Origin of the sequence: Prevotella scopos JCM 17725, assembly GCF_018127785.1 — a bacterium.
GTDB lineage: Bacteria > Bacteroidota > Bacteroidia > Bacteroidales > Bacteroidaceae > Prevotella > Prevotella scopos.
Genome location: NZ_CP072390.1, coordinates 1,268,768 through 1,384,110, shown reverse-complemented (window position 1 = coordinate 1,384,110; position 115,343 = coordinate 1,268,768). Strand labels below are relative to the sequence as shown.

Sequence of the window (115,343 nt, the reverse complement as noted above, 5' to 3'; positions counted from 1 at the left end):
TCTTCTGCTTGAAATACTCCATAGAGATATACATCCAGAAGTCACGATCAAGGTCGATGATGATGGTGTTGATTCGACGGATAGCATCAAAAATACTACCTAAGTGGTCGTAGTTGCTAATCTGTGTTGTCCATTGCTCACGCTCTAATCCTAATTTCTCACTGACAAAGCGATTGCCAAAGGCACGCCAATCATGCTGTGGATAAGCTACGTGATGTGCATTGAAGTTGCCTGTCGCACCACCAAACTTTGCTGTCAACTTACAGTTACGCAAGGTAGCAAGCTGCTCACTGAGACGATAGACATAAACCTCAACCTCCTTGCCCAGTCGGGTAGGAGAGGCAGGCTGACCATGTGTCTTTGCCAGCATTGGAACATCATTCCACTTTTCTGCATACTCCTTCAGTTGAACTATCAGTTCTTCAACTTGTGGGTAGAATACCTCTTCGAGCGCTTCCTTTACGGACAATGGCACGCTTGTGTTGTTGATGTCTTGTGAAGTGAGTCCGAAGTGGATGAATTCCTTGTAATCATCGAGTCCGCCAATCTTGTCAAACTCTTCTTTGATGAAGTATTCAACAGCCTTAACGTCATGATTGGTAACGTTCTCAATCTCCTTTACACGTGCAGCTGAAGCTTCATCAAAATTACGATAAATGTCTCGCAACTGTTCGAAAAGAGCACTGTTAAAGCTTTTCAGTTGTGGTAAAGGTAACTCGCAAAGCGTGATGAAATACTCAATTTCTACACGAACACGATAACGGATAAGTGCATACTCTGAAAAATAGTCAGCTAGGCATTCCGTTTTACTTCTATATCGCCCGTCAATAGGTGATACGGCTGTTAATGCGTCAAGGGTCATAATGTTATTTATTAATATGGTGCAAATTTAAGAATAAAATCAGTAATAGCGCAAATAATAATAATAATAAAATCAAAAAAGGATGCAGATAAGACTCAATAAAACAAAAAAGACTTCACAACAATGTTGCAAAGTCATCATCTTTAAGTTTTAAAGGTGGGCGTTGACGGATTCGAACCGCCGACCCTCTGCTTGTAAGGCAGATGCTCTAAACCAGCTGAGCTAAACGCCCTTTAAAAATCCCCGCAATCCCGATGAGATTACAGGGATACACCCCTAGTGGGCGTTGACGGATTCGAACCGCCGACCCTCTGCTTGTAAGGCAGATGCTCTAAACCAGCTGAGCTAAACGCCCCTTACTCTTGTAAGGCGAGTGCAAAGGTAAGGAAAGTTTTTTATTCTCGCAAACAAATGGCAAATAATTTAGTTGAAAATCTCGTTTTAGCTTGCTGTTATGAGCCTTTCTTCTTCAGTTCACTTATCTCTTACGAATTATTTTGATGGAAATAGTTTGATGGTGATGGCTTGTTGTCTCGGTAATGTACCTTATAAATAGGTAGATTTTCTTATGAATGAGTAGGCTGTTTATCTCCTTTTTAACTTCTTCCATTAGATGTATAGATTGGAAATAGAATAAAGACTTATACACTTGTATGGTATTGCTATCGCAAAGTAGATGGGCTTTCAAAAGGAGCAAGCTACAAGATAAATGCTAATAGATATGATGTCTAACTGTTTTCTATAAACAACTTATTTCCATATTAATCTGATATTGTCAACTATTTTCGTGTGACTCAAAACCAAGACATGCTCTTTTGGCTTCTGAAAGACGCTTAATTGACTTGCAATAGGTGGTGCCCTTTTGAGGTCTCACTAACGCCCTTTTGAAGTCCAATTAGGCACCTTTTCTTACGTTACTCTATAACTAATTGATTTCCTGTTGGTTGCAGGCCTGTTCTTTGTACGTGTTTTTATCCTTATTTATAGATGTCTTGTTTGAAATTATGTAATAATTTTTCAAACTCTTGCCTATATAATTAATGTGTTAAAATAAAAGGATTTTCTATGTCAGAAGGTGATAATAAAATAGGTAGTTTGATAGCCTTAGCTATGATTTCTTTAAAGAGTAGTTCTGTTTTTTCTATTAAGGGAACTACAAAAAACATCCATACATTTAACGGAAGAATCAATTTCTACTTATAATATGATTGTTTGCTTTGTTAGTAGATGGAGTAGTTTGTTTTCGTAAAATAGTTTATTTTGTTTTGCATGAATTGTTTATTTTGATTATATTTGCATCGTTTTATATAATTAGGAACGATAAAGTAGAAGATTATGTCAGTAGAAATAAGATTGGAACAAAGCAAGTTTAAGGATAAAAAAGGGGCTGGTAAATGGTATGCTCGTACTGTTAGTACTGGAGTTGCAACAACCGATGACCTTGCAGATTCCATTCAGGAGAATACGTCGTTCTCACGTGGTGATGTGCGAGGACTTGTCATTGCTTTGATAGACGAAATCTCTTACCGGCTTCGTCAGGGCGAAACGGTAGCACTTGAGGGTTTAGGTCGATTCCATCTGACGGTAGAGAGTGAGCCAGTTGACAATCCTGATGACTTCGATATTAAGAAACATGTAAAGAATGTAAAGTGTCGTTTCGTTCCTACCAGTACACGAAATGCTCGTACAGGAAAGAAAAATCAGACCCTTGCTTATGGTGCACGTGTGGAGTGGGCAGAGCCTGAGTATGATGATGAAGACGAAGATTAATTCCCTTCCATAAAATGTGTTGGGGTTAACTTACATTTTATAATATTTCTCTTATCTAACCGTATAAAGTCAATCGTTTTTATTTTCTCGTGAAATAAAAGAATTAGTCATAATCTCGCAGTACTGTTTGATGGTGACCTTTCGTTTATATAGATAATAAGCAAACTGAAAGATGGTGATTATCATTTAGTCTTTAGAATATTTAATGACAGTTCTTTGTTGGTCTTATTTTCGTAAAATTTGTGCTAATTTCTTTGGTATTAAAAATATTTTATGTATATTTGCACTCAGTAATACAACGCATCCTCTATTCATACGGATTGAAATAGAACGTGTATGAGGTTAGGAATTGTTTATCGCAGATATAATAAGAAATTTAAAACTATTAGGGATAATACTCTAAAAATCCTTTTATATTAAGGACAGATTTTGGTTTTTCGTTATTCTTTAATCAAACATAATAAGCTGATAGGTTTTTATAACCATTCTTTTTGTAAGATGTTCTCAATCTAAATAAACTTATTTTTTAACATAACAATAATTAGAAATGAAAAAACTTTTACTTTTAGTATGTGCAGCAGTTATGAGTCTTTCTGCTTCAGCACAGGCAGGCGATAAGGCACTCGGTGCACAGCTCTTATTTGGTTCAAAGACAAACAACATCGGTCTTGGTGTTAAGGGTCAGTACTACTTCACAGATCAGATTAGAGGTGAGGCTTCTTTTGACTACTTCTTCAAGAATCAGGGTATCTCAATGTGGGATATCAATGCAAATGTTCACTATCTCTTCGACGTAGCAGACAAGTTTAAGGTATATCCAGTTGCTGGTCTTGGCTATACAAACTGGTCATACAAGTATGAAATTCCAAATGTTGCTGTAATTGAGGGTTCAGACGGTCGTCTTGCTATTAACCTCGGTGGTGGTGCAGAGTATGAACTTACTAAGGACTTGAGCGTAAACGCTGAGTTGAAGTATCAGATTATTAGCAACTACAACCAGTTGCTACTTGGTGTAGGTGTAGCTTACAAGTTCTAAATATATAAGGTAGGTCCTAAAAGTCTATGTCAGTCATCAGCTGTTTGGTTGAGTTTGATAGATAGTTTTAGGGACTTATCTGTATAAAATAAATCGGTTCGTTAGAAAAAGTTCTTGGTAATTTTCTAATGAACCGATTTTTGTTTATATCCATTCCTCCTCAATAGAATTAAGACTTATAAAAAGAAAGAGGGTGTGTCAAAATGTACACATCCTCTTTTTTATGCACAAAGCCCCGACTTTCTCAAGCCAGGGCTTTGCTATTTCCTAAAGTTTTTGTACCTTTAGGCATTAAAAAAATCTCATTATGACAAAGATACACTTTCGTTCTTACATACACAAGAAAATGATTCTTTTTCCTCAAAGAATCGATAAGGATATCGCAGAAGATGCCCCTGTTCGTCTTTTAGACGCCTTGGTGGATAATCTTATGTTGGATAATGTCTACAAACTTTATAAGCCCAGTGGTCGCAAGCCTTATCATCCACAAATGATGCTTAAGGTGATTCTTTACGCCTATATGAATAATATCTATTCCTGCCGTCGTATAGAGTCACTTCTCAAGCGTGACATTCATTTCATCTATCTGGCAGGATATGAGCAGCCTGATTTTATTACCATCAATCGTTTTCGTAATCGTGTGAAAAAGGAAATCAACAATATATTCACACAAGTCGTATTAGTACTTGCAGCCAAAGGTTTGATAAGTCTTGACGTTGAATATATTGACGGCACAAAAATAGAATCGAAAGCTAACAAGTATACCTTCGTTTGGAAGAGAACCGTGGAAAAGAACCGCACCAAGTTGCAGGAACAAATACGCACACTCTTGCTTCAGGTTGACGATGTCATTGCGCAGGATAATGCCGCTAAGAAAGAAGGTATTGAGTTCACTGCAGCTCTGCTTGATGAGATATCCGAGGAATTGAACAAGTCTTTGGAATCAATCCCTAAACCTAAGACAAAAGAAGAGAAGCAGGCTGTTAGAACCAAGAAAAAACAGCTTAAAGAACTTGAGAAGAAACGTAATAAACTCCAGGAGTATGACCAACACCTTGAGATTATGGGAGAGAGAAACTCCTACAGCAAGACCGACCCTGATGCCACGTTTATGCACATGAAGGAGGACGCTATGCGGAACGGACAGACTAAGCCTGGATATAATCTGCAGATAGCAACGGAGAACCAGTTTATCACCGACTTTGCACTCTATGCCAATCGTACCGATACACTCACACTACCTTCTTTCTTGGAGTCTTTCAAATCACGCTATCATCGTTATGCCAAGACAGTCGTAGCCGATTCAGGGTATGGCTCCGAGGAGAATTATCTGTTCATGGACGTACATAATATGGAAGCCTATGTGAAGTATAACTACTTCCATAAAGAGCAGCGTCCACGCTACACACCTAACCCATTCAGTCCCGCAAGCCTTTATTATAATAAGGAACAGGATTTCTACGTCTGCCCTATGGGACAGCACATGAGGCGTATAGGTATGAAGCGTTCCCTAACCTCTAATGGATTCGTTACTTACAGCGTACGTTATCAGGCAGAACACTGTGATGGTTGTCCGTTGAGAGGCTCATGTTTTAAGGCAAGAGGGAACAGAATTATAGAAGTAAACCACCAACTACAGCACTATAAACAAAAGGCACGGGAACTACTGACCTCGGAAGAAGGCATCAAGCATCGAGGACGAAGGTGCATAGAACCTGAAGCTGTTTTTGGACAAACAAAATATAATAAAGCCTACAAGAGGTTTAGGCATTTTGGGAAAGACAAGGTCAACATGGACTTTGCATTCTTTGCCATTGCCTTTAACATAGGAAAAATGTGCAGAAAAACTAATCTCAAGGAACTAAAAGCCATTATGGAGGTACTTTTAGTCACCTTCAGATGCTCTATACAAGTTTATATAGGCTATTTAAAGACCAATAAATCATTTTATATGAAATTAGCAGCATAGCTATAGTAAATAATGATTTATATGGTAGACAAGGTAAAGGGGGGGGGTAAAAAGAGGATGTGTCCATTTTGACACACCCTCTTGTTTTAGTGCGCCTAACAGGACTCGAACCTGCACAACGTAAGTTACTAGATCCTAAGTCTAGCGCGTCTACCAATTCCGCCACAGGCGCATAACGACTGCAAAGATACGCAATGTTTTGGACATAGCCAAATGTTTGGGGATTTCTTTTCTTTTATACACCTTTTCTGCCTATATGATTTTTGTTAGTAAATAATCTTATACTATTTGTTTATGAGTGAAATTAAATATATATCTTTGCGAAGAAGGTTTGGTTGCTAAATAAAATATCTCCTTGAGTTCTAATGTTATCACGATACCTTATGAGAATGAAAGGGCTGTTTTTACGAATAACCGACTATGATTTTAACAATATTATTTCTTTAACTAACTAACGATTGATAATGAAAAAGGCATTATTAACTGTTTTATGCCTGGGAGTTTTGTATGCGTCAGCTTCTGTGGTTTACAATGGTGCTGGTGAAACTGGCGTAATTATGAGGCAGAATACAGTCTCTGTTAAGGCTACTCCTACCAAGAATGCTTTGAGTAAAGATGAGCGTGCAGCTATCTCACTTATTACGTCTATGTATAACACAAAAGGCTTTGATAATACTGCATACCTGAAGAGGCACTGTACAAAGAAGTTACTGAAGGTGTTGAAGGCTGCGTATGATTATGAATATGATCCACTTCCAAATGCTTATGCAGGCTGGTTGTTCCGCTCTGGTGCCCAAGATGGACCGTCTAATGCACATAAGGTTCTGCGTGTTGTGAGCCTTGGTAACAACTGGTATCAGTATACTTTCTTGGATATGGGCATAAAATGTACCAATAAAGTAAAGGTTATCAAGGTTGGTAACAAACTGTTATTTGACGAGATTAAACAAGGTAAAATATAAAACTTAGAGTTTCTTCAGAACCTCCCAGTCCTTCCTTTTAGATGGATTGGGGCTTGGGAAAGGTCTTTATCATCTTCCTTGCAAACTCAATAATAGTATCTTTGCCTCGTGCGAAGTCGTCGGGAGTGAGGGAAACTTTATAGTCTGGGTCAATACCGAACTCCGTCATTTGTTTGTCACGGTCGTACATTGGGCAAGCAGAGAAGCGCACAGCCCATCCATTGGGTAGCTCGGAAGAGAAGGGCATACCAGCTCCACCACCTGTACGGTCGCCTACTACAATAACATTTGGGCAGCACTTCATATATTTAACAAACTCATTTGCTGCCGAGAAGACGCTGCGATTGGTCAGTACGATGACTGGCTTTTGCCAACGGATACCCTTTCCAGGCTTGAGATATTCTGGTTGTAACGCAGAGAAGTCGTTATGACCTTTTCCTGTTTTATGCTGTATGTAGCCAACGAGTAGTTCCTTGTTTGTGAAGCGTGCAGCAAATGCTTCGGCATTGGTGAGATTACCACCTCCATTGTTGCGCACGTCGATAATCAGTCCGTTACAAGGTTGAAGATGAAGGAATATATCGTCAAGATTGCCTGCTCCAATAGCATTCTGGAAGGTTTCACAGCGTACATAACCGATGTTATCATCAAGGACAGTATAGTCTAAGCCACTTGCAATGAGGTAATCAGTCTTAAGATAAAGACGTTGAAGCGTATCTGAGTAGTTCTGAGGATAGTTCTCATGCCATGACCAATAGCGTCCTACGTTGAAAGAGGTGTACAAATTGACGTGTCCATCCTTTAGTTCAGAGAGCATATTAGTCATTACTTCGAACTGTTGCTTGGCAGTCATAGAGTTGTCAAACTGTTTTGCATAGCGGTTATGTATCTCCTGCCAGTCAATTCCTTTCTGAGCGAAGAAGCAGTAATGCTCGTCTATAATCTTCCACAAAGCTTCAAAGTTGCCTTGAGGACTATCTGATTGCTGGTCGTTGGTGACACAGCTTGTTATAATACCGAGTAGGGTCAGTGCAGGAATCAGTAAGTATAGGACGGAATGATATAGCTTTCTCATGGGATGAACTTATTGATTGAGAATTTACGAACAATACCGAAAACAAAGAGATTACTCCACACATGCTGGCGCAGTTGGTTAATCTTTGCCTGCTGATAGTCGCCAAGGTAACCAATGCGGAATGTCGTATGACGAATCGTAAAATCGAAAGTAAGCAGCTGACGGAGCGATGGGGCAGATGTAGGAGTTGTGACAACAAGATTATGATCATAGTTGTCACGAGTAAATATCTCGTAATAACTCTGTCCGTAATTGGGAGAGAATGTTAGTCCGAGAATTGGTACTTGCACTTCATATCGCAGCAGGAAAGGAATCTTTCGTAGGTGGAAACGATAGGCTGCAATGGCATTCGGTGCAATATTCACTTGTGCGTAAGCCTGTGCAGGATTGTTTGAGTTGCGAGTGTTGTAAAGGAAACCAAGTCGAGTATCAAATCCTCCACCAGCTTTTAGGAGTAATTCTCCTTCACCAATATTCCATTTTTGAAGCGCATACTGCCAATTGTATTGGAAGTTATAGAATCCACCCAACTCATTGTTATTTTCTTTTCTATTATGTACTGACAGTAGCTGCGCTTGGTGTATGAGTTCTCTTGATAGTCTGCTGCCATTCTCACGTTCAGAATGAGAGATGTAACGAAGTTCTGTTCCCGTGTATTCCTCAGGTGAGAGGTAGGTATCAAGGATGTTTGCAGCACCAATACCAAGCATCTGTGTGTTCGTAATCACCTTACTACTGCGTAACGTATCTTGTGCAAAAGAAGGCGTTGACGTAGCGAAAAGTGTTATAGCTGAAAAGAAAATACAGCTAGATATGTATTTCTTTAGGTTCATAGGCTTGATTAAAATTGTTAGTAAAAAACGTAGGTCAAATAGATATCTGTGTAATCGTTTATTCGATATGTAGCTATGTTATTGATAAATAGTTGTTTGAATGTGGGAACGTATGCAGTGTACGTTCCCTTTTTCAATTTGTTATTTATTCTGTTGCTTATTCATTGTCAAAGAGGTTTAGCTGTCCGGTAATCTCATCGATGACCTGTTGTTGAGATTTCCCTGCATCTGGGTCGAGATTCTCTTCCTTTTCTGCAGCTGTAGAGCTCTCCTCCTGTGCGTCATCTTCATTGTTCTCGTCATCTGCTTTCTCCTCTTCAGGGAAGCGTGTTGGCTCCAGTTCTTCAATCTTGTCAACTGCCCAAGTTGTCAATCGTTTACCCTTTGCCTTGAATCCCTTCACGCCAACAAACTGTTCTGCATCAATTTCCTCAGTGCCACGTGCCGCATCAGCACCACCATAAGTAATCTGTATGCGAGGGAAGGCGACGTCGGTCAGCAGTACCATCTGCGAATCAGGATTATCTCCGATGAAGTTCTGATGACGCTTACTTGCTTCCATCTGGAATCGCTTCAAGTAAGGATAACCTTGATTGTCGGCATCGAAGATGATAGCTGTCCAAGGCTTATCAGCATCAAACTTCTCTATGCGGAGAATGTTATCTTCGTAATGGTTGGATGCGTCAAAGTTGGTAATATAGAACTCTCCGTTCTTAAGTATCACAAGGATGCTGTCTTGATCAGAGAACTCTCCAAGGTAACGACCATGGTCTTCGTAGTTGATACGGTTGACATCTGGGTCGAACCACACCTTACGTCCACCCAATGTAGAATGTCCGTGGCTCTTGAGAGAGATACGATGGATACTCTCTTTGGTCAGCAGATTACCCTTTGCAGCACGCCCCTTGATGAGGATGCTAGCAAAGTCACGCTCCATAAAGATATTTTGCTTCTTCTTGTCTGGGTTCGGGTCGAGAGTGATCTTTATCAACTCCGCCTCACCATTAGGGTTGGCTGTGAAGTAGTTAATCTTTGAACCAGGTGTACCGAGGGTTACGTCATATTCCTTATCACGTGTGATAGAAGTCACGTTGAAGCGTTTGATATAGTAAGGTCCCGTCTTCCCGTCACGATAAACTACGTTATAAATCGTGCGCTTGTCATTCTTCTTAAACACCTGTACGTGAAGAACTCCCTTACCCACAAACACCTTTTCGGCAATTCGGATGACCTTGTATTTTCCGTCACGATAGAAGATAATCACGTCATCAAGGTCGGAGCAGTTCTGCACGAACTCAGCCTTCTTAAGGCCTGTGCCAATGAAGCCTTCCTGACGATCAATATATAACTTCTCATTCGCATCAACGACCTTTGCAGCAACAATCGTGTCAAAGCTCTTAATCTCTGTACGACGTGGATGATCGCTTCCGTATTTTTCTTTCAAGTGTGTAAACCATTCAATAGTGACACGTACCATCTCACTGAGGTCCTTGTCAATCTCGGCAATCTCTGCCTTAATCTTCTGAATCAGTTCGTCAGCCTTATCCTTATTGAACTTCAAAATGCGCTGCATCTTGATTTCCAAAAGACGGATGATGTCGTCACGTGTTACCTCACGGATAAATGTCTTCTTGTAAGGCTCGAGCTTTGAATCGACGAAGGTGACTACTTCGTCAATGTCCTTAGCCGTCTCAAATTTACGCTCCTTATAAATGCGGTCCTCGATGAAGATACGTTCCAAAGAATTATAGAACAACTGTTCCTCTAATTCATGCTTACGGATCTCCAATTCTAACTTTAATAAAGCCTTCGTATGTTCGGCAGAATTGCGCAATACATCTGATATAGTCAAGAACTCTGGTTTGTTGTCTCGGATGACACAGCAGTTTGGCGAAATGTTTATCTCGCAATCAGTGAAAGCATAGAGGGCATCAATAGTCTTGTCGCTTGACGTACCTGGGGTAAGATGAAGTTGAATCTCCACCTCAGAAGCAGTCATGTCCTCTACTCTGCGAATCTTTAGTTTGCCTTTCTCAACAGCCTTAGTAATAGACTCTTGAAGTGTGTTAGCAGTCTTTGTAAAAGGAACCTCACGGATGACGAGAGTTTTATTATCGAGCTTCTCTACCTTTGCACGCACCTTCAGAACACCACCACGCTGACCATCATTATACTTTGATACATCAATGCTACCGCCTGTTGGGAAGTCTGGATAGAGGTTAAACTCCTCACCACGCAGATAGTTGATAGCTGCATCACAGATGTCGTTGAGGTTATGTGGAAGAATCTTGGATGACAAGCCAACCGCAATACCCTCAGCACCCTGTGCCAAAAGCAGCGGGAACTTTACCGGAAGCGTAATTGGCTCTTTGTTTCTGCCGTCGTAAGAAAGTTGCCATTCTGTTGTCTTCGGATTGAATACAGTCTCTAAGGCAAACTTAGACAGGCGCGCCTCAATGTATCGTGGCGCAGCAGCACGGTCACCAGTGAGAATGTTTCCCCAGTTACCCTGCATGTCGATGAGTAGGTCTTTCTGTCCTAACTGCACCAAAGCGTCACCAATAGAGGCATCACCATGTGGGTGGAATTGCATCGTATGACCTACGATGTTTGCCACCTTATTGTATCGTCCATCATCCATTCGTTTCATAGAGTGGAGAATACGGCGTTGTACAGGTTTCAAGCCGTCCTCGATATGAGGTACAGCGCGTTCTAAGATTACGTAGCTGGCGTAATCCAAGAACCAGTTTTTGTACATGCCAGAGAGATGGTGTACGGCAGAGGCGTCAAACCTATCGGCTGGTTTATAATCAGAATGGGAATCCTGTTCCTGAGTCTCTTCCTCAGGAGTCTGTCCATCCAAGTCTTTTATTTCGTCATCCATATAGTTCTTGTTTTATCACTTAAAGAAGCGAGCTTCATAAGACTGCAAATGTACGAAAAAAAATGCAAATAGGCAAATTCTACCTTTATTCAAGCTTAGGATATGGTTTCTATAGTTCAGACAGCTGTTGTTTCGTTTCTGCCATCGCATTATCTCTGTGTTTGTTGGTCGTTAGCATAAAGGCAGTATTTGGTTTCTTCTAATGCTCTTCGTCCTCTACACGTTTGGTGTTGAGCCTCCGCACAGTTGGTGTTTACGCCCAGCACTATCTGTGCGGGGCGTCCGCACAATAGCAGAAGGGGGATGAGAAGCTTCTTGTTGTTAACAAGCTTGTTACCTTCGTTTACGTGATAATAAGGCGTAGTAGGTAAAAAGAAGGAAATTAAGCACTATGGTTTATCGCTCTTTGTGCCATCGGTACCTCTATTATATAGCGTATAACTTCGTACCTCCCTTTCTCTGTGAGCAAAATAATATAGGGAGATTTACCTTAATCGCTTAAAATCTTGGTAGAAAAAGTCTATAACAATTAGCTATTTTCTTTTTACGAGACAACTCACAAACTTAATTTCCTGTCATTCCTGTCACTTGTGATAGGTGCTTAACTTATTATATCTCAGTAAGATGTATGGAATGTTAAAAGTGACAGCAACATAAAAATAAAACTATCCTTGTATTTTGTGCGCTAATATCTTTCTTATTAGGGGATACTTGTTATCCCAATGTTTGAAATTGCTTTTTTATCATTAACCCAAGTTTAACCCCCACTTTCGCCTATTCCTGGCAGTCATCGTACTTTCCTCGTTTTTCTTATGGGCTCTGTGTCCTACAAATTTTATTCTTTTTGTATGGTGAGTGTTTTAAGTTCAACTTATCGTATATCTGTTTTGCTTGCTTCGAAGGACTACTACATTGGCGCATCTCGATGTTCTCACCTAATGGATTCTTCCCTTTTGTTGTGACGAGCTTCTGGGTGCTCATACGTCGTACAATCTCGGTCCAGTAACAGGATTCTCCTTCTCGTTTTAATTGACAGCGGATGGTGTTTACCACCCAATAGGCTAATAAACCGAAGAAGAGGTGTGCGTCGCTTCGCTCATCTTTCTGATGATAGATAGGACGGAGGTTGAGGTCATTCTTTAGTTGCCTGTTTGTACATTCTATCTCACGAATGAGATTGTAGTATTCCCATGTCACACGCTCATCAAGTGTCCTGATATTGCTGCGGAGGAAGTAGACTCCGTGACCGGACTCCATTGCCGAGAGGTCTTTTATCTCCCAGTCTACGCGCAGCATCTGCTTGGGTTTCTTCTCATCTTTTATGTAGCTTATCTGATAGAACTTCGCTATAGATGGGTACTTCTGTATGGCACGTCCTGTACGTTCAACAACCTTTTCATAGGTTTTTGTTCCACCTTTCTTGGAGATTCCATCGTTTATTCTCTTCAGTTCCATCTCAAAACGCTCTCTCCAGACCCTGTTCATAGACGACTCTGTCATAGCTTTCGAAGGAGATGTTATTTCGAGATAATAATCCTTGTCATCTTCTGTCTTAACCTCTTTCAGCGTTATTTTCTGCCGACGGGCATCCATTACCGTAACACTCTTGTTATCATCACTGAGCGTATAGTCCTTCATCTTTGTACGGGATACGCAGAGATAATTGTAACCTTTTCTTTTGATCAGCTCCAAGTTCTCTTCCGTGGCAACACCTGCATCCATGACAACGAGCGTATCTTTTGTCCGTGATGGATTCCTCTTTGCTAACGTATCAATCATATTGGGCAGAGACTTAGGGTCTGCTGTATTACCCTCCAAGATAGAAGAATAACGTATAAAACCTTCTTTATTGATACATAGTGCAAGTACAAGTAGCTTACAGTCAGAGCGTTTTTCTTTTGATCGGCCGAACTTGGCCTTGTTGCTGTTACGCTTGCTGCCCTCGAAATAGAAGTTGGTTAAGTCGAAGAGCATCAACTTGTTGTCTATATTAAAGAGATCGTCAGTAACGTTGCACAGATGACGCTCTAACTGTTCCTTTAGTTCATATAATTTGTCAGTGACTTTATACAGAGAATTGATTCCTGGTGTCCAGCCAGGAACTCCACTATAAAGTTCACCAGCAGCCGAGTTATCACGCAAATAATAATAAGACGAACGTTCAGAAACAGCATATACTGTGCGAACAATCAATGCTGACAAAGCTGTGTGTATTGTATTCTCCGTCCAGCCGTTTTTGCGCAGGAAACCCTCTAATTGCAGTTTGTCTATCGTCTGCTTGCAGAGCCACTCAGCACCGACATTCCTTGCGTCAGTATATTTTGCCGTCTCAAGGTCAACGTAGTTCTCATATTTTCTCAGCGACTTCTGCTCTTCCTTGTTAAACCTATCAATTCCACCTTCGTTCTCCATACGGCTCCACCATTCATCAGCCTTTACCTGTTCAATAGGAGTAAGTCCGTCAAGATGTTCCTTGAAAAGCGAGGGTGTACTTCTGTTTTTGAAGCGTTCGGTAAGTGCGTATGCAATTTTTCGAACCTGTACGGCTGTAAGTGAAGGCTCGAACCCGATGTTCAACAGAATTAGCGAATGTACATGACCCTGCACGTCACGATATGACTCCTTAATGCGATAATAAGGAGCCATGTCGCCTGTTGCAGGGTTGAATCGTGTCTGTACATTTGCGTGCATGAGTGCAAAGTAACAAAATAATTTTGATATGACGGTGTCCTACAAATCAGATTTTACTCCTCGTTACAATACCCTATGCCTGATTATCAGTCTTTTATGAAATTAATACCACATAAAACATCCCGAAAATTTATGAAAAATATTTTACCGGTTAAACTTGGGTTAACCTTTTGTGTTCCTATTTCACGTCTTTTTCCGATTGAGCCAATTATAGGGTCTCAAACAACTCTTCAGTAAGGCTTGAGAAAAATCGATTTAGGCGAAAGTTTCGCAGTAAACCTGTTCTTATTCGGCTAAAAAAGCGTAACTTTGCGTCAAAAATTAAGGTATAATTAGATTATTATGGCACAAGAGGATGTTTTCAAGAAGATTGTTAGCCACTGTAAAGAGTATGGCTTTGTCTTCCCAAGTAGTGATATTTATGATGGTTTAGCAGCTGTTTATGATTATGGTCAGAATGGAGTTGAGTTGAAAAACAATATCAAGCAGTATTGGTGGCAGTCAATGGTATTGTTGCATAGTAATATTGTTGGTATTGACGCCTCTATTTTCATGCACCCAACAGTATGGAAGGCCAGTGGTCATGTTGATGCTTTTAACGACCCATTGATTGACAACCGCGATTCAAAGAAGCGTTATCGTGCTGATAACCTTATCGAGGATCAGATTGGTAAATACGAGGAGAAGATAGAGAAGGAAATAGCTAAGGCTGCTAAGAAGTTTGGAGATTCTTTCGACGAGGCTAAGTTCCGTGAGACAAACCCACGTGTTCTTGAAAATCAGAAGAAGCGTGACGATCTTCACGCACGCTATACTGAGGCTATGCAAGGACCAGACTTGGAGGCTTTGAAGCAGATTATTCTCGACGAGGGTATTGTAGATCCAATCAGTGGTACAACTAATTGGACAGATGTTCGTCAGTTTAATCTTATGTTCTCTACTGAGATGGGTGCATCTGCTGAAGCTACTAACAAGATTTATCTGCGTCCAGAGACAGCGCAGGGTATCTTCGTAAACTTCCTCAACGTACAGAAGACTGGTCGTATGAAGTTGCCTTTCGGTATCTGTCAGATTGGTAAGGCATTCCGTAACGAGATTGTTGCACGTCAGTTTGTCTTCCGTATGCGTGAGTTCGAACAGATGGAGATGCAGTTCTTCTGCCAGCCTGGAACTGAAATGAAGTGGTTTGAATATTGGAAGAAGCATCGTCTGGCATGGCACGAGGGCCTTGGTATGGGCGATGATAACTATCGCTTCCACGATCATGAGAAGTTGGCTCACTATGCGAATGCTGCAACTGATATCGAGTTCCATATGCCATTTGGCTTCAAGGAGGTTGAGGGTATTCACTCACGTACTAACTTTGACCTTTCTCAGCATGAGAAGTACTCTGGCCGTCAGATAAAGTACTTCGATCCAGAGCGCAATGAGAACTATACACCATACGTTGTAGAGACATCAATCGGTGTTGACCGTATGTTCCTTTCTGTTATGTGTCACAGCTATACAGAGGAGGCTTTGGAGAATGGTTCAAGTCGTGTTGTTCTGAAGTTGCCAGAGCCATTGGCACCTGTTAAGTGTGCCGTTCTGCCTTTGGTTAACAAGGATGGTCTGCCAGAGAAGGCACAGGAGATTGTGAATAGTCTGAAGTTCCATTTCAATACACATATGGAGGCTAAGGATTCTATCGGTAAACGTTACCGTCGTCAGGATGCTATAGGTACTCCTTTCTGTGTGACGGTTGATGGTGATACGCTGACCGACAACACTGTAACATTGCGTTATCGTGATTCAATGAAGCAGGAGCGTGTTCCAGTTGAGAAGCTGCGTGAGATTATTGAAGATCGCGTTTCTATCACTGCTCTGCTAAAGAAGATTGATATTGACTAATTGAAGGAAGGGTAGTAGAGTTGAGCTTTTTGACTTTATAGAAATTCAACATAGGGCGTAGCGGCTATGTGATAGAACTCTGCTATCCTTTTCTTATTAAATAAAAGACTATGACAAAGAATTTAAAGACGCTTATTCGTCGTGCAGCAGGTATCTTCTGCTTGGGTGGAATAATACTTTCAATGGGTTTCTTCACGTCATGTACTGAGAAAGATAATACTGTCGAGGAATTTGCTGATTGGCAGTCGAAGAATGACACCTACTGGAATAAGCTCTATACCACTACGCAACAGAAAATTAAGAGTGGAGATACTTCTTGGAAGATAATACTTAATTATACCTTCCAAAATCAAAAGCAAACTTCAGGCTCAGCATTGACTTATAGTCCGGAGAATTATATCATTGCACATGTTGAGCAGGCTGGAACAGGAACAACAAGCCCGTTGTACTCTGATTCTGTGTCTATGCATTATATGGGTAGATTGATTCCATCAACAACTTACACCTCAGGGCTTATCTTTGATAAGTCATGGTCAAGTGATACCTTTAATGCAACAACATCTCGTCCAAACCATAGTAGCATCGGTCTTAGCTATGATGCTCAAGGGAAGTCGGCGAGCCTTGTAGATGGTTTTACAACAGCTTTGATGTCCATGCATCGTGGTGACCATTGGACTGTTTATATTCCTTATCAGTTGGGTTATGGTGCGACCTCAGCAGGTTTAGTTCCAGCTTATTCAACATTGATATTCGACTTGCGACTGGTAGATTTCTCTCATCCAGATACGAAGTTGAAAGATTCATAAACAAGGAATAACGTCATAGTTCTTTCGAAAGGTTTGTGTAACCTTTGGTATTATGTGTAGGGACATAAGTTTCCGTCTGTTCGTTTTAGAAATAACAACGAACAAACGGAAGCGAGGTTCCTATTTTGCTTTGCAGCATACGAGGCTTTCTTCTGAGAAGTTTTATGTTAGCAGACTCGCTATAGCAGTCGCTGTATTATTTGGTTTCTATTATTCAGATATTATAATTTCCCTGTGCGTATATCCTTCAATAAATCCGTAACTGAAAGTCTTCTTGCTAAGATTCGTAGTGGTGAGGTAATGAGCAGGAATGAAAAGTTTAATCTCATTATCCAACTCAGTATTCCATCGATCTTGGCACAGGTGACAACGGTCTTGATGTTTTATATTGATGCGGGAATGGTGGGTTCATTGGGTGCAGAGCCATCAGCAGCGATTGGGCTAGTTGAACCAGCAACATGGTTGTTCTTCTCTTTGGTGGCTGCTGTGACAATGGGTTTCTCTGTGCAAGTTGCTCATTTTATTGGTGCGAACGACTTTGCCAAGGCACGTGCAGTCATGCGTCATGGCTATGTGTTTGGTCTTTGCTTTTCATTTCTCCTGTTGCTTATCACTTTTCTTATCGGTTTTCAGCTACCTGTGTGGTTAGGTGGTGGTGCTGATATCCAGCATGATGCAACTTGTTATTTTCTGATTTTTTCCCTAATAATTCCTTTCCACCTTATTGAATATATGTCGGCTGCCATGCTGAAGGTGTCAGGTGACATGCGACGTCCGAGCTTCATGTCTATATTGATGTGTGTGTTGGATGTTATTTTCAACTATTTCTTTATCTTCCCTACACGCACGATTTCAGTCTTAGGAATGGAAATGACAATGCCAGGTCTTGGTGCTGGAGTGACGGGTGCAGCCCTCGGGAGTCTTTTGTCTTTCATCTGTGTTGCATTGCCGTTAGCTTATTATGCCATCTTCCGTAGTCCAATTCTGGCGTGGAAGCTGGATGTTGAGCGTTTTGTTTGGCGTTGGCAATATGTTTGGAATGCAATGAAGATAGGAGCGCCGATGGCATTGCAATATCTTCTTATGAATGGGGCACAGCTTGTTTCGACAATGATAGTTGCCCCTTTAGGTAACATCTCAATCGCTTCTCATTCCTTTGCGATTACGGCCGAGAGTCTCTGCTATATGCCAGGATATGGTATTAGCGAAGCCGCTACGACGTTGGTGGGGCAGAGCGTGGGGGCTGATAGGCGAGATTTGTACCGTAGTTTTGCATGGATGACGATCTCACTCGGTATGGTCGTGATGGCATTCATGGGTGTTATTATGTATATATTTGCACCTGAGATGATTGGTTTGTTGTCTCCTGTTACTGATATTCAAATTTTAGGAACATCCGTACTTCGCATAGAAGCCTTTGCAGAACCTTTCTTTGCAGCAGCAATCGTTGCTTATAGCGTATGTGTTGGAGCGGGTGATACGCTGAAACCATCCTTGATAAACTTAGGTAGTATGTGGCTCATTCGTCTTACATTAGCCTATGCGCTTGCATCACAATATGGTCTTCGTGGTGTATGGTTTGCAATGGCTGTGGAGCTTTCTCTGCGTGGAATGATGTTTATTTTCTATCTTTTTAGGCGTTTAAAAAAGACCTAATACGTGTTGTTATATTATATAAATAAGGTGAAAAGCAAGATGTCTTAATGCAGTTTTATATAATATGAGGTGAGAAAATGTAGGTTTAATTATTTTTTATACCATTCTCTCAGAGACAAAAATAAAACCACAGAACAACTCTATTTAGCATATTTTATTGTCCAAAAGAGTGAAAAAGATGTTGAAAAAGCACTTTTTTGCTAAATAATTAGTTTTTTTTCTATGAAATAATGTAGTCTATTCAAAAAAAGTGCTATCTTTGCAAACCGAATTTAATTAAGTCGCTAAAATTAACAGAATTAATATTAAGCATTTATGAAAAAGTTTTTGATTGCACTTTCGATGCTCGCTATGGGTATCACAAGTACACAGGCTCAGGTAGCTTACGAGAAGGCTAAAGCATTTGACAACATTTACCTCGGCGTTGAGGGTGGTGTTATGGCTCCTCTTGATCTTAGTCGCGTAACTCCTCTTAACGCAGCAGCTGGTCTTAAGCTCGGTAAGCAGTTTAGCCCAGTTTATGGTGCAAACCTCGAGGGTCTTGCAGTCTTCGGTGATAACCGTTGGCAGACAGGTTCTTTAGGTTTCTCTCACAGTCACACAATTGTTCGCGCCATCAACCTCGGTTTGAACGGTACTATTAACTTCACAAACCTTTTCTGCGAGTACAACCCAGATCGTCGTTTCGAGGTAGGTGCTGAGGCAGGTATCGGCTACTGGATTACTTATGGTGACAAGCATATCATCCAGACTAATAACACTGGTGATGATACAGAGTTGACAGCTAAGACTGGTCTTACTTTCGCTTACAACCTCGGTGAGAAGAGAGCTTGGCAGCTTTATGTAGAGCCAGCTGTTCTCTGGAACCTTACACACGGTCCTGGCGATGCTATTCAGTTCGGTAAGCACGCAGCTCAGCTCGGTCTTTTCGTAGGTCTTAACTACAAGTTCAAGACTTCTAATGGTACACACAACTTCAAGGTTTGGAATGTTGGTGAGTTGAATGATGAGATTAACTCTCTCCGTGATCAGCTTAATGCTAAGCCAAAGGAGGTTGTTAAGGAGGTTGTTAAGGAAGTTGTTAAGGAGGTTCCTGTACAGACAGCTCAGACTCTCTGCATTGACAACTTGGTATTCGTAACATTCGCTCAGGGCAAGTACTTCCTCACAAACGAGGCTAAGAAGGCTCTTGATGATGTTAAGGAAGGTCGTCACGTACAGATTATCGGTACAGCTTCTCCAGAGGGTTCTAAGGCATTCAACGATCGCCTCTCTCAGAACCGTGCAGACGTTGTTGCTAAGTATCTCCAGAGCCGTGGTGTCATCGTTGATGAAGCTAAGGGTCAGGGTGTACAGGGCGTAACTTCTAACCGTTTGGCTGTTGTTTACGTTAAGTAATTAAGCTACCAATTAGCTAACCTTAATAAGGTTGGTTGACTGAAATAATAAACAGGGATGAATCTTTAAGGTTTGTCCCTGTTTTTTTATGTCTTATTTTATTCGTTTCTTACCTAATTATACTTTATTTATCTGTGTAAGAAAAAATATATCGAGCTGTGAAACAGAGTTTCATTTGTAAATTAGACCATAAATAATAGAATACCTCTCTGTTTTATTTTGCCCTTTAATCTATTTAGCGTACCTTTGCATTGATTTCATGTTATTTGATAATGTCAAAGGAAAATAGATTCGACCTTTTAAATAAAATACAATCGCCTGCAGACTTGCGCAAGTTGTCTTTGGATGAATTGCCAAAGTTATGCCAGCAGTTGCGGAAGGATATCATAGAAGAGGTTGCCGTTAATCCAGGTCATCTTGGCTCCAGCTTAGGTGCAACTGAAATAACGGTGGCGTGCCACTATGTTTTTAATACTCCAGAAGATCGTATCGTATGGGATGTCGGTCATCAAGCATACGGCCATAAGATTTTGACGGGTCGTCGTGAGAACTTCTGTAATAACCGTAAGTTAAATGGTTTGATGCCATTCCCTTCTCCTTTTGAGAGCGAGTATGATACCTTTACTTGTGGACATGCCTCTAACTCTATCTCGGCTGCCTTGGGCATGGCTGTTGCTTCTAACCTTACGAAGCAGCATCGTCATGTCGTTGCTATTATTGGCGATGGAGCCATGAGTGGTGGTTTGGCTTTCGAGGGTCTGAACAATGTTTCCAGCCAACCTAATGACTTACTTATCATTCTTAATGACAATGATATGTCTATTGATAGGGCAGTGGGTGGTATGGAACAGTACTTGTTGAAGCTTGACACCAACGAGACATACAATCGTTTACGCTTCAAGGCGTCACAATGGTTGCATGATAAAGGCTTATTGAATGATGAACGTCGAAAGGGTTTACTGCGTTTTAACAATGCTCTTAAGTCAGCCTTAGCACATCAGCAGAATATGTTCGAAGGTATGAATATTCGTTACTTCGGACGTTTTGATGGGAATAATGTTGAAGAGTTGGTTCGTATCCTTCGTCAGTTGAAGGATATGAAGGGACCAAAACTACTCCATTTACACACCAAGAAGGGTAAGGGATACGAACCAGCTGAGAAGAGTGCTACGGTATGGCATGCTCCTGGTAAGTTTGATCCAGAGACGGGTAAGCGTATAGTGCAAGATTGCAGCAATGAACCTCCAAAGTTTCAAGATGTATTTGGAAATACATTGTTAGAACTTGCAAAGAAGAATCCTCGTATTGTAGGTGTCACACCAGCTATGCCGACGGGTTGTTCTATGAATATAATGATGGATGCTATGCCTGACCGTACCTTCGATGTTGGTATTGCGGAGGCACATGCAGTCACCTTCTCAGCTGGTATGGCAAAGGATGGTTTGCAGCCTTTCTGTAATATTTATAGTGCCTTCTCACAGCGTGCATATGATAGTATTATTCACGATGCAGCTATACTCAACCTTCCAGTAGTTCTTTGTTTAGACCGTGCAGGCTTGGTGGGTGAAGACGGTGCGACACATCATGGTGCTTTCGATATGGCTTTCTTGCGCCCAATCCCTAATCTTACGATAGCTTCTCCGATGGATGAACGTGAACTTCGTAGATTGATGTACACGGCACAGTTGCCTGATAAGGGAACTTTTGTGATTCGTTATCCACGTGGGAATGGTGTTTTAACTGATTGGGAGTGTCCATTGAAAGAGGTAGAAGTGGGAACAGGACGTCGTCTTCATGATGGTTGGGATGTTGCTGTATTGAGTATCGGACCTATTGGTAATGATGTTGAGAAGGCTATTAAACTGATAGAGAGTGCTGAATCTCCAAAAACAGAAGGTCATTGTCCATCAATCGCACACTATGATATGCGTTTCTTGAAACCATTAGATGATAAACTTCTTGAAGAGGTTGCAAGTCGTTTCTCACGTATCATAACGATAGAGGATGGTGTACGTAATGGTGGATTAGGTTCTGCTGTAACAGAGTGGATGAGTGATCATGGTTATACACCACAGATTACTCGTATGGGTATGCCTGACCATTTTGTAGAGCAGGGAACGGTACAGCAGTTGCGTGAAATCTGTGGAATAGATATTGAGAGTATCAAGAAAGAGTTAACTAAGGCTAACTGATATATTATCACTTATCATCATTCAAACGAAAAAGAAAAAGAAATGAAAATTATCATAGCAGGAGCATACGCCATAGGAACCTATTTGGCAAAGCTACTTTCTCGTAATATGCAAGATATTGTACTCATGGATGAGGATCCAGAGAATCTGGAGAAAATCAGTAGTGAGTATGACTTGCTAACTATGGAATGTTCACCCACAAATATAAAGGGACTGAAAGAAGCTGGTGTGGAACATACCGACCTCTTTATTGCTGTTACTCCAAGTGAATCAGCTAATATCGCATCTTGTGTTATGGCACATCAGTTGGGTGCGAAGAAGACAGTTGCACGTGTGGACAATCCTGAGTATGTTGAAGAACATAATAAGGAATTGTTCCGTCAGATGGGTATTAGTGATATTATTTATCCAGAGATACTTGCTGCAAAAGATATCATCAATGGTTTGAAGATGTCATGGGTACGCCAACGTTGGGATGTGCATGATGGTGCATTGGTGATGTTGGGTATTAAACTGCGTGAGACTTGTGAGATTCTTGATCGTCCTCTGAAGGACATCAGTGGGCCGGATGATCCTTACCATGTCGTTGCTATCAAGCGTAATGATGAGACAATTATCCCTGGTGGTAATGATACCTTGCAGTTATATGACTTGGCTTATTTTATGACCACAAAGCAGTATATTCCGTATATTCGTAAGATTGTTGGTAAGGAACATTATGTCGATGTACAGAATGTAATCTTTATGGGTGGTGGTAAGACTGCAGCACGTGCTGTAAAGATGCTGCCAGAATATATGAATGCGAAGATTATTGAACAGAAGCCTACTCGTTGCGAGATTCTTAATGATATCTTCAGTGAAGACAGATTGGTTATCAATGGCGATGGTCGTGATATTGGATTGTTGCAAGAAGAAGGTATTCGTCATACACAAGCCTTTGTGGCTTTGACCTCTAATGCTGAAACAAATATTTTGGCTTGTCTGACTGCTAAGCGACTTGGTGTTCGCAAAACTGTTGCATCGGTAGAGAACTTTGATTACGTGAATACAGCTGATGGACTTGACATTGGTACGATTATCAATAAGAAGGCTCTTGCTGCCAGTCATATCTATCAGATGATGCTGGATGCAAATGTAGCAAATGTGAAGTTTCTTATGTCTATTAATTCTGATGTGGCAGAGTTTGTGCCAAGTCTTGATTCGAAGATTACGAGAAAGGTTGTAAGAGAACTAAACCTTCCGAAAGGAATGACTATTGGAGGACTTGTAAGGAATGGAGAAGGTATGCTCGTTTCTGGTAATACACTGATTGAAGCTGGCGACTCCGTTGTTGTCTTCTGTTATAATGTTGATATGAAAAAGGTGGAGAAATTGTTTATTTAACTATGCTCAATCTGAAACTCATTTCTAAGATTCTTGGTTCCTTGTTATGGATAGAAGGCGTACTGATGCTCAGTTGTCTGTTCGTGTCCTTGTTTTATAATGGCAGTGACGTTATACCATTCGTGTGGAGTATTCTCATAACAGTAGGTGCTGGTTTTATCTTCCGACTGTTAGGTCGTCATGCTGACAATCTTCTTGGACGTCGTGATGCTTATTTTGTTGTAACGATATCTTGGATTCTTTTTACGATATTCGGTACACTCCCCTTTATGATTAGTGGAGGTATTGGGAGTTTCACTGATGCTTTCTTTGAGGCTATGTCAGGCTTCACAACAACTGGTGCAACGATTATAGACTATCCTGAACATCTACCAAAAGGACTCCTTTTCTGGCGTTCATTGACACAATGGATTGGTGGATTGGGAATAGTATTCTTTACTATAGCCATTCTCCCTTCTATGGTGGGTGGTTCGGTAAAGGTCTTTGCGGCTGAAGCGACTGGTCCTATCAAGAGTAAGCTACACCCACGTCTAAGCACAAGTGCTAAGTGGATATGGGTAGTTTATTTGGTTCTGACTACTGCCTGCATTCTATCATATAAGGTATGTGGTATGGGATGGTTTGATGCTTTCAACTATTCAATGACCAGTACTGCGACGGGTGGATTCTCTCCGGAGAGCGGTTCTATCACAACCTTTCATTCTTCAGCAGAGGAGTATGTCTGTGCATTATTCTGTTTCCTATCTGGTGTCAACTTCACATTGCTATATGCCTCGGCAGCAGGATTAGATATTAAGAAGCTCATAAAGAATAGCGAGTTCCGTTTCTATACCACCATGGTACTCTCGTTTGCTATCTTTATTGCTTTTGAACTTGTTTATCGTAATCATTATGATATAGAGCATGCCTTCCGTAGTGCGCTCTTCCAAGTTGTTTCCTTTATAACAACGACAGGACTTTTCAGCGATGATGCTGCCAAGTGGCCTCATGTAACATGGGTTGTCTTAGCTGCATGTATGTTCTTTGGCGGCTGTTCTGGTTCTACCAGTGGTGGTATCAAGAGTATTCGTGGTGTGATGTTATTAAAGGTGGTGCGCAATGAGTTCCGTCAGATACTACACCCTAATGCTGTCTTACCAATGAAGGTTGATGGAGTGAATATACCACAGTCAAAGCGTGTAACACTTTTAGGTTTCATCGGACTTTATCTTATTCTGACGCTCTTCTGTGCTTTTACGATGATTGCCTTTGGTATTGATAATACAAATGCTATTACGATTACATTGAGTTGTTTGGGTAATGTCGGTCCGACTTTGGGTATGGAGATTGGTCCTACAATGTCATGGGCACAGTTGCCTGACTTTGCAAAGTGGATTTGTTCCTTCCTTATGCTCGTAGGTCGTTTGGAGTTGTTTACAGTCTTGGTACTCTTTTCGCCTGCTTTTTGGAAGGAGAACTAAGGTAGGTAAAAGCCTGAGTTTGGGTTATAGTTCTATCTATATTGATACCTTCTAAAGGCTTTTAGCATTCCTTTATTTCCAACGATGGTGAATTATTTTCATGAAAAGAAATATTTATTTTCACGAAAGAAAATATTTCTTTTCATGAAGAAAAATGTTTATTATCGTGAAAGTAAAGTGTTGATAGCTGAAAATGCTTTCAATCTCCCCTAACTTCTCTTTCATTTATATAGCGTATTATATGTTATCAAAAGCACTTTATTTTGTCTACAAATAGGGAGTAAATTCTTTAAAATAAATAACATAAACTATCATACAACTTTCTTATTACTCTTTTAACAGTAATTGTGTTGGAAATAAGTTGATAATGTGTAAATTTGTGACCAATAAACTTAAATATAATAACCAAAACGTACTATAAATGAAAAAGAACAAATTACTTATTCTGGTTGTTGCACTTATAGCAACAGTGTCATTTACGTCCTGCTTAAATGATGATTATGAGACAAGACGCAATCGTCCAACAGCAGCCGAACTAAAGGAAGCTACCAATACTATTCAAGGCCTTTATCAAGGTAAACTTTATAGACTTATTAACAACGAGCGAACAGGAAGGACAGAAAAGACAGATTCTGCAAATACCTCATGGGAATTCAAAGATGACTCGGTGCTTGTTATCAAAGACGTCCCAAGTAAATTGTTAGCTGCCAATGTGACTAATTCTGCTTTGAAGCAGGCTATTGAGGCTTTACCAAATCAGCAAGTTAAATGTAGTGTCAGCATCTTCTATGTGAAGCCTATCCAATATTTTATTATTCCATTTAGAGTGGATTTAGGTCAGTTGACGTATGATGGTAAAACTCATGATGTATCTATAAGTTTCTATTTCTCAGAATATTATTCTTATGGTAATTATGTTAGTGAGCGCAAGATCACAATATTACGCCTTATAGAAGCAGGTGTGGTTGTTGATGGCGTTCTTGATAAATCTTCCTATAAGGAACCAGATAGTTTCTATCTTATATCTGATCCAAGAGCGTAATCTCTAATAAAACAAAATAAATAGGAGTCCGGTTGTCTTTTTACAAAGATTACTGGACTTCTTATATGCATATACATTAATGAAGAGTGGCTATGGATAGCTCCTGAAAAGATTGATAACCAATGTATTCTTATCTTAGTAATCTAATTCTAAACATTAACCTACTGTTAAATTATTATAATAATAAGTGATTTTCTTTCGTTTCTTGATTAAATTTTATATATTTGAAACATAATTTCTGATTATTAACGAATAAACAATGTTTATATGAAAAAGACTCTATTTACCCTTATGTTCATGCTCTTAGGTATGACAACATCTTTTGCACAAAAAGTATCTGTTCCAGAACCAGAGTTTGCAGACCAAACTTTTTTGCTTACTTCTAACACAGAGTATGTGAAGTTGCCACGTGAATCTGGCGTTGTTAAGACCAAAGCGGGTGCTTCGTTGTATCTTGTTGGTATTGGAAAGGTGAAGACACGTATTACTTTGAGTGGTCCTACATCATCTGTAACAGTACCTGCTGGTAAGGATGTTCGCCTTATTATTAAGGCTGCGAATAATTCAACCGATCCAGAGTCTTTTATCAATATCTTCCCATTTGAGGTAAAGGGAAAGGAGCGTAGAGCGCAGTTGGCTGAAGCTGGTACGTTGTCTGCAACTAAAACAAACTCTCTTGGACAAATATCTTTTCAGGCCAAGAAGTATGGACAGAGTTCTTACTATATTGTTATTGAGAATCTAAAACCAGGTGAGTATGGTATCTCTTTGGGTGATCCTGACAAACGAAATGAAAAGAATGATATGAAAATAACAACCTTCAGTGTAAAATAAGGCTGTTGTTTTTGGATATAATGTGGCTGTGTCAACATTCTTATAATGAGTGTTGGCACAGCTTTTTTATTTCTTGATTAAGTAGGAATTTTCATCCTTAAAGGATATAATTATGCGGGAATAGTTCTATCTGTTGTTGTTGATTCTGCCATTCTGTCAGTCTTTCCCTGTTGGCACATCATTTGTCTAATAATTGGCGAATGACGCTGTCAGTAATAGTTACAGACGATATAAGTTTGATAATACTATGACGGGCAATTGTCAATAACTGAATACGAATAATAATAAAAAAAAGATATACAATTATGGGAAAGATTATTGGAATTGACTTAGGAACAACAAACTCTTGTGTTGCTGTATTTGAAGGTAATGAGCCAGTGGTAATCGCTAATAGCGAAGGTAAGCGTACAACACCTTCTGTTGTAGGTTTCGTTGAGGGTGGCGAACGTAAGGTAGGTGACCCTGCTAAGCGTCAGGCTATCACAAACCCAGAGAAGACGATTTACTCTATTAAGCGTTTCATGGGTGAGACTTACGAGCAGTGTCAGAAAGAGGCTGAGCGTGTTCCATTCAAGGTTGTTAATGAGGGTGGTTATCCACGTGTACAGATTGACGATCGTAAATATACTCCACAGGAGATTTCTGCAATGATTTTGCAGAAGATGAAAAAGACTGCTGAGGACTATCTCGGTCAAGAGGTAACAGATGCTGTTATCACCGTACCAGCATACTTCTCTGACTCACAGCGTCAGGCAACTAAGGAGGCTGGTCAGATAGCAGGTCTTAACGTACAGCGTATCGTGAATGAGCCTACTGCTGCAGCACTTGCTTATGGTGTTGACAAGGCTAATAAGGATATGAAGATTGCTGTGTTCGACCTTGGTGGTGGTACATTCGATATCTCTATCCTTGAGTTCGGTGGTGGTGTGTTCGAGGTACTTTCTACGAATGGTGATACTCACCTTGGTGGTGACGACTTCGATCAGGTAATCATCGACTGGCTCGCTGATGGTTTCAAGGCTGAGGAGGGTATCGACTTGAGAAAGGACCCAATGGCTATGCAGCGCTTAAAGGAGGCTGCTGAGAAGGCTAAGATTGAACTTTCAAGTTCTTCTTCTACAGAGATTAACTTGCCATACATCACAGCTGAGGGCGGTGTTCCAAAGCACTTGGTAAAGACCTTGACTCGTTCACAGTTTGAGCAGTTGGCACACAGCCTTATTCAGGCTTGTCTCGTTCCATGCCAGAATGCTATCCGCGACGCTAAGTTGCAGACATCAGATATCGATGAGGTTATCCTCGTAGGTGGTTCAAGCCGTATTCCTGCTGTGCAGACATTGGTTAAGAACTACTTTGGTAAGGAGCCTTCAAAGGGTGTTAACCCTGATGAGGTGGTTGCTGTTGGTGCAGCTATTCAGGGTGCTATCCTTAACAAGGAGAGCGGTGTAGGCGACATCGTATTGCTCGACGTAACTCCATTGACACTCGGTATTGAGACAATGGGTGGTGTGATGACAAAGCTCATCGATGCTAACTCTACTATCCCTTGCAAGAAGAGCGAGGTATTCTCTACCGCAGCTGACAACCAGACAGAGGTTACTATCCACGTTCTGCAGGGTGAGCGTCCAATGGCAGCACAGAACAAGTCTATCGGTCAGTTCAATTTGACAGGTATTGCTCCAGCTCGCCGTGGTGTGCCACAGATTGAGGTAACATTCGACATCGATGCTAATGGTATCCTCAACGTATCTGCTAAGGATAAGGCAACTGGTAAGGAGCAGAGCATCCGTATCGAGGCTTCAAGTGGCTTGAGCGAGGACGAAATCAACCGTATGAAGGCTGAGGCTGAGCAGAACGCTGCAGCCGATAAGGCAGAGCGTGAGAAGATTGACAAGCTGAACCAGGCTGACTCAATGATCTTCACCACCGAGAACTTCTTGAAGGACAATGGTGACAAGATTCCAGCCGACCAGAAGTCAGGTATCGAGTCTGCTCTCCAGCAGCTCCGTGATGCTCACAAGTCAGCTGACGTTGCAGCAATCGACACAGCTATCAACAACCTCAACACCGTTATGCAGGCTGCATCACAGCAGATGTACAGCCAAGCAGGTCCTCAGCCAGGCGCAGATGCTGGTCAGCAGGAGCAGCCAAAGCAGGATGACACCATCCAGGATGCAGACTTTGAGGAAGTGAAGTAAAATAACAACTAATATAATCGCAGTAATCCAGTAGTGGGTTACTGCGATTTTTAATTAGTGAAAAGCTATAAAAAGCACGATATGTTCTTTCTAATTTATTTTGCCAATCTTACATATTGAAGGTGTATAAATTATACTTTCAAATTATAGAAGATCTTAGAGTTATGGGGAAGATATACCACTACACAACAATCGAAACATTAGCTTTAATTTTGAAACACAAGACTATACGCTTTAACCGTTTGGACAAGGTTGATGATATGGAGGAGGCTATGTATGGATCAGGAAATCATAGAGTACTTTTGGGACAATATTGTTTTGTTTCATGTTGGACAAAAGATAATAAAGAAAATATCGCTCTTTGGAACATGTATACTAATAATCGGGGTATACGTATTGCCATGGACGAAGATATGTTTATAAAATATAAGCTTAGTGAAAAGTATTATAGCTACTTTAAGGATTACGAACATATTGAATGTGATTGCAACTTTATATTTCCTAACAATCAAGTTAAATTGCACAAGATAAAATATGTAGAAGATAATAAGAGTGAGATATCCAATTTAATAAACAGCAATGGGGAGTGGATTAACATAAATACTCAAGATCTGGGACTCATTAAGAATAAATTGTGGAGATTTCAAAATGAGTGCCGATTTAAGTTAATTGCACTACCACGAGACTCTAATTTAATAAAGAAGATTAAGAATCCCAACCCCGTGGAGATATCTTGTTCTCAAATACAGTCTATATTTCAAAATTATAAACCATGTTTAGAATATATTGATATTCCTATTAACGAAAATGCTCTTAATAGCATAGAGGTTATGTTAGGACCAGAGACAACTCTCGCTGATAAAATTATCGTAGAATCTCTTCTAAGGGAGTTTACAAACAGTAGTATAAGAAATAGTTATTTTATTGATAAAATGAGAAGAAAAAATAATATCTTATGACCCTTGAACAATACAACCAATTCACCTACGACTACGCACACTAGACTGGCACTCATTGTGAGAATAGCCAGCCTGTGCTTGCATCATACAACCTACACGATACTCGGAATAAGTACGAAAGAGCATTATATAGTTTAGAATCTGTGATGCATAGTTTCACTGTTCGTAATAGCTATTCCTGTAATGAAATGTTTTGGTGAAGAGTCTATTGTCTGTATCATATCTTTACTCAATATGGGACAATCTAAATCAAAAATATATCGGACATAGGGTACGTCATCTGAACTGTGTCATTGGCTTCATTTCTTTAGGAGCATGAGTAATGCTGATGGGCAAACCGGAGCAGTCTTTCTCTTGGTAAAATCAGGCTGGGCTCGATGCCCAGCCTGATTTTTAATTTGCTGGTGGTATAAACCATCGCATCTTCTCTTGGTGTTGCAAAGATACGACAGTATTTTTGAACTGCCTAATTTCCGGATGCCTAACTTCATGAACCTATAATAATTGGAAGCGGTCGCCAAACTTTATAGCGAACTGTTGGGCTGTCTGGCCCCAGTTTCGCAATGGCTGAGTCCATTTCTTTTTGATGTTACGATAGGCAAGATATACGAGTTTGAAGAGAGCTTCGTCAGTTGGGAAAACTCCCTTTGTCTTTGTTACCTTACGTATCTGACGATGATAACCTTCTACAATGTTGGTAGTATACATGATACGTCTGATAGGTTCCGTATAGTCAAAATAGTGTGAGAGGTTATCCCACTTGTCACGCCACGACTTGATGACGATAGGATATTGCTTACCCCACTTTTTCTCCAAATTATCGAGTTCTATCTCTGCTTTCTCCTTAGTTTGTGCAGCATAAACCATCTTCAAATCCTTTAGGAACTCCTTCTGATTCTTGCTGGCGACATACTTCACTGAGTTACGGATTTGATGTACAATACATAGCTGTACATCCGTCTTAGGAAATACGCTCTGGATGGCATCTGGGAAGCCCGTAAGGCCATCTACACAAGCTATAAGAATGTCTTTGACACCTCTGTTTTGAAGGTCTGTAAGTACGCTGAGCCAGAAGTTAGCGCCCTCGCTATGAGATACATACATACCCAGAAGATCTTTATGTCCTTCCTTGTCAACACCAATGACATTATATATTGCACGAGATGTTGTAGCACCCGTGTCGTCATGTGCCTTGTAATGGATAGCATCCATCCAAACTATCGGATAGACTTCTTCCAAAGAGCGTGTGCGCCAGGCTTTTATCTCAGGCCAGACCTTGTCCGTAATGTTACTTATTGTCTCTTTGGATATCTTGGTACCATAGTTCTCTTCAAGGAACTTACTTATGTCAGACATGCTCTGACCTGTAGCATAAAGACTGATAATCTTATCGGACAAACCTTCTGCTAATATCGTCTGTCGTTTTTTGATAATCTCAGGGGTAAAACTCCCTTCTCTGTCACGTGGAGTATCTATTTCTACAGGACCATACTCTGTCTGAACCTCCTTGGACATCTTGCCGTTACGGCGATTAATCTTTGTGGATGTCTTAGTGTTATAAAGGTGAGAGTCCATCTCACACTCGAGAGCTGAATTGAGGAAATCTTCCAATACACGATGGAATGCACCATCCTTACCAAACAAAGGAGTACCTTGTTTGAACTGTTCTTTTGCCTGAGACAACATCTCGGCGTACTCGTCTTGTGTCATTTGCTAAATCTAAGTATGCTGATATAACAGCGGTTATATGAGTTTATTGTGTTAGCCGTTGACACAGTTGATATGACATCGTCCAGACATAGAGTATTTTAAGTGTTTCATTTTGGCTCTTTGCGATGTAGGAAGTATATTTGTGACAATTTTGTAATATATTCGTTATTACTATTCATGCACATCTTGTTATTTACATAATCTGTGATTATTAATAGCATCAAAGTAATATGAAAGAAAACATTGTCATCAAGTATCGTCATACGATACTTTTCTATCTCTTGGCAACCCTTATTCCATGGATATTCTGGTTTGCTGCCAGTTATGTAAGTCATCATGTAGTTTATTCGGAAAATGTATGGACAGCCCCATTGTTGGGATTGGCTGGACTTTGCTTCCCAATGGTTCTAACCATTGTGTTAGTCTCTCGACATCAAGACCTTCGTAAGGATTTCCTTGGGCGATTCCTAAATCTGTCTTTCTGTAAGTGGCAATATTATCTCACAGCTTGCCTGCTGATGCCTGCAAGTATCTTGTGTGCCATGGCAATATCTCTGTTGTTCGGTTACAGCTCATCACAATTTATAATTACAGGTCATTACACTTTCACTTCGGGTGTTTTCCCTGTATGGTTCCTCCTTATCCTTGCCCCTACACTTGAGGAACTTGCGTGGCATGGTTATGGTACAGACTGCCTCCGTTCTCGAATGAGTCTCTTCAAAACATCTATGCTCTTTGCTGCTTACTGGGCTGTCTGGCATTTCCCTCTTGCGGGGTATCAAAGGTTATTACCATGCTAATGTAGTGCAGGAGGGATTGCTTTATAGTCTGAACTTCATCGTTAGCATCTTTCCCTTTGTTATCTTGATGAACTGGCTTTATTATAAAACCAACCGAAATATCCTCGTTGCTATTATCTTTCACATTACGGCAGGTTATTTCAATGAAATATTTGCAACTCACCCCGATAGCAAGTGTATTCAGACGGTGTTATTGCTCATCGTGTCTGTTATCATTGTGGTTAAAGAACGTCGACTGTTCTTTAGCCGAACGTTGGACTAGTTGGCACCCACCATTTAAATCTTAGTTCCAAGAAGAAATTATTTAGGTATTAATTGTACACTGGTTGGCACTCACAGAGAGTCAGCCAGTGTTCGTATTATACAGCCAATATAATGCTTGATGTGAACGTAAAATGTTATTTACTCTTTTCTGTAAATCTCTTATATACTACACTAAGTTTGAAAACTATTTGCTGTCATTTTTAACATTTGCGGTATATTGCTGATTTATAAAGCGTTATATGGTGTAAGTGGGTGACAGGAGTGACAGCAAAATAAAAATAATTCGTGAAAAACTTGACAAGGGGTACCTCTGTGTTGTATCTTTGCAGGCAGATATTAGGAAGAGCAACGGCACGCAAGGTGTGATTTTCTACAAACTAACGGCATCTTCCTTTTTGTTTTATTCTTAAATCATTCTATTTATGTTTACAGATTTTTCTGACATGCCCAAAGACTGGGCAGTGTGCTTTATGCACGATTGTATTCTCAAAGAACAATGCTTGCGCTATTATGCAGGTGAGACTGCCCCCCTCGATCAACATGCGGCTTTGGTAGTCCTTCCCTCTGCTCGCAATGGCAACAGCTGTAAGGAGTTTCACACAATGAAGACAGAACGGATGGCGTGGGGATTTTCGCATCTCTTTGATGATGTGAAGCATTGTGATTATCGTCCTCTACGCTCTACTCTGGAGAACTACTTCGGTAGTCGCTTCATCTATTATCGTTATCATCGAGGTACAAAGAAATTAGAAGAAGTAGAACAGCACTGGGTTGATGAACTTTTCCAACGTTATGGCTACACTACGCCACGTGTTTACGACCATTACCAGATGGTGTGGAAGTGTTAGTAGTCATGCCCTGCACATTATGTGTTGATGCTCCGCACAAGTCGTGCTTGCCCTCCGCACAGTTGGTGCTGGTCATAATGTACGCACTTGCAAAATGCAATCGCTATTAGCATTAACATCTTGGAAATATAATGCGCATCTATTTTACGCTTTTCCTTTTTCCTTTTAATTTTTACTCTTTTACCTTTAAAACTTGTTTTTATGCACAAAAATAATCTTAAGAAAATCAAAGTTGCTAATCAACGTAACCGCAAAGCGGCTAAACTTAAAAATGACATAACCCATCGGCTGCTCGACTATCTCGAGCGGAAGTATGAAATGCGGTATAACACAGCCTTGGGTTGTACGGAAATTCGAAAGGCTGGAAGTAACGAATCGTTTGTGCCAGCCGATGAACGCATACTCAACACTATCGCCATTAAAGCACGACTTGATGGTATTAATGCATGGGATAAGGATATCCGACGTTATACTAGCTCAGGTTTTGTCAAAGTTTTTAATCCTGTAGATGACTTCCTCAATAGCCTGCGTGGACGATGGGATGGAAAGGACCATATCAAGGCTTTGGCTGACTGTGTACCTAATGACAATGCACGGTGGGCAGACTGGTTCCATACATGGTTTCTTGCAATGGTGGCACAATGGATGGGCTTAGATACAGCACATGGAAACAGTGTTGCACCGCTACTCATCTCACGACAGGGCTATCGAAAATCTACCTTCTGTAAACGCTTGCTGCCTGAAGCGTTGCAGTGGGGCTATAATGACAACCTTGTTATCAGTGAGAAACAGAACACGCTGCGGGCAATGACACAGTCGCTGCTTATCAATATCGACGAGTTCAACACGCTATCTGCTAAGACGCAGGACGGATTTTTGAAGAACGTTATGCAACTTGCAAACGTAAAACTCCGTCAGCCTTACTGCCTACAGCAAGTCACGTTGCCACGTGTAGCCTCTTTCATTGCCACAGCAAATGTCTCGGACGTCTTTAGCGACCCCAGTGGCTGTCGCCGTTTCATAGCGGTTACGCTGACTGGTCCCATCCGTCTGCCCGACCGCATAGACTATGAGCAGCTTTATGCGCAGGCGGTTGCCGAACTTGAGGCTGGCCGGCGTTACTGGTTTGATGAGGCTGACACCCAAGAGATTATGGCAAACAACATGCAGTATCAGCAACGTACTCCTGCAGAGTCTCTCTTCTTCGAGTGTTTTTCCATCCCTAAGGACCTGACGAAGGGTGCCTATATGACAGCCGCCTCCATCTTTAGTCTTCTCCGTCAGCGATATGGCAGTCAACTACACCTGACAAGCCTTTCCCATTTCGGCCGTCTCCTTGCCAACATCCCGAACCTCCACAGTAAACATTCTTCGCACGGAACAGAGTATTTGGTGGCGATACGAAGCTGTATAGATCAGTCCGTCAACCCTAACTAAAGACGTTAGTTGCTATCTGAATATACTTTCAAAGTTGCTGTCACTGCTGTCACGTTTCAACGTGCTATAAGTGGTTTATAATCTGTTCGTTGCGTGAAATGTTAAAAGTGACAGCAACTTAAAACAAAACTATGTTTGCTTTATTGATATTCAGGTGTGAAATATATTCTTAATAAAAATGACCTTGTCTTTTTCTGCATATAGATTTTTTTGCTACCTTTGTAAGACACTATTTTGTAGGCATAGTGACTAAGAACCTGCTTATGGAAGAACATAAAGGGTACAGTAAGAAATCGATTCGATTTTAATTCATAAATAGTATGATAACCGACTTTGAAGAGTATATCCGACAGAGCGAACCGCATAAACGAGAGAAAGGTTATGCGTGGCAGACGGCTATTGGCTTGCAGGCTGTTGATGGCTTGAAGACTTCTGATTATTTGCGTGAAACTGCTCGCCAGCATATTGAGGGGGACATCACGATTGAGGAGGTGAAGCAGCTCGTCAATAGCTATTATGAGTCAAAGACTGCTCGTAAGGAGGTCGGGGATAGGACGGAAGAGGCAGATAAAGTTTCGGCGCGTATTACCGAATTACTATCTGAACAGAGCTTTACATTCTCGCCATTGGAATATATTTCAATTCATCGTCGTTTGTTTGAAGGCATCTATGAGCATGCAGGAAAGATAAGAGATTATAACATTACGAAAAAGGAATGGATGTTGAATGGAGAAACGGTACTATATGCTGGTGCTGATAGTATCCGTGAAACGCTGGATTACGACTTTGCCCGTGAAAAAGAATACGATTATAAGCATCATAATATAGCAGAAGCTGTGAGCCATATCTCACAATTTGTTTCTGACCTTTGGCAAATTCATCCGTTCGGGGAGGGCAATACCCGTACAACGGCAGTTTTTACTATTAAGTATCTGCGTATATTTGGTTTCGACATCAGCAACGAAACCTTTGCTAACTATTCGTGGTATTTTCGTAACGCACTGGTTCGAGCCAACTATAACAATATGCCTAAAGGCGTTTTTGCTACAATGCAATACCTTGAAGCTTTCTTTCGCAATTTGATATTAGGTGAGCAGAATGAATTGAAGAATAGATACCTGCACGTGTCGGCAGAAAGTCAAAGTGCAACAGGTAATGACCCAAAGTGCAATATTTGCACTTTGAATTGCACTTTAGAAGAATTAGCATTACTCAACTTTATTAAAGAGAAACCGAATGCAACGCAAAAAGAAATAGCTGTGCATATCGGAAAATCAGAACGAACGGTAAAGACGATGACCGTAAAATTATCTGTACAAGGCATTCTTGAACGCAAAAATGGTAAGCGCAATGGCTATTGGGAGATTAAAAATAATAAAACGAACAACTAAATTCCCATCTATGGAAGCGCATAAAGAACAACATAAAAAATCTATTCGTTTTTTCAACGACCGTGAAGTGAGGGCGGTATGGGACGAGGAACACAGTAAGTGGTGGTTCTCCGTGCTGGACATCATCGCTGCGATTAACGAGCAGGATGATTATCAAAAGACGAGAAACTATTGGAAGTATCTCAAAATCAAACTAAGAAAAGAAAATAGCCAGTTGGTTAGTGTTACTAACCAACTGAAACTAAAAGCCTCTGACGAGAAGTCTTATAAGACAGATACGTTTGATGCAGAGGGTGTAACCCTTTTGGCAAAGCATATTAACAATACCAAGGCAACAAACCACTCTCGAAGCTAAAAGCCTCTGACGGGGATCGTAGATATTTTGTGTGGATACACATATAATTTAGGGAATTTCAGTTAATTCACTCCTGAACCTGCCAAGAGCATTCAAAAACTGAATTCTTTTTCTTGGAAAAGTTCCTAGAAAAAGAATTTGCAGTGTTTTCTGCTCAAAAATCTCAAATGTCGATCCGTATGGGCACACCTGTCCCTTCCACACCTGCCTATGGATGGATATAAAATCACCTTATCTTTTTATCAAGCCACCTTCTTCATGTCCCTGGCCATCTGCCTTGCGGCAAGAATGGCGGCATTAGCCGTATGGATTCCAAAGAAGAGCAGTAATGTTTCGCTGAACATGTTACGTGCCTTGATTCGCCCAACGGCATAGTGCTGTTTCTGATTCCCGAAGCTGCCCTCCATTACCGTGGCCCTGAGGTTTCTGATAATCTTTCTTGCCGTTCTGAGACATTCAGATTGTTCTTTGTGTTTGGAGCCTTTTCTGACGAAACAGGTGGTTATGCCTTTTTCCGTACACATTGTCCGGTTGGCATTGTTGGCGTATATGGAATGGGCGCCGATGCGCTTGACTTTGACTCCCGTCAGAGATTCCTGATACTCAACACATTGCTTAAGACGGACACCCTCGTTGAAAGCCTCAAAGCTGTGGTGCTCTATGAATGATATGCCGTCAATCTGTATGTTGTTGACCTTTGCCCCGCTTGCTCTTATGGCTATGACTCGTACATGCTGCTGCCAACTCCTTAAGTGGGAGCTGGGAATGGATACGTTCAAGTTCGCTTTTTGCAAAGCTGTCACGATAGATCTGTAAAAAATCAAACTCTGTAAAGGGCAAAGTTGGTGTTATATCAGATTTTTTTGTATCTTCATGATGTTTTTTAAGAAGTTTTCCCCCGATTCTGCCCGTGAAGGGTCGTTTGGGGGATTTTATGTAAAGGTACAAATGATATATTACACTGACAAACAGTTAGTTAGAAAAATTCTGAATATCCCTAATCTAATGATGTATGTAAGTATCAATTGCTACAATATATCTTTTAAAATCGTATCTGTAAACGTACGCCAGATTTCGAGTTTCACTTTCTTGTAGTTATTGAATAACTGACCGACACGCTCAATTTCAAAAACCAGTCTGAGGTCGTTCTTATCTTCATTCTCCTGACCTTCCTTGCGGTAACCAAGTCTAGCAATCTTTATATAGTAGAGATCTCGGATGCCTTTTCCTGAGAGGTACGGCATGAAATAGTAGAGCTCATTGAGCGCAATAGTAGATGGGAACTTCTTGCCTGTATAGTAAATCTTCGCCGAACTATCGAGATACTTCTCCCAATTGTCCTTCTTAACGTTGCAGATGAGGAGGTTCTTTGTTATGTCGATAAGTAAATTACGATGAATGTGCTTTGTATTATATTCGACCTCAATGTCCTCGCGAACCATAAAATTCTGTTTGATAGGCTCAAGTTCGTATTGGTCGAAGAGGTCCAAGAAACTAAGTTGTTTGATACGTGGTTTACTTGTCCTTTTGATAACTTCTTCTGTAACAGATAAAGAAGTATTTTTTAGGAGCTGAAGCCTTTCTGTGAATTTGTCTATCGTGTTTATCTCATCCGTATATTTTAATGAGAAGAATTCATTTAGCAACTTTATTCCATCTTTCTCTTTCTGATTATTTTTAATAAATGCATACACATCCTTAACAAACGAACTCTCCCTAGAATTTAGCAAGGTCAAATCCACAACCATGCCTTTGTTTAGATCGTTTGGTTCAAATTTAACAAGACCATTTCCATATTGACGCGAATTATCGAGAAAAATCTCCTTTGCAACATCAGTAATGAGGTATGCAAACAAAACATCAATATCTACTCCAGTGCTTTTGGGATAAACGCAATGGAATGTAGTGAGGTTATAAATATTTGCTTCGTTGCGAATGAAGCGCAAGCCGTTCCTGTTGAAAACAGAAACCCATATTGGTGCAGGAGGTCGATTCTCAATAGCATACCATGGAGAACGACTTGCAGTAAGATAGCGCTTGTTGATTCCTAATTCTTCACCAAGATGTATGTACCTAAGCACACTTGTGTTATCGGGTGCAGTACTGCCATTGAATAGATAGATGGTCTTATCTTCATTTAATAATTTTGTAAATTCATTTTGAGTAAAAAAGGTCTGTGGAGCATCTACAGCTTTGCAAATACATGGCATCAAGCATTCTTCAGGAACATCATACTCATCTACCTTTGAAGGCTTGAACGTAAAATAATCGTTTGCACCGGTGGCAATACCACGACAAACCTTAGCAAACTTGGAGAATGAAACAAGATGATTGTATTTACAACTATTACCTTCCTCATAGTATGCTTTCCACTTTATTTTTGCATCAAGTTCCGATGTGTTGAATTCCACATATTCACTAAAACAATTACTTAATCCTTCTATGTTGTTGACAAGCGAGAAACGCACTTTTACAGAACTAGTCATTCTTTCGCAAAGGAGAATACAGGCAGTTGTTAGGGCATCGTCAAAAGCACATTCTGTAAAATCTACGACGATTATATGTTGTAAGGTGTTACTCTCCACCAAAGCGCGTTTTACCTCTACACCATAATCGGAATTGAGGAACTCTGAAGGAATAATGTATGCCAGACGCCCGCCTTCTTGCAATTGGGCAATTGATTTTAGGAGAAATAAAGTATAGAGGTTAGTGAAACCATTAAGCTTTGTTCCTAAATGACTATTTACATCTGGTATGTAGGTGGCATTGTCGTAATCGTGAAATTTTAGATAAGGAGGATTACAAATAATGGCATCGTATTTCGCATTCCAATCACACGCAAAATAATCTTCATTCCTAAGATTTACGCCATTGGGACGAGCAGCAAAGGCACTTGCAAAAATTTGTTCGTCAATTTCGTACGCATCGATGGGTAGATTAGATTTCTGAGCAAGGACTCGGGAAAAGATTCCCAAACCGTATGCAGGTTCGAGAGCACGGGTTTTCTGCTTGCCCTGTAACACCCATTGACACATGAACTCTGCAATCTTTTCAGGAGTAAAGAACTGAGCATATTTTTTGCGATGTTCAAGTGATGTAGTTGAAATGTATTTCTGTTCGGGGGTCATCCTATTAAATTTTTATTCCAAACAAAGATTCAAATTTATTAGCATCCAAACATGCCTCACCACCATCAAATTTTACATAGAACAACAATCGACCTTTGTTTAACTCCTTTCTTACACTCTGATGATTAGGTTCGGTAACTGTTTCTGCAAGGCATGTGCCATCTTGAGAAGGTATCTTAATTGTTGTCTTGTTTTGATTCTTTGCGTCTTGTTCAATAAAGTATTTTTTATCCTCCAAATCTGGATTAGATACAAGTTCCAGAATGTGCTGGAATGATACGCCATATACTTTATCGAAAAATACCTGTACGTAAAAATGTGGCACATTGTAGGTCATTATCCATTTGTGAACGACCTTCAAATCTTCCATCTTTGGGGTGATGGATAATGAATTACGTTTTTGAATTACCTTCAGACAATCTTTTAGTTCTGACAGATTATCCGTTAATTCTTGAAGCCTTTGCGAGGTCTTCCATGTTGGCTTTCGGTAGTCGATGGATTGCACAGAAGTTTCGTTAAGCTGCTGAAGAATCGTTTTTAACTCTGGACGTTTCTGTTCCAATAAGTCAACGTATTCGTCTAATATAATATTCTTTAAATCGATAGCTCTTTCCGTATTCTTACGAACAACTCTGTTGTTTTCTGCTGTATATTTATTGAAGAGAAAAGCGCTCGAGCGAACCTCAATACCTGCAATAGCTTTGGAAACGTAATCACCAATCTCTTGACTTGATTTTGAGCTGATGTCATAACCAAGGGATTCATCAAAATCCTCCTTCTTGTATAGCAGAATGTCTGGGCGTTTGCCAATGGTATCGAGTTCTGACTGATATTCATTGAAGAACTTTTCAAATCCTTCATCTCCTGCAACAAGATCATCCGATTTACCATATCTTACAGCAACGACATTCTCGGAGTTGTCATTAATTGCCCTAAATAGAATATCCTCCGCCCAATCGCCTTGCTGCTTGTTGGTAATGAATTCCGAAGATGCCTGTGTGGGCATAGAAGCTTCACTACGTGGCTTTTCAAAATCGATAAGACCTGTATGAATATTGCTACAAATGTCGTTGATGATATCTTTATAGGGCATAATTGTATTGTTTGAACATTGTTTTTTTGTTTGATACAGCTTTTTCAATGGTTAGAGTATTTCCTTCCACTGTTTTTATTTATTGCTTGAAACAATGAGGTTGTGTTCCACATGTTTATAAAGCATGTTCTCGTTCTCAACCAATATGTCATACGAAGGGCTTCCATGACACCCAAAGACATCAAATGAATCAACTATAAGGATGGTCCCTTCTTTTTGCATATTGCCACATTGAAAAGTGACAGTTTCGCCTATAGTATAAAGTTTGCTCATTTGTTCTCTATCGTGATGATTACAATTAAAGCTTGAGTCTGCCATCTTATAAGTAATTATTTTTTGTTTTACTTCCTAATGTTCACTCCTATTACTTCCTACGTATTGGATAAGATTTATATCATGCAAAACATAAAGGCCTCGTCTTGTAGTCTTTTCAGAAACATTAAGTAAAGTTGCAAGATCAGGGACAGTTACATGGTCATTTGCTTGGATATCTACCATACCATTTACCATGTCATTATTTATTGCTTCTAAATCTTTTCGCTATCTATCAGTAAGTTGTGGCAAATTTGCTGTGTCATTTACCATACCATAATCTTGGGCGATGCTTGGGCGGTCAAATTCTTTCTCGGTTATCTACTCTGCCGTCAACGTTGCCTTTAGAATGAACATATGTCATCATATCACCTCACTTTTCCTGATTGATTTCTTCTTGTCTCACCAACTCCTGCACAGGCACTTCAAGCGCATTAGCTATGGCGATGAGGGCTTTAAGGCTTGGCTGAGTAGTATTGGTGATCCACTTAGAAATGGTGGCAGGGTCTCTGCCGAGTTTATCGGACAGCCACTTATTGTTTAGGTCACGTTCTGCGAGAACAACTTTTATGCGATTTAACTTTGCCATTTTGGATTTGTTTTCTTCTTTTGTTGACAAAGATACTAAAATAATCGTTATGAATGCGGAAATCTTCAATAAACCACAATTAAATGACAAAATTTTGATTAAAAGACCATTTTTTTGGATCTTCACGATGTTTTTTTAAAAGTTTCCCCTGATTCTGCCCGTGAAGGGTCGTTCGGGGGATTTTATGTAAAGGTATAGATAATATATTACACTGGCAAACAATTAGTTAGAAAAATTCATAATATCCCTAAGTATCTGCGTACATTTGGTTTCGACGTCAGCAACGAAACCTTTGCTAACTATTCATGGTATTTCCGTAACGCACTGGTTCGAGCCAACTATAACAATATGCCTAAAGACGTCTTTGCTACAACGCAATACCTTGAAGCATTCTTTCGCAATTTGATATTAGGTGAGCAGAATGAACTAAAGAGCAGACTTCTACATATAGAAGCATCAAAGCATTTGATTCAAAGTGCCAGTCTGGAAGCTCCAAAGAGCCATAATGGCACTTTGAATTGCACTTTGGAAGAAGTAGCACTTATAAAGTTTATCAAGGAGAAACCACAAGCAACGCAAAAGGAAATTGCTGTGCATATAGGTAAGTCTGAGCGAACCGTAAAACGTATGACAACGCGTTTGTCAGAACGTGGCATTATTGAACGCAAAAATGGTAAGCGCAATGGCTATTGGGAGATTAAAAACAAAGAACTAAACAACTAAAATCTAATTTATGAATCGCTATTCACTTAAAATAAAATTATATTAGATATAAATGCTATTCTATAAGCAAAGTTTTTTGTAAAAAACCTTTTCTCTTTATTCTTTATATAAATATTTTATATTATATTTGCAAGGTGTTACCCATGTTAATGGGAAGTATAACTAAAAACTCATCTATGAAAGAGTGCAGGGAAGAACACAGGATGCCTTACCTTTTGCAATGACCATGAGGTGAAGAATGTTGGTGATTCTATATTTAAGTGCTAAAGTGTTCTGTTTCCTATAACTATGAAGAAGATAAAAGCTACAAAACTGATAAATGAAAAAAGAAATCATTCAAGAGCTATACAATGGCTTTGAGGCTGCAGCTGTAGAGGTCGAGGGGATTGAATGTTGGAGTGCACGCAAACTTCAGCTGCTTTTGGGTTATTCCAAATGGGAGAATTTCTCGAAAGTAATTGATAAAGCTAAGACGGCTTGTGTCAATGCTGGGTATCTCGTTTCTGACCATTTTCCTGACGTCAGGAAAATGGTTCATCTCGGGTCTGGGTCAGAACGTGAAATTGATGATATTCTCTTAACTCGCTATGGCTGTTACCTAATTGCACAAAATGGTGACCCACGTAAAGAGCAGATAGCTTTTGCACAAACCTATTTTGCGATGCAGACACGTAAGGCTGAGTTAATAGAGCAAAGACTATTGGAGATAGAGCGTGTAAAAGCTCGTACAAAACTGCAAGAGACTGAAAAGCATCTATCTGGTATTCTTTATGAAAGAGGTGTGGATAGTAAAGGCTTTGCTGTAATCCGTTCTAAAGGTGACCAAGCATTATTTCGCTTGAATACAGCACAAATGAAAAAGAAGATGGGAGTGCCTGTAAGTAGACCAGTTGCTGATTTCCTACCGACTATCAGTATTAAAGCGAAGGATTTTGCAGCTGAAATGACTAATGTCAATGTGCAACAAAAGGACTTATATGGAGAAGGTCAAATCAGTAATGAACATATTGAAAATAATAAAGCTGTTCGGCAAATGATGATTCAACGAGGGATTATACCAGAGAATCTGCCTCCTGCAGAGGATATTAAGAAAGTAGAAAGGAGGTTGGCGAGTGAAGAAAAGAATGCTCTAATAAATAATCGAGGAAAAGATACGCGTAAAGGATGAGAGTTTGTAATTTCTTAATCCTATATCTTTGCGAAAGAAGAATTACAAAAGAAGGACGATAAAGAATACTCCGAATACATTTCAATAGTATTGAAAGAAATTCATCAAGACCCTTTACGTAAGAGAAGTAAGGTCAAAGATGAAGTATCATTAAAAGAAGGTAATCCTACATTAAATCTAATCTCTAAATTAGAAGAGTTAATAAAGATAATAGTAAATAATAAAAGTATAGTTTAAAAAATACTAATTTCAGATTATAAAAAATGGACACAAGAGTTTATTATGGTGAATACACACTGAAGCATTGGATAGAGTTGATGCTTAAAAAGAACATTATTCTTCCCAAATACCAAAGGAGTTTTGTTTGGGAAAAGAAGGATGTTCAGCGCCTTATACAATCGTTGGAAAATGGACAATTTGTTCAGCCTATTACAATTGCTTATGCCAATGAAGGAAATATAATCTTAGATGGTCAGCAGCGTTTGACATCTATATTGCTGTCTTATCTTGGCTATATGCCAAATAAGGAAAAATTTGATGAATCTTATTCTTTTGCTGATGGCGATGATAGCTCAGAAGACATGCCAGAGAAGAAGTCTATAAGATGGACTTTTCAAGAATTATTGCAAAAAGATAGTAATACGAAAGAAGAGATAAAGAAGCAATTGAACAATGACGATAGATATGAGATAATATCTATTCCTGTGAATGATGATTTTTTTGAAAAAACGTTTTTAGGCTTTTCGTACATAATACCTAATACTACTAATACTAATGACATTCAAAAGTTTTTTTCAACCTTGTTCCGAAATATAAATTATTTAGGAAGAAAGTTATCTCCTTTAGAAAGTAGGCGATCTTTGTATTATATGGATACAGAGAAAGAAAATTACTTTGAAGGAAAAATATTAAATAGCGACGATATTAAAGAAGATGCTCTATGTAATACTAAAATAATAGAGAAGATGGTTCCTTGCCCAATTGACTTTGCACGATATTTGGCTATCCTCTCACAATTTTATGGATTACAAAATTCAAATAGAATTCTTGTAGGGTACTCAGCTTATAATTCACGTGAGAACTATATTGCTGATTATGTCTCATATATTCTACAATTAGAACAAGAAAGTAGAACAGATAAATTTGATGCTTTTAGATTTGATAATGTTTTTCCTAATTGTGAATTTATAGATCGTTTTGTAAGATTAAGAAATTGGATACAAGAAAATAAGAAGAACTTTAATCTTGATGAAAAGAAAGATGCGTTTACTTCATGGGTAGATGCAGATTACTGGCTATTTGGATTGATCTATTGGATAGTATTTAAAAATAAAAGCATAACTTCTGATAAGAGCCTAATAGAGAAGATAAGAGCGGAGATATCTAACAAAAAGAGCAGTGAATATTATTCAAAGAGCCCGAATCTTTTGAAGCATTTGAGAGAAAGATTAAAAGTTTCTATTCAAATTTATGAAAAGTATGCGAACTAATCAACATCAACAATTTATACAAACTCCCATACTCGATATACTCAGAGATACAGTAACCTCTTGTCGAGCTATTGGAGATGGTATTGAAGTCCATCCTTTATGTGAATGTATAATGCAAACAACATTTCTCAATATGACAGGTGCATCCGAACAAAAGTTAAAGTGTATTTGTTGGGAAATGGCAACAAATGACTATGAGTATAGGTATGAATTGCTAAAAAGTCCTATAGGAGAATGTTCGAATTATAAGGATAAGCAGAAAATATTCAAGGATATGCAAGATGTAATAAGCCGTATTGGTCCTGATTATATCAATGGGACTATCTTTGAGAAATCATATAAGGAACACTTAGTAAACAACATAAAACAACAAATTATAGCCGTAACTGATAGATCATTTTTAGGTGTAGTTAAAGAAAAAGATTTTCAGCATTATAAGATAGCTCCTAACATAATAAAGAAAGGACTTTTTGCAAATTATGATAAAAAGGGGAAATTTTCTTTCCTTGAAAATGACTTGCAATTTTTTTATGAGAGAGTCGTTTATCGATGGCGAAATCGTTATGCTCACAACTTAAAGTCTTACCAAGAAAATCTTCCATCTCTGTTAGGACTAAAGGATGGAATTTATGAGAGAGAAAATTTCTTTACGATGTTATCGATATTAGTTCTTATGGATGAACTGTATATGAAGCTATATAATATTTATATCAAAAGTTCAAAGGAAGTTAAATGGTGAGAGTTGGCGATAACATCCCCGATGTTTTCTAATCAATAGTATTCAAATTGAGGAAACTTATTTGTACCATGAAATTATAAGTTGTTGATAATCAACATTGAATACTTTTGAGGAAGAAAACGATACTTACATATAAACAAACCCGCATTAACTGGATGGTTGCTGCGGGTTGTATTTGAAAAATGATAAGGCGAGAAAGCCTATATTACAACGTCAACTCAACGATATAATCGATTTCAGTCGGGATGGTGTCGAAGTTGAGGGTGATACCATTACCAGTCTTTGTGAAGTTGACATGCTTGTTGGTGCCAAAGACAGTGGCAGACTTGATTTTGTGGTTACCAGTAGGGATGAAGAGGCTGGAGTCCATACAGTTTAGGATGTGGATGTAGAGTTTGTTACCACGCTGTGTACTTACGCCCCAATCGTGTGGCCCAACGATGCCACCACGTGTGCCGTAGATGGTTTCACCATATTTGTTCAGCCATTCACCGATGGCCTGAAGGCGGTTTAGGGCAAGCTCGGGAAGGGCACCACCTGGCTCTGGACCGATGTTGAGTAGGAGGTTAGCATTCTTTCCTGCAGCACGAACAAGCATCTGAATCAACTCTTTTGGTGATTTGTAGAGGGTGTCAGTGATGTTGTACCCCCAATGCTCGTTGATAGTTTGGCATGATTCTAAGGGTAGGCGACCGATGCTCTGTCCAGACAGTCCAGCCTTGTTTTCACCCGGTAAGTCACGTTCGAAGATTTGAATATCCTCGCCAGGGAAAGGAGTATGATGGTGGTTGTTAGCAACGAGGCACTGTGGTTGTAGCTTATGAATCAAAGCATACTGTTCCTCCAACTGCCAGTCGAAAGGTTTTGCATCGCTGTCATGGTCCCACCAGCCATCAAACCAGATTGCCCCCACCTTTCCATAGTTAGTGAGCAATTCCGTCAACTGCGTGTTCATAAACTTATAGTAGCTTGCCCAGTCAGCCTTCTCTTTTGGTCGTCCCGTTCCTGTTCCCGTTCTACCCACAGGATAGTCCTCACGTCCCCAGTCGAGGTGCGAATAATAAAGGTGAAGCTTTATGTCGTGCCGTTTGCAAGCATCAGCCAATTCTTTGATAATATCCCGCTTGAAAGGTGTACCATCAACTGAGTTATAAGTACTGGTAGTAGTCTTATAAAGCGAAAAACCATCGTGGTGACGAGTGGTAATCGTGATATACTTTGCACCAGCAGCCTTAATAGCCTTAACCCATGCGTCAGCATCAAACTCCGAAGGATAGAAAGTCTTAGCCAACTTCGGATATTCCTTGTAGTTGATATCCCTATTGGTCATAATCCATTCGGTTGTACCCATCATCGAGTAGAGTCCCCAATGTAGGAAGATACCGAACTTATCGTCTTGGAACTGTTCGCGTGCTTTGAGATTCTCTGCCGTTGGGTGGTAAGTCTCTTGTGCCATGCCAACAAAACTTGTTAGCAGTGTTGCGATTAAAAGTAGAGTCTTCTTCATGTAAGAATTTTGTTGTTTAGATTTCTAAGTGCAAAGATAATAAAACTACAGCAGATAATGCCCCACTTAGTAAAGAAAGTCTAGACACAAGCATGGGGTAGGGTGATGTTATGAAGAAAACTTAGTCAGTTGGTTGTTGTGTCGGTGGATTCAAGAATGTATAAATATCTTCTTTCAATCTTAGGAATGGTTCAGCGTTCGTATAACCTACATTGCGACGGAGCATAGGGATAATCGCCTCCGTACTATGACCATAACTTGATAGTTCGTTGCGACGTTGCGTATCGTGTACAGCATTGCGGTTAATCTCGTCTTCACGTTCACGCACAAGAAGGTCGCATACCCGCTTCAAGACCGGTACGATGATATTATCAAAGAGATGATGACCTTGAATATATAAGTAGGTTGTTGAAGGTGTAACACCTAAGGAACGCAGTTCGTCTTTTAGTTTTAGATAGCTATCCTTTGCGTTCGGATTCTCCTTTTGTAGTTGTCGTACACGCATCTGGACCTTATGGCGTAGCCGTTGAATACTTTCAGTTGCCCCTTGTAGAGAGAAGTTACCAATCTCCACAACCCGATTAAAGTCAGAAATCGTAAAACGTCGATGAATACCTTGGCGATAATGCCAGATACTCCAGACAAAGAGGGGATGTATACTCTCACTGTACAGCTTAAGGAACTCTTCGAAGTTAAAGATAGAATGGTCGTTGAGCGTTACTGCTACTGTCACATCATGTAGGCTCGGTGCATAACATTGTAGGTTTTCAATGGCGTAAGCATAGGTATGGAAAACGTATGGGTTGTTGTTCACTTCGTTGGAAAGTGGGGTAGTTCCTTGCAGTAGATAGTCATAATCAGCATCAACACAAGCAATCATGTTCTCACCAATATTCTGCGAAACGAGGTTCATCAATACCGACCGTTTGCCCTTGGTAAGGTTTAATCGCGATGGCAACATCACTTCAAAGTAGCGTTCCTCGTTTTCAAAACTGCTTAAGACAGTGCGCCAAAAGAAGATATCGTCATACGCTTCTACGTATGCGATAATCTTTCTCCGTGCCCGCTTACCGTTCAAACGGTTCGCTGCATCAATATAAGCCGATGATAGGTTGTCGCTCAGTCTTTTTCCCATCGCTCCCTCCTTCAGACAATCATTTATCGGTTATGTCCGTAACCTCTGTCACACGGTCAATCCATCCGTTCATAATGACAGCTGGACTGTGTGTTGTGAGGATAATCTGAACATTCGGATTCAGTTCTAAGATGAGGTCGATTAAGCGTTTCTGCCACTCTATATGCAGACTCACTTCCGGTTCGTCCATAAAGAGGACATAGTGCTCATTGTCTTCTACCAATACAGTCAGCAGGATAACAAGAATCTGCTTCTCACCACTTGACAACTGATAGGGAGCGAGGACTTCACCTAATGAAGAGAATTTTATCTCATTCTCAGAACGGATAATCTTCTTACCAGTTTCGGTGAAGAGGTCGTCTAAGATGTCTTGAAAGCGTTTCTTAGGTTGAGAAATCTGCTGCGCTTTCTCTGCAGCATCTGCCTCTCCACTTTGTAAGGTCTCAATGATTCTGTTGCCGATGTTCACCTGATAATCAAGGTATTTGCGCTGAAGCTGGAAGAGTTGCCAGTCAAGTTCCGTTACAAGGTCAACGTTAATCTTGCTGATACTATCCGAGTTCATCAGTGGACGGTCAAACGAACGGATAATATCATAACGTATCCACCGCGCATCATTAGGACTTACCTTCAGTCGGACACCCTTCAGTGAATGGCTGGGGAATTCACCACCTTGCGACAGACTACGTATCACCTTATTAAGTATGGTGCTCTTCCCGACACCATTGATACCACTGAGGATATTCACCTGTCGGTCCAGTGTCCAACGGATGTGTTTCTTCCCGCTCCAAAGCGAGTCAATCTCAATCTCTTCTATGTAATCTGCGTATTTCTGCATACTCGTAGATATAGTGACAATCGTGATGCAAATATAAGGTTTTTTGTGTGAATGGCAATAAGAAAGTCTTATTTTAATGTAAATACCACGTTTGTGGTATGCTAAATAACATAAAGAGAGTATTTCATATATTGGTAAATATCCGTACCTTTGCATCCGTAAAGAATGAATTATTAAGAAATTAAACTCCAAAGAATATGGCAAAGATTGCAAACAAACTTACAGAACTTATAGGTAATACGCCACTGTTAGCACTTAATAAATTCTCTGCAGAGAAAGGACTTACTACTCCTGTTCTTGCAAAGGTAGAGTACTTTAATCCTGGTGGTAGTGTGAAAGATCGTATCGCATTGGCAATGATAGAAGATGCTGAGGCTAAAGGACTCTTAAAGCCTGGAGCTACTATTATTGAACCAACCAGTGGAAACACCGGTGTTGGTTTAGCATTGGTATCAGCTGTGAAGGGCTATAAGCTCATTCTCACGATGCCAGAGACCATGAGTGTGGAACGTCGTAATCTTGTTAAAGCATATGGTGCTACGGTAAAATTGACAAGTGGCAAGGATGGGATGAAGGGGGCTATCAAGGCTGCAGAGGAATTGAGAGATTCTATTCCAGGAAGTATTATCCTGCAGCAGTTTGAGAATCAGGCTAACCCAGAACGCCATTATGTTACAACAGGTCATGAGATCTGGCGTGATACCGATGGTAAGGTTGATATCTTCGTTGCCGGTGTTGGTACTGGTGGCACGATTAGTGGTGTTGGCAGCTACTTAAAGGAGCAGAACCCTAACGTGAAGATTATTGCCGTAGAACCAACTGCATCTCCTGTACTGAGTGGTGGACAGAGTGGTCCGCATAAGATTCAGGGTATCGGTGCAGGCTTTGTTCCAGCAACCTATAATAGTAAGTATGTTGATGAGATTTTCCAAGTGGAGAATGACCAAGCTATTCTTGCAGGTCGCCAGTTGGCACAGCAGGAAGGTTTATTAGTGGGTATCTCTTCTGGTGCTGCTGCCTTTGCAGCTGCAGAGATTGCTAAGCGTCCAGAGAACGCTGATAAGACCATCGTCACGCTGTTGCCTGATACAGGTGAGCGTTATCTCTCAACCGTACTTTATGCTTTCGAGGAGTACCCTCTTTAATATTTCCCAATTTCAATATACTTTTCCTGCAGACTGCTTCTGTCGTCAAGACAAGGCAGTCTGTTTTTTTCTTGGAACTTTGAACTTGGAATTTTGGACATTAACGTTTTACTTTTCCCAAGGCTTTTTTACCTTTTTACTTTTCACTGTGTGTTTTACCGTGTCAAACTAAGTCTGAGGCTCACCCCAAAGTCGTGGGTGGTAGTAGGATAACTACCAGATGAGAGAAGTGGAGTATTAATCTGTAAATCGTAATAGAGACTGGCTGTAACCAAACGGCTCAAGGTATAATCGCTCAAGAAAGAGAACTTGAAAGCAGTATTACCACTTGAAGCTGCTGATGTCAGCGAAGCAATGTCACGTGTGAGCGATGCCTGCTGGCGATAACTGATATCAAGACGTAGGTTGAGGTCACGGTTCAACCCGTTGTTCTGACGTGATGAACTGTTGTCTTGCTGCGAGGTTCCTGTTGTTTTTTTCTTCTTACTTTTCGCAACTCGGCGTGTCCCATTGTTGAAAAGATTGAAGTCGTTGATTCTGTAACCAATACCGATGACCCAGTCTTTTGATGAAGCCTCATTCAGCTGTACGCTTGTCATAGAAAGCGACAGAACACGTGTCTGACGATACTCTAAACGTGCTGTGAGGTTGTTCTGAAGAGTTACATCAACACCTAACAGAGGAGAGAATGCTTCGTTGATACTCACCTGTGAGATGTTATACATTGAACTTGGGATAGGTGTACCAGTAATAGCATCAGCAATGAAGCCGAGTCCGTTCATGTATTCCTGCCATGTACTATAACTCTGATAAGAACTGATAGCAAAGATACTACGATAGGCATGATTGATGTTGACACTCTTGAAGAACTGTTCAAAGAATGGCAAGCGTGAAAGACCACTGTAACGGATAGACCAGTTAGGCAACAAACTGCGCAGCGAAGGGAAGATCTTGAGTCCGTTTCCACTCATGCTGGTGTAGGCATTGAGGAACGCAGGAACCATAACATCTGCACTATACTTATTAACAGTTCCTGCTGCAGGGGTGAAATGACCACCACCAAATGAAGCTGGATAGGTGGCATTATTATATTGTGCTTCCACACGATTGCGATAGCCATCGAGTGATTGTACGAAACGATCGAACGTACTACTATGATAACCATTGTTGGCATTGCCCTGACTTTCGAACGCCGTACCTAATGAAAGGGTTGTCATCGTGAGTGACCCGCTCTGTGTCGTTGGCGTACCCGTGTACATATATTGAATGCTCCGTGAGGTAGTCTGCATACGACTGGCAGTAAGGTCAATCTTAAAGTCCTTAAATGGTTCAAGTGTCATACGAATCTGCAAGTCTTCTGTGCGATTCGTTACTGCAGGTGTAGCCACACTGTCGTTCATAAGCAACCAATGGTTGTCACGTGCCTTACCGATATAGTCGTCATCAATAAGACCGAAAGCGAAGTCAAGACCTGGTGATAAGGCACCTGTTCCACGTGTCTGTCCAAAGGCATCACCCACCGTTGGCATAAAGCCTGGCAGTGCCATTGCATATTGGTCACGATAAGAAACACTTGCTGAACGTACCATCATCAGCGCACGTGCCACACATTGTGCTGTCTTATACCATCCCTTATTATCGAGTGGCTCTTTAGGCGTTACGGTAAGCTTCATGCGGATAGCAGAGTCTGTACGATTAAAGACTTTCAACTGCGTATCACCTACCTTACGATATTTAATCTTGATAGCCTTTCCTCTTTCGTCTTTAGCCGAGATGATAAGGCGTTTTGTATTCTTGCCATGTGAAACAAGGATAGCAGAATCCGCATTGATAACGATTTCCTTTTCAAAGCTCTTCTGGTTCTTTGGCAGTGCTTTCTTCTTATCATCGTCTTTACCTTTCTCCTTCCTTTCTTTTTCTTTCTTTTCCCTCTCAGCTTTCTTCTGTTCTGCAGTCAGCTTAGGACGAGTAGGGCGGGTGCGGTTGAAGCGTTCGTTCGTTTTCTTTAAGAAAGGAATATGGTTATAGAGGCGTTCAAAGTTGAAGCTACTATTGATGTTCAATGCACGGTTACTTGTGATGGTATTACCGAGCGAAGTACCATTATCAAGACTCGTTCCACGCACCCAAGTATAAGATGCAGTATAATTCGCATCAGCATTTACCCAGTCAAAGATAGGTAGCAGATTGAGTGGAAGCTGATAAGAAAGCGTAAAATTCTGTTGGTAATCGAGTGGTGTACCGAAGTGTTTAATGCTTGTCCATACCGAGTCTTTCCATGCCTGATAACGGTCGGCATAGAGGTCTTTATTGATAGGAGTGTAAGGTTCTTCAATCTCAGCATGTGTCGCACTTTGGAAGTTCATGTGGAGATTGCGTGTCAAGTCCCAACGTAGAGCGAAGTCACGATTCCAAAGGAACTGCTCACTGAAGGTAAGAGGCAACAGACTGTTCTCAGTTGATTCCATATCACGTTCCTGCAACTCGTAGTAGTTGCGCACCATTTCAGTGTTGAAGGTAACGTTCTGTGGAAGCCAGTTCAGTCCGAAGCGTTTGAGGATTTCAAACCATTTCGACCTACTCTTGATAAGACGCTTGAAAGGTTCCCAAGACTTATATACTGGTGTCCAGTTATAGTTCAATGCTCCACGCCAGTTGTCTTCGTTCTCATAGACCGTTGTCTCACCTGATGTATGAGAATGAGAATGGCTATAAGAGAATGAGAAGTTGGCAGGGTCGTATGGCATAGGGTGGTTCTTCGTCTGAATACCAACACGTACATTAGACAAAGAGAAGTTTGTTGTCAGTCGTTTCGTAACGGCAATAGACTCGATGGAGTCACGCTCTTGACGGTTAGCAGTACCATCAAGAGCATCCTTCAATTCCATATCCGTGTCGAGTGGATTATACTTAGGACGACTCTCGCTTTTGGTTACGCTGTAATATAATGGTGCTGAGACCTTTGCTTTGTCAGGGAAGAACTTTCCTAACTCAAGACTTGTGGTGACAGAAACATCCGTCTTAGACTCCTGCTGTCGCTCGTTAACGCCCTGCTCCAAACCACCAAAGCCATCAGTGCTATGGCTGGCATTAACATCCACAGTACCGAAGTCAGACAGCTGTAGGTTGAGCTGACCTCTTGCTGCCCATCCACCTTCGTTGTTAAACTCTCGTAGACGTAGCTCATTCACCCATACCTCTCCACTCTTCTGACTGCTGGAAAGGTTGCGAACACCAATAATCATCGTCTTTACTTCACCAAGGGTTGGGTTACCCATCACCGTTACTTTGTTAGCAGGATGATCGGTGTCGTATACAGAGAAAGCACGGTTATAGCTTGCTGTTCCTGAACCACGTGCCTGATTACGTTGCTTCTTCACGGAGGTGAGGAGCTTCAAAGGTATGTCGAGCATGTTCTCCTCTGGCCATACAATACGTCGCTCTTTCCCTGTGTTTGTATCGTAATGACCTGGAGCTGACAGCTTCAAAGGAATTTCATACTCGTAGTAGTTGTTCTTGTAATCAGAACCCAAACGGATGAACACAGCCAACTGGTTATCTGTAAGATTAGTTGTATTCTGTTCAAAGGCATTCGCATGTACGAACATCTGCAGACGCTTGTACTGACGAAGGTCGAGGGTTGTATTCTTATAGACAGCCTTTGATTCGCCTGTTCCAAGATTATTAACAACCATAGAGAGTGCCTGTTCGTTCTCCTCAACCAACTGTGGCTGGTTAGGGTCCTTTCCACGTTCAATGCCTGGAGGTATTACATAGTTTACAGGAGTCTTATCATTGTTTTCTTCAAGGCTCACAGCACTCACTGACATCGTACCCGAGTTGCTGGCAGAGTTGGTAAGGTTCTGTTGATACTGGCGCCATTTACCACTTACAAGGTCGAAGGTACCAAAGCGGAGTACGATAGGCTTTGCAAAACCAGTGAGGAACATACGCATAAAGCGGATGCTGGTAAAGTCGCTGATATTACCCACACGCTTCTGGAACTCCTCTAATGGAATACGGAACTGATACCATGTGACAGGTTCAGAGCCACCCTTGCGCAGTGGGGCTGAGGCTACACGCTTATCAACAATGAAGTTCTGACCTACGACAAGGTCTTGTGGACGAATACTAATATGGTACTGGTAGTATTTCTCGTATTCGTTCAGTGTATAGTCCTGATTGATATCCTCAACATCTGGAGTTGTCTTGTATGAGGTGTCATAACGCTCGTTATTGTTATCATTGTCTGGTGAGTTACCCTGTGGGTTGTTGATGCGCTTATATCGTTCAAGGATAGAAGCCTGCTTTGCATCCCAATCAGAGCCACGGAAATAGTGGTAGTCATCATTGGCAGGGTCTGCCCATATCGAGTCGAAGACTGCCTGATTGGTATTAGCACGAGCAGCTGTAAGGAAGTTCTGATAAGAAGCAAACTGCTGTTCTTCCTCATCATTCAATCCATTAAAGCCGACATCTTGTTTCGCACGACTACCCTTTGAGGTTGCGAAGGCGTAAGTAATCGTACTTTGTGTTGGTATTTTACCCCATTGCGTAGTTGTCCATGAGTGACTACCATCTACAGGCATACCACTCTCGTAGAACTTCTTACCATCTTTCAGTACGTCTTCAGACACCTCTCCAAGGTTGATATAGAAGTCACCACCATACTGGTTTGCATTTGGTAGTCGGTTGGAGTAGATGAATGGGTCGAGCATCCAGAACTCTATATATTCGATGTTAGCAGTTTGGAAGTCGTTAGTATCCAACTTACGCATCATACCTCCCCATGTTCCAGTAGGATTCGTGAGGTGTCCGTTAACGTCAATATTCGGATTGAAGTTATACGGTCCACGCTCAGAAGGATAGTAAGCGAGGTTCAGAATATTCAATGTAGAGGTAGAACCACTGTAGTTTCGGTCCCGAATTGGGAACAATTCGGTAACTGGAATCTCACGTACATAGTGATTAGAGAGCTGTTCGAGGTCGCTCTTGATGTGTCCTGGAGTCAGCGAACTACTACGACGAGTGAAAAGTGGGTCGATAGTGTACCATGCTAATAAGCTTCGGTTAAAACCGCTGCGAAGGCTTGTCTTATCTGAATATTCAGGGAAGTCTGATGGTACACTGGAGATAATCCAGGAGGTTGGCTGACTTACGTCGATAGTTGTCTTTGCTCCCTCAAAGTCATCAAGATAAGAAGCATTGTCCTGTGTTCCCTTGCTTTGGCCTGCCAATAACTGTGCGAACTCAGCAGAGAAAGTAATGTAAGAAGGCTGTGTTACGTGTAGGAATGGAATCTTATTGAGCATATTCGTAAGCCACTGACTCTCTTTCTTCCAGTTGATATTCAGCCCCCAAATGGTGTTGTTGAGTGGTTCAGAACCCATATTGACCTTTGTTGTCAACGGTTGTTCAGAGAGGTGCATGAAGGTACCACCAATCTGGAAGTCCTTTGAGAAGTCGTACTCCCAGTTTACACCAATCATCGTCTTACGCTCCTGTTGATAAGCACTCTGGCTTTCTAATGATACATTGACTGCTGTACCTGCATCGATAATACTCTGATTAAGGATAGTCACCTCACCAGCACTGTAATCAACGCTATAGTCAGAACCCTCATTCAAGGTCACACCGCCCGCAGTTACTATTACCGAACCCTGTGGAACGTTATAGGCTCCAAGGGAGATAACATTTGCAGCCGAACCACGATATTGTCCAACGAGTATGAACTTATCCTTCTCGGCAATCTGCTTAGCGATAGTCTTCGTAGAGTCATAGAGTTGCTCGAAAACGTATTTATTCGCAATAGCTGTAGTAACACCCTTATCTGTCAATGCTTTGCGAAGTCCATTACCGAAAGGTTCAGCCATAGGGAAGAACACACGTCCGTTGCTGATAGTATATCCCTCAATGTAATCAAAATAACCATTGGAATGTGGATTGTTATTGTTATCCAATCGGTCAGCATTGAGAAGTTTGATGAGCGTTTGGTTCTTTACTTGCGGTTCTGGAATGTATGACAGATAGACACCTGTCGTATCACTCTGATACTTCACGTCAAGGCGGAACTTATCGCGCTCAATGTTAGAAGCGAGATAATACACGTTTTTCATCATCAAGTCCCAGTTTCCTTGCTTAGGATTATTGCTGGTGTTCTTCAATGACTTGACGAAGAGAGCCTCATTGATATTGGTACGGTCGCTGGCAAACTCACCCACCTGATAGGTAACGCCACCGTAGGTATATTCGTAGGCAATCGCCAATACTTGGTCAGTCTGTAGACCGCTTTTCAGTGAGATATAACCCAAGGCATTGTTGATAGTGTATTCAGAACTATTGAGCAGTCGGGCATTTGCCAACTTTTCATAGTCGTTACCACCCACAAGACCTGCACCATCAAGAATACTCGTCACTTGGTCGATGTTACGAGCAGCAGGGTAGGTCTGTGTAATAGTGGTGTATTCTGTATTGGCATTGTTTGTTGGTACGGGTCCGTTACCAGTTCCCCACAGATCAGTACGGCTAATCTTCTTGTTTTCACCGAGGTCGGTCAGTGCAACAATGTTACGTGTGTTACTCGTTGTTCCAGTCTTATTTGTCACCCATACCTCCACACGATTAATCGTAACACCAGTTTTGAGGTTAGGTAATGACTTCATCGCCGCATCATAGTTGTCACGGAAATATTGTGAGAGGAAGAAGTGGTGGTTTTCTTCATAGTCAGCCGCATCAATTTCAAACGGCGTAAGTTGTTTTCCACCACGTGAACTGACACTCTTGTTAGAACTCTTCTTCTGTGACAATACGGTCTGTAACTTCAGCCTACCAAACTGCATATCGGTACGGATACCGAAGAGGGCTGATGCTCCTTGTACGAGAGAGTTGTTTGAAGGGAAGGTTACATTACCACCTTCAACGAGTTTGATAATCTCATCTTCCTTACCTTCATATCTTAGTTTGAAGTTCTGTGCATCGAAATCGAAGGTTGCATCGGTATTGTAGTTAAGGTTCATGTTCACCTTGTCGCCCACCTTACCATTCACGTTGACATTGATTTTCTCATCAAAGTCCATTGCCGTCGTCTTACGATTACGGATAGGAAGTGATGGGTTGTCAATGTTCTTGATGTTTGCACCGAACTTCAGTTCAGCCGAACCCTGTGTCTTGATACGTACACCACCGGGACCGAATATCTTTTCAGCAGGCCCCAATGAGAAGTGCATATCAGTGAAGTCGAACTTATCTTTACCTTTCTCCCTGAGTATCTCTTGATTCTTTGAGCGATAGTAATCAGCAAAGCTACGTTTCTCGGTCCATTTCCTATACTCCTCTGGCGTCATCATGATTGGCGTCATTACATAGGTCTTACCAATCTTATAACCAATGATATAGCGATCGAGCGAGTCGTTATACTCCACAGTCTGTCGCATATTCTCAGGTCGGATAAGGTCGGTAGAGTTCTCCCTGAGGTCATCGTAGGTGACAGGTGTTGTGCGCTGCACCTTCCAACGTGGGTGTAGCAAAGAGTCAGGAATAGTTTCCTCGTCAATCTCCACTTCTATAGGCTTCGCTTTCTTCACCGTATCAGGTGGTGCCACCCTATAAACGAGTTTTGCAATCGGTGCAAAACTAAGTGCTGAGCGTCCCCAACTCAACAGTCCGATACTGCCAAGAAGTGTGATGATAAGGATAGATATGTAATACTTTCTTTTCAAGAAGATAAGTGGGTTTGGCACCTTTTCAATCCCTTTTGGGGTTGACTTGTATAGGTATCAGTGGATAGTTTGAACCGATGATAAACCCAAACATACAGCAAAGTGTAGTTGTAGGCGGTAATCACGCCCCTCCCTTTGGGGGAGGGGATGGGGAGGGGCTAGTTGTGGCGCAGTTGTGTGGCGCAGTTGTGTGGCGCAGTTGTGTGGCGCAGTTGTTTTGTTTTTTATTTAATCATCTTCAACGCCATCTTCACCACCTGCTCCACTGGCAGGTCAGGCTGTTCAGCGAGAATACTCACTACAACCTTTGCTGAAGGAACTGGTGAGAAGCCCAACATTGTCAATGCGCTGACAGCTTCGTCCTTGATAGCGGTGTTGACAGCTGGTGTGTTAGGCTGGCTGCTAACATGTAGTTCATCAGCAATACCACTCTGCATAATCTTGTCTTTCAAATCAACGATGATACGCTGAGCAGTGCGCAGACCAATTCCTTTGACGGTCTTAAGCATCTTCTCATCACCATTGGCAATGACATTGCAGAGTTCGGCTGGTGTCAGCGATGACAGAATCATACGTGCGGTATTAGCACCAACGCCAGAAACGGTAATCAGCAGGCGATAAAGTGAACGTTCCTGCTTATTCGCAAAGCCATAGAGCGTATAGTTATCGTCGCGTCCACCTGTCATAATAGCCTCGTGCACATAGAGTTTCACTTGCGCTTTACCCTGTATAGCACTATAAGTGTTAAGCGAAATATTCAGTGCATAGCCAACACCGTGTGCTTCGACAACAGCCAATGCAGGTGTTAGGTCAGCGAGTTCGCCCCTAATATATTCAATCATAATCTAATAAAAAATTATCCTTGTTTTGCAAGGTGTTTTGTATATACAAAATAAATAACGAGCTAATGCGCAGATTATTGTATGGAATAAAGAAAAGAACAGAGCAACACAACGTAGCAACTAACCGGTTGGCGGGCAGTTGGTTTTTGTGTTGTGTCGTTTGCTGGTTTTTAATTTTCTAATATATAATAGTGTTAAATTTCTCCCTAAAATAGACACTTTCTGCAAAGAAAACGTTACTTTTGTAGGAGGTAATGAGAACTAAACTTTTAATTGTAAATAAATATGAAAAAGATTAGAGCAGCCGTTGTGGGCTATGGTAACATTGGCATTTACAGTGTTCAGGCACTTGAAGCAGCAAAGGATTTTGAGATTGCAGGTATCGTTCGCCGTCAGGGTGACAAGGATAAACCATTGGAACTGTCCCCATACGAGGTTGTTGATGATATAACAAAGTTGAAGGATGTTGATGTAGCGATTCTTGCAACTCCAACACGTAGTTGCCCAGAATATGCAGAGAAGATTTCTGCATTGGGTATCAATACTGTAGATTCTTTTGATATTCACGGTTCTATCCTTGACTATCGTACTAAGCAGATGGAGAACAACAAGCGCACAAATACCGTTAGTGTTATCTCTGCGGGTTGGGACCCAGGATCAGACTCTATCGTACGTGTTTTGTTAGAGAGCCTTGCACCAGAAGGTCTTTCTTATACCAACTTTGGTCCAGGTCGTTCAATGGGTCACTCTGTAGTGGCTCGTAGCAAGAAGGGCGTTAAGGAAGCTTTGTCAATGACTATTCCTCTCGGTGAGGGCATCCATCGCCGTATGGTTTATGTTGAGTTAGAGGATGGTGCTAAGCTTGAGGACGTAACAAAGGAACTCAAGGCTGACGACTACTTTGCACACGATGAGTTACACGTCTTTGCAGTACCAAGCGTTGCTGCTTTGAACGATGTTGGTCATGGCGTTCACATGACTCGTAAGGGTGTGAGTGGTAAGACCCACAACCAGCACTTCTCTTTCGATATGTCTATCAACAACCCTGCACTGACTGCACAGGTATTGGTAAATGTGGCACGTGCAAGTTTGCGTCTTGCTCCAGGTTGTTACACCATGCCTGAGATCCCTGTGATTGATATGCTTCCAGGTAGCCGCGAGGATATTATCAAAACTTTGGTTTAAGACTATTAGGCTAATTAGCCTTATTAGCCCAATAATAATGGCAACCACTCGCTGGTTGCCATTATCTTTTTGTGTAATATATTGATGTGCAAAGGCTTTTTTTTGTACTTTTGCAATTAATATGAGAACTTTCCAACATAAAGTGACAGTAAATGACATGGGTGCCATCGTGGTTTTTGCCCTTGGTGCCTTCTTCTGTCTTTGGCATCGTACGAACATGCTGATGGTGATACTCGGCTTTTTGCTTATCATTGTGACTGTCAGAGCTGTTGATCGTGCGATTCATACTAAATACGTGTTGACTAATGATGGTGTCTTAAAGGTGAAGATAGGACGCATAGGAAAGACAACGCATATTCCGCTTACTGACGTGAAGACCATTGAGAAGCGTCCGTTTGCTTTTCGATTGGGTTATTATGCATTGATAGAATTGATGAATGGTAGTGTTGTCAGCGTACAACCAGATAATGTTGATAGTTTCATGTCAGCATTGCAAAAGAGAATAGAAAAGAAAGATAACGAAGAATGAAATTAAAATACTTATCGGCACTGGTCCTTGGTGTCCTCTTGTGTTTGCCCGCACAAGCACAGCTTTATTTAGATAGCACGGAGGTTGCTAATATCTTATATCCGAAAACGGCAGCAGTTGTCCAGACAAAGGTAGTAGTCCCTGTTGCCAATGATGACAGTGAGGAGGAGGAAGATACCGACAGTATTATGCCTACTTTCGCTACGGATAGTCATCTTAGTTGGAAGGAGAATATCACCGCTCGATTGGATGGAATATTCCGAAGTCCGCTTTTAGAGACCGTACAGGCAAGTGTGATGGTGTGGGATTTGACGGATGATGTCCCGGTCTATCAGTTCCGCGAACGTCTCCACCTGCGCCCTGCTTCTACGATGAAGTGTGTCACGGCTATTGCAGCCTTGGATAAACTCGGTGCCGACTATGACTTTAAGACAAACCTTTATTATACGGGTGTGATAGATGACTCAACCCAAGTCTTACGTGGCGACCTTTATTGCGTGGGCGGTATGGACCCTATGTTCTCATCATCAGATATGACAGCTTTGGCACGTGCCGTACGTGAGCATGGTATCAAAGGAATAGAAGGGAACATCTATGCCGACCTCTCCTTTAAGGACCGTGACCGTTTGGGTGAGGGTTGGTGTTGGGATGATAAGAACCCGAGCCTCTCTCCGTTGTTGGTTGACAGGAAGGACGAATTTACCTATCGTTTCTCTCGCCAGTTAGAAGATATGGGAGTGACATTGAATGGTATCACGGGTGAACGACAGGTGCCTGTCGGTGCCCAGTTGTTGACAACCACTACACACTCTATCCGTCAGGTTCTTCATCGTATGATGAAGGTGAGTGATAACCTCTATGCTGAGTCTATGTTCTATCAGTTGGCTGCTAATGGTGGCACACGATGGGCAGGTGCAAAGTTAGCACGCCAGTATGAGAACGCACTCTTCAGCCGTATCGGACTAAATCCACGTGATTATAATGTTGCTGACGGTTCTGGTTTGTCTTTATACAATTATGTAAGTGCCGAACTGGAAGTAAAGCTCTTGCGTTATGCTTATCAGCGTTCAGACCTCTATGATGCCTATCTTGAGGCACAGCCGATAGCAGGTGTTGATGGAACATTGAAGAAGCGTATGCGTGGTACGGCGGCAGCTGGCAACGTACGTGCGAAGACGGGTACAGTGAAGGGTGTCAGTTCGTTAGCAGGTTATCTCACTGCTTCCAATGGTCATCTGCTTTGTTTCTCTATTATTAATAATGGTGGACTCAGCAATGGACCTATGCGTAATTTCCAAAACAAAATCTGTGTGGCGTTGTGTCAGTAAGGCTTATTAGCCCCATTAGCCTTATTAGCCCAATTAGTCCAATAACCCTTTAAAAAAAAGAATTTATGATACCAAAACTTCCCCATAATCTCCTTGAAGATGTCCTTGAAGAGATAAGAATCTTCGTCGAGAATATCATTGAGTCAATCGGTGTACATGGTCATACCGTTCCTGTAATGCGTCATGTCTTATTGACTTTAGTAGCAATCCTGTTGGCTTTCATTGCCGAACGAATCTGTAAATACTTATTCGTACCTCTCGTTCTTCGTTTGGTAAAGCGTACGCAAGCTCGATGGGACGATGTAGTCCTTGACCATCAAGTGCTGCGCACAGCTTGCCACATTGTCCCTGCCTTAGTAATATGGCAGTTGATGCCGCTTGTCTTCTATCAGTTCCATGTCGTACAGGTGGCTTTGACACGAATAACTGCTGTCTATCTTACCGTAGCAACGACGCGACTTGTGACGAAACTCATCGACCGTCTGCGCTATCTCAACACGAAACCCGGTGATTCGACGAGCCTTTATCTTAAGTCTTTTTGTGGCGTATTGAAGATTCTTGCTATCTTTATTGCTGTGATTGTGGTGGTTGGAATCCTTATTAATCGTAGTCCGATGACGTTGTTGGCAGGCTTAGGAGCAACCTCTGCCGTTCTTATGTTAGTCTTTAAGGACACGATTGATGGTCTTGTTGCTGGTGTCCGTCTGACGAGTAACGAGATGATACATATTGGTGACCATATTACTCTACCTGGCGGTTTCGTGGATGGAACGATTATTGATATCACACTTACAACTGTAAAGATTCGTCAATCGGATAATACGATTACCACCGTACCGCCTCTTACATTGGTTAATGGAATGTTCCAAAACTGGAAGGGGTTGGATGATGTAGATGGGCAGAGAGTCAAGAAGATGATTTACTTTGATGTGCGCAGCATCCGTGTGGCTGACGATACGCTGAAGCAGCAACTTATTAGCAAAGGAATGGTGACTGCTGATGAAGTAAAAGGGGAGGTCATCACTTCTGCCCTCTTCCGTCATTACTTAGAGAACTACCTTACTAAACGTGCCGATGTTAACTCGAATATGACGATACTCGTCAGACAACTTGAGGCAACGCAGGCAGGTGTTCCTATGGAGCTTTATTTCTTCTTGTACGCGAAGGATTGGATTCCTTTCGAGCATGCTATGGCTGACATCCTCGAACATGTCTATGCTTATGCGAACGAGTTCGGCTTGAAAATCTATGAACAGACACCTGTACAGTAAGCGGAGGCTTCACACGGAGAAGAAAAAGAAACAAGTTCAATGTCATTTAGTGTCAGAATAGAGCCGTGAAAGTCCTGATTCTGACACTGAATTTCGAAATGAATTTGTATATTTGTAGTCGCCTTGTACTGTTGAGGACGGGCGTTACCTATAATCCGTAAACTGATAACGATGATAACTGGCGAGATAAAAACCAAGATTGACCAGATATGGGATACCTTCCACGTCTCTGGTATCACCAATCCTATTACTGTTTTAGAGCAAATGACCTATATCTTCTTTATGAAGATGCTTGACGACAAGCAGCTACAAGAGGAAGCTATGGCACACGACTTTGATTCTGAAGTAAAGAATCCTACCTTCCTTGTTGGGCAGAACTGGCTGAATCCTACTACCGAACAAGAGGTTCCCTACGAAAGTATGCGCTGGTCGGTGTTCCGTCATACGGGTCCTGAAAACATGTTTCAGATGGTTCGTCAGAATGTCTTTGAGTTTATCAAAACCATCGGGACGGGGGAGGAGAGTGCCTATAGTAGGTATATGAAGTCGGCTACCTTCCTGATTCAGGACGCACGCACTCTGTCGAAGGTGGTTGATGGCGTCGATGCCCTCGACATGAACAACCGTGACGCAATGGGCGATGTCTATGAGTATATCCTCGGTAAGATGGCTGCTTCGGGAACAAACGGACAGTTTCGCACGCCTCGCCATATCATTCGGATGATTGTCGATATGATGCAGCCAACGCCAAAGGACTACATCTGCGACCCTGCGATGGGTAGTGCGGGCTTCTTGGTGGAGGCAGTGAAGTATATCAAGGAACACCACGAGCGGGCACTCTATACGGCTGAATCGATAAAGCATTTGAAGTCTTCGCTCATCAATGGTTACGATACCGACCCAACGATGTTGCGTATCGGAGCGATGAACCTCCTGTTGCACGATGTCACGGCACCAGAACTTGCTCGGCGTGACTCACTTTCTGAACAGAATGACAACGAATCATGTTACACCCTCGTCCTCGCCAACCCGCCTTTTGCGGGCAGTCTTGACAAGGGGAATGTGAATAAGAAGATTCTCACCTACGCTGATACGAAGAAGACGGAGCTGCTTTTCCTTGCCCAGTTTGTGCGCTCATTGGAGGTGGGCGGTCGTTGTGCAAGCATCGTTCCTGATGGTGTTCTCTTCGGAACGTCCAAGGCACACATCGCTATGCGTAAGGAACTTGTCGACAATCAGCAGTTGGTGGCTGTCGTCTCTATGCCGAGCGGTGTCTTCAAACCCTATGCTGGAGTCAGCACGGCAGTACTTGTTTTCACGAAGACGAATAGTGGCGGAACGGATAAGGTATGGTTCTATGATATGCAGGCGGACGGCTTTTCGCTCGACGACAGGCGTTCGCCAATAGCCGAGAACGATATCCCTGATGTTGTCAACCGCTTCCACAATCTTGCTGACGAAGTCCGTCGCAGCCGTAAGGAACAGAGCTTTATGGTGCCTGTTGATGAGATTCGTGCGAATGATTACGATCTCTCTATCAATAAATATAAGGAGGTGGAGCGTGAGAAAGTTACTTACGAACCTGTTAGCAAAATCCTCTCTCGTCTGAAAACTACTGAGACAGATTACCTCAGTGGATATAATGAACTCTTAGAAATGTTAGAGGAGGGTACGGATGAATAATCTGTTGATAGTGTCTTTTCAGATACAGCATAAGGAGGAATGCGTATGAGAGAAGGTTGGGAGTATAAGAAATTGGGAGAGGTTTGTGATATTTACCAACCTAAGACGATTTCTAATGAAATGCTTGTTAAAGGGGGGAAGCTTCCGATTTATGGTGCGAATGGAACTATTGGCTTCTATAATAGTTATAATCATATAGAATCAGAGATTTTATTGACTTGCCGTGGTGCTACGTGTGGTACCATAAATGTTTCTCAACCATATAGCTGGATAAATGGAAATGCCATGGTAATTCATCGAAAGTCTGATAACTTGGATTTTAAGTTCTTATACTATATGATGTTGGCATTGGACTATTCGTTTGTAATTAATGGTGCAGCTCAACCGCAAATTACAAGAGCAAGACTTGCTCCTATAAAAGTTGCTATTCCCCCCAAGTCTACCCAACTATCCATTGTCTCCGAACTCGATAAGCTAAACGAACTGATACGGATAAAGAAAGAGCAGCTGAAAGACTATGACGCACTCGCACAAAGCATCTTCTATGAGATGTTTGGAGACCCTGTGGATAATGAGAAAGGGTGGGAAGTGAAGAAGTTTGGAGAACTATTCAAACTAAAAAGCGGTGATGCATTATCATCAAAAGATTTTAAAGCTGGTATTTACCCTGTATATGGAGGAAATGGAATTAGCGGGTATCATAATTCTTTTAATATGAATGGGAGTTATATAATAATTGGACGTGTCGGAGTCTATTGTGGTAATGTGCGGAAAGTTGAAGGAAAATTTTGGCTGACTGATAATGCTTTCAAATTAATATATCATGAGAATGAACAGGTTTCTGTTTTTATTCTTTATTTATTATATATGTTAGACCTACATAAGTATGCTAATGCTGCAGCGCAACCTGTAATTTCGAATTTAACATTGAAAAGTGTTAATATCCCTCTTCCTCCTCTCCCTCTCCAACACACTTTTGCGCATAAGATAGAGCAGATAGAACTTCAGAAAGCGGCGGTTCAGAAGACGATCACCGACTTAGAAACCCTGCTGGCTTCTCGAATGCAGTACTGGTTTGGGTGAGATTACTAATGATGAAGAAGCGTGAAGATGGACTACAAGATGATTACAAAGGCTCTGTAATAGTTCTACAAGCCGTCTGTAATCGTATTACAAAGCCTTTGTAATGGTTCTACAAGCCGTCTGTAATCGTATTACAGAGCCTTTGTAATCATTTGTAAGACTATCACGAAGACGATTGATGACAAGAGGTAACCTCCCAAAAAGATAAAAACGTAAGGTGAAACAAAGACGATATGGCTAAAAACTTTGATTATATACTATTGGTAGCTGACACAATACCAAGCTTTAAGAACTTGCATAACTATTGTAGGTTGGCTGAAGAACAACAACCCATCTACCCTGATTCGTCTGCCAACAACGCCCGTAAGGCTCTGGAATGGCTAGTGAAGAATATGTTGATGATAAAAGGTTTGACCATTGATGGACGCATGAGCCTTAATGACATGTTACGACTGCCAGAGATGGATGCCTTTATCAACCATGATTACGACTTTTCGAGAGATATCTATTACGTAAAAAAGATAGGCAATGCTGCCAGCCACGGTGTCGATGTCGGTTTTGAGTGAAGAGATGATGTTACGCCTAAATATGCCTTGCTTGGCACGCACGTCGGTCGCAGAACGTTCATCTGTAACGCCCTCGCTTTGGGCATTCCTCCGCAGGTGGTGATGAAGTGGACGGGGCATAGCGACTACAAGGCAATGAAACCCTACATTGATATTGCAGACAACATCAAGGCGAATGCTATGAGTAAATTCAATCAATTATAACTCCAAGACAATATGAGCAAAGATAAAATACATAAAGCCGATAAGCAAGATTTATCTCTCGTTGTACGAGCCATTGGTACTGACCTTGAGCACACACAAGTGCGTATGATTACTTCGGCTAATGCTGATATGCTCTTCCATTATTGGAAAGTGGGGCACTTTATTCTCTACCTCCAAAAGAAAGAAGGCTGGGGAAGCAAAGTTATTGACAATCTATCCAAGGCTATACGCTCACAATATCCTGACAAGAAAGGGTATTCCACCCGCAACCTTATCTATATGTGCCAGTTCGCAAAGGCTTATTCTATGGAGGTTCTAACGGAAATGGGTAAGGTTGAAGAGTTGCTTAATAGCCCTTCGGTTGATAATGTATTACAACTAACAAACGAACTCAATCAATTTACGCAAGAGCCTCTTGCGCAAATACAAGCCACAGATATTCAAGGAAATATAATTACGCAACAGCCTATTGCGCAATTAGGAGAGATTTCTGAAATGCTGTCGGCTATCTATCACAGCAACATTAGTAAGATAGAGGATATTTTCAAGCAATCTGCCATTGTTCGCACCAACTGGGCAAGCCATGTAATTCTGCTTAACAGCAAGTTGCCTTTAGGTGAACGCTTTTGGTATATTACACAGGCAGTTACCAATGGTTGGAGCAGTAATGTTCTGCAAATGCAGATTGAGACCAACCTTTTCGCTCGGCAGATTACGGCAAAGAAGGTGAGCAACTTCTCGGTACGATTACCCAAACCACAAAGTGACCTTGCCAACTATCTAATGAAAGACCCTTATATCTTTGATATGATGGGGCAAACAGATAAAATGGCAGAACGAGACGTTGAACGGCAATTGGTTTCGCATATCACAAAGTACTTACTCGAAATGGGCAGTGGCTTTGCGTTTGTAGCACAGCAGAAGCATTTTGAAGTAGGTGATTCTGATTTTTATGCCGATCTTATTCTCTACAACATCCAGTTGCACGCATACGTGGTAATCGAACTAAAGGCAACACCTTTTAAGCCTGAATATATGGGACAATTCAATTTCTACATCAATGTAGTGGACGATGCCCTCCGTGGCGAACACAATAACAATACCATCGGCTTGCTCCTCTGCAATGGTGGCGATAAAGTTGTGGCACAATATGCACTCTCGGGTTACGACCAGCCAATAGGTGTGAGTGATTATCAACTCTCAAAAGCTATTCCTGAGAATTTGAAATCGGCTCTGCCTACGGTAGAGGAAGTTGAAGAGGAATTGAGTAAGATTGTAGATAAAAACATATAAAATGATGTTTCAGTTGTTATACAGACCTTTTACCATGGTTCGGATTACGATGTGTAAACACATATAACTAATACTCATATTATGAATAGTTTAACATTATCAATAACTACTATAGGCGATTTACTACTTCGCAAAACCATAACGAATTGCGAGGAGCCTATCAAGGATGTAGAGCTATGTGTGCCTCTTTACCAGCGTCCATACAAATGGACAGCTCGGAATGCCATACAATTGCTCGATGATATTATTGATGCCAAGAATAGTAATAAGGAAAGATACAGGGTTGGTACGCTTATCCTTCACAAAACAAAGGAAAAGGGACAATATGATATTGTTGATGGACAGCAACGCATCATTACTTTCTCTCTTCTTCTGACGGCATTAGGAGAAAATAGTATCGAGTTTTTGAGACAAAAGATATATGACAATACATACAATGATCATAATATCGCTAACAACTATAATGCACTTTTCCGTAGGGTTGGATTAAAGTTGGAAGACAATGATTCGGCAGTTGAATATCAACGGGAGATGGAGCATCTTAAGGATTATATTGAGAACAGGTGTGAGTTGATTGTTGTGATAACCACCGATGTGTCTGAAGCTTTTCAGTTTTTTGACTCTCAAAATGTACGGGGTAAAGCTCTTTATCCTCATGATTTGTTGAAAGCATACCATCTACGCGAGATGAATAACATCAACGAGGATGAAACAGAAAGAATAGTAAAGGATTGGGAACAGGTTTCACAAAGAGATTTAGCTGATTTCTTTGGTAATTACCTATATCGTATCAAAGAATGGGTAGCAGGCAACAAAGCTAATATCTTGAATGAGCATAACGTCCATATGTTCAAAGGTGTTACTCGTTCAGCAAGAACGCCTTATGCCCAATTCTACAAGAGTGCCTATTGCTATGCAGATATGGTTAATTCTTCTGCAATGCCTTTTGTCTCAGGTACTCGGGATGTAAATGCGTTCCAATTAGACACACCGATAATTGCCGGTAAGCCGTTTTTGAATATACAAAGCACTATTATAATATACTAAAAGATATTCAGAATAACAATAAGTATGAGGGATTCTATATCAATGACAATATAATAGTTAAAACATTAGACCGGCACTTCAAAAAAGGAATAGGTAATGGTATAACACGTCTGATGTTTGACACCTCTATTCTGCTTTACGTTGACAGATTCTGCCCAGAGACATATCCGACAAAAGAAGATGTTGACTTGTTTGAACAATTTGTCATATACGCATTCATTTGGGCTTATTCCTTGAGAGCACAATATACTAATCTTGGTTGGCTTTCTGCACAAAACTACATTATGGGGTGGAGTGAAAAGATCAATACATTTAATATGTATAAACTGATTGCTAAGCAAGATACACCGACTTCATTACTGAGTGCTTTGGCAGACAAGCTTAACCCGCTTTCAAATGATGACATTAAAGATGGTTGGGCGCAGAAATGCTACGAGTTTAATGGCGATGGTGAAACATTGAAGAATCTAAAGGACGAGAAAGATGGTGTGTATGAAAACTATCTGTATTTTTTCCAAACAAATGGTTTCTATAAAAATTGAAGACAATGAAAGATTTGAATAATATTCTTGAAGAGTGCTCTATTCATGATATCTATTTCTCAAAAAGAGGGGCTTCTATATTATACAAGATACCTATCTATCAGCGTAATTATGCCTGGGGACGAGAAGAAATATACGCCTTGATAAAGGATGTATATGATTCGTTGGAAAAGCCTGTTTATTATATAGGTACTCTTGTCACATACAAGCGAGATGATAATATTTATGAAGTTATTGACGGACAACAGCGATTGACAACAATCTACATTATCCTAAAGGCATTGGGCATAAAGGATATTCCAAATACTCTTACTTATTCTGCAAGAAAAATTTCGGCAGCGACAATAAAAAAAATGCCTGCGTTTGGTGATGAAAACGATATGGGTATTCTTAATGGCTTCCATTATGCAAAGGAAGCACTCAACGAGATTGTCGGTGACAAGAATGCTGATATTGAATCTTTTAAGTCTTTTTTCTTGGACAAGGTGCATATCATCCATTATCGTGTGCCGAAAGACGTAGATTTGAATCACTATTTTGAAGTTATGAACTCTCGCGGTGAGCAGTTAGAAAAGCACGAAATAGTAAAAGCCAAACTCTGTGAGCAACTAATTGGCAATGAAGAAGCTATGGAGAAGTTTAGTCGTATATGGGAGGCTTGTAGTGACATGAGTTTCTATATTCAGCAGAAGTTCCCTGGGATGACAAGTGTCTTTGGTAAAACAATGGGCAGTTTTGATATAGAATCTTTCAACGACTTTCCGAATTCTAATGTGGAGTCTTCTTTATCATTAGGAATGAAAACTATTTCAGATCTTTTAAATACACCTATAAAAAAGATAGAAAAGAAGGAAGAAGATGACATAAACGATCGTTTCCAGCCCATAATAGATTTTCCGAACTTCCTGCTCATTGTACTGAAGATTACGAGGATGCGAAACGAAGATAATTTTGACCCTTTGAGTTTCACGCTTGATGACAAGGAACTAATCAAGGAGTTTGAAAAAGTACGTCTTACTCCAGACTTTGTCAAAGACTTCGCATACAACCTTCTTTTGGCTAAGTACTATCTTGATAATTATATAATACATCACGCCAATAGTGAAGATAGAGCCATTGAGAATCCATGGAAGTTGCAATATTTTTACAAGAAAGGTAGTAAGGCTGCTTATCTAAAGGATTTGTATGAGGACAATAAGGCACAACAAAATGAGGTTATTCAATTATTGTCTATGTTTGAAGTCGCTTTCACACCTAAGCAAAGAAAAAACTATCTGTTCTATTGTTTATACCACTTGTTTGAGGATTGGGACCGTAATAATTATGTGGAATTCTTAAGAAAACTGGCTGATAAGTATTTCTTTGATGTGTATCTCGATGCAAGTAAACTCAACGACATAAATCAGCCGAAGCCAAATAGTTTTGATGAGACTATTTTTAATAATGGTGAATTGAATGTTGAATTAGAAGAAGTGAATCGGGACTTCAATCGTATCTACCCCATCGGTGCATGCAATATTCCTTTGTATGTATTTAATTATACAGATTATAAGCTTTGGAAGAAATATGTTGTTGAACTGCGAGGTAACAAAGCAAAGAAGAATTCTCGTAATCGAAAAGATTTTTTCAATTCATTAGGTTGTAGTGATTTTGAGTTGGATGCTTTCAATAACTTCTATTTTTCTCGAACTAGAAAAAGTTTGGAGCATTATTATCCGCAAGCTAAGGCTGGAGACAATATGCCAATTAGTTCGCGTGATATAAACTGCTATGGCAATTTTGCCATGATGGGTTCTGATGCAAATAGTTCTGGCTCAAACTGGAATCCAATTGATAAAAAGAATCGCTATCTTGATATAAAGTCCAATCAGGTGAGTGTTGCTTCCTTAAAGTTCAGAATTATGTTGCAGATATGCCAAGATAATTACAATAACGGTATTAAAGACGAGAAAAAGAAACGTCCATTTGGCTTAGAATGGGACGTAGAAGATATGGTCCGTCATCAAAAAAATATGTTAGAGATTATTATGAATAACCTTAATTCCGCAGCATAAATTCTTTTAAGAACTCCAAGTGTCTGAGAAACAAAGTTCTCAAAACACTTGGATATGTCAGAAATTTCACCTATCTTGGTGCTGCAAATATAACAAGTAAGTAAAAATCTGACATGACAAAGATAGCAATTAAAAACGAGAATATCACTTCTTTCGGTGGAATTTATCACATTATGGACCGTGTAACCTCAGAACTTGGTGTGGTGATAGAGCGTTTCCGTGCTGACTGCGGGTCATTCTCAAAGGAAATCATCCAAACCATAGAGCCGCACTGCAACACTTTCTATATACGTGCAACCAACTGCGGCAGCCGACATGAGGAGTTCCGCCAGCAGAAAGAATGGAAGAGCATTGAGGTTGGCTATGAGAAATGCGATGTTACCTCTGTCAGCATGGACAACCTCATCGAAGGAAAGTCATACAGGCTTATCGTACAGCGTAGTCCCTTGAAAGACAAGGAGGGCAAGCAACAGACGGATATGTTCGGAGTGATATACACATACCGCTGTATCCTTACCAATAATTGGACATCTACCGAGAAAGACATCATTACATTCTACAATGAACGTGGAGCAAGCGAAAAGGTTAAGCCTTTGAAAAAGACAAGCAGGCTGAAAGCCTTTATCCTGCATTTTGTCAGCGTGTTAGCGAAATGGGTGCGCACAGGAAGGCAGAACGTTCTGAACCTTTATACCAATAAAGCATACTACTCTGAAGTTTTCCTTGAATAAACAGCATGTCTTTGTGGCATTCATTTTCCCCATTGGCTTGGGTGGGGGATTGTATGCGCCTGCAAGGACAAATTCCAGCCTAAGCTCGCTTTCTATCACACGTAGAGGCAAAAAGACATCTCAACACACAAAATCATCTCACAAGAAAAAGTGCTGCGGAATTAAGGGGTTACTTAAAAGATAAAAGAACAAAACGACAAATTGTTCTTGCTGTTTTGTTCTTTTGCTTTTAGTTTTCTCTTAGCGTTAGTAAATTTTAAAGTCTGTTGCTTGGAGATTTGAAGCTTCTTTTTTATATTTGCCGTGTATTACCTTGATTGACTAAATTTTAAATAGAAATAAGAATGAAACATTGGAGATCTATTAATTGTTTGGCTATATTCTGCCTATCTGTGTTGATGTTATCTTGTTCAACGGAAAACGCTGTTGTTGGGAGTATTGGAGTAAGTGATGTGAAGTCGTCAGGCTGCAAGGCTTCTGCTTCTTTGTTGGATTCTCGTCCTGAATACTATAATAGTTTTGTAGGACAGAAATCAGTGTTGCACCTCTCACTCGGTGAGGATAATATTGTCAATGCACGCTTTGCAGACGTTATGGATAACTGTGCCATCGACCTGTTCCATGTTGATGCAAGCGGCAGTGAGGGGAAGATTATCCTCGTTCTGTGTCCTGACAAGGATATGCTGACAAACTGTATCTGTCGCTATGATGTCGACTTCAAAATGCAGAATATCGTTTCAGGTAATTATCAACTGGAAGTATATCATACTACCGCTGACAAACAAATCAGCAAGGACAATATGGTTTATAGCGGAACTGTAAATCTGAAGAAAGGAAAAGAGGTTGTGCTGACAATGAGTCGGTAGGAGGATAATGTGGAAAGTATGGAAGTGTTTTTCTTTTATTTAAGGACTTCTTCCATACTTTCTACCCATGCTTTGAATCTTGGACATTTCTCCAGCAGTTCATTCCATAATTATGAACTTTGAAATCCTATCTTCATCCACAGTAATAAATACAGCAGATAATGGTAATCATAATTATGAATTAAGCCAGTCCTATTGCAACTGCATAATTCCGTCTTTGTTCACGCTTGTCACGCCCTTTACTTTCTTGAAATCAGCGATAGCTTTATCAACGTCGTGTTTCTCGTCAACCTTGACCGCTACACCACTGAATTCCTTGTATTTGTAGAGTAGGGTACAGCCCTGCTTCTTGATGGCTTTCAATAGAGGCTTGTTGCCTGTCTTCTTGTCGAAGAAGATAATCAGCGTGTGGCTGACAGGAGTCTTTTCGCGTTCACGTTTTGCCTTTTCCAGACCTTCTCCGCCATCGTCTCCATTCATTATCTGTTCCTTGATAGGGCATTGTGCAGATGCTGTTGTTGACTGGATGAACAATAAGCCCATCAGCAACATACTTGCTTTAAAATATTTCTTCATCTTGTTTTCTCCTTTTAATATGAATGACAAAGATAGTTATAAATAAGCAGATAACTACTAAGATTTATAATTATTTCAGCATTGTTTGCCCTTATCTTTTGTGATGTGTTTATTCGTAGGATGTATAAACATGGTTCAGTAGGTAAATGGTGAGATAGACAACATGTACATGATGTACAGATAATTCAATGTACAGATTGTTTGCTGACAGTAGAATTGCAACATCGAGCACTTGCTCAATAAAAGAATATGTATATAAAAAATGTTCCTTTTGTACATTCCGTCTTTTAGAAGACACGCCTTTCTTGGCTAATTATCAAATCGAGCACTTGCTCGATAAAAGAATCTGTCATTGAAGAAATCTGTTTTTATGTCATTCTGTCTATAACATGACAAAGGCTGTCAACCACTTTATGCAACGAAAAAAGCAACCAAGCATTGCGCTCGGTTGCTTTTGTATGATGTGAATCCTAATAAAGGATTATGCTTCTTCTGTCTCTTCTTCCACAGCCTTGAACTGCTCAAGGTCTTCAGCGTTGAATGCCTTGATATAAGCAGTATGACCAATAACTTCTTCCTCGGCCATACGAACAAAGACATGGGCAGACTTCTTGAAGAGGTCTGGTGCCTTAGAAGCATCTTCAATGAGGAGGAGAGAACCGATGATGTCGGCTGTCATATTGTAAAGACGGCGTGCGAGGAAGTCGTGAACATCCTGATTGTCGCTTGCGTTCACCTTCTCAACAGCCTCTTCATAGAGCTGAACAAGCTTTGCAACACGGTCACGCAGACCCTTCATGCAGTCGCAAGAGAGTTCGCCCTCAAGCATCTCCTTCATGATAGAGAGGTAAGTACCGTTAGTGATGTAACGCACGGCAGCAACAACCTGCAGCTGTGTTGTACCCTCGTAGATAGAGAAGATACGTGCATCACGATATAGACGCTGACACTTGTACTCCATGATAAATCCAGAACCACCGTGGATAGAGATAGAATCGTAAGCTGTTTGGTTAGCATACTCAGAGTTGATACCCTTTGCCAATGGTGTGAAGGCATCAGCAAGACGAGTATATTTCTTCATCTCCTGACGCTCTTCAGGAGTGAGTTTCTGGTCACGTGCAATATCTTCCAATGCCTTGTAGATATCAACATAGCGTGCAGTCTGATACAAGAGAGAACGACCCGCATCGAGTTTTGCCTTCATGCGAGAGAGCATATCATAGACAGCAGGGAAGTTGACAATCTTCTTTCCAAACTGTGCACGATCCTTAGCATAAGCCAAGCCCTCGTTGTAAGCCTCTTGCTCAAGACCCACAGACTGTGCTGCGATACCGAGGCGAGCACCATTCATCAATGCCATCACATACTTAATAAGACCCATACGGTCGCTGCCGCAGAGTTCTGCCTTCGCATTCTTGTAAACAAGTTCGCAAGTTGGAGAACCGTGGATACCAAGTTTATGCTCAATATGGCGTACGTCAACACCGCCATCACGTTTGTCATAGATGAACATGGAGAGTCCACGACCATCGCGTGTACCCTCTTCAGAACGAGCAAGGACGAGGTGAATGTCAGAGTCGCCATTGGTGATGAAACGCTTCACACCATTCAATCGCCAGCAGTTCTCCTTCTCATCGAAGGTAGCCTTGAGCATTACACGCTGAAGGTCGGAACCTGCATCAGGCTCGGTGAGGTCCATTGACATCATCTCTCCCTCGCAGATACGTGGGATATACTTCTGTCGCTGCTCCTCATTACCAAACTCATAGAGTGTGTCAATACATGACTGCAATGACCAGATATTCTGGAAACCAGCATCGGCAGCAGCAATCAACTCAGACATCATTGAGAAGACAACATTTGGGAGGTTTAGTCCGCCATAGCGACGAGGCATTGAAACGCCCCACAATCCAGCCTGACGAGTAGCCTCAATGTTCTCCAAAGTCTTGCTGGCATAGTGCATACGGTTGTCGATAAGGTGTGGACCTTCGAGGTCAACAGCCTCAGAGTTAGGTGCAATGATGTTTGCTGTAATATCACCAGTGATATCCAAGATGCGCTTGTAGTTTTCGATAGCATCCTCATAGTTTACCGGTGCGTCAGCGTGGGTAGAAGCATCAGCGTAGTTACGTTCTTTCAGTTCTACGATGCGTTTCATCAATGGATGCTCCAAGTGAAACGCTATTTCTGGGTGGTCAGTATAATAATTTGCCATGATAAAAAGGGCCTCACCCCCAACCCCTCACCGAATGGAGAGGGGAGTGAAATGTTCTGTTGGAGGTTGTTAGGACTTTATTATAATATAATTTTCTAAGATAATTCTTCTTTGATAGTTCTTAAAACTACTTTTGAGTTTGATAATACTTCTTCGTTGGTGAAGCGAATAACTTTATAACCCATATTAGAGAGTGTCTCTGTACGAATTCTGTCGTCTTCTTGTTGTTGAGGTTCACTGTGATAAGCCCCATCAACTTCTATTATAAGCTTCTTTTCTATGCAAATAAAATCTACAATATAATCGTATATAGGGTGTTGACGCCTAAATTTATAACTACATTTTGGCTGTCGTAGAATATTCCAAAGGGCTTTCTCTGCATCTGTCATGTGACGCCTATTCTCTTTTGCATATTCTTTTAATATGTTGTATCTGTCTATAGAAGCAGTTTCAAACCATTGTGAATCACCTTTCCCCATGTTCGATTCTAATATGTTAACAGCCATCCGTCCCCTCATAACACCAGACAGTGGTATTCACTCCCCTCTCCATTCGGAGAGGGGCTGGGGGTGAGGCTTTACTTACTATTCTGCTTATAATACTTTATCAACTTTGGAACAACCTCCTCAACACTACCATTGATGACATAGTCAGCGATGGCATTGATAGGAGCGTCTGGGTCGTTGTTGATAGAGATGATGATACCACTATCCTGCATACCAGCGATGTGCTGAATCTGACCAGAGATACCACAAGCAATGTAAACCTTTGGATGGACGGTAACACCGGTCTGACCAATCTGACGATCGTGATCTACCCAACCTGCATCAACAGCGGCACGGCTGGCACCAACCTCACCATGAAGTTCTTTAGCTAACTTAAAGAGTAAGTCGAAACCTTCCTTAGAACCAACACCATAGCCACCAGCGATAACGATTGGCGCACCCTTTAAGTTGTTCTGTGCTGGCTCAACATGACGGTCGATAACCTTTACAACATAGTCAACCTCTGGTACATACTTCGCAACGTCTGGATAGACAACCTCACCTTTTGCCTTACCCTCATATACAGCCTTCTGCATAACGCCAGAGCGTACGGTAGCCATCTGTGGACGGTGGTCAGGGTTGACGATGGTTGCAACGATGTTACCACCGAAGGCAGGACGAATCTGATAGAGCAGGTTCTCATAACGCTTACCTGCTTTCTTATCTTCGTAGTCACCAATCTCAAGTTGCGTACAATCGGCAGTAAGACCACTTGTCAAGGATGATGACACACGTGGACCGAGGTCACGACCGATAACGGTAGCACCCATCAAACAGATCTGTGGCTTCTCCTCAGTGAAGAGGTTAACGAGGATGTCTGTGTGTGGTGCTGATGTGTAAGGGAAGAGTCCCTCACCGTCAAAGATAAAGAGTTTATCTACGCCGTAGGGCAGGATTTGGTCTTCTACCTTTCCCTTAATGCCACTACCAGCAGCGATGGCGTGGAGTTCCACACCTAACTCATTTGCGAGCTTGCGACCCTTGGTCAACAGCTCCTGTGAAACCTCCTGTACGGTGGTTTCCTCTATTTCGCAATATACAAATACGTTGTTCATAAATCAAATGTTCGACCAAACACCTACCTAACTGCTCTTGGCCCCTCCCTTTGGGGGAGGGGATGGGGGAGGGGCCGGTTGGCTTGCCAGTCGGTTGGCTTGTTAGTTGGTTGGTCAGTCGGTTATTTGTTTTTTATTTAACCAATAATCTTCTCTCCTAACAGTTCCTTGATGAGTCCCTCTACATCCTCGTCTGAACCAGTGAGTGTCTTGCTCTCCTTAGCTTGGAAGACAATATTCTGTACCGTCTTGACCTTTGTAGGCGAACCACTCAAACCGCATTGTGCCTCGTCGCCATTGACATCGGCAACTGACCACTGATTCAGTGTGAGGTAAGGACGCTCCTCGTAGAGGTGTGCCCAAGGCTCATCGCCTTTGCGCTCCATCGGACAAGTAGCATACTTGTACTTCATAACGAGTTTGGCATTGCAAGGACGTGCTGGAGCAGCAGTACCGTTCACTGTGATGAGAACTGGTAATGGAGCTACAACGGTCTCTACACCACCATCAATATGACGGCGGATAGTAGCCTTGCCATTTTCAATCTTTAGAATCTCCTCAGCGTAGGTAACTTGGTTGAGTCCTAACTTCTGCGCAACCTGTGGTCCTACCTGTGCGGTATCACCATCGATAGCCTGACGTCCACCGATGATAATGTCAACATCTCCGATTTTCTTTACAGCCATCGCCAAAGCGTATGACGTAGCGAGCGTATCAGCACCAGCAAACTTACGGTCGGTTAGCAGCCAACCCGTGTCAGTGCCACGATAGAGACCTTGGCGGATAATCTCTCCGGCACGTGGAGGACCCATGGTTAAGATTCCTACAGTAGAGCCTGGGTTCTGTTCCTTCAGTCGCAGAGCCTGCTCCAAAGCGTTTAGGTCTTCAGGGTTGAAGATGGCAGGCAGTGCGGCACGGTTAACCGTGCCTTCGGCTGTCATAGCATCTTTCCCCACATTTCTTGTGTCAGGTACCTGCTTAGCAAGTACTACAATTTTCAAACTCATAAATATAATAATGTGTTATTGAATATTCAATTGATTTTGATTGAGGGCAAAAGTACATTTTTTTTGCAACATAAACAAAAAAGATGCACAAAAACCATTCATTTGTGTTTGTATTTGTTACCTGTCGGCTATTTGCTATGCTTTATCTTCCATCATTGTTATTTGGAGATTATTTGAAAGTCTCATAGAAGTGTTAATCTTTTTCTTGTTCTTACTTTGCAATCTCATCGGTTTATGTTATCTTTGTAGCATAATGATAGATAGAGCAACCGTAGATAGGATTATGAATGCGTCGAATATCGTTGAGGTAATCAGCGATTTCGTTTCTTTACGCAAGACGGGAACAAGCTACAAAGGCTTGTGCCCTTTCCACGATGATCGTACACCTTCGTTCTCCGTCAGTCCCGTGAAAGGTGTTTACAAATGTTTTTCATGTGGTGCAGCCGGTAATACGGTGAAGTTTATCATGGAGCATGAACAGATGACTTATCCTGAAGCCTTGAAGTGGCTTGCGAATAAGTATCATATTGAGGTGCATGAACGTGAACTGACGAATGAAGAAAAGCAGCAGGAGAATGAACGAGAATCAATGTTCTTGGTCAATGAGTGGGCTGCGAAGTACTTTAGCGATATCTTGCATAAGGATGTTGATGGTATGGCTATCGGTATGCAGTACTTCCGCAGTCGTGGTTTTAGAGACGATATCATTCGTAAGTTTCAGCTAGGCTTCTGCTTGTCGAACCGTCATGCCTTTGCTGATGCAGCATTGAAAGCTGGTTTTCAAAGAGAGTTTCTTGTCAAGACAGGTCTTTGCATTGAGCGTGAAAACGGAGAACTTATTGACCGATTCAATGGACGTGTGATGTTCCCATGGGTGAGTGTAAGCGGTAAGGTGACTGCCTTTGGCGGTCGTCTGCTAGATTCTCGTACGAAGGGCGTTAGTCAGAAGTACGTCAACTCTCCCGATAGTGTTATCTATCATAAGGAACGGGAACTCTATGGTATCTTCCAAGCAAAGAAAGCCATTGCCAAGCACGACCTTGTCTATATGGTGGAGGGATATACTGACGTTGTCTCTATGCACCAGTGTGGTATTGAGAATGTCGTGGCGAATAGCGGTACGGCACTTTCTGTATATCAGATTAGACTCCTACATCGTTTCACCTCGAATATCGTTTTGCTCTATGATGGCGATGAGGCTGGTCAGCATGCTGCCCTTCGAGGTACGGATATGCTGTTGGCAGAGGGTATGAATGTGAAGGTACTGCTGCTCCCTGATGGTAAAGACCCAGATGAGTTTGCACGTAGTTACAGTGCGGAGGATTTCAGAAAATATATTGAAGATAATCAGACGGACTTCATCGTCTTTAAGATTAATGTACTCTTGAATGGTGTCACCGACCCTATTAAGCGTTCAGAAGCTGTTAGTTCAATCGTTCAGAGTATCTCGGTCATCAAAGACCCAATCCTTCGTGATACCTATATTCGTGAGTGTGCCAATCGTACAGGTGTGTCAGAACGTACCCTGATGGAACAGATGAATCGTAATATCTATTCCAATCGGGAACAGCAGACACGCGAACAACAGCAACATAGGGCAGCTGTCATTGATGAGCAACGGGAAGATGCGATAGCCATAGCTTCGTCTCAACCCGTGTCAAAGGTAGAACAGATGCTCATTCAGGCAGTGGTTAGGGATGGTGAGAAGATTATCTTCCGTGATGTGAAAGATGAGAATAGCGGACAGATATATAATCTTACTGTAGCACAATATATAGCTTACGACCTTAGTAGTGATAATCTTGGCTTTTCAAATGAACTATATACAAAGATACTGCAGGAAGCTGTAGAGCATTGTGGTGAAGAAGGCTTCAAGGCAGAAGAGTATTTCACGCAGCATGCGGATATCAATATTGCATCTGTAGCTGTCAGATTGAGCGTAGATCGTTTCCAACTCGCAGAGAGTTTGCAGATAAAAGAAACCGAACAGACTTTGCGTGATCGTGTTCTGCACCTTGTTGCTGACTTCCGTTTGGAATATGTGACTTCACGCTTAAAGGAATTAAATGCACAGCTCCTTCAAACGAAAGATGCGGGAGAGATGCAAGAGATTATGGGAGAGATTATGAAGATACAGAACCTTCGTAATGAGTTAGCAAAAAAAACAGGTACAAATATTCTGGTATGATGAATAAGATAAGAAGGCTTTTCAATCCTCCACTTCGGCTCTCAAGCCTTGATATGGGTGAGAATAAGAGGATTGTTTCAAAGGCATTGAAGGCCCTCAACTGTGTTGGGGAGTGGCAAGAAGAAAAGGATGCTGCCATCATTCGCTTTAATTTTCAGAGCGGACACTTTGGGATTCGCATTATTAATAAACGCCCCCAGGTAGAATTGTCATACCTCTTCTTTGCTGAGGCTGAGATGAGTGATGTCAACATTGTGCGCCATGTCTGTAACCACTTTAATCTTAATTCTGATGGTCCACGTTTCAGTTATACTCTCAATGAAGAAACAAACATCATCGACCTCCATATCATGACGCCTCTCCTGCTGGATGAAGATCGTGCTGAAGAAATCGTATCAACGGCGATGGTGGATATTTTTGCATGGCAGAACTCTTTTGTAAGATATCTGACAGAGGTAAAGAACGATGCGAAGAATTCATCAACGCCTGACTTGGAATGGGCAGCAAAAGAAGTTGAACGTGATTTCTTCCTTCTTCGTGAACAAGAGCTAAGACATCAGAAGAAAGGTGCTGACTGGCGACAGAATGATAAAGAAGCTGCCACTCTAAGGCAATGGATGGATAAGGTCTTCGGCTTTGTGGATGTTGTCTTCTCGGAGTTGATAGTTATCACAGACGAGCTGATGACAATCAGCGATCGTGAGGCTATTGCTACTTATAACCTCTCTGATTCCTTGATAGCGAATGGTGCCTTTGTTCGGCAGAAGGCTATGCTCGACCTTGTCTTCTTCCTTCCAGCCCATCCAACGACTCGTCGCCGTATGACGTTCAGTATTCAGCAGGCAGATGGATGTGATGATATACTTTACTATCAGGTTGTTGCTACGTTGTTACCATTGCCCTCAGGGATAGGCAGACCGCTTAACTCACGCGAGGTGCAGGTGCAGTCGCAAGCAGTCTTGTTGGCATACGATCTTCGTTCAACGAAGCAATTGCAGGATGAATTTGTCTATATGTGGAAAGAAGCCAAGAGCAAGATGGCTAATGGCGAGGAAAATCAGCTTACAGAAGAGCAACAGATGTTAGCTAAAGTGGAGCATGTGGATGCTGCCCGCTTTGTTTATCGTAGTCGTACACTCTATCGTCAAAAACGTTACTATGAGGCGATTGCCTGTCTGGAGAATGCTTATCGCCTGATGAATCCCAATTACCAAAGACTGAGCAAAGCTGAGAAGAGTGTCTTTTCTGAGGTTTGCTATATGTTAGGTTTCTGCTATAATGAGTTGCGTCAGTATGACCGTGCTTATTATTATCTTTCGTTAATAATCGGACTTAACCATGCGCTCTATGCACAGGGATATGTGAACTGTTTGATTAATCTCGGCGACCATCGTGCATTAATGGCTATAGATAGTATTCTGGAAGATTTGCGTAGTTCGCTTTCAGAGGATGAGGATGACGAGATAGAACACCCATTGCGCCCCTTCTTGCAATTTCTTTACAGGCGAAAGTCTTATGTGTTGATAGAATTGAGAAGACTTGATGAGGCCGAAGAGATACTTCGTCAGATGATGGACGACCCAGAGAGTGCTGACTTTGCCTTAGATGAACTGGCTTATATTCAGCAGTTACGAGAAAAAGGAAACATAAATAGAGACGATGTTCCAAAGACATAGTAAATAAGGAGGATATTTATGATCTATGTACATTGGGTATTCTTAGCAATCTATGTCGTCATCATCATCATGGTGATGGTACGCGTGTTGATGGCTAACCGGCAGCCAGCCAAGACAATGGCATGGATGTTGGTGCTGACGTTTATCCCAATGTTAGGTATCATTCTTTATTTCTTCTTTGGTCAGACAACACGTAAAGAGCGTAAGATATGGCAGCATAGTATGGACCAGCTGACGAAGCATTCCATGTTGGAGTTTGTTGAACAGAAACGACTCCATCTGCCTGTTGAGTATCGCGAACTCATCAAACTCTTTATGAACCAGAACTGGGTCTTACCATTTAAGAATAACGAGACCGAAATCTTTACTTCTGGATATGAGTTCTTCCCTTCGTTGTTGATGGAGATTGGTAAGGCTGAACACCATATCCACTTAGATACCTTTATCATTGCCAGTGACTCTTTGGGGCAGATTGTTGCGGATGCTTTGATTGATAAGGCACGACAAGGGGTAAAAGTACGTATTATCTATGACGATGTGGGCTCATGGAAAACAAAGAATCGGTTCTTTGATCGTATGCGTGCCGAGGGAATAGAGATATATCCTTTTATGCCCGTACGCTTCCCTGTGTTCACCAGTAAAGTGAACTATCGTAATCATAGAAAGATATGTGTCATTGATGGTGAGGTAGGTTTTATTGGTGGTATGAACATCGCCAATCGTTATGTGAAAGGTATAAAGAGGCTTGCTTGGCGTGATACACATGTAAAGATAAAGGGTGCTGCAGTATATGGTTTGCAACGTGCTTTTCTTATTGATTGGTTCTTTGTTAGTCGTGAGTTGATAACCGATCATATTTATTATCCTATTAGTAAGGTAGCTGAGAATGATTGTCTTGTGCAGATCGTCACCAGTAGCCCAACCAGCTTGTGGCCTGAGATTGAGCAAGGCTATGTAAGAGTTCTCGCCAGTGCTAAGCGATATGTCTATATGGAGACACCTTACTTCCTCCCTACTGACCCAATTCTCTTTGCTATGCGCACTGCGGCTTTGTCGGGAATTGATGTAAGACTGATGATTCCATACGAGACAGACACAAAGATTGTGGAATGGGCTTCACGCACATACGTCTTAGATACGGTAAAAGCAGGTGTAAAAGTTTATTTATATAAGGCTGGTTTTAATCATTCAAAACTTCTTGTTGCCGATGATAGTATAGCAACGATTGGTTCGACTAATGTTGACTTCCGTAGCTTTGAGAATGACTTTGAAGCTAATGCCTTCTTCTATGATAAGAAAATAGCTTTGGAAGTAAAGGAGATCTTCTTGAAGGACCAAGAGGAATGTGTTGCGCTTGAAGATGTACGGAACCTAACACATCGCTCCTTCCTACAACGACTTTGGGAATCTATGGTAAGATTGTTGAGCCCATTGTTGTAAAGGTAAAAAGTAAAAGGGTAAAAAATCTTTGAGCGGTGACCCTCACGCCACGCTTATGGCTAATGAGTTGACAAGTTGCTTGTAGAATGTATGATTGAAGATACAAAGGGCACACGCTCCCCAATCGCCGGCTTCACCTCCCAACCCTTCTCCTTCATAGAGGAGGAGTGCTGGGAATGATTTGCATGTAAAGAAAGTATCATCTTTTCTTGAATCAGTCCCTCAATAGATACATAAAGCTTATTACATCATCGCTTTATACCGTAAAGTCAAAGTGGACACCCAATCGGCTTAAAAATAACAGAATCAATTTAAAACGTGTATCAAGCTTGGAACATGCACAAAAAGATTCTTACCGTGGTAAGAATAGCACCGAAGTGGGCCAGAGAAGAGTATAATTTAAAAACAAAATAAGATGTTTAGCTTTTTTGATAAAAATAAAATAGAGGAACAGGATATCTCCTTTCTTAAAAATGTGATTTGCATCTTGCCAAATAGGTGGAACTTTCTCCTAGAACAAATTAATAGCAAACATATTATAGGAAAATGTAAAAATAAACATTATGGAAAAGGATTTTATAGTTTAATTCTCAATAGAGAATACCATGATTATAGTGATTACAACTATCCCGAGTTAGTAACACTGTCAGGTATTCTTATTTGGAATAAAGAAAGACAAGTGTATGTAGAAGTGCAACTAGATATTTCGTTTGGTACAATAATTGGTTATTATTTTAATTCGAAATATAATTCTCTAGATTGGCATAAAATCTGTCTAAATACGCTAGAAGAAAATACATGTGCAAATCATTCAAACGGAAAGAAAAATATCATACATTTTTTTCTGCAAAAACTTTCTTTAGAAGAACAAAAGAAAATAGATATAGGTGATATTAATGAACTTGAGATTGGAGGGAATATATATTATACTATTAAAAATTTAAACGATGGAGATTATATAGCCATTAATAATGCAGGAGAAGTCTTCTCCATAACTCATACTCCTTTTGAAGTAAAGATGTTATCCACCTCTATTAGTGCATTTTTCAACAAACATCGTGACTATTAATCTATGTTGGAAATATCAGGTTGCATATACCTATTAGTAAGGGTGTTGGTCATATGCTTCTGTCAAGCTATCTTAAAAAGGCTACAGCAGAGGCCAGCCATAACTATACTGTTGTTTTACAAAAATTAGAAAAAAATACAGTCACGGAGAACTCCTAAAGTGAAATTAATTAGGAACGATAAATCTGCTATGAGAGAAACAAAAGAATTATATGGAACTTTGGTTACATTTACAACAGGAGTGGAGACAATACAAAAAGAAGTTGGAAAGAAAGTACAATCACAATTACCTAAAGATTATGGCGGTCAATAAAATGGAGTACAAACAGGTACATAGATATCTTTTTTTAATGATTTTAGCTTGTGCTATATATTTATTCTACAGTATTATAGTTGTTTATTATAACACTCAAGCATTAAAATCTGGTCCAATTAAGTCGTTTAAAGTAGTGTCTGAACATAGCCCAAGTTTAACCGGCAAAAATATTTTTCATAAATTTTCGGGATGTTTTATGTAGTATTAATTTCATAAAAGACTGATAGATAGCGAGTTACCCCTTTAGTGTGATTGACCAGTTTTGAGTTGACAGGAAGAAAAGTTGTTAGACCTTTTTGTGCAAAATAATTCTACAACCTCCCTTTGTTCCAAGCACCAACGGTGCCAACGTGGTTTCCAAATCTTTGTCTTTAACGACATCTTCTTTTGCTCAGTCCTCTGTGTTCCATTTAAATAGGAAAAGTTCGTTTAAGATCCTTTCGAACTCCCCTTTCATCTATTCAATGATATATAATAATTGATTTAGTCCTCCGCACGATATGTGCCAAGCCTCCGCACCATTCGTGTTGGGCGTCCGCACCAAACATGTAGAATATCAGTAGGACAAAGAAGGGTGTAGCGAGATACCTCTTTTGGTTTGCTTGACAAGTTGTTTGCCCCGTTACGTTCCTTTTACATGCGAATTATTCCCTTCACTCATGTATGTTAAAAGAATATGTCCCCTTTTGTACATTCTGTTCTTACTTAGTTACTTGAACAATGAGAAGTTGACGCTACCATAACTTCTATGTTCGAAAAAGTGGGGGTGAGTGGAGAAATCATTGTTCTTGCCATGTTCAAAGACAAGTAGGCCATCTTCTTTTAATAAGTTATGTTGGAAAATGAGTTCTGGAATCGTTTCCAACTCTGGTAATGCGTAAGGAGGGTCAGCAAAGATGAGATCAAATAGTTGATGACAGCTTTTCAAGAAACGAAAGACATCGCCTTTTATAAGAATATTATCCTCTGTGCCAAGCTTCTCCATACACTGACTGATGAAACGGGCATGGTCACGGTCTTTCTCCACACTAACCACCTGTCGGCAGCCACGTGAGAGAAGTTCGAGAGAGATGCTCCCCGTACCAGCAAAGAGGTCAAGGGCAGTTGTCTCTTCCCAGTCAACATAAGCGTTGATGACATTAAATATATTCTCCTTGGCAAAGTCTGTTGTAGGACGAGCCTTAAAGGTACGTGGTATATCAAAATGCCTACCTTTATATTTTCCAGTTATGATTCGCATATTTTCTTTTATTCTAGATAGATAGCTTTCATATCGTATGGAAGTTCCTTCCGTTTCGCCAGTTGGCTGTTACTAAAATAAACTTCTTGATTGATAAGCCTGCAGAGCTTCAGATGCTGCTTTGCTTTGTCAATGAACCCATTCAGATAAGGCGTGTCACCAATAAGACACAGTTCATCTTTTTCGGTGTCCATTCCAGTCAACTTCCATATATAGAGGAGATAATACAATGCATCATGTTCGTTCTCCACCTCGTAGGAATTACTGAAACGAAATCTGTTTTGTTGAAAACTGAATACTTCCATACGCTTCTCGTGGAAATAAGCAAAGAGTTTTCTCCGTGGACCAGTATACAGATGGCGATAGATATGTGTCCATACCGACTGCATAAGTGGTTGTATGCGAATGTCCTTGAAATGGTCGTCGATAACAAGTTTGAGGTCTTTGTTAATTGCAAAGACGGCAATAGCATTCAAATCAGGAAGGATACTCGATAGAATCTCTTCGTTGCCTTGCCTATGATAGGTATGATGATAGAGTGTTTCGATATCCTGCGTGCCAAAGTCATCAATAGGCATGAGCATCACTGGTGTATCCATCTCTGCTAACAAACGTTTATATCCACTCTGCAGCAATTCCGATACCTTGAAGGCTTCACGCAGGTTGGCAGCAACGGAGATACCCATATTCATCTCGTAAGGCTCATAGACGAGCATGCCATTCTCTTGTGGGTCGCCCACCGCAAATGCCATGTTGTTCCTGCTAAATCTGATGGTAAGTCGCAGTTTCTTATCGGATATATTGTTATCAATCTCTGTCATTGTGGAAGTCGTATAACTTTTTATTGTTTGCAAACTTACGCAAAAAAATCCGATTACGATTGTTTTCCTATTGACAAATATCATCTTATAGGCTATTAGTAAGTATTAAAAAGAGGAAAAACAGCCGTTGATTCCTAAAAAAGCTATAACTTTGCACTCGCTTATTACATGCAATAACTATTCAATCGGCCATAGCTATGGTAGTGTTGAATAATAACGATTTCACATGGCAAGACAGTTTTTTGTTATCTTCGGATGCTTAGCATTGGGAGAGTTTGTTGTTTGGGCTACAGGAATAAAGCTGCCGTCCAGTATCATTGGTATGCTCCTTCTCACGCTTTTTCTAAAGTTGGGGTGGGTGAAGTTAGGTTGGGTAAAGCAGCTCTCTGAGATTTTGATAGCCAACCTTGGTTTCTTCTTTGTACCACCTGGGGTGGCGCTTATTCTCTATCTTGACCTTATTAAGGCGCAGTGGTTCCCTATTGTCACCGCCACTGTTGTCAGCACACTCTTGGTTCTTGTTGTTACAGGACAGATGCATCAGCTTGTCATAAAGTTTGAACGTCGGCTGATGGCGATGGACTTACTTCATCATCGTGCGCATGCACGGAAGATGAAGGAGGCATTGGAGCAAGAAAAGGAGTTTGAAGCGATGGAAGAAGCGGAGGAAATAGAGATAAATAAAGCTTTGCACGGACAAGAAACACTAACTAACGCGGAGGATGAATAATGAATTCATGGGATGAAACAATTGGTCAAACCATTGACCTTATACAGGATGGTAAGGATATCTTTTCCAATCAATATGTTATTCTAGCATTGACATTTGCGGTTTTCTTTTATATCCGTCGTTTACAGCAACGAACGGGCTGGATGTTGCTTAATCCTATTTTGATAGCCATTGTGCTTATTATTATTTATCTCAAGATTACAGGCGTGTCATTTGGTGTTTATAAGCAAGGTGCACAGCTCATAGATTTCTGGCTTAAACCGGCGGTTGTTGCCTTAGGTGTACCGCTTTATCTTCAGCTCGATGCGATAAAACGATTGTGGTTCCCAATCGTGATGTCACAGCTTGTGGGCTGTTTGGTGGGTATCGTGAGTGTTGTTTTTGTAGCCAAACTTTGTGGTGCTCCAGATATCATCATACTCTCAATGGCAAGTAAATCAGTTACAACACCTATTGCTATGGAGGTAACGCAGAGTCTTGGAGGTATTCCTTCGCTTACGGCTGCCGTAGTAGTAATCACGGGTATTATTGGTGCATTAGTTGGTTTTAAGACCTTGTCTTGGGGGCATGTCAATAGTCCTATCGCTCAAGGTCTTTCTATGGGTGCTGCTTCTCATGCCGTGGGTGCATCAACAGCGATGGCATATAGTAGTAAGTATGGTGCTTTTGCCAGTTTGGGTATTACGCTCAATGGTATTTTTACAGCTCTGCTCACACCAACTATATTACGCCTGATTGGGGTTATTTAGGGGGCTTTGTGTTATAGCGTGATAAAGTCTACTAACGTAAGAAGGAATTTATATACACTATTCCGCGAATAGTTTTAATTTCGTTTTGCTGTCACATTTAACATTTTGTGTAATCCTACTGTTACATAATAAGTTAACTAATGAATTAGGGTGACAGTAGTGACAGCAAAATTATTTTTACTGGGAAATGCTTTGTAATCGACATACTGTGTTAGAGTATGCAGAGACCGTTAACCCAAATCGGTAGGAAACTATACTATAGTAAGAATTATAGTTTATGTTTTATGACTTTTTATGACTATTCTGATAAATGCGTAGATGTTTTTCGTATAGCGTTAATGGAAGAATCGAAGTTATGGTTCTATAACGTTTCGTGTGGGTAATAGGTTTTGATTAGTTCGTAATATAACATATTACTACAATAAAGTTTTCAGTTTTAGAATATCTTTCATACTCTCTTTTTTGCTAATAAAACTCATGACTTCGAAAATCTAAGGTCTGTCTATGAATGTAACGGAAATTATACTATGCAAGTTTCTAAATCTACCTGCACGAAACGTTACAGAGCAAAAAATCCGATGCCTATATCTCCAAGAATATTGAAAGGCGGAGGCTGTAAGTTTTTTGTAATTAACCACTATTTTTTCCTTTTTCTTGACATAACCTTAGTAAATAAATACTATCTTTGTACCCGAACGAGTTGAAAAGCCAAACAATGGTCAACACCATAAGTATTACTACCTGACACTAAGGCCTGAGAACATCTTAATATTTTTTTAAGTTAAGTCATATCAATAAAATTCTAATTATTATGAAGTTATACTCCGTCTGTATCACGTTTATGTTGTCTCTGCTTAGTTGCTTTGGACAAGAGACACATATCATCGAACCGAGCATTCTCGAAATCAGTTATCACACAAAGTATCTTAACAGTTATGATGACTATGCACTTAGGATAGGGAAAAATGTAAGTGAATACTTTAGCTATCATACTTTACGCTTCGATTCCTTAGGGAGCAACCCTGAGACAGTTGAAGCGGTAATTAACGAATGGATAGAAAGACTCGAAAGTAAGAATCAAACTACTAAGGTAGAAAGTCCTAATAGTGGTGATTATCTTTACAGAAATCTTGAAGAAGGAAAAATGACAACCTACACACAGGTCTGGGACTCTCATTATAAGATAACAGAGGACATACCCACACCGGAATGGGTTATTCACGAAGACAGTACACGAAGTGTCATAGGCTTTAATTGCACGATGGCGACCACACATTTCCGTGGACGAGACTGGAAGGTGTGGTTCAGTGAGGAGATTCCTTTACCGCTCGGTCCGTGGAAATTAGGTGGACTACCCGGTTTAATCTTAGCTGCACATTGCGATGGCTATTTAGACATAATTGCAAGTAACATTAAAAGAGAACAGTTGTCACCTGTCAAGTTTTATAATTTCTGGAAAAAAAAGTATAAGGATATAGACCGACTCTCTTATTTAAAAAAGGCTTCAGACCCTACAATCTACCCAAAGAATACAACCATGACTCCCAAAATGGAGTTAGAATAAGATATTACTGATGAAGAAATATATTACCTTATGTTTACTTATCCTACTTGTACAGTCAATAAGTGCACAGAGGATAGTGGAAGGTGTCGTTACTGATGTAGGAGGACACCCTGTGTCTGCAGCTATTATCAAGACTATAGATGCAACCACAAAAAAGACATTACATTTCTGTCAGACAGATTCTAAAGGAAAATTTACTATCACAGCACAAGAAGGTAATATTCTATCCAAAAGAGCATCAATAAAAAAGCACGTTGTGAATTTATTTTACATTATCCACAAAAGCTATAAACACAACTACTATTCCTCTTACATAATACGCTGCAAATTATTGAGCCAAATAGTTGCGCCGTATTGAATATTATTATATATTTGCAATATCTAAATCAATGAGACCTATAAAGAAAAGAGACTAATGCACAGTGGATTATCTCTAAACACGTTAATCAAAAATAATGATTATGAAATTATACTCTTTCTGTATCACATTCATGTTGTCACTGCTTAGTTGCTTTGGACAAGAGACACATATCATTGAACCGAGCATTCTCGAAATCTGTTATCACACAAAGTATCTTAACCGTTATGATGACTATGCGCTTAGAATAGGAAAGAATGTAAGTGAATATTTTAGCTATCATAATTTACGGTCCGATTCCTTAGGGAGCAACCCTGAGACAGCTTTGGCGATAATTAATGAAGAGATAGAAGCTGCTCGCAATAAAAATAAGACCATTCCGACAGTAGGAGGTCCTAATTATAATGATTATCTTTACAGAAATCTTGAAGAAGGAAAAATGACAACTTACACACAGGTCTGGGACTCTCACTATAAGATAACAGAAGACATACCCACACCGGAATGGGTTATTCACGAAGACAGTACACGAAATATAATAGGGTTTAATTGCACAATGGCGACAACACATTTCCGTGGACGAGACTGGAAGGTGTGGTTCTGTGAGGAGATTCCTTTACCGCTCGGTCCGTGGAAATTAGGTGAACTACCCGGTTTAATCTTAGCCGCGCATTGCGATGGTTTTTTAGACATAATTGCAAGTAACATAAAAAGAGAGCAGTTGCCACCTGTAACGTTTTATAATTTCTGGGAGAAAAAGTATAAGGATATAGACCGACTCTCTTATTTAAAAAAGGCTTCAAACCATACGCTCTATCCAAAGAATACAATCTTTATTCCCGAAATGGAATTAGAATAAGATATTACTAATGAAGAAATATATTATTTTATGTTTGCTTATCCTACTTGTACAGTCAATAAGTGCACAGAGGATAGTGGAAGGTGTCGTTACTGACGTAGGAGGACACCCTGTGTCTGCAGCTATTATCAAGACTGTAGATGCAACCACAAAAAAGACATTACATTTCTGTCAGACAGATGCTAAGGGGAAATTTACCATTACAGCACAAGAAGGTAATATTCTATCTATTTCAGCAATAAGTTATAAAAAGCAGGAATTAAAGGTTACAATGGATATGCCTGCACAGCATATTACATTAGAGGAAGATACGAAAACGTTATCGGAGATAACTGTAAAGGCAAAGCCAATTAAGATAAAAGGTGATACGATTCAATATCTACTCACTACCTATAAAAAAGAAGGAGACCGAACATTGGCTGATGTTCTTGCGCGTGTCCCGGGCTTTGATGTGAATAAAGAAAATGGCGAGATACAATACGAGGGTAAGTCTATCAGCAACTTCTATATAGAAGGTATGAATCTGATGGGAGGGAAATATGGCTTGGCAACAAAGTCATTGCCTCAAGAGGATGTAGCAACGGTAGAAGTAATGAAGCATCATCAACCTATCCGTGTGTTAGATGATTTTACTTATTCTGACGATAACGCTATCAATATCAGAATGAAGCAAGGGGCTAAGGCACACTGGGTGACGACCTATAGCGGTGGCATAGGACTAAAGAGTCATGGAGGATTGTGGAATTTTGAAACCTTTGCCATGCGTCTGAAGCCTTCTTTTCAGACAATTCTCACCTATAAGACAAATAATATAGGTAAGAATATAAGGAGAGAGACGGACAATCTTTTAAGTTTTAATGAGCTACAAAGTCCTTTGTCAGCTATGCTCTCTCTTCCTTCACCATCGCCTTTATTGCTCAAAGGACGTTCATTATTTAACCGCACACATGTAGTTAGTTTGAATGCACTACAGCGTATAGATGAAAACTCTCAGGTAAACGTGCAGATTACATTTGTCAATGACCGTAATGAGGCTACCTCTTTGCGCCATTCAGACTTTTATACGAATAGCGGTATAAGGACAATAGAAAACAGAAAACAGTATTTGGAGAAAAGTAATGACCTCTTTGCAAAGATAAAATACGAGAATAACGCTAAAAATCATTATCTTAAAAATGAGCTTTCTGGTGACTTTTCTTGGAACAAACAATGGCTGAATGAACAGGGGACTCATCCGCATAAGATGATGGGTAATCTTCCGATTTATACATTAAAAGATAATTTCAGTATAATGAAGAAATATGGCAAACGCCTTATTACTCTGCAATCAAAGAATATAATGGATGTACGTCCGCAACAACTATATGTCGATTCACTGGTACAGTCTATTAATCAACATTACTATGAAACGAATACGGACGTAAGTGGAAGTCTTAGAATAGGTAGATTTATTCTATCAGGAGAAATAGGAGTAAATGCAGGAGAACACCGCTTCACTTCTGATTTAGTGGGAGTTCCAGATAGTATTGGACTACTGATGGGCAAAAGCAGCTTTACATTTGCAAGTTTCTATACCAATCCGAGCATTGAATATACAGTGAAGGACTTTAATTTCACATTATCTGGCGATATGTCGTACAACCATTATAAGTATAGTTTAGATAATGGTCAGTCTAAATTCTTATTCTCCCCTAACCTCCGTATAAGATGGAAAGCCACAGCATCATGGACATTCTCGGCTGATGCATCTATTAATACAATGCAGATTAATGCTGCCCAATTTTATCCAACGTTGGTACTGCAAGATTATCAATATATGAATAAAGGTCTGGCAGGCTATAATCTAAACAAAGAGAAAAGCGTAGGAGTAGGAGTTGTTTATAGCGATGCTCTGAAAGGTACTTCTATACGATTCCGCATATCAAAGTCGTTTGGAGACTCTCCTTATACATCAACCCAAGATTTTGTGGGCAACTATATCGTAGAATCACTGACACAAGGAGACACGAAGTACAATAGCTGGAATATGTTCCTAATGGCTTCGCAAGGAATAGGCTTCTTGAAAGGAAAGCTAAATGTAAAGGCGTTATATAATGCCATGAATAGTTATATGGTTCAGAATAACCAACGAATGCCTTACGACACAAAGAACTTAAATATAACCTCTAACCTTGATATAGGTTTAATAAAGGGTGTAGATTTAACTTATAAACTTACTTATGGCTTTCATCAGATGAAGATGCCTGCTTTCGGAAAGACTTCTAACCTAAATAGTTGGAAGCATGAGGGAAGACTTAGAGTACCCCTTTGTAAGGTCTTAAGTCTGGAAACTTTGACGGAATACTATCATAACGAGATTGCACAAAAGGAGTTTAAGGATATGTTCTTTCAAGACTTCACTTTGATATTTAAAGCCAAACACTTCGACCTGAGTCTTGCGTGGAACAATGTCTTTAATAATAAAAGCTATAGCTATGGGCTTAACAATACGCTTTCAAGTAGCTTTAGTAATCAAGACATTAGAGGTAGAGAGCTGATGCTTAGTTTTTATTATAAACCTTGATGTCCATTCCTCACACAAGTAATTGTGGATGTGGGTATCAAAAATAGGCTTTAATTTTAATACGCTTAACGCACATTAAATCCCTACCCTTTCATATACAGCAATGGTGTTAACCCTTCGCACATGTGGTGCATACCATCCGCACCACATGTGCTAAGCATCCGCACCACATGTGCTAAGCCTCCGCACCAAACCGGTGGAATATCAACACACAACCCACACGATTCGTTATAGAGCCAAAGAAATTGAATTTCATAACACCAAGAGAATCCTTTTACGAACTGATTAAGTAAATTTGTACTTGCTAGTTGAATTCACGTATGCAAGTTCAACATAGAACTGCAATTTTTGGTGCAGGTGTAGCCTAATAATCTATACCTGAAAACACCGAGGGGTTTGGGGGCGAGCAGCCCCCATGTAAGAGATAATTCAACAAGCAATGCATAAAAACAAAAAAGGGAGACCTCTGTCTCCCAAGGATTAATTAAATTTGCATTGTGACGTACAAACAATTAACCTCGGGGCAAAGTTACACAATTTCTGTACTACTCCAAAATAGAACAAAACAAAAAGACATCGCCAAGGCGATAAATGAAAAAATATTATACTTATGGTAAAGAGTAGCTTTGGAGACAAACCAAAAGTACAGATATTTTTCTACGTATTATATGAACGTATTTCTGTCCTGAACATCGTAAGAATATAAATAACTATATGTAATTTTATAACAACTAAATGAGTTATTGAGCAATGAAAACCTATGAATTCCATTATTCTATTCATGAAGTGGACGGAAAAGAAGTTGAGTTAATTGAATGTACTACATGGCCTCGCCTAGATGTTCAAGTCATACGTACTACACCCGAACGCTTTGAGGAGGATTTGAAAATCATTAAAAGTCGTGGTCTCTATGGTTATTCTCCGCTGGATAAGACTTTTATCCTTCTGCATGCAGGCGGTGAGGGCAATGGTGAATTAACTCAAAGTAATGTCAAAGAGATTCTCAACGGCATGAAAGAGATTATGAATGCGGCTGTGAGATGGTGGATGAAAAACAAAAACAATATCAAATAACAAGAGGAGGGTGCGTCAAAACTCCATTTTAATAAACATGAGCTTATAAATTGAAACTTGCTCGCTTTTAAAAGCAATAAAAAGAGCCATATCATCACTCGAATACTGGGTTTGATATGGCTCTTTTATTTTTAAAGTTACAAATTGTAACTTTGGTCTGTCTTTATTTTAGTTTTGACACACCCTCTGCTATGTTAGTTTGTTGGCTTTTCTTTTCTACCTCCTTTGCATATTAAACCCAGCGCAAATTCCCATACCATTCTTCACATTGCTGTAAGTAGTACGGATGTTAGATAGACCTGCTTGGGCAAGAGAGTTGTTTGAAACATCGTTCAACGCCTGCAAGAAACGGTAGTAAGCAGGGGTGATATGATAGAGTTCTACCTCCACACCTTCCTCGATATTATACAATCTCTTCAACTCCTTCGCTGCCTTATCAGACATATTTGTGGCACGCACAAACGGCTCAATGTTCAGATGAAGGGTATAGGTCTTGCCGTTGATAGTAGCATCATCAAAGATATAGAAGTTCTGATAGAAGTCACTACTGAAGTCGAAATCGTCGTCTATATCAGACAGTGGATTCAGCAATGGTTCACTTGCCGTAGTAATAGGCACATAGAAGTTATCGTACTGATATTCGATAGAGACGCTATCCCATTGTTGATATTTGCTCGTCTCTAAATATTCGTCGTAATCATAGTAGACTCTTACTACCTGCATTTCTCCTCCCATATTACGGTAGCATGCCACATAAAAATTGCGCAACATCTTCCTTCTCACACATACAGCATAGTAGTCGTGTGTCTCAGCAGGGTCGGTGAAGGTTGCTTGCAGCTGTAGGAAGTCTTTTACACTTGACGAAGGGTCTTCCTTCATACGCACCATGCGCGTCGCAAGGTGGCTTATACCAATGGCTTGTGGAATCTCTGTAGATGCCTCAACAGCCTCTAAGCCTTGTGCTTCAACACGCAACTGCACCTTGTCGCCTGCTTTCTGCTTTCCCACAACACGATAGCGACCATTGCCTAAGGCTGTCACCGGCATGGTTTGTCCGTTCAACTGATAGCTGATAGCTGCATCGTCAATTAGCACATTCTTCTGTGTTGCGTTATATTGTTTCAAAGGTATGCTACGTGACACTGTGATATAAGTGGTGTCAGCAGTAGAAGGCATACAATAGACAACCAACTTTGCCTTTGCCTCAGGCAGGTTGCTGACGCTGAATTCATCCTTGCAACTCATTACCGACAGGGCAAGGAAGAGGAAAAATAATATCTTTTTCATACTCGAAGCTTAGAATTTAAATGTATAACTGAACGATGGAATAACAGGGATGAACGCCATGTTCTTTATCTTCATCTGTTTTTTATCGTCGATTTTCACACGTACCCACATAGAATTCAGGTGGCAATAGGCATTATAGAAACTGAGGTTCCAGATGCGCTCATTGCCCTTCTTGGTCGTATGACGGAAGTCGAAGCCGATGTCAAGACGGTGATAAGCTGGCAAGATGATGTTGTTTGGCTTTTCGTAAGCAAAGTTCAAGCCACCGTCACTATTCCAAGTGAAGTTCAAGGCTTCGGCAGACTGGTCTGGTACGTTTGGCAATCCAATATACTGTGTTGGGATGGTCATGCGGTTACCAGTGCGGAAGGTCCATGCGGCAAAGGCTGCAATCTTCTTCGTGATGTTCCAACGGCCAGTGAAGGTGAACTTATGACGGTTGTCAAACTTATCATAGTACCATCCATCGTAGAAGTCATCAAACTTCTTCTCTGCCCATGAGAGGGTGTAAGAACCATGTAGATTGAGGTTGGAGATATTGTAATCAGCATCCAACTCAACACCATATGAGCGGCCTTCGCCCTCCATAACGAAATAGTCCCAATTGGCTGCTGGCGGCTCCAGTCCTACCCAACTTGAATATTGTAGGATATGGCTTGAACGCTTGTAATAAGCCTCTAACGAGAGCAACCAGTGTTTGTTTGGTTTCATATAGGCTCCCGCAGCCACCTGCCATGAGCGCATTGGATGTAGACGAGCTGTCGTTGGCACCCAATAGTCGGTTGGAAGATCGAGGAAGGAATTGGCAATCTTATGCACAAACTGGCTCATCAACGTGTAGCTTGCTTTGAAAGATAGACGGTCGTTAGGCTGGAACTTCATTGCCAGACGTGGACTCAGCGTTGAGAAGGTCTTACCACTAATATGGAAGACATCCGCATTCACACCGCCGTTGAGGCTCCACTTCTCGTTGAGCATCATTTCGTCTTCGGCATAGAAAGTCAGCTGATGTGCCACATTCTTGTTATGACTGTGGCTCGCAATGGTATCAGTCTTTGCCATACCTTCGCCCTGATAGCTGTCAAAACGACTGGTGGTCTGTGGCTGGAAGCGGTGATAAGTATAGTCATGACCGAAGCGAATGTGATGACGTGGGTTTGGACGGAAGTCGAAAGCTGCTCGATATCCAAGGTCATCGATAGATGAACGATAGCCATGAGAGGTCAGTGTCAGCTGTTCTTTCTCTCCTGGGCGTGTAAATCTCCACTCATCCGAACTGCTAACCGTTGAGCGATTGTGCGTATAGACGGCTGTGAAGTTAGCAAAGAGCTTCGGTGAGAACTGGTAGTTCCAGTCTAAGGCAGCATTGAAGTTACCCCAATGGAAACGGTTTTCATAGATGTCGATGTCGTTATAACCACTGCTATTGTTACTACGCCACTCGTCTTTTGCGTCTAATCGGTCCTCACCAGAGTAGATGCTCAGCGACATACGCGAACGCTCATTGAAGATATTGGTCAGCTTGAAGTTTAAGTCATGGAAGAAATACGACATACTCAACTTGTCTTCATTGTCGCTCTTGCTGTTCATAATCGCAAAGGCAGGACGGGTCAAGAGGTCTAACCAGCTACGACGCAAGCCGAAGTTATAGGATGTCTTGCCCTTTCTGATAGGTCCTTCGATATGGAAGGCACCATCGAGCAGACCGATACGATAGCTGCCATGGGTGTTATAAAGGTCGCCATCAGCTGTACGCACGTCGATGACACTCGACAGACGACCGCCATAGCGTGCTGGGAAACCGCTCTTATAGAAGTCGACATTCTTCACTACGTCCGCATTGAACGAGGAGAAAAGACCTAAGGTGTGGTTGGTATGATAGAGTGGTGTACCATCGAGGAGGAAGAGGTTTTCGTCGCCATTACCACCATGAACATAGAGGCCACTGGCAAGTTCCATACCATCTGACACACCACTCGTGCGCTGCAAAGTCTTGATAACGTCAGGACTACTCAACAATGCGTATTCAGTCTTAATATCCTTTGGTGAGAGAGAAATCTTACCTGTCTGTGTTTTTAGCAAAGGCGAGTTAAGGTCGGTTGTCACCACAACCTCATCCAACTGTGCTTCGTTCTGCAGGATGATGTCATGATTTTGATTGGCAGTAAGTTCTATGGTTTCGACAAGGGTCTTATAGCCCACGTAGCTACACCTAATTTCGTGCCGTCCCTCGCCTAATGTGAGCGAGAAATGTCCGTAGGCATTGGTCATCGTACCTTGTCGTGTGGTGAGGTCGTAGATAGTTGCGTTGATAAGTGGTTCTCCATTACGGTCTTTCACATATCCACTGAGTGTAAAACGCTGTCGCGTCTTGTCCTCGTCAATACTCCGAATTACTCTTTGTACAGGCGCATTACTTTTCAAAGTAGTAGCCTCAGAATCCGTAGCCTTATGTGCATACAAACCCAAAGGACTGAGCCATAAGGCAGCTAATAATAATTGTTTATTCATCTGAAAATAAATTTAAGCGGTACAAAGATAGGGATTTTAATTCAGAATTCATAATTATGATTACCGATATTAGAAAATGTGGCTCTATAACGAATCGTGTGGGTAATTCGTTATAGAGCCTAAAAATATTGTCAAAAAACTAAACACAACTCTAAATTGACCTTAGTTTTAATACGCTTGACGCACATTAAACTACTACCCTTCCATATACAGCAATGGTGTTAATCCTCCGCACATGTGGTGCATACCATCCGCACGACATGTGCTAAGCACCCGCACCAAACCGGTGGAATATCAATACACAACCCACACGATTCGTTATAAAATCATTTCACGAATAGTAAAAACCTGATTTTTAGAAGTCTAAGAAGGATATGTGTCAAAGGGTGAACGAATAAGAGACGAGCGAGCTTCTTTCCAATTCTTTATTCTGCAATGTCTCAAAGAACCTTCTGTTAATGCAGCAAAGATCGCAATTTCCTCGTAGAAAACAAAGTGGATGGGAAGAAATCGGACTATAAACTTTGAATTTCTTATATCTTCGTTAGAAAATCTCTTCAAAGCCTTTCTCGATGAGGTGATAAATACCGACAACAGGCTGATAATCAAAACATATATTTCGAAAAAAATCAGTTTTAAAGGGATGTCGCAACTATGAAAATGAAGCCTTCTCAAATAGCCATGAAATTGCAAGTTCAACATAGAACTGCAATTTTTGGTGCAGGTGTAGCCTAATAATCTATACCTGAAAACACCGAAGCGTTTTGGACGAGCAGCCCTCATGTAAGAGATAATTCAACAAGCAATGCATAAAAACAAAAAAGAAGGTGTGTCAAAATACAAATACCATTTTGGTAATCTTATAGTTTGAAACATTCCAATGAAGAAAGACCATTTCTATACTCAGTTTTGAGTAAAGGAATGGTCTTTTCTTTTCCTTTAGAAGAATCCCTCAATCCCGCAGCATTATTCCTTGTGAGAAAATTTTATGTGTTGAGATGTCTTTTTGTGGCTCTATATGTTGATATGAGGTTTTTCGGGGCTTCTTGGGTCTTGTCTAGGCATGAAATCCCCCACCCAAACCATTGGGGAATGTGAGAATCATAAAGACATGCTGTTTATTCAAGGAATACTTTGCATCGAATTTGTGGGCTGGAACAAACTGGTGGTCAAAGTCCATGTCAACATGGCTGCCCGCCTTTACAAGCCCCATCCTCTGTATCATTCGCAGAAGTAAGGTGTTTAGCTTCTCTGCAGTGTTGAAACTGTAAGACTTGCCAGAGGTTTCGCTCTTATAGACAATATTCTCTTCGGCAAGCTCCTTTAGTCCGCGTCCCACTGTGTCGGCACTGGGTAATAGTGTATTAGGTCTCTGCTTGAACTGCCCTATAAGCACATTGATGTCCCTCAAGGCATTCGCCACCACAAAGGTAGCTGAAGAAGAGAGAACCGAAAATGCTTCCATGACTAAAAGCCCTATCACTACACCCACGTTTGCCCAATACAGATTCTGTGAGTTTTTCAAAGCCCAACTTAGAGAAAACGTCCATAATGTGATAAATTCTACCGAAAGAAGTGATATTCTCGTTTTTAATAGCTATCTTTGTCATGTCAGATGTTTTGCTTGCTTGTTAGTTTAGCAGCGCCAAGATAGGTGAAATTTCTGACATATCCAAGTGTTTTGAGAACTTTGTTTCTCAGACACTTGGAGTTCTTAAAAGATTTTACGCTGCGGAATTAAGGGATAATAAGAATTCTCCTCATGCTAACCAGAAAAAGAAAGAAGCAAATGGAGATAGATATGAAGAATATAAGCGAGAATACGACAAATTAAAGTCTTCACCTAACAAAACGCCTGAAGTAAAAAAGCAAATAGAGAAATTAAAGAGACAAATGAATCGGGCTAATGAACGTAGAAATTTCAGTGGTGAAAACCATAGTAAAAACCATAAAGGTAATAGATGATGGACAAATATACTTTTATAACCAATTATCAATATGGAGAAAAAACAGACGTTTTACAAATAGATGCAGTTTCTATGAAAGTTGCCATGACCCAATGGGCTGATGCGTTGAAATTTCCACATATTGGTAATATTAGCAAGTCTAAAGTGAAGCAACATATATATAGTGGCTATATAGAGGAAATACCCTTGAAGAAGCTACATCATATTAGTTGCTTATATGAAAAAGTCAATGGAAAAATAATTGAAGCATATATTTTTCAGCATTGTCATCTTCCTTCAGAATTGCAAACTTTTAATATTATAGTTTTATTTAAGGGAGGAACATATGTAAGACAAATACAAGCAGATGGTTATCGTGAAGCGATTCGTCTTTGGGGGAAATACCTATCTTGGCACTTTTATAATAGCATAGAACGACAAATAATAAAAGAAGTACTTAAGAATAATTTTGAAGAACTTTTAAATTCCCTCATGCCTAAGGTTTGGTCATTCTCCTTGGTGGTAGATGATTCTATATTGGAAATGTTCATAGTAGAGTGTTAGTGAAATGAGAGCCCTAGATTCTTTAGTATTTAAATACTTCTTAACACCCATATAAGGGTAATAGGCAATACCCTTATAAGGGTGTTCCTCATTACCCTTATATGGGTATCAAAAAACGTAAACAATAAACGAGAAAGAACAGCGTTAAATAATTGATAACTATAAACAATTAAAAGTATGATTGAATTTTAAGTAAAATCTGGATCTGAGAATAAAAGTTTTATTTCTTCTGATGCTTTGGCGGCATTGATTGGAGCGGTTGGAACAGTCGCTCTGCAAGAGATAGGGGAATAAGAAGTAATCATTCCAATCATTTGCACTTACAAGGATTCAAACCCAATATAAAAACAGTAGAGTATATAAATGCTCTTCCTGAAGTAGTTGTTATTGGAAAACGAAAATGAAAAAAACACTCCTTATATTGATTATTTTATCACTCCCCTTGATATCTAAGGGGAGTGATAACCTTATTGCTGTTCTTTACTTAAAAAACTGCAGTTACGTATCATCTGATAGCGTATATACATTTCTTAATTTAGATGGAACTATGTTTGATGAATTAAGATCAAGGAATGGCAATGAACCAACGTGTCTGAAAATAGATAGGGATAATGCGGTCTCATATTATCCGGATTTAATGATTTACGTCTTCTTTTGTAAATTATCACCAACCAGAAAGGTCCTTGTTAGGGTTGGTCATGATTGGAAAATATTAAAAACAAATAGTCCTTTTACAGTCTTACCTACGAAGAGGTATCTTTTATCCTTAGATATTCAGTTAAGAGTTGGTGATATTTTATACGATAAAAGAGATAAGGTGAAAGTAAAAAGATGTATAACACGTCATATTATTGACGCAAGAGGAGATTACGTCGCAGTTGAAATAAAGAAAAGGAAGTTGTGGTTTCGATGGAAGATAAATTATCAAGTGACCCCTGATAGATTATTGTATAACTAATATTATGAATCAGCAAAGTACAAGTGAAGAAAGACGGTGTGGTTACCACAGCTTCTAAGGGTAGTGCTCCGAAGGACGAGATCGTGATGATTGTCAGCGGACGCAACGTAATGACATCCGTTTATGACATGGGCGATCGTCTCACAGAGGTAAACCACCCTGTCAGCGGTATTACCACCTTTACTTATGACAATCTCGGCAATGTACTCACCAAGCAGACAGCCAATCTCAAAAAGGAGGGCAAGACCATCAACTATGAGTATGATTACGGACGTCTGACAGCTATCAATTATCCTGACCATCCGGAGAACAACGTGAAGTACCACTATGGTGGCATTCACTCTTCTTACAATCACATCGGCAGGCTGATGCTCCGTGAGGATGGTAGCGGTGCTATCGAGTACTACTACGGCAAGATGGGTGAGGTGTTGAAGACGGTGCGCACACTGATTGTGCCAAACCAGGCGGTGGCAACCTACGCAACACAGTGGAAGTACGACAGCCAGCGTATCGTATCTAAGCTTGGCGACTATTGGTCTTATTTACGATGGAGTTGCCACTGTAGTGCCTGTGTTGCCTGCTGATGCAAGTTCTGCAATTGGAGCCTATCGCTTTATGCGGGCAGCAAAAAATGTCGTTGGATCTGTAAGCAAACTAGGAAAACTTAAGATTTTTAAAGATAATCAAAGAATACTGAAAGTTATTGGAAAAGCAGAAAGTGCCATTTCAGATCATTTGAACCTCTCAGATGTAGCAGGTGCAGTTCAAGATATATTAGGTATTCCTGTCAGGAATGGGAATAAGGTATATTCACACATATCAGAGGTAAGTGATGCTATGAAATCTCTTACAAATTTAAAGAGTGAATTAAAAGCTACACTAAGAAAAAGTGGACTAACATCTACAGAAAACAAATAAATTAACAAAACTTTGAAAGAGATAGATTCACACTTAAACAGAATAAATAAGGTTTTAAATAAAGCTCATGAAATTGTAGATTAATAAAAAAGAAATGTCTTCGTTGTTCAATAAAGCAAAATAGACATTTTCATTGACAGAGGAAGAACTTCTATACCTGAAGAATTTGTTAAATAAGATTGAAACATGTTCTTGGCAGGAGGATTTTTCCTATGGAATTCACAATGGTATTGCAGCTTTTGGTCTATGTACGAAACCAACTAAAGGAAACATAGACGATGTCATATCAACTGTGTCAACGGCTAACACAATAAACTCATATAACCGCTGTTATATCAGCATACTTAGATTTAGCAAATGACACAAGACGAGTACGCCGAGATGTTGTCTCAGGCAAAAGAACAGTTCAAACAAGGTACTCCTTTGTTTGGTAAGGATGGTGCATTCCATCGTGTATTGGAAGATTTCCTCAATTCAGCTCTCGAGTGTGAGATGGACTCTCACCTTTATAACACTAAGACATCCACAAAGATTAATCGCCGTAACGGCAAGATGTCCAAGGAGGTTCAAACAGAGTATGGTCCTGTAGAAATAGATACTCCACGTGACAGAGAAGGGAGTTTTACCCCTGAGATTATCAAAAAACGACAGACGATATTAGCAGAAGGTTTGTCCGATAAGATTATCAGTCTTTATGCTACAGGTCAGAGCATGTCTGACATAAGTAAGTTCCTTGAAGAGAACTATGGTACCAAGATATCCAAAGAGACAATAAGTAACATTACGGACAAGGTCTGGCCTGAGATAAAAGCCTGGCGCACACGCTCTTTGGAAGAAGTCTATCCGATAGTTTGGATGGATGCTATCCATTACAAGGCACATGACGACACGGGTGCTACAACATCTCGTGCAATATATAATGTCATTGGTGTTGACAAGGAAGGACATAAAGATCTTCTGGGTATGTATGTATCTCATAGCGAGGGCGCTAACTTCTGGCTCAGCGTACTTACAGACCTTCAAAACAGAGGTGTCAAAGACATTCTTATAGCTTGTGTAGATGGCCTTACGGGCTTCCCAGATGCCATCCAGAGCGTATTTCCTAAGACGGATGTACAGCTATGTATTGTACATCAAATCCGTAACTCAGTGAAGTATGTCGCCAGCAAGAATCAGAAGGAGTTCCTAAAGGATTTGAAGATGGTTTATGCTGCACAAACTAAGGAGAAAGCAGAGATAGAACTCGATAATTTGGAGAAAAAGTGGGGTAAGCAATATCCTATCGTCATCAAGTCGTGGCGTGACAAGTGGGATAACCTCTCACACTATTTTGACTATACGGAACCTATCAGACGTATCATGTATACTACCAACATTGTAGAAGGTTATCATCGTCAGATACGTAAGGTAACAAAGACAAAGGGAGTTTTCCCAACTGACGAAGCTCTCTTCAAACTCGTATATCTTGCCTATCGTAACATCAAAAAGAAATGGACTCAGCCATTGCGAAACTGGGGCCAGACAGCCCAACAGTTCGCTATAAAGTTTGGCGACCGCTTCCAATTATTATAGGTTCATGAAGTTAGGCATCCGGAAATTAGGCAGTTCAAAAATACTGTCGTATCTTTGCAACACCAAGAGAAGATGCGATGGTTTATACCACCAGCAAATTAAAAATCAGGCTGGGCATCGAGCCCAGCCTGATTTTACCAAGAGAAAGACTGCTCCGGTTTGCCCATCAGCATTACTCATGCTCCTAAAGAAATGAAGCCAATGACACAGTTCAGATGACGTACCCAAAACATAGCTATAGTTGAGAAATTCATTAATACAGAAGCATTTTGTGATTCAATCACAGCCGTTGCTTTGAAAGTGTTATGTAGTAGTAGTTATTGGAATTTAGTGGAAAAATATGAAGATGTACTTTGCAAGTTCATCAATTTAGATGATGAATCTTATGAAGATACTATCCATACAGCTATAAGTTGTATGGGGACTTATTGCCATACTACAAAGAATAAGTTATATATAGCCTTGCTATTTTCATTATTCAACAACGCACTAAGTAAACATAGCAATGATGAACTTCAGATACCAAGTATAGAGGCTCTTTACAATGCTCTTGAATCGGTTATATGGGGAGATAAGTATCCTAAAAACAGAAGAGTCACATTTGGAGATATGAAGATACCTGAAGATATTAGTGAGGAAGTCATTAAAAAAATTCAGTCAATTATACAATGATTTTTTATATATGGTGGTGGTATAGTAATGTTTCAAATCAGTAGTTATCAAAATAATCATATGATTATCAATGAGTTTTGTAAATATTTGGTATAGGAGAATGTGTCTATTTCGATACATCCTCGTCTGCCATCTGGCTTCTTTTGATTCTGCTTTTTCATGGATAAAAAACAAAAAATCACTGTAAAACCTTGATCTTACAGCGATTATCCTTGTTTTGAAGGCTAAAATGACGTATTGTTTGACATCCTTTTGAAACCTATTTGTGGACCAGCCTGGGCTTGAACCAGGGACCTCCAGATTATGAGTCTCGCCACACAAACTATATATGAGCTTATTTATCAGCTTGTTAATGAACTCTGTGCGAATAAGAGGTCAACTATAGGTCAACGCTCTATCGTATCACAAAGTTAAAAAAATATCTTGAATAATACTGTACTAAACTAACATATTTAGGTCAGTTGTGTGAAAATAATCTCACACTTTGAAATAGGAGGTATTGCTGTTTATCTTCTATCTGTGTTTTTCTTATATAATGCGTTTAACTCTCTTTTTGTGGAGGGTAGTCCCATCTTTTTACACCATTTACGGATAGCATTGTCAGTTACTCCGTACAGTCTACCGATTTCGGTAAATGGTTTCTCTTTTATTAGCTGCAGTAGCTCTTCCTTGGAGGGCTTATCAGAGGGTGAAACCTTGTGTACACGGTTATGTTTCAATGCACATTCGGGACACCAAGTAGACTTAGGAGTAATCTCTTTTCCACAGTCTTTACAGTAGTTGTGTTGTTTAAGTTTTCGAGTACAGAACGTATCTGTTTGTGTGTGACAGTTTGGGCAGACGATGCGCAGGTTCTCCAATCGGTTATCTGTGTGTATACCATTGATATGGTCTAATTGCAAGACAAGTAGTTTGTCATTCCATGTATTACCTTGTCCGCATATTTCGCAATGTTCCTGCTTGATACCCTCTTCAATCAGTCTCTTCTTTAGTTTAGAAGATTGATAAGTACTGTTTTCTACAAGTATGTCTTTTAAGGGGATTTTCTCTTGTATTAGTCTAATGGGAAGAGTATGATAATCTATGCCGTATTTATCTAATAAAGTAGTAAGCTCTTCTATGTTAGTTTTATTCTGTTTCTTTCTCTGTAACTTTAATATATCTACAAGGCTTTGGGCTTTGTTGACGAGTGTCTATAAATATTCCTTTGTTATCATTTTTTATAAGTTATATAGTAAATAATATCATTCCATCTTTCCTTCCCTTATCTGTAGGGATTTTACATCTTTGCGTGGCAAAGCCATATTCAGTAATCTGTGTTCCTTTAGCCTTTCTCTTACAACCAAACTTAGTGTAAATTGTTTGTAGGGTAGCTTTTATATCTTTGTTAGTAGCCCTTTCTCCTGTCTTATAAATATGGTGCAAGGCTTTCCTGATTTTAGTCTACAAAATGGTAGTGTCCATGTTCATCAAAATAATCATCATCGCCCATTAACTCTGGGCATAGTTTTATAATTTTCTCTTTCTCTGATTCTTTTGTTGTTAGGAATAAATCATCTCGGAGTATTGTTATCCGTTTCTTCTTCTTATCTCTCTTGATATATTGTCTGGCTTCTAATGCCCTCAAATAATTGTCAATCATGCTCCGTTTAAGAGTCATTATTTTCTGTAAGTCCTTGCCATAGTAATCAGTGTAATTACAGTGGTTGTAGCAAAGACTTTTCAACAATAAGAGAAAGCCTATCTGTTCTCTTGTTATGTTTTCTTCCAGTATCTTTCTTTTAACGCCGAACCAGTTAGTTCTAATTAGCTTATATCTGTTCTTCTCTCTCCAGCCATATCTGTCTTGATGAATGGTAAGCAAGTTGTTCTCTTGGAACACTCGTAAGGCTCTTTGTATAGCACCGACATCACATTGTAGGAACTTTGCCAACGTATCTTGGTTAATGTTTGAAATATCATTCTTAAAATCTGTATGTAGGCATAATCCCAAGTATATGTATGCTTGCAGTGGATTAAGACAAGCTCCGATTTCCTTGCTTAGGGTAGTGTAATCCATCGCTTGCTATGTTATTACCATCCTTTATAAATCTTATCTCTCCGTTTTTTACTAATCTCTCAAATGCCCATTTGCCTCCAACACGTTCTTTGGCTTCTTTTCGGGTTTCAAATTGTTCTCCTGTTGTTACTTTTATAATCATGTCCCATTGTTAAATCAATAAGTTTAGATAAGCGAAAATCTGAAAGATTTGAACTGTATGAGTAATAGTTTTTTTTATTAGTAGTATCTATTGCTCTCATTGGCAATTCCCATACGGCTCTCATTGGTAATGTGTTTTTCTTTCATTAAGTATATCTGTACTTCAATTTTATCTGTAGTGGCTTATAAATAAAAAATCGACACTTCAAGCAATAAATAAAGAGGTACATTGCTGTACCTCCGTATTTCCTTTATATCAGTGGGATTACCTGAATATCTGAAACAAATATAGGTATCTTATTCTGTAAATCCAAGCAGCTTCGCACTTTTCAAAAAAATCGAGTAAAAGTGTACTTGAAGTCAGAAATTCTCGTTTGGAGTGACATTTTTACATTTGAGTATATATAAGAATTTTCAGAGTAAAAATGTCATCAACGAAAAAGCACCAAATGATTGCTCAAATGGTGCAAAATAATATTAAATATTAGAAACGTAATGCGGGTGGCATTTCTCTTCCATCAATTAAATAAGCAACACTAAACTTATTCTTTGATTCTATATAATTAATGTTAAGTTGATATAGTAATCCGTCAGATAAGAGACTCACATTTAGAAAGCTGCCAGTGATTTTCCTTCCTAAATTATCAAATCCACGATAGTAATACCCTTCTTTTGATTCATCCGTACATTTCGTATAAAGAATATAATGTTTCCCTTCAGAATAGACTTCCCACCATCCTCCTTTATGAAGATATACAGTAGAGGGAATTCGTCTATCTATTTTATGATATGGGTTATTTGTCTGTGTTATCTTTGCATAACTTTTAAGTTTCAGAATAGATTGTGCATGTATGTTACATACAAAATGAAGTAAAATTAATGATAGAATAAGCTTTCTCATAATTGTATGATTAATATATAAGTAATTTCGTTTATAAGGATTATATTTTGAAACGCTATCTCTGTAGTTCGATAATCTGGCTCACTATTTCTCCAGCCATTCCACCACTTGCGGGTAATCCTTTCTTATTCAAAGAAACGATGATACTGTATTGTGGATTTTTAGCAGGGTAGTAGCCACAGAATTGTATGCAATAAATCGTATTGTCTCCATCTTCCTTTACAAAGGCTACTCCTTGCTCTCCTGCAATGAGAACTTTATCAGAGAATGCTTTAGAAGTAAGCCCTTTCTGTATAAGTAATTGCTGGATAGTGGCAATATTCTCCTTGCTTGCTATTAGTTCTTTTATAATGGTGGTATCCCTCTTATGAAAAGTGGGCTTTACCATCTTACCATTATTGGCTATGGCGTTATAAAATGTAAGTATTTGTAAAGGCGATATCTGCTGATTCTTTCCATTTACAAACTTGGCAAGAGAAATATCATTGTAGGGACTTGGTAAGATTGCTTTGAAACTATTTTGTGGTAAACTATAGCCCATATTGGTAATGGCTTTATAGAACCTGTCATACTCCTTGCCAAATGCTTGCTTAACTGCTAAATAGGTGGCGATGTTTGATGATAACAAAAAGCCTTGCTGTACACTTGTCTTTCCATTTCCTCCTCTAAGCCAGTTGTTATCTTTCAGCAGATAGCCGTTTATATCAAGCATTCCTGCTTTAGTATCAATACTGTCATTCAGGTTTACCTTACCTTGTTCCAATACTGCTAATAATGAAACTGTACGCATTAAGGCAGTTGGTTCTGACAATTGTCTTATTGTTGGCTTAATGCCTGACTTAGTATTCATCAAGTTTACCATTGCCTTAATCTCTCCAGACTTACAATCCATTATTATTATCTGTCCATTAATAGCATCTACCTTTTTGATATTCTCTTTTAAAATGGAACTGACATGATTTTGTAAGGTGGAATTAGCTTGTAAATGTGAATTAATCTGTTGAGCATACCCTTGGTTGGCAAAGAATAATATACTCATAGATAGTAGGTTAAATATTCCTTTTTTCATAGCAGGAAATTGTTGTAGTTGTTTTATCCAAATAAAAAGCCGAAGAGTTTAAATAAAAGTATCAATCCACCTACGACTAAAAATATTTCGAAGATAACATAACCACAGCCCATTCCTCCAGCAAGAGCACCAGAAAAGAATCCTTCTCCTTTTTCCCCATCCTTGGAGTTTAGTGCACCTAAGATTCCAGCAATGATAGCTACAACAATAATAGTAGTCAACCACTTCATAATTTTGTATCTTGTGCTCACTGTTTCCCAGAAGTAAGCGGTTAATATTTAGGTAAATGGAAAAAGCGTGGGAACTATTGAATACTATCTAACAGAGGCTCTGGAATGCCCATCATCGAATAGTAAACAATAGCCCACGCCGTAAGATATATTATGCCCTTGAATCTAAGGGTACAATAATCCCAAGCGTGAGTGTATTGTCGCATATCCTCGATGATTGAAATTTTCCAGATTTCTGTTAAGGATAATATGTCAAACGCTCTTTTAAAAAGTTGAACTCTTTGTAACGCACATCTACACACAGACGTACTGGAAGCTCACTGCAAAGATAGATAATTTTTCTTATTAAATGTTTCTTTCTTGCAAAAAGTTTGTGTGACAGAGTGATTTTTCTATTTTAAGAGTGTTTTGTTTATTATTCAGCATGTGCTGACATTTTTAGTATGTGGGGTATAAAAGAATTATTCTCTGAAAATGTCATTGATTAGAATGTAAGACAGTCGTAGGTTTCCAAGATTTCTTCCTTACGTAATCCAAGATACCGTTTGGTAATAGCTACAGATGAATGGTTGAAAAGTTCCATTAGCTTGATCAGTGCCAGTTCTGCATTGTCACTATTCATATTATAAACTTGTCTTCCAAATGTCTTTCTCAAACTATGGCAGCTGAAATGTTTTATTTTCAGTCTGTACCTCTGTTTGAGTTCTTTGAGTATTACGTTGATACGTTGCACGGTGAAAACTGTACCTTTCTGACTAACAAGGATAGGAGCTGTAATGCCAAGAGGATTGATATGCTCGTAACAGTCTTTAATATGCAATTGCAGTTCTTTGTTAAGGCGTATAGTTCGTTGCTTACCAGTCTTACGTTCGGTTATAGTAAACTCTGAAACACCAAGTATCTGCTTCCATCGTAAGGTTAGAATATCAGATATTCTTAATCCTGTAAAACAACCAATCGCTATAAGAAGCGAAATCTTATAGTTCTTGTTTTTTGTTAGCCTGCGTATTAAGTTCATGGCTTCTGACCATTCAAGGTAGTCTGCCGTTGTGTTGCTATATTTCAAACTCATAATAATATTCTTTTATGTTGGGTTTATAAGGAAAGTGAACATAATTCTGATAGCCTCTTTGTTAAGTGGTTAATTATCAGCACAACATTCACTTTCACTATTAGTGAATATAATCAGAGGTAGTTTTCCTCTTTCAATGTCTCACACATCATCCAACAGCAGTTTTTTACTTGAAAGCTGTATTTGGGTTCAAGTGTAAAGAGGAACTCTTCAAAGTCATTATATCTGTAGGATTCTTCAATCTGCTCTTTCGATAGATGTATCTTAATCACAGTTGCTGTACTGAAGTCAAGGATTACGACATAATTAGTTTCCATCACAATATCCTCCCTTCTTCACGATAACTGTAATAGCTATCTACTGACATGATTATATGGTCAGTAAAACGTATCTTCATAATCTGACAAGCTTTCTGTAGTTCTCTTGTAAGCATATCATCTTGTGGGCTGGGCTTTAAGTTACCAGTTGGGTGATTATGAGCAAATATTATCTGCGTGGCATTGGTCAGTAAAGCCCCTTGTAGTATTATCCTCACGTCAACGGCAGTTTCTGTCAGTCCTCCCTCTGAAATCGTGTTATAAGCAATAACTTCATTTGCTTGGTTGAGATATAGTACCTTAGCATATTCCCTGTACTCTATTGTTCCCTCTTTGAATGTAGGAAGTAAGATATTATATGCTTCCTCTGAACCAAAAACCTTGCTTTGTTTCTTGCAGGTCGGTTTGTATTGTAGCGTTACCTCTGCTACCTTGAAATCCATGTCCATAGTTGTAATGTATGAAATAAGTTGTTGTTAAAATGGCAGTTCTGCATATTCTTCCTCGCAGATGGTTGCACAAATCTTGTCGTATTGCGAAAGACCTGTGCCATTAGCGAATATCTCCTTATAAGCATTGCTGTATATACCGTATTTGCGTTGGTCTGGTGTCAGCATACTGTCGAAATCCTCCATAAGGCTTCTTATCTGGTATAGCATTTTAAGACAGCCCTCTCTGTGTGGCATATTGCATAACTGCTCCTGTAAAGTATATATAAGGTGTAGAGCCTTGTCTATCTCTTTATTCATCGTGTTGTGTGTATAGTTTACCAATAAAAAGGGAGACACCCATTACAGAATGTCTCCCCGCTCTCAATCAACAGTTCACTTATCCAATGAACCATTTATATTTCTCATCACCACGCAGAGCATTGTTGATGCCTACAGTAACATCAGTTGCATTTACGGCTCTCTGCAAATAAGTATCAATGTAGCTGCCCTTATTCGATTCTGTAAGCAAATTATGAAAATCCCACATAGAGAGAGTATCATCCTTTGCTCCAAAATCAGAATTACTGTAATAGCCACGACACACATTGTTGATTTGACTGTCTGTAATTAATAGACGTGGTATCTGTTTGGTATAACCTTGCGGTAAGGCTTGGTACATTCTCATTCTACCTATTATCTGTGCAAACTGTGTTTCTGTGAGAGAAGTATTTGAGAGAGTCTGCATCAGGTGTATATCCTTAGCTGGATTAAAGTGGTAGAGTAACTCCATCACACTCTTATATAAGTCACGAATGCTCATTACCTCGATAGATAGTTTGACACCATCACCTGTTAGTACTTGGTTACTGCACACGTTTACTCTCCAGCCTACAAAAATAGAGAACTTCTCTACACCTTTACTTGCCCTATAAAGGTTGAGGTCGTTGTAATTACGCACTCCACCAACACAAAGTTCAAGCTTCTGACCATTCAAGGTTTCATAAATCGTTGGGATAGTAAAAGCAAACGCCATACGCTGAAAGAACTGTGTCTTTTCACACTCCAAGAGTTCTGACGCTTTCTTGCCTAATGCGTTAGGTGTTCTACCTCTTACTATATGAGAAACACGGATAGCAGGTTTATTTATCTGCTCACCATGATAGAAGTCCTTGGCAGCATCATGTACACAGTTAATAAAGTCTTGATGTGCAATGGTCAATTCTTGATTACCCCAAGTTGGGACGACACATGTACTGGCAAGTTCATCAAGTGAGATTGCGTTGGTGTTGGCTTCGAGGAAAGAAACGCTGCTACCCTCCGTTGGGGTGTCCTCTATGATAACGGCTTCCTCTGCATCGCTGAAATCATAGGCTCTGTTGTTTTGTGCCACAACAGCAGGCATTAATGTTACGTTGTTCATAACTGTAAATGATTAAGTGAATATTGATTGAAAATAGGCATAAATGAGAACAGACCGAAAGCGGATTACTCCAACTTCCAGCCTGTTACACATCATAAATCCCCTAAGATTATATAGAGGTTTATTCATAGCCTATTTTTCACTGTAGAAACCTCTGCTATTTTTCTTTCCCCTTTATATTGTGTGGAGGGGGAGACAAAGTGGGTATGCCTTTGTGTGTGAGTTCTGCATAACTGATGCTTGGATAATAAAGCACCTATGTTCTGATGATAAAGGGAGGACACAACAGAAGAGGGGCATATTTTAGGATGACGTATATAGTGGGATATCCCCTTTATTACAGCATCTACATTTTAGAAGAGGAGGAGGGGTGTTCTCGTTTGGCAGCTATATATAGATTTAGTAACGAACATGGTTTGCAATATTATAAAAGTTCTTTTTGACTCTGGTCCATATCTGTTCACTTGTTGGCTACTTATGCCTTTTTGAACTATCTCTGTGTATTTCTCCTTATCTTGACTTTACTAATCTCTTTGTACACTTTTAGACATTTTATCACCTATTTTCTATGTTAACCTTTTGAGTTGTATTCTCTGACAAATTCAGTAAATTCAGATGTTTCAAATCCTATAATAGGCTCTACCATAATCTTCGTTATAATCTCTTCTTGCACAATGTGATTCTATCCATCCTCAATGTGAGGGAGCACATTGTATTTGGATGATAGTTTCTTTATAAAGAGTAATCTTAATCTAATAGTTTTCATTCTGTAGTAAATTTTGGACTGATGAGATAATAACCTCTTTCTTTTGCTTTCCGTTTCTCTGTAGCTTCGAAGTATTGATAAATATCTTTTGCAGTGATAGCTTTACTCTTGGGAACTCCTAATGAATTGTGTATCCGCTTCAGCTCTTGCTTGATAAAAGAAGAAGTGTACCAATATCTTGGAGTAAACGAATTATAGACCATCCTAATTACATCTGAAGATTTAGCCTTTTTCTCATGTAAGGTAAGTATTATCTTCTCCCTAATTAATTTAGGATTATAATTAAGTTCCTCAATCGTCTGTTTCCCTAACACCTCCCATGCTTTTACTATGAAAGAATCTATGTGACGAAGTTCATCTCGGAATTGCATTGCCATTTCTGTCTCGTCTTCTTTTAGAGTTTCCAACTGGTTTACAATTCGTTTCCGTATATCTTTGATAGGTAAAGTCTTATTTGTAATTTTCAATCGATCATAATCACCGTATATATAAGTTATGTTTGAGGTGGTTACTTCAAAATATCCACATTCATTATATCCTTGATAGAGACGTGTATAATCATGGTACATCACCCTTACTAATTCTTCGTGGATATAGTTGTCTATCTTGAAAGCATCCTCTTTGCTGTAATCGTTAAGGAATCTGTTGTAAGGCAACACATTCATAGCATCATTGAAAGCCGCCCTTCGGTTGATATCTGTTTCACAGTTCTTGAATGTTCTAAAGTTCTCATATATTTCCTTATCGCATTGATACCGTATGATAATGCTCTTCTTGTCTTTTATTGGGATTCTTTTATCGAAATTACTGATATGGTAGATGGCGTTAGTTCCATTACGAAATCTCCCTGTTATCTGCACTGCATCCATATAAGGGTCTATCATTGTGTAATCAGCGGTGTAACAATCGGTAATCATCACAACATTTGGATTTTCATTCAACTCAATATCC

The 115,343-nt window shown here is 40.4% G+C and carries 84 protein-coding genes, 3 tRNA genes and 8 pseudogenes (2 of these 95 running past the window's edge); 55 read left to right on the top strand and 40 right to left on the bottom strand.

Going from position 1 to position 115,343, the window contains the following annotated elements; translation table 11 throughout:
• The 3 genes from purB to J4856_RS11145 all read right to left on the bottom strand — a co-directional run.
• Window positions 1-862 carry the 5' portion of an adenylosuccinate lyase gene (gene purB, locus J4856_RS11155; RefSeq protein WP_025838558.1) on the bottom strand. 485 nt of this gene lie to the left of the window's left edge, so 862 of the gene's 1,347 nt are visible here — the first part of the coding sequence; it begins with the start codon at window positions 860-862; its stop codon lies off the left edge, out of view.
• A gap of 157 nt (window positions 863-1,019) precedes the next feature.
• Window positions 1,020-1,094: transfer RNA gene (locus tag J4856_RS11150), tRNA-Val, on the bottom strand.
• A 48-nt stretch (window positions 1,095-1,142) separates the two neighbouring features.
• Window positions 1,143-1,217 (bottom strand) — tRNA-Val (locus J4856_RS11145).
• A gap of 980 nt (window positions 1,218-2,197) precedes the next feature.
• On the opposite strand from J4856_RS11145, the gene J4856_RS11140 reads away from it, so the two are divergent.
• The 3 genes from J4856_RS11140 to J4856_RS11130 all read left to right on the top strand — a co-directional run bounded on the left by J4856_RS11140 (window position 2,198) and on the right by J4856_RS11130 (window position 5,637).
• Complete coding sequence (locus tag J4856_RS11140) at window positions 2,198-2,632, top strand: HU family DNA-binding protein (protein WP_025838560.1); 435 nt, start codon at window positions 2,198-2,200, stop codon at window positions 2,630-2,632.
• A 547-nt stretch (window positions 2,633-3,179) separates the two neighbouring features.
• Window positions 3,180-3,668 carry an outer membrane protein gene (locus tag J4856_RS11135; protein ID WP_025838562.1) on the top strand — a complete coding sequence of 163 codons (489 nt, stop codon included), beginning with the start codon at window positions 3,180-3,182 and terminating at the stop codon, window positions 3,666-3,668.
• 307 nt (window positions 3,669-3,975) lie between these two features.
• Complete coding sequence (locus tag J4856_RS11130; RefSeq protein WP_065367651.1) at window positions 3,976-5,637, top strand: IS1182 family transposase; 1,662 nt, start codon at window positions 3,976-3,978, stop codon at window positions 5,635-5,637.
• 90 nt (window positions 5,638-5,727) lie between these two features.
• Here J4856_RS11130 and J4856_RS11125 read toward each other — a convergent pair.
• Window positions 5,728-5,809 (bottom strand) — tRNA-Leu (locus J4856_RS11125).
• A 292-nt stretch (window positions 5,810-6,101) separates the two neighbouring features.
• Between J4856_RS11125 and J4856_RS11120 the strand changes: the two genes are divergently transcribed.
• Window positions 6,102-6,599: a hypothetical protein gene (locus J4856_RS11120; RefSeq protein WP_234967332.1), complete on the top strand. Its 498-nt coding sequence runs from the start codon at window positions 6,102-6,104 to the stop codon at window positions 6,597-6,599.
• A gap of 37 nt (window positions 6,600-6,636) precedes the next feature.
• Here J4856_RS11120 and J4856_RS11115 read toward each other — a convergent pair whose 3' ends face one another.
• From J4856_RS11115 to J4856_RS11100, 4 genes are all read right to left on the bottom strand, one after another.
• Entirely contained in the window at window positions 6,637-7,674 is a 1,038-nt protein-coding gene (locus tag J4856_RS11115; protein ID WP_025839979.1) for a S41 family peptidase, read from the bottom strand.
• Window positions 7,671-8,507, bottom strand: coding sequence for a DUF3316 domain-containing protein (locus tag J4856_RS11110; RefSeq protein WP_025839978.1), 837 nt, complete (start codon window positions 8,505-8,507; stop codon window positions 7,671-7,673). Before J4856_RS11110 ends, J4856_RS11115 begins: the two co-directional genes overlap by 4 nt.
• Window positions 8,508-8,664: 157 nt before the next feature.
• The gene (locus J4856_RS11105; RefSeq protein WP_065367717.1) at window positions 8,665-11,391 is read right to left on the bottom strand and encodes a DNA gyrase/topoisomerase IV subunit A; all 2,727 of its coding nucleotides are present in this window, start codon (window positions 11,389-11,391) and stop codon (window positions 8,665-8,667) included.
• A gap of 810 nt (window positions 11,392-12,201) precedes the next feature.
• Window positions 12,202-14,082, bottom strand: a complete 1,881-nt coding sequence (locus J4856_RS11100) for an IS1634 family transposase (RefSeq protein WP_065367707.1) — start codon at window positions 14,080-14,082, stop codon at window positions 12,202-12,204.
• Between the two features lie 342 nt (window positions 14,083-14,424).
• Between J4856_RS11100 and J4856_RS11095 the strand changes: the two genes are divergently transcribed.
• From J4856_RS11095 to J4856_RS11045, 11 genes are all read left to right on the top strand, one after another.
• Window positions 14,425-15,972: a glycine--tRNA ligase gene (locus tag J4856_RS11095; protein WP_025839833.1), complete on the top strand. Its 1,548-nt coding sequence runs from the start codon at window positions 14,425-14,427 to the stop codon at window positions 15,970-15,972.
• A 110-nt stretch (window positions 15,973-16,082) separates the two neighbouring features.
• On the top strand, window positions 16,083-16,778 hold the full coding sequence (bamJ, locus tag J4856_RS11090) for a BamJ family beta-barrel-assembly machinery protein (protein ID WP_025839834.1): 696 nt from the start codon (window positions 16,083-16,085) through the stop codon (window positions 16,776-16,778).
• A 234-nt stretch (window positions 16,779-17,012) separates the two neighbouring features.
• Entirely contained in the window at window positions 17,013-18,434 is a 1,422-nt protein-coding gene (locus J4856_RS11085; protein ID WP_025839835.1) for an MATE family efflux transporter, read from the top strand.
• A 315-nt stretch (window positions 18,435-18,749) separates the two neighbouring features.
• Window positions 18,750-19,832: an OmpA family protein gene (locus J4856_RS11080; RefSeq protein ID WP_025839836.1), complete on the top strand. Its 1,083-nt coding sequence runs from the start codon at window positions 18,750-18,752 to the stop codon at window positions 19,830-19,832.
• Window positions 19,833-20,104: 272 nt separating this feature from the next.
• Window positions 20,105-22,024, top strand: coding sequence for a 1-deoxy-D-xylulose-5-phosphate synthase (dxs, locus tag J4856_RS11075; RefSeq protein ID WP_025839837.1), 1,920 nt, complete (start codon window positions 20,105-20,107; stop codon window positions 22,022-22,024).
• A gap of 42 nt (window positions 22,025-22,066) precedes the next feature.
• Window positions 22,067-23,407 carry a Trk system potassium transporter TrkA gene (gene trkA / locus J4856_RS11070; protein WP_025839838.1) on the top strand — a complete coding sequence of 447 codons (1,341 nt, stop codon included), beginning with the start codon at window positions 22,067-22,069 and terminating at the stop codon, window positions 23,405-23,407.
• Between the two features lie 2 nt (window positions 23,408-23,409).
• Entirely contained in the window at window positions 23,410-24,867 is a 1,458-nt protein-coding gene (locus J4856_RS11065) for a TrkH family potassium uptake protein (RefSeq protein WP_025839839.1), read from the top strand.
• A 421-nt stretch (window positions 24,868-25,288) separates the two neighbouring features.
• On the top strand, window positions 25,289-25,909 hold the full coding sequence (locus J4856_RS11060) for a DUF4840 domain-containing protein (RefSeq protein WP_025839840.1): 621 nt from the start codon (window positions 25,289-25,291) through the stop codon (window positions 25,907-25,909).
• A 267-nt stretch (window positions 25,910-26,176) separates the two neighbouring features.
• Complete coding sequence (locus J4856_RS11055) at window positions 26,177-26,743, top strand: hypothetical protein (protein WP_025839841.1); 567 nt, start codon at window positions 26,177-26,179, stop codon at window positions 26,741-26,743.
• Between the two features lie 305 nt (window positions 26,744-27,048).
• Window positions 27,049-28,941: a molecular chaperone DnaK gene (gene dnaK, locus J4856_RS11050; protein ID WP_065367718.1), complete on the top strand. Its 1,893-nt coding sequence runs from the start codon at window positions 27,049-27,051 to the stop codon at window positions 28,939-28,941.
• A 164-nt stretch (window positions 28,942-29,105) separates the two neighbouring features.
• Window positions 29,106-29,900, top strand: a complete 795-nt coding sequence (locus J4856_RS11045) for a DUF2971 domain-containing protein (protein ID WP_025839842.1) — start codon at window positions 29,106-29,108, stop codon at window positions 29,898-29,900.
• Window positions 29,901-30,395: 495 nt separating this feature from the next.
• On the opposite strand, the gene J4856_RS11040 is transcribed toward J4856_RS11045, so the two are convergent.
• Window positions 30,396-31,610: an IS256 family transposase gene (locus tag J4856_RS11040; RefSeq protein ID WP_065367730.1), complete on the bottom strand. Its 1,215-nt coding sequence runs from the start codon at window positions 31,608-31,610 to the stop codon at window positions 30,396-30,398.
• A 230-nt stretch (window positions 31,611-31,840) separates the two neighbouring features.
• Between J4856_RS11040 and J4856_RS11035 the strand changes: the two are divergent.
• The 5 genes and pseudogenes from J4856_RS11035 to J4856_RS11015 all read left to right on the top strand — a co-directional run.
• Window positions 31,841-32,672 (top strand): annotated as a pseudogene (locus tag J4856_RS11035) (CPBP family intramembrane glutamic endopeptidase).
• Window positions 32,673-33,096: 424 nt separating this feature from the next.
• Window positions 33,097-33,522 carry a DUF6078 family protein gene (locus tag J4856_RS11030; RefSeq protein WP_172823681.1) on the top strand — a complete coding sequence of 142 codons (426 nt, stop codon included), beginning with the start codon at window positions 33,097-33,099 and terminating at the stop codon, window positions 33,520-33,522.
• A gap of 201 nt (window positions 33,523-33,723) precedes the next feature.
• A complete protein-coding gene (locus tag J4856_RS11025) occupies window positions 33,724-34,959 on the top strand; it encodes a VapE domain-containing protein (protein ID WP_044081355.1) in 1,236 nt (411 codons plus the stop codon).
• 320 nt (window positions 34,960-35,279) lie between these two features.
• Entirely contained in the window at window positions 35,280-36,350 is a 1,071-nt protein-coding gene (locus J4856_RS11020) for a Fic family protein (protein WP_044081356.1), read from the top strand.
• 10 nt (window positions 36,351-36,360) lie between these two features.
• A pseudogene (locus J4856_RS11015) lies at window positions 36,361-36,690 on the top strand (cell filamentation protein Fic); the annotation flags it as partial.
• 257 nt (window positions 36,691-36,947) lie between these two features.
• Here J4856_RS11015 and J4856_RS13290 read toward each other — a convergent pair.
• From J4856_RS13290 to J4856_RS10990, 5 genes and pseudogenes are all read right to left on the bottom strand, one after another.
• Window positions 36,948-37,409 (bottom strand): annotated as a pseudogene (locus J4856_RS13290) (DDE transposase); the annotation flags it as partial.
• A 324-nt stretch (window positions 37,410-37,733) separates the two neighbouring features.
• A complete protein-coding gene (locus J4856_RS11005) occupies window positions 37,734-39,833 on the bottom strand; it encodes an SAM-dependent methyltransferase (protein ID WP_025837912.1) in 2,100 nt (699 codons plus the stop codon).
• Between the two features lie 4 nt (window positions 39,834-39,837).
• A complete protein-coding gene (locus J4856_RS11000) occupies window positions 39,838-40,926 on the bottom strand; it encodes an AccI family restriction endonuclease (protein WP_025837910.1) in 1,089 nt (362 codons plus the stop codon).
• A 348-nt stretch (window positions 40,927-41,274) separates the two neighbouring features.
• Window positions 41,275-41,424: a DeoR family transcriptional regulator gene (locus J4856_RS13485; RefSeq protein WP_159430562.1), complete on the bottom strand. Its 150-nt coding sequence runs from the start codon at window positions 41,422-41,424 to the stop codon at window positions 41,275-41,277.
• A gap of 187 nt (window positions 41,425-41,611) precedes the next feature.
• Window positions 41,612-41,827 (bottom strand): helix-turn-helix transcriptional regulator, encoded by a 216-nt coding sequence (locus J4856_RS10990; protein ID WP_025837906.1) that lies wholly within the window; start codon window positions 41,825-41,827, stop codon window positions 41,612-41,614.
• A gap of 249 nt (window positions 41,828-42,076) precedes the next feature.
• Here J4856_RS10990 and J4856_RS10985 point away from each other — a divergent pair.
• The 4 genes and pseudogenes from J4856_RS10985 to J4856_RS10970 all read left to right on the top strand — a co-directional run.
• Window positions 42,077-42,550: pseudogene (locus J4856_RS10985) on the top strand (helix-turn-helix transcriptional regulator); the annotation flags it as partial.
• 319 nt (window positions 42,551-42,869) lie between these two features.
• Window positions 42,870-43,718, top strand: coding sequence for a DNA damage-inducible protein D (gene dinD, locus J4856_RS10980; protein ID WP_025837902.1), 849 nt, complete (start codon window positions 42,870-42,872; stop codon window positions 43,716-43,718).
• Between the two features lie 263 nt (window positions 43,719-43,981).
• Window positions 43,982-45,208 carry a DUF262 domain-containing protein gene (locus J4856_RS10975; RefSeq protein WP_025837900.1) on the top strand — a complete coding sequence of 409 codons (1,227 nt, stop codon included), beginning with the start codon at window positions 43,982-43,984 and terminating at the stop codon, window positions 45,206-45,208.
• On the top strand, window positions 45,198-45,947 hold the full coding sequence (locus J4856_RS10970) for a hypothetical protein (RefSeq protein ID WP_143150357.1): 750 nt from the start codon (window positions 45,198-45,200) through the stop codon (window positions 45,945-45,947). The genes J4856_RS10975 and J4856_RS10970 overlap by 11 nt, the downstream gene beginning before the upstream one ends.
• Window positions 45,948-46,152: 205 nt before the next feature.
• Here the strand turns inward: J4856_RS10970 and J4856_RS10965 are convergent, their stop codons facing one another.
• From J4856_RS10965 to J4856_RS10955, 3 genes are all read right to left on the bottom strand, one after another.
• Window positions 46,153-47,454, bottom strand: coding sequence for an alpha-L-fucosidase (locus J4856_RS10965; RefSeq protein WP_025837895.1), 1,302 nt, complete (start codon window positions 47,452-47,454; stop codon window positions 46,153-46,155).
• Window positions 47,455-47,575: 121 nt separating this feature from the next.
• Window positions 47,576-48,589 (bottom strand): DUF4435 domain-containing protein, encoded by a 1,014-nt coding sequence (locus J4856_RS10960; protein ID WP_065367722.1) that lies wholly within the window; start codon window positions 48,587-48,589, stop codon window positions 47,576-47,578.
• Window positions 48,590-48,608: 19 nt separating this feature from the next.
• On the bottom strand, window positions 48,609-49,427 hold the full coding sequence (locus tag J4856_RS10955; protein ID WP_025837893.1) for an AAA family ATPase: 819 nt from the start codon (window positions 49,425-49,427) through the stop codon (window positions 48,609-48,611).
• Window positions 49,428-49,624: 197 nt separating this feature from the next.
• Between J4856_RS10955 and cysK the strand changes: the two genes are divergently transcribed.
• Window positions 49,625-50,572 (top strand): cysteine synthase A, encoded by a 948-nt coding sequence (gene cysK / locus J4856_RS10950; RefSeq protein WP_025837890.1) that lies wholly within the window; start codon window positions 49,625-49,627, stop codon window positions 50,570-50,572.
• 155 nt (window positions 50,573-50,727) lie between these two features.
• Here cysK and sov read toward each other — a convergent pair whose 3' ends face one another.
• Window positions 50,728-58,290: a T9SS outer membrane translocon Sov/SprA gene (gene sov, locus J4856_RS10945; RefSeq protein WP_065367869.1), complete on the bottom strand. Its 7,563-nt coding sequence runs from the start codon at window positions 58,288-58,290 to the stop codon at window positions 50,728-50,730.
• Between the two features lie 224 nt (window positions 58,291-58,514).
• The gene (gene ruvA / locus J4856_RS10940) at window positions 58,515-59,132 is read right to left on the bottom strand and encodes a Holliday junction branch migration protein RuvA (RefSeq protein WP_025837888.1); all 618 of its coding nucleotides are present in this window, start codon (window positions 59,130-59,132) and stop codon (window positions 58,515-58,517) included.
• Window positions 59,133-59,417: 285 nt separating this feature from the next.
• On the opposite strand from ruvA, the gene J4856_RS10935 reads away from it, so the two are divergent.
• The 13 genes and pseudogenes from J4856_RS10935 (at window position 59,418) to J4856_RS10875 (ending at window position 73,514) form a co-directional block, all read left to right on the top strand.
• Entirely contained in the window at window positions 59,418-60,317 is a 900-nt protein-coding gene (locus tag J4856_RS10935; protein WP_025837886.1) for a diaminopimelate dehydrogenase, read from the top strand.
• 121 nt (window positions 60,318-60,438) lie between these two features.
• Window positions 60,439-60,846, top strand: coding sequence for a PH domain-containing protein (locus tag J4856_RS10930; RefSeq protein WP_025837884.1), 408 nt, complete (start codon window positions 60,439-60,441; stop codon window positions 60,844-60,846).
• Window positions 60,843-62,174 (top strand): D-alanyl-D-alanine carboxypeptidase/D-alanyl-D-alanine endopeptidase, encoded by a 1,332-nt coding sequence (gene dacB, locus J4856_RS10925; protein WP_065367723.1) that lies wholly within the window; start codon window positions 60,843-60,845, stop codon window positions 62,172-62,174. Before J4856_RS10930 ends, dacB begins: the two co-directional genes overlap by 4 nt.
• A gap of 65 nt (window positions 62,175-62,239) precedes the next feature.
• Window positions 62,240-63,445 (top strand): mechanosensitive ion channel family protein, encoded by a 1,206-nt coding sequence (locus tag J4856_RS10920; RefSeq protein WP_025837880.1) that lies wholly within the window; start codon window positions 62,240-62,242, stop codon window positions 63,443-63,445.
• Between the two features lie 171 nt (window positions 63,446-63,616).
• Complete coding sequence (locus J4856_RS10915) at window positions 63,617-65,128, top strand: class I SAM-dependent DNA methyltransferase (protein WP_025837878.1); 1,512 nt, start codon at window positions 63,617-63,619, stop codon at window positions 65,126-65,128.
• A 45-nt stretch (window positions 65,129-65,173) separates the two neighbouring features.
• Window positions 65,174-66,211 carry a restriction endonuclease subunit S gene (locus J4856_RS10910; RefSeq protein WP_052349114.1) on the top strand — a complete coding sequence of 346 codons (1,038 nt, stop codon included), beginning with the start codon at window positions 65,174-65,176 and terminating at the stop codon, window positions 66,209-66,211.
• A 233-nt stretch (window positions 66,212-66,444) separates the two neighbouring features.
• Window positions 66,445-66,777: a hypothetical protein gene (locus J4856_RS10905; RefSeq protein ID WP_025837873.1), complete on the top strand. Its 333-nt coding sequence runs from the start codon at window positions 66,445-66,447 to the stop codon at window positions 66,775-66,777.
• 3 nt (window positions 66,778-66,780) lie between these two features.
• Window positions 66,781-66,981 (top strand): annotated as a pseudogene (locus J4856_RS10900) (site-specific integrase); the annotation flags it as partial.
• Window positions 66,982-66,993: 12 nt separating this feature from the next.
• Window positions 66,994-68,274: a PDDEXK nuclease domain-containing protein gene (locus J4856_RS10895; protein WP_065367724.1), complete on the top strand. Its 1,281-nt coding sequence runs from the start codon at window positions 66,994-66,996 to the stop codon at window positions 68,272-68,274.
• 81 nt (window positions 68,275-68,355) lie between these two features.
• Window positions 68,356-69,863 (top strand): annotated as a pseudogene (locus J4856_RS13480) (DUF262 domain-containing protein).
• 5 nt (window positions 69,864-69,868) lie between these two features.
• Window positions 69,869-71,917, top strand: coding sequence for a DUF262 domain-containing protein (locus tag J4856_RS10885; RefSeq protein WP_065367725.1), 2,049 nt, complete (start codon window positions 69,869-69,871; stop codon window positions 71,915-71,917).
• A gap of 170 nt (window positions 71,918-72,087) precedes the next feature.
• A pseudogene (locus J4856_RS10880) lies at window positions 72,088-72,648 on the top strand (transposase family protein); the annotation flags it as partial.
• 344 nt (window positions 72,649-72,992) lie between these two features.
• Window positions 72,993-73,514 carry a hypothetical protein gene (locus J4856_RS10875; RefSeq protein WP_025837871.1) on the top strand — a complete coding sequence of 174 codons (522 nt, stop codon included), beginning with the start codon at window positions 72,993-72,995 and terminating at the stop codon, window positions 73,512-73,514.
• A gap of 192 nt (window positions 73,515-73,706) precedes the next feature.
• Here the strand turns inward: J4856_RS10875 and J4856_RS10870 are convergent, their stop codons facing one another.
• From J4856_RS10870 to J4856_RS10850, 5 genes are all read right to left on the bottom strand, one after another.
• On the bottom strand, window positions 73,707-74,090 hold the full coding sequence (locus tag J4856_RS10870) for a hypothetical protein (RefSeq protein ID WP_025837870.1): 384 nt from the start codon (window positions 74,088-74,090) through the stop codon (window positions 73,707-73,709).
• Between the two features lie 481 nt (window positions 74,091-74,571).
• Window positions 74,572-76,305 (bottom strand): acyl-CoA dehydrogenase family protein, encoded by a 1,734-nt coding sequence (locus J4856_RS10865; protein ID WP_025837869.1) that lies wholly within the window; start codon window positions 76,303-76,305, stop codon window positions 74,572-74,574.
• Window positions 76,306-76,400: 95 nt separating this feature from the next.
• Window positions 76,401-76,784, bottom strand: a complete 384-nt coding sequence (locus J4856_RS10860; protein WP_025837868.1) for an endonuclease domain-containing protein — start codon at window positions 76,782-76,784, stop codon at window positions 76,401-76,403.
• A 98-nt stretch (window positions 76,785-76,882) separates the two neighbouring features.
• Window positions 76,883-77,905, bottom strand: coding sequence for an electron transfer flavoprotein subunit alpha/FixB family protein (locus J4856_RS10855; protein ID WP_025837866.1), 1,023 nt, complete (start codon window positions 77,903-77,905; stop codon window positions 76,883-76,885).
• 137 nt (window positions 77,906-78,042) lie between these two features.
• Window positions 78,043-78,912, bottom strand: a complete 870-nt coding sequence (locus J4856_RS10850) for an electron transfer flavoprotein subunit beta/FixA family protein (protein WP_025837864.1) — start codon at window positions 78,910-78,912, stop codon at window positions 78,043-78,045.
• A 253-nt stretch (window positions 78,913-79,165) separates the two neighbouring features.
• On the opposite strand from J4856_RS10850, the gene dnaG reads away from it, so the two are divergent.
• The 5 genes from dnaG (at window position 79,166) to J4856_RS13355 (ending at window position 85,597) form a co-directional block, all read left to right on the top strand.
• On the top strand, window positions 79,166-81,100 hold the full coding sequence (gene dnaG / locus J4856_RS10845; protein ID WP_025837862.1) for a DNA primase: 1,935 nt from the start codon (window positions 79,166-79,168) through the stop codon (window positions 81,098-81,100).
• On the top strand, window positions 81,097-82,776 hold the full coding sequence (locus tag J4856_RS10840) for a hypothetical protein (protein ID WP_025837860.1): 1,680 nt from the start codon (window positions 81,097-81,099) through the stop codon (window positions 82,774-82,776). Before dnaG ends, J4856_RS10840 begins: the two co-directional genes overlap by 4 nt.
• A gap of 18 nt (window positions 82,777-82,794) precedes the next feature.
• Window positions 82,795-84,216: a cardiolipin synthase gene (gene cls, locus J4856_RS10835; protein WP_025837858.1), complete on the top strand. Its 1,422-nt coding sequence runs from the start codon at window positions 82,795-82,797 to the stop codon at window positions 84,214-84,216.
• 415 nt (window positions 84,217-84,631) lie between these two features.
• Complete coding sequence (locus tag J4856_RS10830) at window positions 84,632-85,285, top strand: hypothetical protein (protein WP_025837857.1); 654 nt, start codon at window positions 84,632-84,634, stop codon at window positions 85,283-85,285.
• A gap of 189 nt (window positions 85,286-85,474) precedes the next feature.
• Entirely contained in the window at window positions 85,475-85,597 is a 123-nt protein-coding gene (locus tag J4856_RS13355) for a hypothetical protein (protein ID WP_262502741.1), read from the top strand.
• Window positions 85,598-86,309: 712 nt separating this feature from the next.
• Here J4856_RS13355 and rsmD read toward each other — a convergent pair.
• Window positions 86,310-86,840, bottom strand: coding sequence for a 16S rRNA (guanine(966)-N(2))-methyltransferase RsmD (gene rsmD, locus J4856_RS10825; protein WP_025837853.1), 531 nt, complete (start codon window positions 86,838-86,840; stop codon window positions 86,310-86,312).
• 8 nt (window positions 86,841-86,848) lie between these two features.
• Window positions 86,849-87,661, bottom strand: coding sequence for a DUF3822 family protein (locus tag J4856_RS10820; RefSeq protein ID WP_025837851.1), 813 nt, complete (start codon window positions 87,659-87,661; stop codon window positions 86,849-86,851).
• A gap of 226 nt (window positions 87,662-87,887) precedes the next feature.
• Here J4856_RS10820 and J4856_RS10815 point away from each other — a divergent pair, with 226 nt between their 5' ends.
• The 6 genes from J4856_RS10815 (at window position 87,888) to J4856_RS10790 (ending at window position 95,558) form a co-directional block, all read left to right on the top strand.
• A complete protein-coding gene (locus tag J4856_RS10815) occupies window positions 87,888-88,391 on the top strand; it encodes a CidA/LrgA family protein (RefSeq protein ID WP_025837849.1) in 504 nt (167 codons plus the stop codon).
• Window positions 88,391-89,140, top strand: a complete 750-nt coding sequence (locus J4856_RS10810) for an LrgB family protein (protein WP_065367727.1) — start codon at window positions 88,391-88,393, stop codon at window positions 89,138-89,140. Before J4856_RS10815 ends, J4856_RS10810 begins: the two co-directional genes overlap by 1 nt.
• Before the next feature lie 811 nt (window positions 89,141-89,951).
• Window positions 89,952-90,704 carry a GLPGLI family protein gene (locus tag J4856_RS10805; protein ID WP_025837848.1) on the top strand — a complete coding sequence of 251 codons (753 nt, stop codon included), beginning with the start codon at window positions 89,952-89,954 and terminating at the stop codon, window positions 90,702-90,704.
• A 461-nt stretch (window positions 90,705-91,165) separates the two neighbouring features.
• Window positions 91,166-91,921 (top strand): GLPGLI family protein, encoded by a 756-nt coding sequence (locus J4856_RS10800; RefSeq protein WP_025837843.1) that lies wholly within the window; start codon window positions 91,166-91,168, stop codon window positions 91,919-91,921.
• 10 nt (window positions 91,922-91,931) lie between these two features.
• On the top strand, window positions 91,932-94,484 hold the full coding sequence (locus J4856_RS10795) for a carboxypeptidase-like regulatory domain-containing protein (RefSeq protein WP_065367728.1): 2,553 nt from the start codon (window positions 91,932-91,934) through the stop codon (window positions 94,482-94,484).
• Window positions 94,485-95,234: 750 nt separating this feature from the next.
• Entirely contained in the window at window positions 95,235-95,558 is a 324-nt protein-coding gene (locus J4856_RS10790) for a hypothetical protein (RefSeq protein ID WP_025837841.1), read from the top strand.
• A gap of 216 nt (window positions 95,559-95,774) precedes the next feature.
• Here J4856_RS10790 and J4856_RS10785 read toward each other — a convergent pair whose 3' ends face one another.
• From J4856_RS10785 to J4856_RS10775, 3 genes and pseudogenes are all read right to left on the bottom strand, one after another.
• Window positions 95,775-96,845, bottom strand: coding sequence for a DUF4249 domain-containing protein (locus J4856_RS10785; protein ID WP_025837839.1), 1,071 nt, complete (start codon window positions 96,843-96,845; stop codon window positions 95,775-95,777).
• Between the two features lie 9 nt (window positions 96,846-96,854).
• Window positions 96,855-99,356 carry a TonB-dependent receptor gene (locus J4856_RS10780; RefSeq protein ID WP_065367729.1) on the bottom strand — a complete coding sequence of 834 codons (2,502 nt, stop codon included), beginning with the start codon at window positions 99,354-99,356 and terminating at the stop codon, window positions 96,855-96,857.
• Window positions 99,357-100,482: 1,126 nt separating this feature from the next.
• A pseudogene (locus J4856_RS10775) lies at window positions 100,483-100,966 on the bottom strand (IS1380 family transposase); the annotation flags it as partial.
• 351 nt (window positions 100,967-101,317) lie between these two features.
• On the opposite strand from J4856_RS10775, the gene J4856_RS10770 reads away from it, so the two are divergent.
• The 6 genes from J4856_RS10770 (at window position 101,318) to J4856_RS10745 (ending at window position 105,986) form a co-directional block, all read left to right on the top strand.
• The gene (locus tag J4856_RS10770; protein ID WP_234967322.1) at window positions 101,318-101,866 is read left to right on the top strand and encodes a hypothetical protein; all 549 of its coding nucleotides are present in this window, start codon (window positions 101,318-101,320) and stop codon (window positions 101,864-101,866) included.
• 400 nt (window positions 101,867-102,266) lie between these two features.
• Window positions 102,267-102,824: a hypothetical protein gene (locus J4856_RS10765; RefSeq protein ID WP_025837835.1), complete on the top strand. Its 558-nt coding sequence runs from the start codon at window positions 102,267-102,269 to the stop codon at window positions 102,822-102,824.
• 23 nt (window positions 102,825-102,847) lie between these two features.
• Window positions 102,848-103,408 carry a hypothetical protein gene (locus J4856_RS10760; protein ID WP_025837833.1) on the top strand — a complete coding sequence of 187 codons (561 nt, stop codon included), beginning with the start codon at window positions 102,848-102,850 and terminating at the stop codon, window positions 103,406-103,408.
• Window positions 103,395-103,742 carry a polymorphic toxin type 28 domain-containing protein gene (locus tag J4856_RS10755; protein WP_143150372.1) on the top strand — a complete coding sequence of 116 codons (348 nt, stop codon included), beginning with the start codon at window positions 103,395-103,397 and terminating at the stop codon, window positions 103,740-103,742. The genes J4856_RS10760 and J4856_RS10755 overlap by 14 nt, the downstream gene beginning before the upstream one ends.
• A 381-nt stretch (window positions 103,743-104,123) precedes the next feature.
• Complete coding sequence (locus J4856_RS10750) at window positions 104,124-105,314, top strand: IS256 family transposase (protein ID WP_428842427.1); 1,191 nt, start codon at window positions 104,124-104,126, stop codon at window positions 105,312-105,314.
• Window positions 105,315-105,644: 330 nt separating this feature from the next.
• Window positions 105,645-105,986 carry a hypothetical protein gene (locus J4856_RS10745; protein ID WP_234967272.1) on the top strand — a complete coding sequence of 114 codons (342 nt, stop codon included), beginning with the start codon at window positions 105,645-105,647 and terminating at the stop codon, window positions 105,984-105,986.
• A 1,438-nt stretch (window positions 105,987-107,424) separates the two neighbouring features.
• Here the strand turns inward: J4856_RS10745 and J4856_RS10735 are convergent.
• The 11 genes from J4856_RS10735 to J4856_RS10685 all read right to left on the bottom strand — a co-directional run.
• On the bottom strand, window positions 107,425-108,045 hold the full coding sequence (locus J4856_RS10735) for a hypothetical protein (protein WP_025838245.1): 621 nt from the start codon (window positions 108,043-108,045) through the stop codon (window positions 107,425-107,427).
• Window positions 108,002-108,187, bottom strand: a complete 186-nt coding sequence (locus J4856_RS10730; protein WP_044081105.1) for a hypothetical protein — start codon at window positions 108,185-108,187, stop codon at window positions 108,002-108,004. The genes J4856_RS10735 and J4856_RS10730 overlap by 44 nt, the downstream gene beginning before the upstream one ends.
• Before the next feature lie 483 nt (window positions 108,188-108,670).
• Window positions 108,671-109,087 carry a hypothetical protein gene (locus J4856_RS10725; protein ID WP_025838247.1) on the bottom strand — a complete coding sequence of 139 codons (417 nt, stop codon included), beginning with the start codon at window positions 109,085-109,087 and terminating at the stop codon, window positions 108,671-108,673.
• 55 nt (window positions 109,088-109,142) lie between these two features.
• The gene (locus tag J4856_RS10720) at window positions 109,143-110,156 is read right to left on the bottom strand and encodes a penicillin-binding transpeptidase domain-containing protein (RefSeq protein WP_065367731.1); all 1,014 of its coding nucleotides are present in this window, start codon (window positions 110,154-110,156) and stop codon (window positions 109,143-109,145) included.
• Between the two features lie 23 nt (window positions 110,157-110,179).
• Complete coding sequence (locus J4856_RS10715; protein WP_013265808.1) at window positions 110,180-110,386, bottom strand: hypothetical protein; 207 nt, start codon at window positions 110,384-110,386, stop codon at window positions 110,180-110,182.
• A 484-nt stretch (window positions 110,387-110,870) separates the two neighbouring features.
• Window positions 110,871-111,458, bottom strand: coding sequence for a tyrosine-type recombinase/integrase (locus J4856_RS10710; RefSeq protein ID WP_065367732.1), 588 nt, complete (start codon window positions 111,456-111,458; stop codon window positions 110,871-110,873).
• A 113-nt stretch (window positions 111,459-111,571) separates the two neighbouring features.
• A complete protein-coding gene (locus J4856_RS10705; RefSeq protein WP_025838251.1) occupies window positions 111,572-111,775 on the bottom strand; it encodes a hypothetical protein in 204 nt (67 codons plus the stop codon).
• Complete coding sequence (locus J4856_RS10700; RefSeq protein WP_025838253.1) at window positions 111,775-112,224, bottom strand: JAB domain-containing protein; 450 nt, start codon at window positions 112,222-112,224, stop codon at window positions 111,775-111,777. The genes J4856_RS10705 and J4856_RS10700 overlap by 1 nt, the downstream gene beginning before the upstream one ends.
• 27 nt (window positions 112,225-112,251) lie before the next feature.
• A complete protein-coding gene (locus J4856_RS10695) occupies window positions 112,252-112,524 on the bottom strand; it encodes a hypothetical protein (protein WP_025838255.1) in 273 nt (90 codons plus the stop codon).
• Window positions 112,525-112,603: 79 nt separating this feature from the next.
• On the bottom strand, window positions 112,604-113,626 hold the full coding sequence (locus J4856_RS10690; protein ID WP_025838256.1) for a DUF3871 family protein: 1,023 nt from the start codon (window positions 113,624-113,626) through the stop codon (window positions 112,604-112,606).
• Window positions 113,627-114,388: 762 nt separating this feature from the next.
• Window positions 114,389-115,343 carry the 3' portion of a DEAD/DEAH box helicase family protein gene (locus J4856_RS10685; protein WP_025838258.1) on the bottom strand. It continues 854 nt past the right edge of the window, so only the last 955 of its 1,809 coding nucleotides appear in the window; its start codon lies off the right edge, out of view — the gene reads right to left on this strand; the stop codon is at window positions 114,389-114,391.

Bases quoted from the DNA above. Each gene is read 5' to 3' on its own strand.
- J4856_RS10765 (WP_025837835.1), top strand. From the start codon at position 102,267: ATGAAAAAAACACTCCTTATATTGATTATTTTATCACTCCCCTTGATA.
- J4856_RS10965 (WP_025837895.1), bottom strand. From the start codon at position 47,454: ATGAAGAAGACTCTACTTTTAATCGCAACACTGCTAACAAGTTTTGTT.
- J4856_RS10860 (WP_025837868.1), bottom strand. From the start codon at position 76,784: ATGGGGAAAGGTGATTCACAATGGTTTGAAACTGCTTCTATAGACAGA.
- J4856_RS11115 (WP_025839979.1), bottom strand. From the start codon at position 7,674: ATGAGAAAGCTATATCATTCCGTCCTATACTTACTGATTCCTGCACTG.
- J4856_RS10770 (WP_234967322.1), top strand. From the start codon at position 101,318: ATGATGGACAAATATACTTTTATAACCAATTATCAATATGGAGAAAAA.
- J4856_RS10720 (WP_065367731.1), bottom strand. From the start codon at position 110,156: ATGAAAAAAGGAATATTTAACCTACTATCTATGAGTATATTATTCTTT.
- dinD (WP_025837902.1), top strand. From the start codon at position 42,870: ATGAAAAAAGAAATCATTCAAGAGCTATACAATGGCTTTGAGGCTGCA.
- J4856_RS11095 (WP_025839833.1), top strand. From the start codon at position 14,425: ATGGCACAAGAGGATGTTTTCAAGAAGATTGTTAGCCACTGTAAAGAG.
- J4856_RS11025 (WP_044081355.1), top strand. From the start codon at position 33,724: ATGCACAAAAATAATCTTAAGAAAATCAAAGTTGCTAATCAACGTAAC.
- J4856_RS10815 (WP_025837849.1), top strand. From the start codon at position 87,888: ATGGCAAGACAGTTTTTTGTTATCTTCGGATGCTTAGCATTGGGAGAG.
- J4856_RS11130 (WP_065367651.1), top strand. From the start codon at position 3,976: ATGACAAAGATACACTTTCGTTCTTACATACACAAGAAAATGATTCTT.
- J4856_RS10715 (WP_013265808.1), bottom strand. From the start codon at position 110,386: ATGAAGTGGTTGACTACTATTATTGTTGTAGCTATCATTGCTGGAATC.
- J4856_RS10690 (WP_025838256.1), bottom strand. From the start codon at position 113,626: ATGAACAACGTAACATTAATGCCTGCTGTTGTGGCACAAAACAACAGA.
- J4856_RS11065 (WP_025839839.1), top strand. From the start codon at position 23,410: ATGCTCAATCTGAAACTCATTTCTAAGATTCTTGGTTCCTTGTTATGG.
- J4856_RS13485 (WP_159430562.1), bottom strand. From the start codon at position 41,424: ATGGTAGATATCCAAGCAAATGACCATGTAACTGTCCCTGATCTTGCA.
- J4856_RS10730 (WP_044081105.1), bottom strand. From the start codon at position 108,187: ATGATTATAAAAGTAACAACAGGAGAACAATTTGAAACCCGAAAAGAA.
- J4856_RS10705 (WP_025838251.1), bottom strand. From the start codon at position 111,775: ATGGAAACTAATTATGTCGTAATCCTTGACTTCAGTACAGCAACTGTG.
- J4856_RS11045 (WP_025839842.1), top strand. From the start codon at position 29,106: ATGGGGAAGATATACCACTACACAACAATCGAAACATTAGCTTTAATT.
- J4856_RS10830 (WP_025837857.1), top strand. From the start codon at position 84,632: ATGTTTAGCTTTTTTGATAAAAATAAAATAGAGGAACAGGATATCTCC.
- J4856_RS10810 (WP_065367727.1), top strand. From the start codon at position 88,391: ATGAATTCATGGGATGAAACAATTGGTCAAACCATTGACCTTATACAG.
- J4856_RS10800 (WP_025837843.1), top strand. From the start codon at position 91,166: ATGAAATTATACTCTTTCTGTATCACATTCATGTTGTCACTGCTTAGT.
- J4856_RS10935 (WP_025837886.1), top strand. From the start codon at position 59,418: ATGAAAAAGATTAGAGCAGCCGTTGTGGGCTATGGTAACATTGGCATT.
- J4856_RS10885 (WP_065367725.1), top strand. From the start codon at position 69,869: ATGAAAGATTTGAATAATATTCTTGAAGAGTGCTCTATTCATGATATC.
- J4856_RS10725 (WP_025838247.1), bottom strand. From the start codon at position 109,087: ATGAGAAAGCTTATTCTATCATTAATTTTACTTCATTTTGTATGTAAC.
- J4856_RS11080 (WP_025839836.1), top strand. From the start codon at position 18,750: ATGAAAAAGTTTTTGATTGCACTTTCGATGCTCGCTATGGGTATCACA.
- J4856_RS10840 (WP_025837860.1), top strand. From the start codon at position 81,097: ATGATGAATAAGATAAGAAGGCTTTTCAATCCTCCACTTCGGCTCTCA.
- J4856_RS11030 (WP_172823681.1), top strand. From the start codon at position 33,097: ATGTTTACAGATTTTTCTGACATGCCCAAAGACTGGGCAGTGTGCTTT.
- J4856_RS10875 (WP_025837871.1), top strand. From the start codon at position 72,993: ATGAAACATTGGAGATCTATTAATTGTTTGGCTATATTCTGCCTATCT.
- J4856_RS11060 (WP_025839840.1), top strand. From the start codon at position 25,289: ATGAAAAAGAACAAATTACTTATTCTGGTTGTTGCACTTATAGCAACA.
- J4856_RS11135 (WP_025838562.1), top strand. From the start codon at position 3,180: ATGAAAAAACTTTTACTTTTAGTATGTGCAGCAGTTATGAGTCTTTCT.
- J4856_RS11020 (WP_044081356.1), top strand. From the start codon at position 35,280: ATGATAACCGACTTTGAAGAGTATATCCGACAGAGCGAACCGCATAAA.
- J4856_RS10785 (WP_025837839.1), bottom strand. From the start codon at position 96,845: ATGAAAAAGATATTATTTTTCCTCTTCCTTGCCCTGTCGGTAATGAGT.
- J4856_RS10930 (WP_025837884.1), top strand. From the start codon at position 60,439: ATGAGAACTTTCCAACATAAAGTGACAGTAAATGACATGGGTGCCATC.
- J4856_RS10805 (WP_025837848.1), top strand. From the start codon at position 89,952: ATGAAGTTATACTCCGTCTGTATCACGTTTATGTTGTCTCTGCTTAGT.
- J4856_RS10700 (WP_025838253.1), bottom strand. From the start codon at position 112,224: ATGGACATGGATTTCAAGGTAGCAGAGGTAACGCTACAATACAAACCG.
- cysK (WP_025837890.1), top strand. From the start codon at position 49,625: ATGGCAAAGATTGCAAACAAACTTACAGAACTTATAGGTAATACGCCA.
- J4856_RS10735 (WP_025838245.1), bottom strand. From the start codon at position 108,045: ATGGATTACACTACCCTAAGCAAGGAAATCGGAGCTTGTCTTAATCCA.
- J4856_RS10975 (WP_025837900.1), top strand. From the start codon at position 43,982: ATGGACACAAGAGTTTATTATGGTGAATACACACTGAAGCATTGGATA.
- J4856_RS10955 (WP_025837893.1), bottom strand. From the start codon at position 49,427: ATGCAGAAATACGCAGATTACATAGAAGAGATTGAGATTGACTCGCTT.
- dxs (WP_025839837.1), top strand. From the start codon at position 20,105: ATGTCAAAGGAAAATAGATTCGACCTTTTAAATAAAATACAATCGCCT.
- J4856_RS11105 (WP_065367717.1), bottom strand. From the start codon at position 11,391: ATGGATGACGAAATAAAAGACTTGGATGGACAGACTCCTGAGGAAGAG.
- J4856_RS10970 (WP_143150357.1), top strand. From the start codon at position 45,198: ATGCGAACTAATCAACATCAACAATTTATACAAACTCCCATACTCGAT.
- J4856_RS11040 (WP_065367730.1), bottom strand. From the start codon at position 31,610: ATGACACAAGACGAGTACGCCGAGATGTTGTCTCAGGCAAAAGAACAG.
- J4856_RS11100 (WP_065367707.1), bottom strand. From the start codon at position 14,082: ATGCACGCAAATGTACAGACACGATTCAACCCTGCAACAGGCGACATG.
- J4856_RS10780 (WP_065367729.1), bottom strand. From the start codon at position 99,356: ATGAATAAACAATTATTATTAGCTGCCTTATGGCTCAGTCCTTTGGGT.
- J4856_RS10990 (WP_025837906.1), bottom strand. From the start codon at position 41,827: ATGGCAAAGTTAAATCGCATAAAAGTTGTTCTCGCAGAACGTGACCTA.
- J4856_RS10855 (WP_025837866.1), bottom strand. From the start codon at position 77,905: ATGAACAACGTATTTGTATATTGCGAAATAGAGGAAACCACCGTACAG.
- J4856_RS10790 (WP_025837841.1), top strand. From the start codon at position 95,235: ATGAAAACCTATGAATTCCATTATTCTATTCATGAAGTGGACGGAAAA.
- J4856_RS10865 (WP_025837869.1), bottom strand. From the start codon at position 76,305: ATGGCAAATTATTATACTGACCACCCAGAAATAGCGTTTCACTTGGAG.
- J4856_RS10750 (WP_428842427.1), top strand. From the start codon at position 104,124: ATGTTGTCTCAGGCAAAAGAACAGTTCAAACAAGGTACTCCTTTGTTT.
- J4856_RS11000 (WP_025837910.1), bottom strand. From the start codon at position 40,926: ATGCCCTATAAAGATATCATCAACGACATTTGTAGCAATATTCATACA.
- J4856_RS11140 (WP_025838560.1), top strand. From the start codon at position 2,198: ATGTCAGTAGAAATAAGATTGGAACAAAGCAAGTTTAAGGATAAAAAA.
- J4856_RS11005 (WP_025837912.1), bottom strand. From the start codon at position 39,833: ATGACCCCCGAACAGAAATACATTTCAACTACATCACTTGAACATCGC.
- J4856_RS10910 (WP_052349114.1), top strand. From the start codon at position 65,174: ATGAGAGAAGGTTGGGAGTATAAGAAATTGGGAGAGGTTTGTGATATT.
- dnaG (WP_025837862.1), top strand. From the start codon at position 79,166: ATGATAGATAGAGCAACCGTAGATAGGATTATGAATGCGTCGAATATC.
- J4856_RS11055 (WP_025839841.1), top strand. From the start codon at position 26,177: ATGAAAAAGACTCTATTTACCCTTATGTTCATGCTCTTAGGTATGACA.
- rsmD (WP_025837853.1), bottom strand. From the start codon at position 86,840: ATGCGAATCATAACTGGAAAATATAAAGGTAGGCATTTTGATATACCA.
- J4856_RS11120 (WP_234967332.1), top strand. From the start codon at position 6,102: ATGAAAAAGGCATTATTAACTGTTTTATGCCTGGGAGTTTTGTATGCG.
- dnaK (WP_065367718.1), top strand. From the start codon at position 27,049: ATGGGAAAGATTATTGGAATTGACTTAGGAACAACAAACTCTTGTGTT.
- ruvA (WP_025837888.1), bottom strand. From the start codon at position 59,132: ATGATTGAATATATTAGGGGCGAACTCGCTGACCTAACACCTGCATTG.
- dacB (WP_065367723.1), top strand. From the start codon at position 60,843: ATGAAATTAAAATACTTATCGGCACTGGTCCTTGGTGTCCTCTTGTGT.
- cls (WP_025837858.1), top strand. From the start codon at position 82,795: ATGATCTATGTACATTGGGTATTCTTAGCAATCTATGTCGTCATCATC.
- J4856_RS10920 (WP_025837880.1), top strand. From the start codon at position 62,240: ATGATACCAAAACTTCCCCATAATCTCCTTGAAGATGTCCTTGAAGAG.
- J4856_RS11110 (WP_025839978.1), bottom strand. From the start codon at position 8,507: ATGAACCTAAAGAAATACATATCTAGCTGTATTTTCTTTTCAGCTATA.
- J4856_RS10820 (WP_025837851.1), bottom strand. From the start codon at position 87,661: ATGACAGAGATTGATAACAATATATCCGATAAGAAACTGCGACTTACC.
- J4856_RS10905 (WP_025837873.1), top strand. From the start codon at position 66,445: ATGGCTAAAAACTTTGATTATATACTATTGGTAGCTGACACAATACCA.
- J4856_RS10960 (WP_065367722.1), bottom strand. From the start codon at position 48,589: ATGGGAAAAAGACTGAGCGACAACCTATCATCGGCTTATATTGATGCA.
- J4856_RS10695 (WP_025838255.1), bottom strand. From the start codon at position 112,524: ATGAATAAAGAGATAGACAAGGCTCTACACCTTATATATACTTTACAG.
- J4856_RS13355 (WP_262502741.1), top strand. From the start codon at position 85,475: ATGAGAGAAACAAAAGAATTATATGGAACTTTGGTTACATTTACAACA.
- trkA (WP_025839838.1), top strand. From the start codon at position 22,067: ATGAAAATTATCATAGCAGGAGCATACGCCATAGGAACCTATTTGGCA.
- J4856_RS10710 (WP_065367732.1), bottom strand. From the start codon at position 111,458: ATGAGTTTGAAATATAGCAACACAACGGCAGACTACCTTGAATGGTCA.
- J4856_RS10850 (WP_025837864.1), bottom strand. From the start codon at position 78,912: ATGAGTTTGAAAATTGTAGTACTTGCTAAGCAGGTACCTGACACAAGA.
- J4856_RS10870 (WP_025837870.1), bottom strand. From the start codon at position 74,090: ATGAAGAAATATTTTAAAGCAAGTATGTTGCTGATGGGCTTATTGTTC.
- J4856_RS10915 (WP_025837878.1), top strand. From the start codon at position 63,617: ATGATAACTGGCGAGATAAAAACCAAGATTGACCAGATATGGGATACC.
- J4856_RS10895 (WP_065367724.1), top strand. From the start codon at position 66,994: ATGAGCAAAGATAAAATACATAAAGCCGATAAGCAAGATTTATCTCTC.
- bamJ (WP_025839834.1), top strand. From the start codon at position 16,083: ATGACAAAGAATTTAAAGACGCTTATTCGTCGTGCAGCAGGTATCTTC.
- J4856_RS10795 (WP_065367728.1), top strand. From the start codon at position 91,932: ATGAAGAAATATATTATTTTATGTTTGCTTATCCTACTTGTACAGTCA.